The 112,766-nt window shown below is 59.8% G+C and carries 107 protein-coding genes (1 of these 107 only partly in view); 54 read left to right on the top strand and 53 right to left on the bottom strand.

The annotated features are described in order from the left end of the window. Positions 1-260, bottom strand: the 5' portion of a protein-coding gene (locus JOE39_RS21150; protein WP_003392476.1) for a flagellar basal body-associated protein FliL. The gene continues 148 nt to the left of window position 1, outside the view; the window shows 260 of its 408 coding nt (coding positions 1-260); its start codon is at positions 258-260; its stop codon lies off the left edge, out of view. Positions 261-390: 130 nt separating this feature from the next. Between JOE39_RS21150 and JOE39_RS21145 the strand changes: the two genes are divergently transcribed. From JOE39_RS21145 to JOE39_RS21130, 4 genes are all read left to right on the top strand, one after another. Beyond that, positions 391-1,368 (top strand): NADPH:quinone oxidoreductase family protein, encoded by a 978-nt coding sequence (locus JOE39_RS21145; RefSeq protein WP_032662963.1) that lies wholly within the window; start codon positions 391-393, stop codon positions 1,366-1,368. 530 nt (positions 1,369-1,898) lie between these two features. Next, the gene (locus JOE39_RS21140; protein WP_032663154.1) at positions 1,899-3,530 is read left to right on the top strand and encodes an S-type pyocin domain-containing protein; all 1,632 of its coding nucleotides are present in this window, start codon (positions 1,899-1,901) and stop codon (positions 3,528-3,530) included. Beyond that, on the top strand, positions 3,527-3,796 hold the full coding sequence (locus tag JOE39_RS21135) for a bacteriocin immunity protein (RefSeq protein WP_010413539.1): 270 nt from the start codon (positions 3,527-3,529) through the stop codon (positions 3,794-3,796). The genes JOE39_RS21140 and JOE39_RS21135 overlap by 4 nt, the downstream gene beginning before the upstream one ends. A 47-nt stretch (positions 3,797-3,843) precedes the next feature. Further along, positions 3,844-4,635, top strand: coding sequence for a hypothetical protein (locus tag JOE39_RS21130; protein WP_010413537.1), 792 nt, complete (start codon positions 3,844-3,846; stop codon positions 4,633-4,635). A 451-nt stretch (positions 4,636-5,086) separates the two neighbouring features. Here JOE39_RS21130 and JOE39_RS21125 read toward each other — a convergent pair whose 3' ends face one another. Continuing rightward, positions 5,087-5,722: a hypothetical protein gene (locus JOE39_RS21125; protein WP_010413535.1), complete on the bottom strand. Its 636-nt coding sequence runs from the start codon at positions 5,720-5,722 to the stop codon at positions 5,087-5,089. Continuing rightward, entirely contained in the window at positions 5,719-6,366 is a 648-nt protein-coding gene (locus JOE39_RS21120) for an energy transducer TonB (RefSeq protein WP_024664936.1), read from the bottom strand. The genes JOE39_RS21125 and JOE39_RS21120 overlap by 4 nt, the downstream gene beginning before the upstream one ends. A 292-nt stretch (positions 6,367-6,658) precedes the next feature. Here JOE39_RS21120 and glpT point away from each other — a divergent pair, with 292 nt between their 5' ends. Further along, on the top strand, positions 6,659-8,008 hold the full coding sequence (gene glpT, locus JOE39_RS21115) for a glycerol-3-phosphate transporter (RefSeq protein ID WP_003317341.1): 1,350 nt from the start codon (positions 6,659-6,661) through the stop codon (positions 8,006-8,008). Here glpT and JOE39_RS21110 read toward each other — a convergent pair whose 3' ends face one another. The 6 genes from JOE39_RS21110 to JOE39_RS21085 all read right to left on the bottom strand — a co-directional run bounded on the left by JOE39_RS21110 (position 8,009) and on the right by JOE39_RS21085 (position 14,093). Beyond that, positions 8,009-8,677, bottom strand: coding sequence for a gamma-glutamylcyclotransferase (locus tag JOE39_RS21110; RefSeq protein ID WP_210078323.1), 669 nt, complete (start codon positions 8,675-8,677; stop codon positions 8,009-8,011). Positions 8,678-8,885: 208 nt separating this feature from the next. Beyond that, positions 8,886-9,854, bottom strand: coding sequence for a CDP-6-deoxy-delta-3,4-glucoseen reductase (locus tag JOE39_RS21105; RefSeq protein ID WP_010413532.1), 969 nt, complete (start codon positions 9,852-9,854; stop codon positions 8,886-8,888). Then, positions 9,854-11,320, bottom strand: a complete 1,467-nt coding sequence (gene ubiD, locus JOE39_RS21100) for a 4-hydroxy-3-polyprenylbenzoate decarboxylase (RefSeq protein ID WP_003403254.1) — start codon at positions 11,318-11,320, stop codon at positions 9,854-9,856. The genes JOE39_RS21105 and ubiD overlap by 1 nt, the downstream gene beginning before the upstream one ends. Before the next feature lie 126 nt (positions 11,321-11,446). Further along, positions 11,447-12,706: a transcription termination factor Rho gene (gene rho / locus JOE39_RS21095; protein WP_002551560.1), complete on the bottom strand. Its 1,260-nt coding sequence runs from the start codon at positions 12,704-12,706 to the stop codon at positions 11,447-11,449. 231 nt (positions 12,707-12,937) lie between these two features. Further along, positions 12,938-13,267 (bottom strand): thioredoxin TrxA, encoded by a 330-nt coding sequence (trxA, locus tag JOE39_RS21090; protein ID WP_010413530.1) that lies wholly within the window; start codon positions 13,265-13,267, stop codon positions 12,938-12,940. A gap of 121 nt (positions 13,268-13,388) precedes the next feature. Further along, a complete protein-coding gene (locus JOE39_RS21085) occupies positions 13,389-14,093 on the bottom strand; it encodes a FadR/GntR family transcriptional regulator (protein ID WP_003365835.1) in 705 nt (234 codons plus the stop codon). 250 nt (positions 14,094-14,343) lie between these two features. Between JOE39_RS21085 and JOE39_RS21080 the strand changes: the two genes are divergently transcribed. The 5 genes from JOE39_RS21080 (at position 14,344) to ppx (ending at position 19,535) form a co-directional block, all read left to right on the top strand. Beyond that, positions 14,344-15,129 (top strand): transporter substrate-binding domain-containing protein, encoded by a 786-nt coding sequence (locus tag JOE39_RS21080; protein WP_003317349.1) that lies wholly within the window; start codon positions 14,344-14,346, stop codon positions 15,127-15,129. Between the two features lie 29 nt (positions 15,130-15,158). Continuing rightward, positions 15,159-15,824, top strand: coding sequence for an amino acid ABC transporter permease (locus JOE39_RS21075; RefSeq protein ID WP_003317350.1), 666 nt, complete (start codon positions 15,159-15,161; stop codon positions 15,822-15,824). Further along, positions 15,821-16,471 (top strand): amino acid ABC transporter permease, encoded by a 651-nt coding sequence (locus tag JOE39_RS21070; protein ID WP_032619528.1) that lies wholly within the window; start codon positions 15,821-15,823, stop codon positions 16,469-16,471. The genes JOE39_RS21075 and JOE39_RS21070 overlap by 4 nt, the downstream gene beginning before the upstream one ends. Beyond that, complete coding sequence (locus tag JOE39_RS21065; RefSeq protein ID WP_003317352.1) at positions 16,458-17,192, top strand: amino acid ABC transporter ATP-binding protein; 735 nt, start codon at positions 16,458-16,460, stop codon at positions 17,190-17,192. The genes JOE39_RS21070 and JOE39_RS21065 overlap by 14 nt, the downstream gene beginning before the upstream one ends. 840 nt (positions 17,193-18,032) lie before the next feature. After that, entirely contained in the window at positions 18,033-19,535 is a 1,503-nt protein-coding gene (ppx, locus tag JOE39_RS21060; RefSeq protein WP_003341571.1) for an exopolyphosphatase, read from the top strand. Here ppx and ppk1 read toward each other — a convergent pair. Beyond that, the gene (ppk1, locus tag JOE39_RS21055) at positions 19,522-21,732 is read right to left on the bottom strand and encodes a polyphosphate kinase 1 (protein WP_003392490.1); all 2,211 of its coding nucleotides are present in this window, start codon (positions 21,730-21,732) and stop codon (positions 19,522-19,524) included. The two genes, ppx and ppk1, sit on opposite strands and share 14 nt — an antisense overlap. 16 nt (positions 21,733-21,748) lie before the next feature. Beyond that, complete coding sequence (gene hemB / locus JOE39_RS21050) at positions 21,749-22,759, bottom strand: porphobilinogen synthase (RefSeq protein WP_003317357.1); 1,011 nt, start codon at positions 22,757-22,759, stop codon at positions 21,749-21,751. 231 nt (positions 22,760-22,990) lie between these two features. Between hemB and JOE39_RS21045 the strand changes: the two genes are divergently transcribed. The 5 genes from JOE39_RS21045 (at position 22,991) to JOE39_RS21025 (ending at position 28,309) form a co-directional block, all read left to right on the top strand. Continuing rightward, complete coding sequence (locus JOE39_RS21045; RefSeq protein ID WP_003392491.1) at positions 22,991-23,653, top strand: DedA family protein; 663 nt, start codon at positions 22,991-22,993, stop codon at positions 23,651-23,653. 223 nt (positions 23,654-23,876) lie between these two features. After that, a complete protein-coding gene (gene elbB, locus JOE39_RS21040; protein ID WP_029573449.1) occupies positions 23,877-24,545 on the top strand; it encodes an isoprenoid biosynthesis glyoxalase ElbB in 669 nt (222 codons plus the stop codon). 120 nt (positions 24,546-24,665) lie between these two features. Then, the gene (locus tag JOE39_RS21035; RefSeq protein ID WP_004414460.1) at positions 24,666-25,724 is read left to right on the top strand and encodes a PA0069 family radical SAM protein; all 1,059 of its coding nucleotides are present in this window, start codon (positions 24,666-24,668) and stop codon (positions 25,722-25,724) included. Between the two features lie 207 nt (positions 25,725-25,931). Then, positions 25,932-26,672, top strand: coding sequence for a carbonic anhydrase (locus tag JOE39_RS21030; RefSeq protein ID WP_004409041.1), 741 nt, complete (start codon positions 25,932-25,934; stop codon positions 26,670-26,672). Positions 26,673-26,776: 104 nt separating this feature from the next. Next, the gene (locus tag JOE39_RS21025) at positions 26,777-28,309 is read left to right on the top strand and encodes a SulP family inorganic anion transporter (RefSeq protein WP_003317364.1); all 1,533 of its coding nucleotides are present in this window, start codon (positions 26,777-26,779) and stop codon (positions 28,307-28,309) included. 120 nt (positions 28,310-28,429) lie between these two features. Here JOE39_RS21025 and JOE39_RS21020 read toward each other — a convergent pair whose 3' ends face one another. Next, positions 28,430-29,080, bottom strand: a complete 651-nt coding sequence (locus JOE39_RS21020) for a hypothetical protein (RefSeq protein ID WP_003317365.1) — start codon at positions 29,078-29,080, stop codon at positions 28,430-28,432. 279 nt (positions 29,081-29,359) lie between these two features. On the opposite strand from JOE39_RS21020, the gene JOE39_RS21015 reads away from it, so the two are divergent. Then, positions 29,360-29,854, top strand: a complete 495-nt coding sequence (locus JOE39_RS21015) for a cytochrome c oxidase assembly protein (RefSeq protein ID WP_024959393.1) — start codon at positions 29,360-29,362, stop codon at positions 29,852-29,854. A 63-nt stretch (positions 29,855-29,917) separates the two neighbouring features. After that, the gene (locus JOE39_RS21010; protein WP_003392498.1) at positions 29,918-30,550 is read left to right on the top strand and encodes an SCO family protein; all 633 of its coding nucleotides are present in this window, start codon (positions 29,918-29,920) and stop codon (positions 30,548-30,550) included. A 38-nt stretch (positions 30,551-30,588) separates the two neighbouring features. On the opposite strand, the gene JOE39_RS21005 is transcribed toward JOE39_RS21010, so the two are convergent. The 4 genes from JOE39_RS21005 to JOE39_RS20990 all read right to left on the bottom strand — a co-directional run bounded on the left by JOE39_RS21005 (position 30,589) and on the right by JOE39_RS20990 (position 34,278). Then, positions 30,589-31,488: a DMT family transporter gene (locus tag JOE39_RS21005; protein ID WP_003425986.1), complete on the bottom strand. Its 900-nt coding sequence runs from the start codon at positions 31,486-31,488 to the stop codon at positions 30,589-30,591. Positions 31,489-31,771: 283 nt separating this feature from the next. Beyond that, a complete protein-coding gene (locus JOE39_RS21000) occupies positions 31,772-32,545 on the bottom strand; it encodes a MetQ/NlpA family ABC transporter substrate-binding protein (protein WP_003392501.1) in 774 nt (257 codons plus the stop codon). Positions 32,546-32,596: 51 nt separating this feature from the next. Then, a complete protein-coding gene (locus JOE39_RS20995) occupies positions 32,597-33,271 on the bottom strand; it encodes a methionine ABC transporter permease (RefSeq protein WP_210078325.1) in 675 nt (224 codons plus the stop codon). Further along, a complete protein-coding gene (locus tag JOE39_RS20990) occupies positions 33,271-34,278 on the bottom strand; it encodes a methionine ABC transporter ATP-binding protein (RefSeq protein WP_003414095.1) in 1,008 nt (335 codons plus the stop codon). Before JOE39_RS20990 ends, JOE39_RS20995 begins: the two co-directional genes overlap by 1 nt. A gap of 307 nt (positions 34,279-34,585) precedes the next feature. On the opposite strand from JOE39_RS20990, the gene katE reads away from it, so the two are divergent. Beyond that, positions 34,586-36,736: a catalase HPII gene (gene katE, locus JOE39_RS20985; protein ID WP_210078327.1), complete on the top strand. Its 2,151-nt coding sequence runs from the start codon at positions 34,586-34,588 to the stop codon at positions 36,734-36,736. Positions 36,737-36,911: 175 nt separating this feature from the next. Here katE and JOE39_RS20980 read toward each other — a convergent pair whose 3' ends face one another. From JOE39_RS20980 to JOE39_RS20965, 4 genes are read right to left on the bottom strand one after another with little or no spacing between them, the layout of a single operon-like run. Then, the gene (locus JOE39_RS20980; protein ID WP_024650022.1) at positions 36,912-37,628 is read right to left on the bottom strand and encodes a PA5502 family lipoprotein; all 717 of its coding nucleotides are present in this window, start codon (positions 37,626-37,628) and stop codon (positions 36,912-36,914) included. Between the two features lie 38 nt (positions 37,629-37,666). Then, positions 37,667-38,455 (bottom strand): zinc ABC transporter permease subunit ZnuB, encoded by a 789-nt coding sequence (znuB, locus tag JOE39_RS20975; protein WP_003341611.1) that lies wholly within the window; start codon positions 38,453-38,455, stop codon positions 37,667-37,669. After that, positions 38,448-39,233, bottom strand: coding sequence for a zinc ABC transporter ATP-binding protein ZnuC (gene znuC, locus JOE39_RS20970; RefSeq protein ID WP_003341613.1), 786 nt, complete (start codon positions 39,231-39,233; stop codon positions 38,448-38,450). The genes znuB and znuC overlap by 8 nt, the downstream gene beginning before the upstream one ends. Next, a complete protein-coding gene (locus tag JOE39_RS20965) occupies positions 39,233-39,715 on the bottom strand; it encodes a Fur family transcriptional regulator (protein ID WP_003425978.1) in 483 nt (160 codons plus the stop codon). The genes znuC and JOE39_RS20965 overlap by 1 nt, the downstream gene beginning before the upstream one ends. Positions 39,716-39,782: 67 nt before the next feature. Here JOE39_RS20965 and znuA point away from each other — a divergent pair, with 67 nt between their 5' ends. Beyond that, entirely contained in the window at positions 39,783-40,724 is a 942-nt protein-coding gene (gene znuA, locus JOE39_RS20960) for a zinc ABC transporter substrate-binding protein ZnuA (protein WP_017278851.1), read from the top strand. Between the two features lie 509 nt (positions 40,725-41,233). Here znuA and JOE39_RS20955 read toward each other — a convergent pair. Together JOE39_RS20955 and JOE39_RS20950 are read right to left on the bottom strand one after the other, a co-directional pair. Further along, positions 41,234-42,184, bottom strand: coding sequence for a homoserine kinase (locus JOE39_RS20955; RefSeq protein ID WP_003437514.1), 951 nt, complete (start codon positions 42,182-42,184; stop codon positions 41,234-41,236). A gap of 36 nt (positions 42,185-42,220) precedes the next feature. After that, positions 42,221-42,508: a DUF2782 domain-containing protein gene (locus JOE39_RS20950; protein WP_003318904.1), complete on the bottom strand. Its 288-nt coding sequence runs from the start codon at positions 42,506-42,508 to the stop codon at positions 42,221-42,223. A gap of 74 nt (positions 42,509-42,582) precedes the next feature. On the opposite strand from JOE39_RS20950, the gene polA reads away from it, so the two are divergent. Further along, on the top strand, positions 42,583-45,348 hold the full coding sequence (polA, locus tag JOE39_RS20945) for a DNA polymerase I (protein ID WP_161421347.1): 2,766 nt from the start codon (positions 42,583-42,585) through the stop codon (positions 45,346-45,348). Between the two features lie 241 nt (positions 45,349-45,589). Here the strand turns inward: polA and yihA are convergent, their stop codons facing one another. Continuing rightward, on the bottom strand, positions 45,590-46,225 hold the full coding sequence (gene yihA, locus JOE39_RS20940; RefSeq protein ID WP_003341625.1) for a ribosome biogenesis GTP-binding protein YihA/YsxC: 636 nt from the start codon (positions 46,223-46,225) through the stop codon (positions 45,590-45,592). A gap of 293 nt (positions 46,226-46,518) precedes the next feature. On the opposite strand from yihA, the gene JOE39_RS20935 reads away from it, so the two are divergent. The 4 genes from JOE39_RS20935 (at position 46,519) to JOE39_RS20920 (ending at position 50,989) form a co-directional block, all read left to right on the top strand. Continuing rightward, positions 46,519-47,163, top strand: a complete 645-nt coding sequence (locus JOE39_RS20935) for a thiol:disulfide interchange protein DsbA/DsbL (protein ID WP_003392517.1) — start codon at positions 46,519-46,521, stop codon at positions 47,161-47,163. A gap of 9 nt (positions 47,164-47,172) precedes the next feature. Continuing rightward, positions 47,173-48,048, top strand: coding sequence for an endonuclease/exonuclease/phosphatase family protein (locus JOE39_RS20930; RefSeq protein ID WP_003425971.1), 876 nt, complete (start codon positions 47,173-47,175; stop codon positions 48,046-48,048). Further along, entirely contained in the window at positions 48,045-50,114 is a 2,070-nt protein-coding gene (locus JOE39_RS20925; protein WP_003318899.1) for a GGDEF domain-containing protein, read from the top strand. The genes JOE39_RS20930 and JOE39_RS20925 overlap by 4 nt, the downstream gene beginning before the upstream one ends. A gap of 95 nt (positions 50,115-50,209) precedes the next feature. Further along, the gene (locus tag JOE39_RS20920) at positions 50,210-50,989 is read left to right on the top strand and encodes an N-acetylmuramoyl-L-alanine amidase (RefSeq protein WP_003392519.1); all 780 of its coding nucleotides are present in this window, start codon (positions 50,210-50,212) and stop codon (positions 50,987-50,989) included. 28 nt (positions 50,990-51,017) lie between these two features. Here JOE39_RS20920 and JOE39_RS20915 read toward each other — a convergent pair whose 3' ends face one another. Both JOE39_RS20915 and algB read right to left on the bottom strand, forming a co-directional pair. Next, a complete protein-coding gene (locus JOE39_RS20915; RefSeq protein ID WP_003392521.1) occupies positions 51,018-52,805 on the bottom strand; it encodes a KinB sensor domain-containing domain in 1,788 nt (595 codons plus the stop codon). 10 nt (positions 52,806-52,815) lie between these two features. Further along, positions 52,816-54,162 carry a sigma-54-dependent response regulator transcription factor AlgB gene (algB, locus tag JOE39_RS20910; protein ID WP_003318895.1) on the bottom strand — a complete coding sequence of 449 codons (1,347 nt, stop codon included), beginning with the start codon at positions 54,160-54,162 and terminating at the stop codon, positions 52,816-52,818. Positions 54,163-54,359: 197 nt separating this feature from the next. On the opposite strand from algB, the gene JOE39_RS20905 reads away from it, so the two are divergent. From JOE39_RS20905 to JOE39_RS20890, 4 genes are all read left to right on the top strand, one after another. Next, a complete protein-coding gene (locus tag JOE39_RS20905) occupies positions 54,360-55,199 on the top strand; it encodes a BON domain-containing protein (RefSeq protein ID WP_003347445.1) in 840 nt (279 codons plus the stop codon). A gap of 229 nt (positions 55,200-55,428) precedes the next feature. Further along, positions 55,429-55,716, top strand: coding sequence for a hypothetical protein (locus JOE39_RS20900; RefSeq protein WP_057445784.1), 288 nt, complete (start codon positions 55,429-55,431; stop codon positions 55,714-55,716). Between the two features lie 53 nt (positions 55,717-55,769). Beyond that, positions 55,770-55,934 (top strand): DUF1328 domain-containing protein, encoded by a 165-nt coding sequence (locus JOE39_RS20895; protein ID WP_002555679.1) that lies wholly within the window; start codon positions 55,770-55,772, stop codon positions 55,932-55,934. Between the two features lie 2 nt (positions 55,935-55,936). After that, positions 55,937-56,404, top strand: coding sequence for an inhibitor of vertebrate lysozyme family protein (locus tag JOE39_RS20890; RefSeq protein ID WP_003392528.1), 468 nt, complete (start codon positions 55,937-55,939; stop codon positions 56,402-56,404). A gap of 254 nt (positions 56,405-56,658) precedes the next feature. Here the strand turns inward: JOE39_RS20890 and JOE39_RS20885 are convergent, their stop codons facing one another. Continuing rightward, entirely contained in the window at positions 56,659-57,969 is a 1,311-nt protein-coding gene (locus JOE39_RS20885; RefSeq protein ID WP_003392530.1) for an ATP-binding protein, read from the bottom strand. Positions 57,970-58,131: 162 nt separating this feature from the next. After that, complete coding sequence (ompR, locus tag JOE39_RS20880) at positions 58,132-58,872, bottom strand: two-component system response regulator OmpR (protein ID WP_003318889.1); 741 nt, start codon at positions 58,870-58,872, stop codon at positions 58,132-58,134. Between the two features lie 299 nt (positions 58,873-59,171). Here ompR and JOE39_RS20875 point away from each other — a divergent pair, with 299 nt between their 5' ends. The 3 genes from JOE39_RS20875 (at position 59,172) to gshA (ending at position 63,708) form a co-directional block, all read left to right on the top strand. Beyond that, the gene (locus JOE39_RS20875; RefSeq protein WP_003425961.1) at positions 59,172-61,490 is read left to right on the top strand and encodes a Tex family protein; all 2,319 of its coding nucleotides are present in this window, start codon (positions 59,172-59,174) and stop codon (positions 61,488-61,490) included. After that, positions 61,490-61,873, top strand: a complete 384-nt coding sequence (locus tag JOE39_RS20870) for a PaaI family thioesterase (protein ID WP_003314033.1) — start codon at positions 61,490-61,492, stop codon at positions 61,871-61,873. The genes JOE39_RS20875 and JOE39_RS20870 overlap by 1 nt, the downstream gene beginning before the upstream one ends. A gap of 242 nt (positions 61,874-62,115) precedes the next feature. Continuing rightward, on the top strand, positions 62,116-63,708 hold the full coding sequence (gene gshA, locus JOE39_RS20865; RefSeq protein ID WP_192874903.1) for a glutamate--cysteine ligase: 1,593 nt from the start codon (positions 62,116-62,118) through the stop codon (positions 63,706-63,708). 138 nt (positions 63,709-63,846) lie between these two features. Here the strand turns inward: gshA and argA are convergent, their stop codons facing one another. Further along, complete coding sequence (argA, locus tag JOE39_RS20860; protein ID WP_003437488.1) at positions 63,847-65,145, bottom strand: amino-acid N-acetyltransferase; 1,299 nt, start codon at positions 65,143-65,145, stop codon at positions 63,847-63,849. Positions 65,146-65,285: 140 nt separating this feature from the next. Next, the gene (gene argE / locus JOE39_RS20855) at positions 65,286-66,434 is read right to left on the bottom strand and encodes an acetylornithine deacetylase (protein ID WP_003392538.1); all 1,149 of its coding nucleotides are present in this window, start codon (positions 66,432-66,434) and stop codon (positions 65,286-65,288) included. A gap of 163 nt (positions 66,435-66,597) precedes the next feature. Between argE and JOE39_RS20850 the strand changes: the two genes are divergently transcribed. Continuing rightward, the gene (locus JOE39_RS20850) at positions 66,598-67,965 is read left to right on the top strand and encodes a CYTH domain-containing protein (protein ID WP_003392540.1); all 1,368 of its coding nucleotides are present in this window, start codon (positions 66,598-66,600) and stop codon (positions 67,963-67,965) included. 660 nt (positions 67,966-68,625) lie between these two features. Here the strand turns inward: JOE39_RS20850 and JOE39_RS20845 are convergent. Continuing rightward, positions 68,626-69,096, bottom strand: a complete 471-nt coding sequence (locus JOE39_RS20845; RefSeq protein ID WP_003305413.1) for an Lrp/AsnC family transcriptional regulator — start codon at positions 69,094-69,096, stop codon at positions 68,626-68,628. Positions 69,097-69,221: 125 nt separating this feature from the next. Between JOE39_RS20845 and JOE39_RS20840 the strand changes: the two genes are divergently transcribed. From JOE39_RS20840 to JOE39_RS20830, 3 genes are all read left to right on the top strand, one after another. Beyond that, positions 69,222-69,569 carry a hypothetical protein gene (locus JOE39_RS20840; RefSeq protein WP_003392544.1) on the top strand — a complete coding sequence of 116 codons (348 nt, stop codon included), beginning with the start codon at positions 69,222-69,224 and terminating at the stop codon, positions 69,567-69,569. Between the two features lie 110 nt (positions 69,570-69,679). Then, on the top strand, positions 69,680-71,464 hold the full coding sequence (locus JOE39_RS20835) for a GspE/PulE family protein (RefSeq protein WP_003347463.1): 1,785 nt from the start codon (positions 69,680-69,682) through the stop codon (positions 71,462-71,464). A gap of 141 nt (positions 71,465-71,605) precedes the next feature. Next, positions 71,606-71,926 carry a DUF2388 domain-containing protein gene (locus JOE39_RS20830; RefSeq protein WP_002551535.1) on the top strand — a complete coding sequence of 107 codons (321 nt, stop codon included), beginning with the start codon at positions 71,606-71,608 and terminating at the stop codon, positions 71,924-71,926. Positions 71,927-71,995: 69 nt separating this feature from the next. Here the strand turns inward: JOE39_RS20830 and gcvH are convergent, their stop codons facing one another. From gcvH to JOE39_RS20805, 5 genes are all read right to left on the bottom strand, one after another. Continuing rightward, complete coding sequence (gcvH, locus tag JOE39_RS20825) at positions 71,996-72,382, bottom strand: glycine cleavage system protein GcvH (RefSeq protein WP_003392547.1); 387 nt, start codon at positions 72,380-72,382, stop codon at positions 71,996-71,998. Between the two features lie 44 nt (positions 72,383-72,426). Next, positions 72,427-73,509, bottom strand: coding sequence for a glycine cleavage system aminomethyltransferase GcvT (gene gcvT / locus JOE39_RS20820; protein ID WP_017278613.1), 1,083 nt, complete (start codon positions 73,507-73,509; stop codon positions 72,427-72,429). Positions 73,510-73,663: 154 nt separating this feature from the next. After that, positions 73,664-75,280, bottom strand: coding sequence for an iron ABC transporter permease (locus tag JOE39_RS20815; protein WP_003392553.1), 1,617 nt, complete (start codon positions 75,278-75,280; stop codon positions 73,664-73,666). A 259-nt stretch (positions 75,281-75,539) separates the two neighbouring features. Then, a complete protein-coding gene (locus JOE39_RS20810) occupies positions 75,540-76,541 on the bottom strand; it encodes an extracellular solute-binding protein (RefSeq protein WP_003392555.1) in 1,002 nt (333 codons plus the stop codon). A gap of 116 nt (positions 76,542-76,657) precedes the next feature. Next, the gene (locus tag JOE39_RS20805) at positions 76,658-77,368 is read right to left on the bottom strand and encodes a Crp/Fnr family transcriptional regulator (protein ID WP_057445051.1); all 711 of its coding nucleotides are present in this window, start codon (positions 77,366-77,368) and stop codon (positions 76,658-76,660) included. Positions 77,369-77,449: 81 nt separating this feature from the next. Here JOE39_RS20805 and JOE39_RS20800 point away from each other — a divergent pair, with 81 nt between their 5' ends. Further along, positions 77,450-77,974: an Mpo1-like protein gene (locus JOE39_RS20800; protein ID WP_003392558.1), complete on the top strand. Its 525-nt coding sequence runs from the start codon at positions 77,450-77,452 to the stop codon at positions 77,972-77,974. A gap of 54 nt (positions 77,975-78,028) precedes the next feature. Here the strand turns inward: JOE39_RS20800 and JOE39_RS20795 are convergent, their stop codons facing one another. From JOE39_RS20795 to dadA, 6 genes are all read right to left on the bottom strand, one after another. Further along, the gene (locus tag JOE39_RS20795; protein WP_003392560.1) at positions 78,029-79,960 is read right to left on the bottom strand and encodes an acetyl-CoA hydrolase/transferase C-terminal domain-containing protein; all 1,932 of its coding nucleotides are present in this window, start codon (positions 79,958-79,960) and stop codon (positions 78,029-78,031) included. 302 nt (positions 79,961-80,262) lie between these two features. Next, positions 80,263-80,586, bottom strand: coding sequence for a c-type cytochrome (locus JOE39_RS20790; protein WP_003392562.1), 324 nt, complete (start codon positions 80,584-80,586; stop codon positions 80,263-80,265). A 25-nt stretch (positions 80,587-80,611) separates the two neighbouring features. Beyond that, a complete protein-coding gene (locus tag JOE39_RS20785) occupies positions 80,612-81,160 on the bottom strand; it encodes a cupin domain-containing protein (RefSeq protein WP_003314015.1) in 549 nt (182 codons plus the stop codon). 125 nt (positions 81,161-81,285) lie between these two features. After that, entirely contained in the window at positions 81,286-82,359 is a 1,074-nt protein-coding gene (alr, locus tag JOE39_RS20780; protein ID WP_057445053.1) for an alanine racemase, read from the bottom strand. Positions 82,360-82,432: 73 nt separating this feature from the next. Continuing rightward, on the bottom strand, positions 82,433-82,786 hold the full coding sequence (locus JOE39_RS20775; RefSeq protein WP_003392569.1) for a RidA family protein: 354 nt from the start codon (positions 82,784-82,786) through the stop codon (positions 82,433-82,435). Continuing rightward, positions 82,758-84,059: a D-amino acid dehydrogenase gene (dadA, locus tag JOE39_RS20770; protein ID WP_003392572.1), complete on the bottom strand. Its 1,302-nt coding sequence runs from the start codon at positions 84,057-84,059 to the stop codon at positions 82,758-82,760. The genes JOE39_RS20775 and dadA overlap by 29 nt, the downstream gene beginning before the upstream one ends. Before the next feature lie 157 nt (positions 84,060-84,216). Here dadA and dadR point away from each other — a divergent pair, with 157 nt between their 5' ends. Beyond that, positions 84,217-84,705 (top strand): transcriptional regulator DadR, encoded by a 489-nt coding sequence (gene dadR, locus JOE39_RS20765; protein WP_003425946.1) that lies wholly within the window; start codon positions 84,217-84,219, stop codon positions 84,703-84,705. A 7-nt stretch (positions 84,706-84,712) separates the two neighbouring features. On the opposite strand, the gene JOE39_RS20760 is transcribed toward dadR, so the two are convergent. Next, positions 84,713-85,066 carry a YkgJ family cysteine cluster protein gene (locus JOE39_RS20760; protein ID WP_003314010.1) on the bottom strand — a complete coding sequence of 118 codons (354 nt, stop codon included), beginning with the start codon at positions 85,064-85,066 and terminating at the stop codon, positions 84,713-84,715. A gap of 105 nt (positions 85,067-85,171) precedes the next feature. Here JOE39_RS20760 and JOE39_RS20755 point away from each other — a divergent pair, with 105 nt between their 5' ends. Then, the gene (locus JOE39_RS20755; RefSeq protein WP_003392577.1) at positions 85,172-86,485 is read left to right on the top strand and encodes an FAD-binding oxidoreductase; all 1,314 of its coding nucleotides are present in this window, start codon (positions 85,172-85,174) and stop codon (positions 86,483-86,485) included. A gap of 4 nt (positions 86,486-86,489) precedes the next feature. Here the strand turns inward: JOE39_RS20755 and JOE39_RS20750 are convergent, their stop codons facing one another. Next, the gene (locus JOE39_RS20750; protein ID WP_057445055.1) at positions 86,490-86,741 is read right to left on the bottom strand and encodes a DUF1127 domain-containing protein; all 252 of its coding nucleotides are present in this window, start codon (positions 86,739-86,741) and stop codon (positions 86,490-86,492) included. 176 nt (positions 86,742-86,917) lie between these two features. On the opposite strand from JOE39_RS20750, the gene JOE39_RS20745 reads away from it, so the two are divergent. Then, positions 86,918-88,339, top strand: coding sequence for a PLP-dependent aminotransferase family protein (locus JOE39_RS20745; protein ID WP_024692047.1), 1,422 nt, complete (start codon positions 86,918-86,920; stop codon positions 88,337-88,339). Positions 88,340-88,411: 72 nt separating this feature from the next. Continuing rightward, a complete protein-coding gene (locus JOE39_RS20740; RefSeq protein WP_210078329.1) occupies positions 88,412-89,992 on the top strand; it encodes a phospholipase D family protein in 1,581 nt (526 codons plus the stop codon). Here JOE39_RS20740 and JOE39_RS20735 read toward each other — a convergent pair. Together JOE39_RS20735 and JOE39_RS20730 are read right to left on the bottom strand one after the other, a co-directional pair. Further along, positions 89,989-91,137 carry an MFS transporter gene (locus JOE39_RS20735; protein WP_122220035.1) on the bottom strand — a complete coding sequence of 383 codons (1,149 nt, stop codon included), beginning with the start codon at positions 91,135-91,137 and terminating at the stop codon, positions 89,989-89,991. The genes JOE39_RS20740 and JOE39_RS20735 overlap by 4 nt on opposite strands. Positions 91,138-91,265: 128 nt before the next feature. Beyond that, positions 91,266-92,759, bottom strand: a complete 1,494-nt coding sequence (locus tag JOE39_RS20730; RefSeq protein ID WP_003425933.1) for an aldehyde dehydrogenase — start codon at positions 92,757-92,759, stop codon at positions 91,266-91,268. A 239-nt stretch (positions 92,760-92,998) separates the two neighbouring features. On the opposite strand from JOE39_RS20730, the gene JOE39_RS20725 reads away from it, so the two are divergent. Continuing rightward, positions 92,999-93,367: a cupin domain-containing protein gene (locus tag JOE39_RS20725; protein WP_003403970.1), complete on the top strand. Its 369-nt coding sequence runs from the start codon at positions 92,999-93,001 to the stop codon at positions 93,365-93,367. A gap of 78 nt (positions 93,368-93,445) precedes the next feature. After that, on the top strand, positions 93,446-93,649 hold the full coding sequence (locus tag JOE39_RS20720; RefSeq protein WP_122220034.1) for an I78 family peptidase inhibitor: 204 nt from the start codon (positions 93,446-93,448) through the stop codon (positions 93,647-93,649). Between the two features lie 163 nt (positions 93,650-93,812). On the opposite strand, the gene rpmG is transcribed toward JOE39_RS20720, so the two are convergent. Further along, the gene (gene rpmG, locus JOE39_RS20715; protein WP_002551515.1) at positions 93,813-93,968 is read right to left on the bottom strand and encodes a 50S ribosomal protein L33; all 156 of its coding nucleotides are present in this window, start codon (positions 93,966-93,968) and stop codon (positions 93,813-93,815) included. A gap of 11 nt (positions 93,969-93,979) precedes the next feature. Beyond that, positions 93,980-94,213 (bottom strand): 50S ribosomal protein L28, encoded by a 234-nt coding sequence (gene rpmB / locus JOE39_RS20710; RefSeq protein ID WP_002551514.1) that lies wholly within the window; start codon positions 94,211-94,213, stop codon positions 93,980-93,982. A gap of 364 nt (positions 94,214-94,577) precedes the next feature. Here rpmB and JOE39_RS20705 point away from each other — a divergent pair, with 364 nt between their 5' ends. Continuing rightward, positions 94,578-96,164, top strand: a complete 1,587-nt coding sequence (locus JOE39_RS20705) for an ABC transporter substrate-binding protein (RefSeq protein WP_210078330.1) — start codon at positions 94,578-94,580, stop codon at positions 96,162-96,164. Positions 96,165-96,250: 86 nt separating this feature from the next. On the opposite strand, the gene radC is transcribed toward JOE39_RS20705, so the two are convergent. Beyond that, entirely contained in the window at positions 96,251-96,925 is a 675-nt protein-coding gene (gene radC / locus JOE39_RS20700) for a DNA repair protein RadC (protein WP_003392593.1), read from the bottom strand. Between the two features lie 135 nt (positions 96,926-97,060). Here radC and coaBC point away from each other — a divergent pair, with 135 nt between their 5' ends. Genes coaBC through argB form a run of 4 tightly spaced genes read left to right on the top strand, consistent with a single transcriptional unit; the run spans position 97,061 to position 102,302 of the window. Next, on the top strand, positions 97,061-98,269 hold the full coding sequence (gene coaBC / locus JOE39_RS20695) for a bifunctional phosphopantothenoylcysteine decarboxylase/phosphopantothenate--cysteine ligase CoaBC (RefSeq protein ID WP_003314000.1): 1,209 nt from the start codon (positions 97,061-97,063) through the stop codon (positions 98,267-98,269). 6 nt (positions 98,270-98,275) lie between these two features. Beyond that, positions 98,276-98,731, top strand: coding sequence for a dUTP diphosphatase (dut, locus tag JOE39_RS20690; RefSeq protein WP_003313999.1), 456 nt, complete (start codon positions 98,276-98,278; stop codon positions 98,729-98,731). A gap of 51 nt (positions 98,732-98,782) precedes the next feature. Then, positions 98,783-101,368 (top strand): phosphomannomutase/phosphoglucomutase, encoded by a 2,586-nt coding sequence (locus tag JOE39_RS26590; RefSeq protein ID WP_332874619.1) that lies wholly within the window; start codon positions 98,783-98,785, stop codon positions 101,366-101,368. A gap of 28 nt (positions 101,369-101,396) precedes the next feature. Then, positions 101,397-102,302: an acetylglutamate kinase gene (argB, locus tag JOE39_RS20680; RefSeq protein WP_003344438.1), complete on the top strand. Its 906-nt coding sequence runs from the start codon at positions 101,397-101,399 to the stop codon at positions 102,300-102,302. A 569-nt stretch (positions 102,303-102,871) separates the two neighbouring features. On the opposite strand, the gene JOE39_RS20675 is transcribed toward argB, so the two are convergent. Both JOE39_RS20675 and pyrE read right to left on the bottom strand, forming a co-directional pair. Beyond that, positions 102,872-103,504 carry a hypothetical protein gene (locus tag JOE39_RS20675; protein ID WP_003437423.1) on the bottom strand — a complete coding sequence of 211 codons (633 nt, stop codon included), beginning with the start codon at positions 103,502-103,504 and terminating at the stop codon, positions 102,872-102,874. Between the two features lie 10 nt (positions 103,505-103,514). Further along, complete coding sequence (pyrE, locus tag JOE39_RS20670; RefSeq protein ID WP_003313993.1) at positions 103,515-104,156, bottom strand: orotate phosphoribosyltransferase; 642 nt, start codon at positions 104,154-104,156, stop codon at positions 103,515-103,517. Positions 104,157-104,238: 82 nt separating this feature from the next. Here pyrE and JOE39_RS20665 point away from each other — a divergent pair, with 82 nt between their 5' ends. Then, the gene (locus JOE39_RS20665) at positions 104,239-105,018 is read left to right on the top strand and encodes an exodeoxyribonuclease III (RefSeq protein ID WP_002551505.1); all 780 of its coding nucleotides are present in this window, start codon (positions 104,239-104,241) and stop codon (positions 105,016-105,018) included. Positions 105,019-105,087: 69 nt separating this feature from the next. Here JOE39_RS20665 and JOE39_RS20660 read toward each other — a convergent pair whose 3' ends face one another. Together JOE39_RS20660 and rph are read right to left on the bottom strand one after the other, a co-directional pair. Further along, positions 105,088-105,456, bottom strand: a complete 369-nt coding sequence (locus JOE39_RS20660; protein WP_003313990.1) for a DUF4870 domain-containing protein — start codon at positions 105,454-105,456, stop codon at positions 105,088-105,090. 20 nt (positions 105,457-105,476) lie between these two features. Beyond that, positions 105,477-106,199: a ribonuclease PH gene (rph, locus tag JOE39_RS20655; RefSeq protein ID WP_003313989.1), complete on the bottom strand. Its 723-nt coding sequence runs from the start codon at positions 106,197-106,199 to the stop codon at positions 105,477-105,479. A 312-nt stretch (positions 106,200-106,511) separates the two neighbouring features. On the opposite strand from rph, the gene JOE39_RS20650 reads away from it, so the two are divergent. The 6 genes from JOE39_RS20650 (at position 106,512) to JOE39_RS20625 (ending at position 111,807) form a co-directional block, all read left to right on the top strand. Beyond that, positions 106,512-107,375, top strand: coding sequence for a YicC/YloC family endoribonuclease (locus tag JOE39_RS20650; RefSeq protein WP_003344441.1), 864 nt, complete (start codon positions 106,512-106,514; stop codon positions 107,373-107,375). Between the two features lie 13 nt (positions 107,376-107,388). After that, the gene (gene gmk, locus JOE39_RS20645) at positions 107,389-108,033 is read left to right on the top strand and encodes a guanylate kinase (protein WP_003344442.1); all 645 of its coding nucleotides are present in this window, start codon (positions 107,389-107,391) and stop codon (positions 108,031-108,033) included. A gap of 147 nt (positions 108,034-108,180) precedes the next feature. Continuing rightward, positions 108,181-108,444 (top strand): DNA-directed RNA polymerase subunit omega, encoded by a 264-nt coding sequence (gene rpoZ, locus JOE39_RS20640; RefSeq protein WP_003320174.1) that lies wholly within the window; start codon positions 108,181-108,183, stop codon positions 108,442-108,444. 60 nt (positions 108,445-108,504) lie between these two features. Further along, complete coding sequence (spoT, locus tag JOE39_RS20635) at positions 108,505-110,610, top strand: bifunctional GTP diphosphokinase/guanosine-3',5'-bis pyrophosphate 3'-pyrophosphohydrolase (RefSeq protein WP_003313985.1); 2,106 nt, start codon at positions 108,505-108,507, stop codon at positions 110,608-110,610. Between the two features lie 24 nt (positions 110,611-110,634). Further along, entirely contained in the window at positions 110,635-111,015 is a 381-nt protein-coding gene (locus JOE39_RS20630; RefSeq protein ID WP_003313984.1) for a RidA family protein, read from the top strand. Between the two features lie 54 nt (positions 111,016-111,069). After that, positions 111,070-111,807, top strand: a complete 738-nt coding sequence (locus JOE39_RS20625; protein ID WP_003313983.1) for a lipoprotein — start codon at positions 111,070-111,072, stop codon at positions 111,805-111,807. A gap of 52 nt (positions 111,808-111,859) precedes the next feature. Here the strand turns inward: JOE39_RS20625 and JOE39_RS20620 are convergent, their stop codons facing one another. Next, the gene (locus JOE39_RS20620) at positions 111,860-112,708 is read right to left on the bottom strand and encodes an SDR family oxidoreductase (protein ID WP_122220032.1); all 849 of its coding nucleotides are present in this window, start codon (positions 112,706-112,708) and stop codon (positions 111,860-111,862) included. Between the last annotated feature and the right edge of the window lie 58 nt (positions 112,709-112,766).

Raw genomic sequence — 112,766 nt, 5'->3', positions numbered from 1 at the left:
GTGAACAGCGACACCAGTTGGTTGCGGATCAATGCGTCATTGCGCTTCACGGCGGCCTCAGCGTCGGCACCGGTTACGCGCAAGGAAATGTCAGCCTTGTAGACACGCAGCTTGGGGCCGCCATCAAGTGCGTAGTTACCCACGAACGGAGGCGTCAGCGAGACATACGCCGCTTTCGGGGCACCCCCTTCTTCCTTGGCTTCCTCTTGCGCCATGACAGGCAATGACAAGGCCAGCAACATCAGAATCCACGCTTTCACAGTCCACTCCTTAATACGGTTTGCCACGTAGCTTACAGCTTATGTGTGCTTATCAGGCAGGGCCATGCTTGTTGACCCGGGAACCCGCTTAACTGACTTTATCGGCCATTACCGGAAAAGGAATAGCCCGATGAAAGCCCTGTTATGCAAAGCCTTCGGCCCTGCCAGCACACTGGTGCTCGAAGACGTCCCCGGCCCCGCGATCAAAAAGAACGAAATTCTGCTCGACGTGCACGCCGCCGGGGTCAACTTTCCCGACACCTTGATCATCGAGGGTAAATACCAGTTCAAGCCGCCCTTCCCGTTCTCACCGGGGGGTGAGGCCGCAGGCGTGATAGCCGCCGTCGGGGAAAACGTCAGCCACCTGAAACCCGGCGACCGCGTCATGGCCCTCACCGGCTGGGGCAGCTTTGCCGAGCAGGTCGCCGTGCCCCACTACAACGTGCTGCCGATTCCACAGGGCATGGACTTCACCACGGCGGCCGCATTCAGCATGACCTACGGCACCTCCATGCACGCCCTCACACAACGCGCCCGCCTGCAACCCGGCGAAACCCTGCTGGTACTCGGCGCATCCGGCGGCGTCGGCCTGGCCGCCGTAGAAATCGGCAAAGCCCTCGGCGCCCGCGTCATCGCCGCCGCCAGCAGCGCCGAAAAACTCGAAGTCGCCAGAAACGCAGGCGCGGACGAACTGATCAACTACAGCGAAACCAGCCTCAAGGACGAAATCAAACGCCTCACCAACGGCAACGGCGCCGACGTGATCTACGACCCGGTCGGCGGCGACCTCTTCGACCAGGCCATCCGCAGCATCGCCTGGAACGGCCGCCTGCTGGTCGTCGGCTTCGCCAGCGGCCGTATTCCGGAACTGCCCGTCAACCTCACCCTGCTCAAGGGCGCTTCGGTGGTCGGCGTGTTCTGGGGCTCGTTTGCGCAGCGACAACCGCAGGACAATGCGGCGAACTTCAAGCAGCTGTTTGCGTGGTTTGAAGAAGGGAAATTGAAGCCGCTGGTGTCGACGGTTTATCCGCTGGAAAGGGCTGGGGAGGCAATTGATTTGTTGGGTGGGCGCAGGGCTGTGGGAAAGGTGGTGGTGTTGGTTAACTGATACTTTGAGCCTGTCCTAATAAGCAATCCGTTAGAGTCAAGTTGAGAACCGTTAAGAAAAATATATATCTACACCACCTCACCACTCTCGAAGAAATACTGTATCGCCATACACCAACAAGGACTTAATGTATGGCAGATCAAAACCCCGATGAAGAAAAACATCTCTATGTAGTACCTAACATGGGAGGCAACAAAAGCGTAAACACCAGTCATACTGGAGCTGGCAGTAACACAGGCGGCGGTATTGAAACAAATGTCAGCCCTCAGCATACCGCCCCCCCCGATACTAACCACGGATCCAGAACACGCCAAGGTGGCGATTGGTCGTTCGGCTTCAACAGTGGGACTGGTGTTGGCTTCAATGGAGGACTCAGCGGCGGCTTTGGTGGCTCAAGTAGTAAAAGAGCCAAAAAGCGAGCCCGCGCCCGCGCTCAAGCCAGAGCAGAAGCTCAGGCTTCGGCACAGCGGCAAGCGGCAGAACACGCGGCTCATCTCGCACGAGTAGAAGCTGAGGCGCATGCTCGGGCAATAGCGGAAGCCGCCGAGCGAGAGCGCGTTGAAACGCAGGTACGCGCACAGGCCGAAAAAGATCAGGCACATCGACAGGCTCTTGAAACGCTGACAGCGTCCTATCCCTCGTTACAATCTGGATTGGCACAAAACTACTTACTGGCTTCTGCATCGCTGCCAAATGATCTTCAAAAAGAAATAGCGTCAGGTCATGATCTAAATGCTGATCCCCCACGCGACGAGCAGACTCTTGAGCTGATACTTCAGAAAAAAACCAGGGTTAACTATTTACTTGCAATCAAACAACCGTTACTGGACGAGCGTCGCGCTCAGGCTCTGAGTCTCACCGGTCAAGAACTTGACCATGCTACACAAAAAGACCACCTGAACTATCTGGTGTACTACAGCCAGGGTGATCCGCCACGTGTGCAGCAGGCCCATGAAGCGTGGATACAGGCGTTATCTCAGACCTACGAAGCAAAGCTTCTTGCCGAGTCGGTCACGCTGCTCAATGAACAATCAGCAGCGCTTTCCATGCGCCATGCTGAACTGTCGCTGGCCAATAAACCGGCTAGTCAGGAAGCACGACAGGCCGCTGGCATCGACAAGTTGTGGTCAGTTATTGCCCCCGCGTCAACCACCACCGCAGCACCAGGCATCAGAACCGTTGCGACCAACATCGCGAAGGATCAACTCATCAGGATTGCGACCAGAACATTGGGCAGCAATCTGGCTACGTTGCTGGCGATGTATCCACAACCGTTGGGCGACGCAGAACTGCCGCCCGCCGTTATCGCCACACCTCTGTCGCAGCTCAACCTGCCGCCGCATATCGATCTGCACTACCTTGCCAGCGTCAAAGGCACGCTGGATGTGCCTCATCGACTGACATCCGATGAAGCTGGCACAAGCGGCGCTGCACGCTGGGTAGCTACGGACGGTGTGAAAGTTGGTACCAAGGTTCGCGTAAGAACTTTCACCTATAACGCACAGAACAATTCCTACGAGTTTATCCGTGACGGGGAATCGACACCGGCGCTGATATGGACGCCAATAGCACGACCGGCGGACAGCTCGACAAGCTCACCCGCAGGACCACCCGCTTTGCCGGTAGATCCAGGCAACGTGGTGACACCTTTTGTACCCGAGCTTGAAGCTTACCCGGCGATTGATCGAGATGATCCTGATGATTACATTCTCATATCGCCGATTGATTCAGGGCTGCCGAATAGCTACCTGCTGTTCAAGGACCCGAGGTCGATTCCGGGGGTTGCGAGTGGGTATGGTGAGGCGGTGACAGCTACCTGGCTGAGAGGGCCGACGGCAAGCCAACCAGCGCCGATTCCTTCCAGTGTTGCGGAAAAGCTGAGTGGGCGACCATTCGCAAGCTTTGCCAAGTTAAGGGAAGCGATCTGGTTAGAGGTATCACAAGACCCGGAGTTGAGCCGACATCTTGGAGAGTTAAACCTTCAGGAGCTATCAAACAAACGTGCACCTCGTGCCCCGCTAGCAGATCGAGTCGGCAAGCGCGTGAAATATGAAATCCATCACAAACACCGGGTCAGTGAAGGGGGATCAGTTTATGATCTGGACAACCTTATAATTATGACCCCTAAAGACCACATCCAGACTCACAGGAATAACCAATGAAACTGAAATCCAAACTGAGCGATTACACCGAAGCTGAGTTCATGGAAATTCTAAGTGAGCTTTTCACTGGCGTAAGCGAAACGAGAGAAGATGCCGAAGAGTACGTGAACAGCCTTGTCGACCACATTACAGAAGTGACAGAGCATCCGGAAAAATCGGACCTCCTTTATTACCCGCTCGAAGGCAGAGAGGATAGCGCCGCAGGGGTTATGAAAGAAATTAAAGAATGGCGAGCAAAAAATGGCAAGCCTGGATTCAAAAGTTAAGTACTCCACAAACTAACAGTTCAAACACTATAAAAAGGAAATCATCCATGGAAGAACTACATCATCACCTACGGCAATTACCTGGCTTTCTGCAAGCCGAGCTTGCGGCTCAGGTCGGCGACTGGAGCGGAATACGTTACATCGACATCACTGATAAACACGTACATGCTATCAATCAGCTGATTGCCATCAAACGCGCTCCGTTGCGGCAGGACCACATCGACAATTCGTATTTTTTGTGGGGTGCTGATCCCTGGGATAAATCGTCTCTGGAGTTAAACGCAGAGATACGGGCTATACCAGGCAGAGTGCCTACCGATTTTTTCTACATGACGGGAGACGCCCGCTTTCATATAGAAAGCATCCGTTTTCTAAATGAACTCAAAGGCAATCTCGAATCGTTGCACGCTCGGCTAATAGAACAGGAACGCGAGTATAACGAGCGCATGGCCCAAGAAGCCGCACAACGCCAAGCCGAAGAAGAAGCGCGCGCGCGAGCCGAGGCGGAAGAGGCGGCTCGCCGACTCGCGGAAGAGCAGGCTGCGCAGCAGCGAGCCATAGAGGCAGCGTTCCAGCTTGCACAGCGTCAGGTCGAAGAAGCCGAGCACGCATTGGCCCTACGCAACGCCGAGGAAGCTCGCGCTAAAGAGGCCGAATCCAACCGAGCGATAGAGATGACGTTCGGGCCTGAGGCGTCGCGAGAAATCGATAATGCGATCAAGGTGCTGAGAGGCACTATCGAAATCGCGATCACCGACTTCTCGAATACGATCAACGCTCACGGGGCGTTCGACATGAGTCAGCTTGAAGCGATTCAAAATATGAGCGCGGTTCACTGATCATTTCGCTGAAGGTGCCGGGGTCAAGTCAGCACTGCTTTTACCCCGGCACCACACAATAGATCTGACATTCTCCGGCAAATAATCCACCTACCTGAAGGTCGGATCATTTGGTAACTGACGACGATATCCGGTTCAGACCTCCAGACTGAAACTCACTCAAAAGCAGGAGGATTACCTGAACTGTGGGAGCGAGCTTGCTCGCGAAGGCATATTCACAGGGCAACAAACATTTTCGTTGCCATGCTCGCTCATGCTTTTCTGGAGACTTTACGTCCAATCTTGAATGTGGTTCATGGAGCGAATGGTGACGCGGAGCCTTAAGAAAGGCGTTCCCGCTGACGCGTGCGAAACGAGAGATATCCGTCGGCTGTACCGGCCCCTTCGTGAGCAAGCTCACTCCCACAAGTACGCGGCGCGCACGATGTCCGTAATCAATACCGCTCAACCCTTACAGCGCCTTCCTCACATTCTCCGGCAAATAATCAACATACCTGCGCATCGGATTTTTTTGGCATTGAGCGACAATGTCCGGCGTCGCCTCCAACAGCTCAAGAACCAGGGCCTGACGCTCGTCCAGGGTGAGAAAATGCTCTATGACCGGACTGCTCGACAGGTACAGTTCTGTGCGCATCAGCGCATCCGGCTTGACGTCCTTGCGCCATTTGCGTCCCTCGAACATTTCCGTATTCAGCTGCCAGCACAACACCTGCTTCAGCTCGACATTGGCTGCCAGCGGCGGGTTGGTATGTGGACGCCCCGTGAAATTGAATGTGACCGTAACTGCTTCGCCCTCGGGATGAGAAGCAGACGGCTGCCAGGGTTCGAAGACCCACTGTTCGACAGCACTTCGGGTCAGGCTGATAAGCCTAGGATCGGGCGCGCCCAGCACTTCGAGGAAGCGCACGCCTCCATCGGCCTGAATGAAAACTCTGATGCTGACACTGCGTTTTACGAAGGAACGAAGCATCGATGTCGGATAGCCCGGCTCAGGCATATGCAGCGGCACCGGATACGACGGCAACGCCTGTGCTCCCCCCGCCGAAAGCAACCCTGTAAGCATCATGCAACCCAGCACGCAGCTCATTCGCTGCCCTCCGCTTGCTCGGCCAACCCGACCATCAACACCTTGATCGGCTCTGGCAGATAATCGCCGTACAGACGATCGGGATTGCTTCGGCAATTGCTGACCATCATCGGTATCGCGGCGCCCAGTTGCTCAAGCAGGACCTGGCGTTGGGGCTCGCTGCGCAGGTGGGCAACATGGCTGCCGAACAGCGCCTGCCCGGTGTACCAGAACACGTCGACCTTACTCAGTGGTTCCTTGGGATAGTCCTGGCGGGCGGATTTCACTTCGTGGTTCAGGTAGCCGCAGCGGATGTTTCCCAGGCCCACGGTCACTTCGGTGTTGAAGCGCCGATAGCCGTGGGAACCGAAAATGACGGGCACGGTGATCGTGGTCATGGGCGGCGCGCCGACTGTTCCGACCCAGGGTTTATAGCGCCATTGGCGGAGTGCCCGCTCCACCGCTGCGGCGAGCTGCGGATGCCCGCTCTCGATCGCCCTGGCTTCACGAACCTGCCCATCGGATTTGATCCACAGCTGCGCGCGAACCTTGCCTGCATAGTGGGTCTTGACCAGCTCAGGTGGAAAAACCGGTGTCGGCGTGTATATCGGCACCAGAAATGGCTCTGCAGCGCCAACGGGAGGGGCCAGTGCTGCGGCAATCATGAACGCGGTGATTCTCATTGTTGTAGGGGCTCATCGTCGTGGTGCACCTCCAGGGCGCAGTGATGACGATGGTATTAACCTGCCGACACATCAGTCAGCACACGACTTCCGATACGCCTGTAGGACCCATCCCAAATACTTGAAACACCTGTAAACATTTACGCAATGTTCGTAAAACAACAGCTGATTGCCTGCATTTCCTACAAATAATCAGCCCGAAGGCACTGCTTTTTTCTGTAATGAAAATGTAATATTCGCATTCGCAAAAACAACAATAATCAGGAGCTTCTCCATGTTTGGGTTTTTCCGCCCTGCCAGGCATCAGGCACCCCTTCCCGAAGAAAAGGTCGACAGCACCTATCGCCGTCTGCGCTGGCAAATCTTCGCAGGCATCTTTATCGGCTATGCGGGTTACTACCTGCTGCGCAAGAATTTCTCGCTGGCGATGCCGTATTTGATCGACGAAGGCTATACGCGCGGCCAGCTGGGCGTGGCGATGTCTGCCATTGCGATTGCCTACGGCTTGTCGAAATTCCTCATGGGCATCGTTTCGGATCGCTCCAACCCGCGTTACTTCCTGCCGTTCGGCCTGCTGGTCTCTGCCGGGATCATGTTCATCTTCGGCTTCGCGCCGTGGGCGACGTCCAGTGTCACGATCATGTTCGTGCTGCTGTTCATCAATGGCTGGGCGCAGGGCATGGGCTGGCCGCCGAGCGGGCGGACGATGGTCCACTGGTGGTCGCAGAAAGAGCGCGGCGGCGTGGTGTCGGTGTGGAACGTGGCGCACAACGTCGGCGGCGGACTGATCGGCCCGCTGTTCCTGCTCGGCATGGGCTGGACCAACGACTGGCATGCGGCGTTCTACGTGCCGGCGGCGGTTGCGTTGCTGGTGGCGGTGTTCGCCTTCGCGACCATGCGTGACACCCCGCAATCGGTCGGTCTGCCACCGATCGAGCACTACAAGAACGATTATCCGGAAGGCTACGATGCCAGCCACGAAGAAGAATTCAGCGCCCGGGAAATCTTCGTCAAATACGTGCTGCGTAACAAATTCCTGTGGTACATCGCCATGGCCAACGTGTTCGTTTACCTGCTGCGCTACGGCGTACTGGACTGGGCACCGACCTATCTCAAGGAAGCCAAGCACTTCACGGTCGACAAGACCTCATGGGCTTACTTTCTGTACGAGTGGGCGGGCATTCCGGGCACGCTGCTGTGCGGCTGGATGTCGGACAAGATCTTCAAGGGCAATCGCGGCCTGACCGGCATGGTGTTCATGTTTCTGGTGACCATCGCCACGCTGGTGTACTGGCTGAACCCTGAAGGCAATCCGACCGTCGACATGATCGCGCTGGTGTCCATCGGCTTCCTGATCTACGGCCCGGTGATGCTGATCGGTCTGCAGGCGCTGGAGCTGGCACCGAAGAAGGCAGCAGGCACGGCCGCCGGCTTTACCGGGCTGTTCGGCTATCTGGGCGGGTCGGTCGCGGCCAGCGCGGCGATGGGCTACACGGTTGACCACTTTGGCTGGGATGGTGGGTTCGTGCTGTTGATCGGCGCGTGCATTCTGGCGATGGTGTTCCTTGCGCCGACGCTGCGGCACAAACAGGTCGCCAGCACATCCCGCGACATCAAAGGCTAATCAGGCAGTCTCCGACTTGCAGCGCTTGAGCCGCGCCTCCAGATTCAGGTCTGGCATGGCGTGGCTACGCAGGGCCTTGGCGGTCTGCTCCACGTACTCGCGGGTGGTCCCGTAGCGCCCTCTGGCGCTGGCCAGCACCTGGCTGAGCACGCTATCCGGCAGGTTGCCTGCGTAGCTGGGCAGATGCCGCTCGAGTACGAAGCCCAGGGCCTGCACCTTCCGGCCATCTTCAAGGCGGCAATTGAGCCAGTGCGGGCGATACGAGGGGTACGGCATCTCGCGCTCCCACAAGGCCAGCAGCGATTTTTCCAGGCATTCATCCGGCAGACGATAGGCGAAGCCGGTGCATGAACCGCCACGGTCCAGACCGAATACCAGCCCCGGTACTTCCGGCGTGCCACGGTGTTCGTGCGACCAGAGGTAAAGCCCGCGGTGATAACCGTGCACTCGGGCGCGCTGGCTCTCCACGGCGGTGCACTCGGGACGCCAGATCAGTGAGCCGTAGGCGAACAGCCAGACCGGGCCGCCCTTGTGACGACGCATGGTGGTGTTCATGGATGCGAGCAGTTGCTCGCGGGTAAGCTGCGTGCCCATATCGATAACGGGCGGATACGTCAGACCAAGGCCGTCATGCACCGCAGCGGCCAACTCGTTGATTGGATTCTCCATTTGCCTCCCTGACAGTCTGACTGTCAGTTTTTACCGAGCCCCGCCGACTCGCTCGTGGTTGAGCGGCATCAGGGTGTCGTAGTTCGGTTGTTGCCACAGGCCAACGGCCTGCCTCTACTAAAAGTTGCCTGGCGACGAACAGGCATCGCCATCGGTTGTAATCAGTTAAAGCAATTTACACTCCACTCCTGCAGCCGTCAGTCCGGCATTACGCACGCGGTGCGTAGGCGAATACGTCTGCGCGCATCTGATGGGCGTCCATTCCGGCGTCAACCAGAGCGTCCAGCGTTCCGTAGATCATCGCTGGCGAGCCGCTGGCGTAGACGTGGACGGCCGACAGGTCCTTGATGTCCTCGCAAACCGCCTCGTGCAGCAGACCGCAACGTCCCTCCCAGCCGCACAGGTCGCTGACGACCTTGTGCAGGAACAGATTCGGCAGTTTCCCCCACTCATCCCAGTGGCTGACCTGGTAGAAATCCTCGGGGCGACGCACGCCCCAGTACAGGTGCACGGGATGACTGAAGCCTGTGGAGCGACAGTGTTCCAACAAACTGTTCATTTGCGCCATGCCCGTACCGGCCGCGATCAGCACCAGCGGGCCGTCCGGCAGCTCGGCAAGGTGGGTGTCGCCAAAGGGCAGCTCGACCCGCGCCATGCGGTTGCGTTGCAGTTGCTCGATCAGACTGCGCGCACTGTCTTCACGAGCCAGTACGTGCAGCTCCAGTTCACGACCGCAGTGCGGCGCCGATGCGATGGAGAACGCCGACTTCTCGCCGTTCTCACGCTCGATCATCAGATACTGCCCGGCGTGATAACGCGGTGGCTTGCCGGCCGGAGCGCGCAGGCCGACCCGCCAGACATCACCACCCACTTCGACGCACTCGCTCAATTGGCAGGCAAAACTGCGCACCGGCAGCTCACCCTTGGCCAGCACGCCATCCCAGAGCACCACGCACGCTGTCAGCGGCTCGGCCACACAGGTATGAATTTCGCCGTGATCGAGCGTCTGCCCCGACTGCATTACCTGGCCCTCGACCAGCAGAGCCGAGCAAACATGGCAGTTGCCATTGCGACAGCTCTGTGGGCACTCGTAACCCAGACGCTGTGCCGCATCGAGTATCCGCTCGCCCGGCAGGGTTTCCAGCACCGCACCTGACGGCTGCAAGGTTACACGCATCAATCTATTCCCAACTGAGTCCAGATTTCGTCCACCCGGCGTGTGGTGGCTTCGTCCTTGACGATCGCCCTGCCCCACTCGCGACTGGTCTCACCTGGCCATTTGTTCGTGGCATCCAGTCCCATTTTCGATCCCAGGCCGGACACCGGCGAGGCGAAATCGAGGTAATCGATGGGCGTGTTGTCGATCATGACCGTGTCGCGCTTGGGGTCCATGCGCGTGGTGATGGCCCAGATCACGTCGTTCCAGTCCCGCGCATTGATATCGTCGTCGGTGACGATCACGAACTTGGTGTACATGAACTGGCGCAAGAACGACCAGACACCCAGCATCACGCGCTTGGCATGGCCGGGATACTGTTTCTTGATGGTCACCACGGCCATGCGGTACGAGCAACCCTCGGGCGGCAGGTAGAAATCGACGATTTCCGGAAACTGCTTTTGGAGAATCGGCACGAACACTTCGTTCAGCGCGACGCCCAGAATCGCCGGCTCATCAGGCGGACGGCCGGTATAGGTGCTGTGGTAGATCGGCTTGATACGGTGCGTGATGCGCTCGACGGTCAGCACCGGAAAGCTGTCGACTTCGTTGTAATAGCCGGTGTGGTCGCCGTAAGGCCCTTCGTCAGCCATCTCGCCCGGATGAATCACACCCTCGAGCACGATCTCGGCACTGGCCGGGACTTGCAGGTTGCTGCCACGGCACTTGATCAGTTCGGTGCGCGAGCCACGCAGCAGACCGGCAAAGGCATATTCAGACAGGCTGTCCGGCACCGGCGTCACAGCACCGAGAATGGTCGCCGGGTCCGCGCCCAGTGCGACGGCGACCGGATAAGGCTCGCCGGGGTGCTTGGCGCACCAGTCGCGGAAGTCCAGCGCACCACCGCGATGGCTGAGCCAGCGCATGATGATCTTGTTGCGACCGATGACCTGCTGGCGATAGATGCCGAGGTTCTGGCGCTCCTTGTTCGGGCCTTTGGTGACCGTCAGGCCCCAAGTAATCAGGGGCGCAACATCGCCCGGCCAGCAGGTCTGTACGGGCAGCATGCCGAGGTCGACGTCATCGCCTTCGATGACGACCTCCTGGCAGGGCGCATCCTTGACGACCTTCGGCGCCATGGCGATGACCTTGCGGAAGATCGGCAGCTTGGACCAGGCGTCCTTCAAGCCCTTGGGTGGCTCAGGCTCTTTGAGGAACGCCAGCAGCTTGCCGATTTCACGCAGCTCACTGACCGCTTCGGCACCCATGCCCATGGCGACGCGCTCTGGCGTGCCGAACAGGTTGCCCAGCACCGGGATATCAAAACCGACCGGTTTTTCGAACAGCAGCGCCGGGCCCTTGGCACGCAAGGTACGGTCACAGATTTCAGTCATTTCCAGCACAGGCGAGATCGGCATCTGGATGCGTTTCAACTCTCCGCGCTGCTCAAGCTGCTGCACGAAATCCCTAAGATCTTTGAATTTCATTAACCCGGCCATTTATCCAATAGACGCACATCGTACCTGCTCCAGCCCGTCAAGGCAGCTAATCGGCGGCATGCAGGCAAAAAAATGGTGCCCCGAAGGACACCATTTTTTGTTTCAGCCTGCCAGTTACTTGCGTTTCATGGACAGGAAGAACTCGTCGTTGGTCTTGGTCTGCTTGAGCTTGTCGATGAGGAACTCGATAGCCGCGACTTCGTCCATCGGGTGCAGCAGCTTGCGCAGGATCCACATGCGCTGCAGCTCGTCATCAGCGGTCAACAGCTCTTCACGGCGTGTGCCGGAGCGGTTGATGTTGATGGCCGGGAACACGCGCTTCTCTGCGATCTTGCGATCCAGAGGCAGCTCCATGTTGCCGGTACCCTTGAACTCTTCGTAGATCACTTCATCCATCTTCGAACCGGTTTCAACCAGTGCGGTGGCGATGATGGTCAACGAGCCGCCTTCTTCGATGTTACGCGCAGCACCGAAGAAACGCTTTGGCTTCTCGAGTGCATGAGCATCGACACCACCGGTCAATACCTTGCCGGAGCTCGGGATGACGGTGTTGTAGGCACGTGCCAGACGGGTGATGGAGTCGAGCAGGATAACGACGTCTTTCTTGTGCTCGACCAGGCGCTTGGCCTTCTCGATCACCATTTCGGCAACCTGTACGTGACGGGTTGGCGGTTCGTCGAACGTCGAGGCGACCACTTCGCCGCGCACGGTGCGCTGCATCTCGGTCACTTCTTCCGGGCGCTCGTCGATCAGCAGAACGATCAGATGCACTTCCGGGTTGTTACGCGTGATGTTCGACGCGATGTTCTGCAGCATGATGGTCTTGCCCGCCTTCGGCGGAGCAACGATCAGACCACGCTGACCTTTACCGATCGGTGCGCACAGATCGATCACACGACCGGTCAGGTCTTCGGTGGAACCGTTACCGGCTTCCATCTTCATGCGGATCGTCGGGAACAACGGCGTCAGGTTTTCGAACAGAATCTTGTTCTTGGCGTTTTCCGGACGGTCGTAGTTGATCGTGTCGACCTTGAGCAGAGCGAAATAACGCTCGCCTTCCTTGGGTGGACGGATCTTGCCAACGATGGTGTCGCCGGTACGCAGGTTGAAGCGGCGGATCTGGCTGGGGGAGACATAGATGTCATCCGGGCCGGCCAGGTAGGAAGCGTCTGCAGAGCGCAGGAAACCGAAGCCGTCCTGGAGAATCTCCAGCACGCCATCACCGGATATTTCCTCGCCACTTTTGGCGTGCCGTTTGAGCAGGGAGAAAATGACGTCCTGCTTGCGCGAACGGGCCATATTCTCGATGCCAGCCTGTTCGGCCATTTCGAGCAATTCGGTAATCGGCTTTTGCTTGAGTTCAGTCAGGTTCATATGGGGAATGACGTAATCATGTATGGAGGGGGAAATTAAGCTTTTGGCTTAATGAGGCCGCGCCGCAGAGAAGGCGACAGGATCGCGTACTAAATCGAAAGGAGAGCGTCGGCGACGGCTAGCAGGGGGCAACGGAGAAGCCGTTGCGGGGCCGAATGTACCACCTGATTTTCCAGGCGTCTAGTACGACACCCGAAAAAAACCCCGCGATTTGCGGGGCTTTGAAACGCTTCAGATGTTGGCGTCGAGGAACGCAGCCAGCTGCGACTTCGACAGCGCACCCACTTTGGTCGCTTCCACATTGCCGTCCTTGAACAACATCAGCGTAGGAATACCGCGAACACCGTGCTTGGCAGGAGTGTCCGGGTTTTGATCGATATTCAGCTTGGCAACAGTCAGCTTGCCTTTATAGGTGCTGGCGATTTCGTCCAGAACCGGGGCAATCATTTTGCAAGGGCCACACCATTCAGCCCAATAGTCAACAAGCACAGGACCCTGAGCCTTGAGTACTTCGGCGTCAAAGTTGGCGTCGGTGACGTGTTTGATAAGGTCGCTACTCATGGAAGTCTCCGAGGTCATAGGCTAAAAACGACGCTCATCATAGCCGGCCTCAGGTGATTCAGGAAGCGAAGGTTCATTGAGTCTGACTATGATGGCTCATGACTGGAGTTATGGCAGGCGTTCAGTTGGCGGGCGACACGAACACGATGCCGGTGCGCAGTGCCGCGCCACGAATATGGTCCTGCATGGCCTTTTGCGCTGGCCCTGACGCATGTCGGGCCAGCGCACGAAGGATCTTGCGATGCTCCTGCCAGGTTTCCATGACCCTGGCCGCCCGGATGAACGGCATCTTCTGGCTTTCCAGAAAGATGTCGGCCCCGGCAGTCACGATCCCCAGCATCGCCTGATTGCCGCTGGCGACCAGAATGTGCCGATGAAACTCGAAGTCCAGCCGCGCCGCAGCCTCGAAGTCACCGGCACGCAATTCCAGACGCATGGCTTCGACGTTGTCCTCCAATACATCGCGCTCGTCGGCGGTCAGGGTCACGGCGGCCATGCCTGCAGCGAAACCTTCCAGTGCATAGCGCAACTGAAAGGTGTCGGCCGGGGAAACCTGAGCTTCATAAGGCCAGGAAAAACCACCCGTGCGCTGTTCTGGTTCAGAAATCGACTGCACGAACACGCCTTTGCCGGGCTGGACACTGACCACTCCGAGTGCGCTGAGCGATGACAGGGCTTCACGCAAGGACGCCCGACTGACCCCCAGCAATACCGCCAGATCGCGTTGCGACGGCAGGCTCTCACCGGGCTTGTACCCTTGCTCGGCGATCAATTTGCGAATGGCCCGGAGGGCTGATTCGGGTACTGCGAGTGAAGTGTGCGGCATCACTGTTCAGGCCAGTCAGTCCAGTAAAAATCCCTTTTATCCCCATCTCGAACATTCGGCAAGCGACGCCCAGCCCTGGGGCGGCAAGGCTTTAAAGCGCGCCAAAGCAGGGCGCGAAGCCGCTCGACTGGTCAGACCAGTAAGACCATAAACACGCTGCAAACCTTGATTCATGGCAGCTCACGAGCGAATGGCATGCGCTGTGCACTGGAGACAGGCCAACACCTTTCGTTTCGCCCGGAGACTTCATATGACCAAGCGTTACAGCGCCCTGCTTACTGCACTGTTTGCCAGTCTGATGCTGAGCCAGACACCCGCCCACGCCAACGGCCTGGACGACGTTGTAGCGCGCGGCACCCTCAAGGTGGCCGTTCCACAGGACTTCCCGCCATTCGGCTCGGTCGGGCCGGACATGAAACCGCGCGGCCTGGACATCGACACCGCACAGCTGCTGGCTGACAAGCTCAAGGTCAAGCTGGAGCTGACTCCGGTCAACAGCACCAACCGCATTCCGTTCCTGACTACCGGCAAGGTCGACCTGGTGATCTCCAGCCTGGGCAAGAATCCGGACCGCGAGAAAGTCATCGACTTCTCGCGCGCTTACGCACCGTTCTACCTGGCGGTATTCGGTCCACCTGATTCGCCGGTCAAGGACATCGCTGACCTGAAAGGCAAGACCATCAGCGTCACCCGTGGCGCCATCGAGGACATCGAGCTGTCGAAAGTGGCTCCGGAAGGCGCGGTCATCAAGCGCTTCGAAGACAACAACTCGACCATCGCAGCCTATCTGGCCGGTCAGACCGACCTGATCGCCAGCGGCAACGTGGTGATGGTCGCGATCAGCGAGCGCAACCCCAAGCGCATCCCGGCGCTGAAAGTGAAACTCAAGGATTCGCCCGTGTATGTCGGCGTGAACAAGGGTCAGCCGGAACTGCTGGGCAAGGTCGATGAGATTCTGAATGCCGCCAAGGCTGACGGCTCGCTGGAAAAAGCCTCCCAGACCTGGCTGAAGCAACCGCTGCCTGCCGATCTCTGATCACCGCTTTCCGGTAACAGGATTCACCAATGGCTTATCACTTCGACTTTACACCGGTCCTGCAGAGCATCGATCTGCTGTTGCGCGGGGCTTTGTTCACGCTGGAACTGACGGCCATTGGCACGCTGCTGGGCGTCAGTCTCGGTATTGTCGGTGCCGTCGTGAGGGCCTGGAAGATTCAGCCTTTTGCGACGATCTTTGCCATCTATGTCGAGCTGATCCGCAACACGCCGTTTCTGGTCCAGCTGTTCTTCATTTTCTTCGGTCTTCCGTCGCTGGGCGTGCAGATCACGGAATGGCAGGCAGCGGTGCTGGCGATGGTCATCAACCTGGGTGCCTACTCGACTGAAATCGTGCGGGCAGGTATCCAGGCGATTCCCAAGGGTCAGCTTGAAGCATCGGCAGCACTGGCGATGAGTCGCTATGAAGCCTTTCGCCACGTGGTACTGGTTCCGGCGCTGGGCAAGGTCTGGCCGGCACTGAGCAGCCAGATCATCATCGTTATGCTGGGCTCGTCAGTCTGCTCGCAGATTGCCACTGAAGAACTGAGCTTCTATGCCAACTTCATTCAGTCACGCAACTTTCGCTCGTTCGAAACCTACATTGTGACCACGCTGATCTACCTGGCCATGGCGCTGCTGATCCGGCAATTGCTGGCCTGGATCGGGCGGCGCTACATCTCGAGGAACCGCTGATGGATTTCACCCTCTGGGACATCGTGCGCAATCTGCTGATCGGCCTGCAATGGACCTTGGCCTTGTCGCTGGTGGCCTTCATCGGCGGCGGGCTGATCGGCTTGCTGATCATGGGCATGCGCACCTCGGAAAAATCCGGCCCGCGCGTGACCGCGAAACTCTATATAGAGCTGTTTCAGGGTACACCGCTGTTGATGCAGTTGTTTCTGGTGTTCTTCGGTGTCGCGCTGATGGGACTGAACATTTCGCCCTGGGCTGCGGCGGCACTGGCCTTGACGCTGTTTACCAGCGCCTACCTTGCGGAGATCTGGCGTGGCTGCGTCGAATCGATCTCCAAGGGCCAGTGGGAAGCATCCGCGAGCCTGGCGCTGACTCCGTTCGAACAGATGCGCTATGTGATTCTGCCGCAGGCGTTGCGCATCGCGGTCGCGCCGACGGTCGGCTTTTCGGTGCAGGTGGTCAAAGGCACGGCGGTGACGTCGATCATCGGCTTCACCGAATTGACCAAGACCGGCAGCATGCTGGCCAACGCCACGTTCGAACCTTTCATGGTCTATGGCTTCGTTGCTCTGGGCTACTTCATCCTGTGCTACCCCTTGTCGCTGTGCGCGCGCCATCTGGAAAGGAGACTGCATGCCTCTGCTTAGAATTTCCGCCCTGCATAAATACTATGGCGATCATCACGTGCTCAAAGGCATCGATCTGTCGGTCGAAGAAGGCCAGGTCGTGGCGATCATCGGTCGCAGCGGCTCGGGCAAAAGCACCCTGTTGCGCACGCTCAACGGCCTGGAGTCGATCAACGATGGCGTGATCGAGGTCGATGGCGAATACCTGGATGCGGCACGCGCCGACCTGCGCACGCTGCGCCAGAAGGTCGGCATGGTGTTCCAGCAGTTCAACCTGTTCCCGCACCTGAGCGTGGGCGAGAACGTCATGCTTGCGCCGCAGGTCGTGCAGAAAGTACCAAAGGCCGAGGCCGCCAAACTGGCGAGGAAGATGCTCGAACGCGTCGGACTGGGCGAGAAGTTCGACGCCTTTCCGGATCGCCTGTCCGGTGGTCAGCAGCAACGCGTGGCGATTGCCCGCGCGCTGGCGATGTCGCCCAAGGTCTTGCTGTGCGACGAAATCACCTCGGCGCTGGACCCGGAGCTGGTCAACGAAGTACTCAGCGTGGTGCGCCAACTGGCAGCCGATGGCATGACCCTGATCATGGTCACCCACGAAATGCGCTTCGCGCGCGAAGTGGGCGACAAGCTGGTGTTCATGCACCAGGGCAAGGTGCATGAAGTGGGCGATCCGAAAGTACTCTTCGCCAACCCGAAAACCCCGGAACTGGCGAACTTCATCGGCACAGTGGAGCACGCCTGACGCTGAACGCAGAGCGTCCGGAACAGCATGTCCACGCGAAGCGATCAGCGTTATACACAAACCCCGAAGAGCCTGGAAAAGGGCTGAAGCGGCAGTGTCTGGCGGGACAGAAATCTTGGTGGGAGTGAGCTTGCTCACGAAGACTTTGGTCCAAACACCATATCTCCGGGGCCTGCACCGGCCCCTTCGCGAGCAAGCTCGCTCCCACGAAGACTTGTGTGTAACGCTGAGCGCGGAGCATGTTGCGGGCACTTATCGTTCCTCACGCTCCGCGTCACAGCTACATGCTGTATCGGGCTGGACAGAAATCTTGGTGGGAGTGAGCTTGCTCACGAAGGCGTTGGTCCAAACACCATATCTCCGGGGGCTGCACCGGCCTCTTCGCGAGCAAGCTCGCTCCCACTAAGACTTGTGTGTAAAGCTGAGCGCGGAGCATGTTGCGGGCACTTATCGTTCCTCACGCTCCGCGTCACAGCTACATGCTGCATCACGCTGGACAGAAATCTTGGTGGGAGTGAGCTTGCTCACGAAGGCGTTTGTCCAAACACCATATCTCCGGGGGCTGCACCGACCTCTTCGCGAGCAAGCTCGCTCCCACGAAGACTTGTGTGTAACGCTGAGCGCGGAGCATGGACACGATGGCGTGATTAGGGATACCTCTCGTTCCGCACGCTCTAGCGTGGTAATGCATTTGGTAACGCTCTGCGTCACATGGCATTGATAGCCATACGCCACGCGCGAGAGTAATACCGGGTATTTCCGGTGCCTGAACAGCTTCGCGTTGGCGGCAAGCATGGATCGTGGCACGATGGTCCGGTTATCGAACCGGACTTCCTGACCATGCCGCACTCAACACCCAAGAATTTTTCACTGATCGCCGCTATCGACCTGGGCTCCAACAGCTTTCATATGGTTGTGGCAAAAGCCAATCAGGGCGAGATTCGCATTCTTGAGCGCCTGGGCGAGAAGGTGCAGTTGGCCGCTGGCATCGACGAAGAGCGCCAGTTGACCGAAGAATCCATGCAACGCGGTCTCGACTGCCTGAAACGCTTCGCCCAGTTGATCAACGGGCTGCCGCTCGGTGCGGTGCGCATCGTGGGCACCAATGCCCTGCGCGAGGCGCGTAACCGCAACGACTTCATTCACCGCGCCGAAGAAATCCTCGGCCACCCGGTGGAAGTGATTTCCGGCCGCGAAGAAGCGCGCCTCATTTACCTGGGCGTCTCCCACACGCTGGCCGACACCCCTGGCAAACGTCTGGTCGCCGATATCGGCGGCGGTAGTACCGAATTCATCATCGGCCAGCGCTTCGAGCCGCTGCTGCGGGAAAGCCTGCAGATGGGCTGCGTGAGTTTTACCCAGCGCTATTTCCGCGACGGCAAGGTGACACCGGCCCGGTACGCTCAGGCCTACACCGCTGCACGCCTGGAAATCATGAGCATCGAACACGCGCTGCATCGCCTCAAGTGGGATGAAGCGATCGGTTCGTCAGGCACCATTCGTGCTATCGGCGTGGCGCTCAAGGCCAATGGTTACGGCGCTGGCGAGGTCAACGCCGAAGGGCTGGCCTGGCTCAAGCGCAAGCTGTTCAAGCTGGGTGACGTGGAAAAGATCGACTTCGACGGCATCAAACCCGACCGTCGCGCCATTTTCCCCGCAGGCCTGGCGATTCTGGAGGCCATCTTCGACGCCCTCGAGCTCAAGCGCATGGATCACTGCGAAGGTGCCCTGCGTGAAGGCGTGTTGTATGACCTGATGGGCCGCCATCATCACGAAGACGTGCGTGAGCGTACGCTCAGCTCGCTGATGGAGCGTTATCACGTCGATCTGGAGCAGGCCGCACGCGTTGAAGCCAAGGCGCTGCATGCGCTGGAGCAGGTTGCCGAGAGTTGGGAGCTGCAGCACGAGAGCTACGCCGAACTGCTGAGCTGGGCGGCCAAGGTGCACGAGATCGGCCTGGACATCGCTCACTATCACTACCACAAGCACGGCGCGTACCTGATCGAGCACTCGGACCTTGCCGGTTTCTCACGCGAAGACCAGCAAATGCTCGCACTGCTGGTGCGCGGTCATCGCCGTAATATTCCCAAGGACAAGTTCGCCGAGTTCGGCGATGAAGGCATCAAGCTGATTCGCCTGTGCGTGCTGTTGCGCTTTGCGATTCTGTTTCACCACATTCGTGGCACCCAGGAGATGCCACGTGTGACGTTGCGTGCCGACGGCCCGAATCTGGACGCCGAATTCCCGAAAGGCTGGCTGGAAAACAACCAGCTGACTCAGGCCGACTTCGCGCTGGAAGCGGAGTGGCTGACCCGAGTCGGCATCGTCTTCAGCGTACGCTGAGGACCGGGTTGCTCAGGCGCTCCAAAAGAGTCGCCTGGGCGCTTCGCGGGTTCTGATTACCGGTCGGCGTGCTGCGCACGTAACGCCCGTCCGACTGCAACAGCCAGCTGTGGGTGTTGTCGGTCAGGTAGCTTTCCAGTTCCTTCTTCACACGCAGAATCAACTTCTTGCCTTCCACCGGGAAGCAGGTCTCGACGCGCTTGTCGAGGTTGCGCTCCATCCAGTCGGCACTCGACAGGAACATCTGCTCGTCTCCGCCGTTGAGGAAGTAGAACACTCGCGTGTGCTCCAGGAAGCGGCCGATGATCGAGCGCACATGGATGTTGTGCGAAACCCCGGCGATGCCTGGACGCAGGCAGCACATGCCACGCACCACCAGATCGATGCGCACACCGGACTGGCTGGCCTTGTACAACGCCCGGATGATCTTCGGATCGGTCAGCGAGTTGAACTTGGCGATGATGTGCGCAGGCTTGCCGTCGAGCGCAAATTGCGTCTCGCGGGCGATCATGTCGAGCATGCCTTTCTTGAGCGTGAACGGCGCATGCAGCAGCTTCTTCATGCGCAGCGTCTTGCCCATGCCGATCAACTGGCTGAACAGTTTGCCGACGTCTTCACACAACGCGTCATCGGAGGTCAGCAAGCTGTAGTCGGTATACAGACGTGCGTTACCGGCGTGGTAGTTGCCGGTCCCGAGATGCGCATAACGCACGATCTCGCCCGCTTCGCGACGCAGGATCAACATCATCTTGGCGTGGGTCTTGAAGCCGACCACGCCGTAGATCACCACCGCACCGGCGGCCTGCAGGCGGCTGGCCAGTTGCAGGTTGGACTCTTCATCGAAGCGCGCACGCAACTCGATCACCGCAGTGACTTCCTTGCCGTTACGCGCGGCATCGACCAGTGCATCGACGATTTCCGAGTTCGCGCCGCTGCGATACAGCGTCTGGCGTACCGCCAGCACGTGCGGGTCTTTTGCCGCCTGGCGCAGCAAGTCGACCACGGGCGTGAACGACTCGAAAGGGTGCAGCAACAGGATGTCCTGTTTGCTGACCACGCTGAAAACGTTTTCGCTATTCTGCAGCAGCTTGGGGATGGCTGGCGTGAACGGCGGGTATTGCAATTCGGGATGGCTGTCCAGGCCGGTGATGCTGAACAGACGCGTCAGGTTGACCGGGCCATTCACCTGATACAGCTCGGACTCGTTCAGGTTGAACTGCTTGAGCAGGTAGTCCGACAGGTGTTTCGGGCAGGTGTCCGCCACTTCCAGACGTACCGCATCACCATAGCGACGCGAGAACAGCTCGCCACGCAGTGCGCGCGCCAGGTCTTCCACATCTTCGGAGTCCAGCGCCAGGTCAGCGTTTCGGGTCAGGCGGAACTGGTAGCAGCCCTTGACCTTCATGCCCTGAAACAGATCGTCAGCGTGGGCGTGGATCATCGACGACAGGAACACGAAGTTGTCGCCAGGCCCGCAGACATCTTCCGGCACCTTGATCACTCGCGGCAGCAGACGCGGCGCGGGAATGATCGCAAGACCGGAGTCGCGCCCGAAGGCATCGATGCCTTCAAGCTCGACGATGAAATTCAGGCTCTTGTTGACCAGCAAAGGGAACGGGTGCGTCGGGTCGAGGCCGATCGGGGTGATGATCGGCGCGATCTCGTCGCGGAAGTAGCGTCGTACCCAGGCCTTGAGCTTGGCCGTCCAGTGACGGCGACGAATGAAGCGGACCTGATGTTTCTCCAGCTCCGGCAGCAGAATATCGTTGAGGATCGCGTACTGGCGATCCACATGACCGTGTACCAGTTCACTGATCCTGGCCAGCGCCTGATGCGGCTGCAGACCATCAGCGCCCGCCTGTTCGCGGGCAAAGGTGATCTGCTTCTTCAGGCCTGCAACACGAATCTCGAAGAACTCATCGAGGTTGCTGGAGAAGATCAGCAAAAACTTCAGCCGCTCCAGCAATGGGTAGGACTCATCGAGCGCCTGTTCCAGAACCCGGATATTGAACTGTAGTTGCGACAGCTCACGGTGGATATACAGGCTGCTATCGTCCAGGTTCGGAGCGACGATAGCGGGCACCGCAGCGGCGGGTGCCTCGATGGCCGGGATTACTTCGATGTCAGGTTCGACCACGGGTGTTGCCTCCGGGACATCGACTTGAACAGCGGCTTCGATGAGTGCTTCGGTATTCATGAATGTTCCTGTGAGGCTATTGCCCCTTCAACAGTTGAGCGGCGCGAACAGCAAAGTAGGTAAGAATGCCGTCGGCGCCGGCGCGTTTGAAGGCAGTGAGGGACTCGAGAATCACCCCTTCACTCAGCCAACCGTTCTGGATTGCGGCCATGTGCATCGCGTATTCACCGCTGACCTGATACACAAAGGTCGGCACTTTGAACTCATCCTTGACCCTGTACAGAATGTCCAGATAAGGCATGCCAGGCTTGACCATGACCATGTCGGCGCCTTCGGCAAGGTCGGCTGCCACTTCGTGCAGAGCCTCGTTGCTGTTGGCCGGGTCCATCTGATAGGAGGCCTTGTTGGCCTTGCCCAGATTCAGGGAGGAACCCACCGCATCACGGAACGGACCGTAGTAGGCACTGGCGTACTTGGCCGAATAGGCCATGATCCTGACATTCACGTGCCCGGCCAGCTCCAAAGACTCGCGGATGGCCTGAATGCGACCGTCCATCATGTCCGATGGTGCGACCACCTGAGCACCGGCATCGGCGTGCGACAGCGCCTGTTTCACCAGCGCGTCGACAGTGATGTCGTTCTGAACGTAGCCCTCTTCGTCGAGGATGCCGTCCTGACCATGCGTGGTGAACGGGTCCAGCGCCACATCAGTGATGACGCCCAGCTCCGGGAAACGGTCACGCAGGGCGCGGGTCGCGCGCTGGGCGATGCCGTCCGGGTTCCAGGCTTCGGCACCGTCGAGGGATTTCTTTTCCGGCGGTGTCACCGGGAACAGCGCCAGCGCAGGGATACCCAACGCGACCCAGTGCTCGGCTTCCTTGAGCAACAGATCAACGCTCAAGCGCTCGACGCCAGGCATCGAGGCGATGGACTCACGACGGTTTTCACCATCGAGAACAAATACGGGAAGAATCAGATCGTCGACAGTGACAACGTTTTCACGCACCAGCCGACGGGAAAAGTCGTCGCGGCGATTACGGCGCAGACGAGTGAGAGGAAACAGGCGGTTAGCGGGGGTAAAGCTCACGGCGAGACTCCTGAGCCCGCTTACGCGGGCAAGCGCGACAGTTATAAGCCGCCATTATGACCAATGTGTGACAGTCATGGTTCGACCTGCGACTGCACGTCGCGGTCACGGCCTTAAAGGGGATACGACCATTGTGGTTGCAAGAATCTTTAACGTCGAGACACATATGGACACTTTCATGATTGCCTTGGGCGCGTTAGGCTGCGCGTTCATTTCGCCAGCATCCAGACAATGCTCCAGAATTTCTTGAACGAATTCGGCTACTTTGCCCTGTTCCTCGGCACCTTTTTTGAAGGCGAGACCATTCTGGTTCTTGCCGGATTTCTGGCGTTCCGCGGATACATGGACCTCAATATCGTCATCCTCGTAGCCTTTTGTGGCAGTTATGCGGGCGACCAGTTGTGGTATTTCATGGGACGCAAGCACGGCCGCAAGCTTCTGGCGCGCAAGCCTCGCTGGCAACTCATGGGCGACAAGGCGCTACGGCTGGTCCGCAAGCACCCGGACATCTGGGTATTGGGCTTTCGCTTCGTGTACGGCCTGCGAACGGTCATGCCCGTGGCCATCGGCCTGTCGGGTTATCCACCCGGGCGTTATCTTCTGCTGAACGGTATCGGCGCGGCTGTCTGGGCTGCGGCGCTGGGTTCGGCTGCTTACCACTTCGGCGCGGTTCTCGAAGGCTTGCTGGGTAACGTCAAGAAATATGAACTCTGGGTGCTGGGCGCGCTGGTTCTGGTGGGGCTGGCCCTGTGGATACGCCGACGCGTCAAGAACGCCCGTATCGCCCGCGAAGAGCGTGAAGAAAAGAGCCGTTTCTGTGCATCGGCAGCGGCCTCCGATCTGGAAACGCCGGTCACCGTGCCCGTCGATCTGACGAAAAAATCCGACGAATAAACGTCCCGCCCCCCCCCTCCCGAGCGCAGGCTGACAAGCCTCGCTCGGCGATAGCGTACAGACGCTGCCGAACTCGCGGCCACCGCCCTCCCCATGCACCTTTGCGCAGCCGGCTTTGCACCGCCGACGATGCCTCAACTGAACACTCGGCCCGTAAAGCGATCAACTGAACAGACAAATTAAAACAAGCATTAAGTTGATCGAGCACAAGGAGCCGAAATCGATGCAGAAAAAAGTGGCTGTAATCCTCTCCGGCTGTGGCGTCTACGACGGTGCCGAGATTCACGAAAGCGTTCTCACCCTGTTGCGTCTGGATCAGCGCGGTGCGCAGGTTCAGTGCTTCGCCCCCGACATCGCTCAGCATCACGTCATCAATCACCTGAACGGTGAGGAAATGCCCGAGTCGCGCAATGTGCTGGTCGAGTCTGCGCGCATTGCACGGGGCGAAGTGAAGGACATCCGCGAAGCAAATGCCGAAGACTTTGACGCCCTGATCATCCCGGGCGGCTTCGGCTCGGCAAAGAACCTTTCCGACCTTGCCCTGCAAGGCCCGGCCTGTCAGGTCGAAGCGGGATTGCTGGAGCTTGCCGAGGCGTTTGCCGAAGCCGGAAAACCGGTCGGGCTGATCTGCATCACCCCGGCACTCGCGGCCAAGATCTATGGCCCCGGCGTGACCTGCACCATCGGCAGCGACCCTGAAACCGCTGCGGCCATCACTAAAATGGGTGGCAGCCATGCTGAATGCGCCGTCGATGACATCGTCGAGGACGAAGCGCGAAAACTGGTCAGCACACCTGCCTATATGGTCGCCAAGAGCATCAGCGAAGCGGCCTCGGGCATCAATAAGCTGGTCGACCGCGTGCTGGAGCTGACTCACGAGGGCGATGCCTGACCGTCGCCCTGCCTGCAAAACACCGCCTGTCAGACGGGCGGTGTTTTGCAGGCTGGCCATGGTGATCCATCCGGGCTTTATGCTTTACTGTATGCATGAACAGTATACGAGTAACGCCAGATGTCCAGTCTCTATCCGGTTCGTGGCCGAGGCACTGCCAGCAATCCGCATAACCGTTTCGCACCCAGTCAGTCGGTGGTTGAAGACGATGGCTGGTATCAGGAAGTGCCTCTCACGCAAGGCACCCAGGTCACCAGCGAAACAGCCAAAAGCATCATTACCCGCAACAGCTCGCCGGATATCCCCTTTGACAGGTCGATCAACCCTTACCGGGGCTGCGAGCACGGCTGCATCTATTGTTTCGCCAGACCCAGCCACGCCTATTGGGACATGTCGCCGGGCCTGGACTTCGAGACCAAGCTGATCGCCAAGACCAACGCGGCGGCGCTGCTGGAGCAACAACTGTCCAAACCCGGCTACCGCTGCGCGCCCATCACCCTCGGGGCCAACACCGACCCCTACCAGCCGATCGAGCGTGAGTACCGCATCACCCGGGCGACGCTTGAGGTGTTACTGCGCTATCGACATCCGGTCAGCATCATTACCAAAGGCTCGCTGATCCTGCGCGATCTGGATCTGCTGGCAGAAATGGCCAGGCTGCGGCTGGTGTCGGTGTTCATCAGCCTGACGACGCTGGATGACGAACTCAAATGCATCCTCGAACCCAGGGCCGCAGCGCCCAAGGCTCGCTTGCGGGCCATTCGGGTATTGCGTCAGGCGGGTGTCCCGGTCGGTGTGCTGTGCGCGCCGATGATCCCGATGATCAACGACAGCGAGCTGGAGGCACTGCTGAGCGAAGCGAAAGCTGCGGGTGCCCTGAGCGCCAGCTACGTGATGCTGCGCCTGCCGCTGGAAGTCGCGCCGCTGTTCGACGAGTGGCTGAAGACGCATTACCCGCAACGCGCCGATCATGTCATGAGTCTGATTCGTCAAAGTCGCGGCGGAGCCCTGTACGACAGCACGTTTGGTTCTCGAATGCGTGGCGAAGGACCGTTTGCCGACCTGCTGGCTCAACGCTATGCCCTGGCGATCAAACGGCTCGGATTGAACAAACGGGGTGGATTTGCACTCGATTGCGATGCGTTTTGTCCGCCGGGAGGGCAAATGTCGCTGCTGTGACGAACTTGGTACTATCGTGCAAACCCGCGTCCCAGAGCCATCGCATTCAGTTTCGTTTAAGCTTCGGCGATTAGTCTGTTACTCGGAGTGTCATCAGCGATAGCGCTCAAGGGATTTGTTCGTGATGCCTTTTAGAGAGGGATCACATCCGGCTCTGGTCAAACAGGCATGAAGAATCCACATCAATTCGTCAGAGAGGGTGAAGACATGACAGACATCGGTAAACAGCATTCGGCTACGTCGTCCAGCACATCAAGCCATTCGGACAGCGCCGACGTAGCGTTGAAACATATCGTCGATGGCTTTGTACATTTCCGTAAAGAGGTCTTCCCCCAGCAGGAAGAACTGTTCAAGAAGCTGGCGACCGCCCAATCTCCACGGGCCATGTTCATCACCTGCGCCGACTCGCGCATCGTGCCCGAATTGATTACCCAAAGTTCGCCAGGCGACCTGTTCGTCACGCGTAACGTCGGCAACGTCGTACCGCCGTATGGCCAGATGAATGGCGGCGTGTCCACCGCTCTGGAATACGCAGTGGTTGCACTGGGCGTGCAGCACATCATCGTTTGCGGACACTCTGACTGCGGCGCCATGCGCGCAGTGCTCAACCCCGACAGCCTGGACAAGATGCCTACGGTAAAAGCCTGGTTGCGCCATGCCGAGGTTGCCCGCACGGTGGTCGAGCAGAACTGCAGCTGCAGCGGCGAACTGGAAACCATGCAGGTCCTGACTCAGGAAAACGTGATCTCCCAGTTGCAACACCTGCGCACCCACCCTTCGGTCGCAGCGAAAATGGCCAGCGGCCAGTTGTTCATTCACGGCTGGGTCTACAGCATCGAAACCAGCGAAATCCTGGCTTATGACGCCGAGCTCGATCGTTTCATACCGCTCGACGGTAAGGGACCGACGCCGATGGCTTCACCGAAAGCACGCTTTTCAGCCGACTGATCACTAGTCCGACTGACGGCAAGCCCTTCTTAATCAGCTGATGGCGACTGCGCAGGATGCGCGTCGCCCGTCTTGCCTCGTCTGAAGAATCCCGGAGAAGCGTCATGGGTATTACAGCATTGAAAACCGCTTTACCACGGGAGCTGCTCGCTTCCGTGGTCGTGTTCCTGGTCGCCCTGCCGCTGTGCATGGGCATCGCCATTGCATCCGGCATGCCTCCGGCCAAAGGTCTGATCACCGGCATCGTGGGCGGACTGATAGTCGGCTGGATAGCCGGTTCGCCGCTGCAGGTCAGCGGACCCGCAGCCGGTCTGGCAGTACTGGTTTTTGAAGTAGTGCGCGAGCACGGCATGGCCATGCTGGGTCCTATCCTGGTACTCGCCGGACTGCTTCAGCTGCTGGCAGGTCGATTCAAGCTTGGCTGCTGGTTCCGGGTCACGGCACCTGCGGTGGTCTATGGCATGCTCGCCGGTATCGGTGTGCTGATCGTACTGTCACAGGCACATGTGATGTTCGACAGCGGCCCCAAACCCTCCGGGCTGGACAACCTGATCGCCTTCCCTTCCACACTGATCCAGGCCTTCGGACCCGGCACCGGCATGCAGGCCGGTATGCTCGGTCTGGGCACCATGTTGATCATGTGGGGCTGGGAAAAACTCCGTCCTCAGGCTTTACGCTTCGTACCCGGCGCACTGCTGGGCGTGGGTATCGCCACTGGCATCAGCCTGTTCATGGCCTTGCAGGTCAAGCGTGTCGAAGTGCCTGACAACCTGGCCGACGCCATCGACTGGCTTCGCCCGGCCGACCTGATGAATCTGGCCGATCCGGCCATTCTGGTGGCGGCTATCGTCGTAGCGTTCATCGCCAGTGCCGAAACGCTGCTTTCCGCCTCGGCGGTTGACCGCATGCACAGTGGCCAGCGTTCGGACTTCGACAAGGAACTCAGCGCTCAAGGCGTGGGCAACATGCTCTGCGGCCTGCTCGGTGCGTTGCCGATGACCGGCGTGATCGTGCGCAGCTCGGCCAATGTTCAGGCCGGTGCCACCACGCGCTTCTCGACGATCTTCCACGGCCTGTGGCTGCTCGCATTCGTGTTGCTGCTGTCGAGCGTACTGCAGAGCATTCCGGTCGCGAGTCTGGCTGGCGTGCTGGTCTACACCGGCCTGAAGCTGGTCGATCTGAAGGCGTTTCGCGGTCTGGGCCGCTATGGCCGGATGCCGATGTTCACCTATGCGGCGACTGCCATTGCGATCATCTTCACCGACCTGCTGACCGGTGTGCTGGTCGGTTTCGGCCTGACTCTGGTGAAACTGGCGTTCAAGGCTTCGCGTCTGAAGATCAATGTGGTCGAACTGGCGGGCGAGAAGGAATTCGAGCTGCGTCTGGTCGGTGCCGCAACCTTCCTCAAGGTGCCGGCGCTGACTCAGGCACTGGGCACTATCCCGCAGGGCAGCACGGTGCATGTGCCGTTGGGCAATCTGTCCTACATCGACCACTCGTGTCTGGAACTGCTGGAAGAATGGGGTCGTTCCAATGCCGCTCATGGCACCCGGTTGCTGATCGAATCGCGTGGCCTGAAGCGTCGTCTTGAAGGGCGGATCTACACGACAACGGGGATCGGCTCGGGCGCCGCCTGATAGTCGCTACCCTGTTATCACAGCCCCGGAAACATGGGAGCCGGATGGGTCTTCGCGTAGCAGCGGAGCGATATCCGGCTCCTTCCATTGCCGGCGAAGACAGGGATTCGGGCCTCTGAATCAGACTGCGGAGCGCTCCAGCTCCAGGCCGACGCCCAATTGCCGTGACAGGCTTGGCCAGCGCTGCCAGGCCGCCCCCGTTTCAGGGTTGGTCAGCTTCTCGCGATAGGCCTCGACCGAGTCCAGCGCGAAACTCTCCTCATCAAGCAATTCATCGACAGCATGGTGCACCGCTTCGTCCAGCTGGTTGGCAAATTGCTCGCCGATCAACTGGTGGGCGATCACGCTGGCAACCGTGGTATTTGACGGTATCAGCGGCTGACCGAAATGCTTGATGTACAGGTCATTCACTTCCTCGACCAGCCGGTGGGCCAGATAAGCCTCGTCCAACAGGCTTTCCAGGCCTTCATGCCCATCCATGATGGAAGGCGGGGCCGCGAAAAAATGCTCGGCGATTTTCAGCACCGGCTTTATCTGCCCTTCGATCCCGGCTTGCAGCGCGACCTCATGGGCGGCGTCCAGCAGATCGGGGACCAGATCGATATAGGCCGTGACGAAACGCGTCAGTACGTCTTTCGCGTCGACTTCCGGCAGATGAATGGCGGGATGAAGATGTGGGAGCTTTTGTTCCAGCTGTTGCAGCAAGTGGCCGGTCCGGGCCTCATGTTGATGGGCTAGTTGTATCTGCTCGCGCAATGCGGCGGTGTTCATGGCTGCTGGGACTCCTTGAGGCGTCAGACCCCGTGGTTCGTTGATGAAGAGTCATACGTTAGCTTGCTTAACTAACCGCCTAAGACGGTTTTGCTATATGCGACTCACATTTAGATACATTGGCTATATCAAAACAGCCTTTGCTCAATTTCTGACCAAATACGGCTGCCGTGCCCGGCTATGCGGACGCGCTGCAGCTCGCGTTTTGCATAAGCAGGCTACTCTGAAGTCGCCCGCAGCTCTTTCGACACGCTGTCCGACATAAAAAGTGAGCCACGCATGACTCAGCCTCTTTTGTCCAAACGGCTCGTTCTGCGTTTGACGTGCTTAATGGTAATCATGCTGATGTGCGGATTGGCATTGCCGTCGCTCTATGCCGTGCTGACCGGGCATGACAGAGTCGGCGTGCAGGGGGAGGACGCTTCTCGTCAGGTCGAGGTGCAATTTACTGCCGGCAACGCGGCCGGGATGACCTGGGCGTTCTACCCGCAGTCCCGCCAGATGCAGGTCCACCCCGGTGCGGTCAACGAGATGATCTTCATCGCGCAGAACCCGACCGACAGGCCGATGCAAGCCCAGGCCGTACCGGGTATTTCGCCTGTAAAGGCGGCAGCGTGGTTTCACAAGACCGAATGCTTCTGCTTCACCCAACAGACATTGCAACCGGGCGAGCGTATCGAGATGCCGGTGCGCTTCATCGTCGACCGTGACCTGCCCGACGATGTAAAAAGTCTGACGCTGGCTTATACGCTGTTCGATGTCACCACGCGCTAGGCTCGGTGCGCAATATAGGCCATCATCCTCGACCTTACGCCGATCACGACTCGCGCTGACACCATGACCCGTACCCAGAAAGCCGTTTTCATTGCTGCCGCCATCGTCGCCCTGCTTCTGGGCGTGATCCTCAGTCAGGTGCTGCCTGGTCGCAGCTCACAGGACCAGGCGGCGCTCAACGACGCGGGTATTGTGCTGCTCCCCAAAAGCCGCCAATTGCCAGCCCTGAGCATGACCGACCAGAACGGCGCGGCTGTAGCGCTTGATGGCTTGAAAGACCAATGGACGCTGATGTTCTTCGGCTACACCTTCTGCCCGGACATTTGCCCCACGACGCTGGCGCAAATCAAGCAGATCAGGGCCGAGCTGCCCGAAGAGGCAGTCAAGCACATGCGGGTAGTACTGGTCAGCGTCGACCCGAACCGTGACACGCCGCAGCAGCTCAAGCAGTACCTGGGCTACTTCGACCCGCAGTACATCGGCCTGACGGCACCTGTCGCTGATATTCAGACACTGGCCAATGCCGTGAGCATTCCGTTCATTCCTGCAGACACCAGTAAACCGAACTACTTCGTCGATCACAGCGGTAACCTGGCCCTGATCGGCCCGGACGGTACCCAGCGAGGCTTTATCCGTGCCCCGCTGAACAACCAGAAGCTGGTGAAACAATTGCCGGGGTTGCTGGAGCGGGATTAAACCGAGCGTTCTGCCGCTCCAACGAACCTGATAAAGGTTTACTCGCTCAACCGAACAGGCGCCTTGCTTCCCAAACGAATCAGCTCATTGGAGAAACATAACCCTGCGATGATGAGCATCGCCCCGACGTACAAGCTCTCACGCGGCACTTCATTGAGCACCACGAACGCCAACAGCGCGGCGAACAGCGGTTCGGTCAACTCCAATGCCTGTACCTGGGACGGTTTGAGGTACTCGATGGCCTTGGTTGTGCAAAAGAACCCCAATATGGTCGGCAACGCCGCCAGCGCTAACAGTGCGGCAATCACAAGCGCTGACAGTTCGCCGATCACAAAACCATCTGCCGCTGCTGGCATCAGAAGGTACAGCCCGCCAAAAAACAGCAGCTGCCGGGTAAAATGCAGCCCTCCTGCCACACCCATATGCTTCATGGCGACTGAAAAAGCCCCGTAACCACAACCGGCAATAGAGGCGAGTGCGGCACCCTGCAGGGTGAAGCCCTGCTGAATATCGGCGCCAAAAATCACTGCGATCCCGGCAATAGCGAGCGCAGCCCCCACCACTGCATTCGCGGTAATGGCGTCTTTGAGGAAGATACGCCCCAGAATAATCGAGGAAATCGAGGCGCTGGCCATCAGCACCACGACGACGCCTGCCGCTGCGTAACTTCGGTAGGCGGACGTTTCAAAGTGGAACAGTACGAAAATGCCGAGGAATGCACAGACTGCTGCGTGTACCCATTTCGCTTTCGACGCCGGACGCCTTAAGAAAAGCAATAAGACCGAGAGGAGCAGGCAGCCCAGGATGGTCTTGATAACCGCCACACTGCTGGGGGTAAAACCATGACTCATGAGGATTTTACTGAGCACTCCAATCGTTGCGTTGAGGGCTGCGGCGGAGAGCGCAAAGAAGATGCCTTTGCTGAAATTAGATTGCATTGATGACAGTCCCTGTCGCTGACGCGTCGTTTAATAAAAGGCCGGTCCCTACCTGAAGGACCAAAGTTTGAGCGTTGCCCCGAGCCAGTCAGCAAGATCACCAGCGACAGGCCAGAGGGCTGGAATCACCGGGACAGATTACCAGACTGATCCAGAACAGGTTCTGTAGAAGTGCGCGCGGGCCATGATGGTTGCCACACAGCGCCCTGAGCGTCGAGCCAACTTGAAGCTGGCTCGGGATCGAGGGTATCGCGTCGCGCTCGATCCTCTGCAGGCAGCTAAATCAGAACGCCGGAACCACAGCGCCTTTGTACTTCTCGGCCAGGAACGTTTTCACTTCCGGGCTCTGCAAGGCGGCTACCAGCTTCTTCATCGCGTCCGAGTCCTTGTTGTCCGGGCGGGCCACCAGAATGTTCGCGTAGGGCGAATCGGCACCTTCGATGATCAGCGCGTCCTTGGTCGGATCGAGCTTGGCGCTCAAAGCGTAGTTGGTGTTGATCAGCGCCAGATCGACCTGAGTCAGCACGCGGGGCAGCGTGGCCGCTTCCAGTTCACGGAACTTCAGGTCTTTCGGGTTATTCACGACATCCGAAGGCTTGGACAGGATGTTGCCCGGATCCTTCAGGGTGATCAGACCTGCCTTGGCCAGCAGCAGCAAGGCGCGGCCTTCGTTGGTGGCGTCATTGGGCAGCGCGACGTTGGCACCGTTGGGCAGGTCTGCCAGCGTCTTGAGCTTGTCCGAGTAAGCGCCGAAAGGCTCGATGTGCACCTTGGCCACGGCCACCAGATCAGTACCTTTGCCCTTGTTGAACTCATCCAGATACGGCTGGTGCTGGAAGAAATTCGCGTCCATACGGTTCTGCGACACCTGCACGTTAGGCTGAATGTAGTCATTGAACACCTTGATGTTCAAATCCACGCCTTCTTTGGCCAGGGTCGGTTTGACGAACTCGAGAATCTCGGCGTGCGGCACGGCAGAGGCCGCGACGGTCAGAGTTTCGTTGGCCTGCGCGGACAAAGCGGTGACAGCAGCGAATATGGCCAATAGTTTCTTCATACAACAACTCCTTTGGGCCCGTACGAGACGGGCCAATACCAACGGGTTCGATCAACGATGTGTGAAATGCGCGACCAGTCTGTCGCCGATGGTCTGCAGAATCTGCACCAGCACCAGCAACAATACGACCGTCACGAACATCACATCGTTCTGGAAGCGTTGATAACCATAACGAATCGCCAGGTCGCCCAGCCCGCCAGCGCCCACTGCACCGGCCATGGCCGTGAAAGACACCAGCGCAATAGCGGTCACTGTGATCGCCGCCAGAATGCCAGGCCGCGCCTCAGGCAGCAGCGCCTTGACGATGATCTGCCGAGTGGTCGCGCCCATGGCCTGGGTGGCTTCGATGATGCCGCGATCCACTTCGCGCAAGGCTGTCTCTACCAGGCGCGCAAAGAACGGCGTGGCGCCGGCGATCAGCGGAGGCAATGTGCCGAGGATGCCCAGTGACGTGCCGGTAATGATCTCGGTCAACGGCATCATCACGATCAGCAGGATGATGAACGGCAGCGCGCGCAGCATGTTGACGATCACCCCGACCGTGGCATACAGCTGCTTGTGCTCCAGCAACTGATGCGGCGAGGTGAGAAACATCAGCACGCCCAGCGGCAGGCCGAGCAGGATGGTGAAACCGAGCGATACACCGAGCATGATCAGCGTGTCGCCAGTGGCCACCCAGATCTCGTACCAGTCGACATTGGAAAACAGGTTCAGAAAAGCGTCCATCAGCGCAGCACCTCCATATGAACATCAGCGGCGGTGAAGCGCGCAAAGGCGGCGTCCATGTCGCCGCCGGTGATGGCCAGCGTCAACTGCCCGTAAGGAGTGTCCTTGATGCGGTCGATACGACCGGCGAGGATGCTGTAATCGACGCCGGTTTCCCGCGCCACTGTGCCGAGCAACGGCGCGTAGGTGGCCTCGCCCTGAAACGTCAGACGCACGATACGGCCCTGAACATGAGCGAAGTCGTCACGCTGCTCGTTTTCGTCGACCTGCTCGTCTTCCTGCACAAAGCGCCTGGTCGTCGGGTGTTGTGGATGCAGAAACACATCAGCGACCTTGCCGTGCTCGACAATCACCCCGGCGTCCATCACGGCCACCTGATCGCAGACGCGACGAATCACGTCCATTTCATGGGTGATGAGCACGATGGTCAACTTCAGCTCACGATTGATCTCGGCCAGCAGTTGCAAGACCGACGCAGTGGTCTGCGGGTCCAGCGCGCTGGTGGCTTCATCGCACAGCAGGATTTTTGGTTTGGTAGCCAGTGCGCGGGCGATGCCGACGCGCTGCTTCTGGCCACCCGACAGTTGTGCCGGGTACTTTTTGGCGTGATCGGACAAGCCGACGCGCTCCAGCAACTCGGCCACGCGCTGGTCGATCTGCTTGCGCGGCATATCGCCTGCCAGGGTCAGCGGCATGGCGACGTTGTCGGCCACGGTTTTGGACGCCAGCAGATTGAAGTGCTGAAAAATCATCCCGACCTGTTGGCGGAAGCGGCGCAGGCCATTGGCGTCGAGCGCAGTGACGTCTTCGCCATCGACCACGATCTGTCCACCACTCGGGGTTTCCAGGCGGTTGATCAGGCGCAGCAGGGTACTTTTGCCCGCGCCGGAGTGGCCGATGATGCCGAACACCTGGCCGCTGTCGACGCGCAGGCTGGTGGGGTGCAGGGCCGGTATTTCCTTGCCTGCCACCCGATAGGTTTTGTGGACGTTATGAAACTCGATCACGGAGCGAACCTTGTGGGGCGCGTTAAAAAATCAGCGCAGTGGCTAGAGCACCACCTGCTTCGTTACCTCGGCCGGATAAAGCCGGGCGCGCATTTTAGCCTGTCCGGCCCGCTGTGCTTAGCATTTATTTACCGGCGGTCCTGCGCAATGGGCATAACACGACCGTTGGTGAGCGTATGACGAAAATAAAAGGAACGGCTGTTTTTTGCTTCGGTCACTTCATGGATACCGTGATTTCCCGCTTACGCCAGGGAAGTCGTAATCAGCGAACCCAACTCAATGATTGGGGCGAGATAAGGAGTCTCTGATGGCTAGCAAGAACGCACCACCTGTAACCGAAACGCCCAAGAGCGAAATGGCAGGTACCGACACCTTGGACCGTGGCAATACCAACGAAAAGCTGGAAAGTCTCGAGCAGTTTCGCTCGGACGCCACCCAGCAGGCCCTGCGCACCAACCACGGCGTCAAGATTTCCGATAACCAGAACACCCTGAAAGTCGGCAGCCGTGGCCCATCGCTGCTCGAAGACTTCATCATGCGTGAAAAGATCACGCACTTTGACCATGAGCGTATTCCGGAGCGTATCGTCCACGCCCGCGGCACTGCAGCGCATGGCTATTTCCAGACTTACGAAGACCACGGCGCCCTGAGTAAAGCAGGCTTCCTGCGTGATCCGGGCAAGAAGACTCCGGTCTTCGTGCGTTTCTCCACCGTTCAGGGCCCACGCGGCTCGGGCGATACCGTGCGTGACGTGCGTGGCTTTGCCGTCAAGCTCTACACCGACGAAGGCAACTTCGACCTGGTGGGCAACAACATGCCGGTGTTCTTCATTCAGGACGCGATCAAGTTTCCTGACTTCGTGCACGCGGTGAAACCCGAGCCGCACAACGAAATCCCGACGGGTGGCTCGGCTCACGACACTTTCTGGGACTTCGTCTCGCTGGTGCCGGAATCCGCGCACATGGTGCTGTGGACCATGTCCGACCGTGCGATCCCGAAAAGCCTGCGCACCATGCAGGGCTTTGGTATCCACACCTTCCGCTTCATCAACACCGAAGGTAAGTCGAGCTTCGTGAAGTTCCACTGGAAGCCCAAGTTCGGCGTCTGCTCGCTGGTCTGGGACGAGGCGCAGAAGCTCGCTGGCAAGGACACCGATTTCCACCGCCGCGACCTGTGGGAGTCCATCGAGATGGGCGACTACCCGGAATGGGAACTGGGTGTACAGATCGTTGCCGAGGAAGACGAGTACAAGTTCGACTTCGACCTGCTCGATCCGACCAAGATCATCCCGGAAGAACTGGTCCCGGTCACCCCGCTGGGCAAGATGGTCTTGAACCGTAACCCGGACAACTATTTCGCCGAGACCGAGCAGGTCGCCTTCTGCCCGGGCCACATCGTGCCGGGTATCGATTTCTCCAACGATCCACTGCTGCAAGGTCGCCTGTTCTCCTACACCGACACGCAGATCAGCCGTCTGGGTGGGCCGAACTTCCACGAAATCCCGATCAACCGTCCGATTGCACCGAACCACAACGGTCAGCGTGATGCACAGCATCGCACCACTATCGACAAGGGCCGCGCTTCCTACGAGCCGAACTCGATCGATGGCGGCTGGCCGAAAGAAACCCCTGCCGGCCCGGTAGATGGCGGCTTCGAGACCTACCCTGAGCGTGTTGAAGCGCACAAGGTGCGTGAGCGCAGCGAATCGTTCGGCGATCACTTCTCGCAGGCCACCCTGTTCTTCCAGAGCATGAGCCATCACGAGAAAGAGCACATCATCGCGGCCTACAGCTTCGAGTTGGGCAAGGTCGAGCGCGAGTACATTCGTGCCCGTCAGGTCAACGAGATTCTGGCCAACATCGATCTGGAGCTGGCCAAGCGTGTAGCCGCTAACCTCGGCTTGCCAGCACCGACTGCCGGTACCGTACCTGTGCGTCAGACTTCGGTTAAAGAGTCGCCTGCGCTGAGCCAGGTCAACCTGCTGTCTGGCGATATCGTTTCGCGCAAGGTTGCCATTCTGGTGGCTGATGGCGTCGACAGCAAAGCGGTCGAAGCCATGAAAGCCGCGCTGACTGCCGAAGGCGCACACGCCAAGGTATTGGGCCCGACCTCCGCACCGGTCAAGACAGCTGACGGCAAGAGCCTGCCGGTGGACGCTTCGGCTGAAGGCCTGCCTTCGGTAGCGTTCGACGCAGTCTTCGTGCCGGGTGGCAAGGCGTCGATCAAAGCGCTGGAAGGCGACGGCGTGGCATTGCACTTCATCCTGGAAGCCTACAAGCACCTCAAAGCCATCTCCTTTGCCGGGGAAGCCGAAGAGCTGTTGAAGACGCTACGCCTGGAAAAAGATGCGGGCCTGCTGGAGGTATCCGATAGCAAGTCGTTCAAAGCGTTCTTCCACGCGATTGCTCAGCACCGTGTGTGGGATCGTGAAGTGAAAGCCAAGGCTGTTCCGGCTTGATCTGACGCTGCTACGCGTATCGCTCCCACGCTCCGGCGTGGGAGCGCCTTTCCGGACCCTCTGCGTCCGCTTTTACGCTCTCTCCCCCCGCTTATACTCCCGAACACTTCTCGTTCCTCACGCTCCGCGTAGGAATGCAGTTCTGGACGCTCTGCGTCCGCTTTGAAGGATCGACTCAGGACTTGGCTGGCGTCAGGATGATCTGCGCTTTTTCATTGCGCTCGATCTGGCGACGCAATTGCAGTTCGAAATCCGGATTGGTCTTGACCACCCGCTTGGTCAGCAACGTAGCCAGCCACGGATAGTCTTCGGTGCGCGGCACCACCATCAGCACTTCACAATTGAACGCTACGGTATCGGCTGCGATATCGTTCAGTTGACGACGCAATGCACGCATATCGCCGATCTTGAGCTCAATCGTCGTGCTTTCTGCCGACGGATCAATCAGCTTGGCAACCCTTCTGGCTTCGGCCGCCTTCAAATCCGCTTCGGCTTTTTCCAGCTCGGCCTTGCGTGCATGGGCAATGGCGCCGTTGACGCCACTGGTCAGCGCCGGTGCCTTGGGCATCAGGGCGCGTGCACGGCTCAGCGCAGAGGCCGCCGCGTTCATGTCACCCTTCTGCAGGCTGATCTGGCTGCGGCTCAGATAGGCTTCGGCCAGACGACGCTGAAAAGGCTCCAGACGGATGTCGGCAGGATTGGCCGCCTGCAACGCCGCCAATTGGTCCTCGGCGGTTGCCAGCTCATTGCCGGCGATGTTCTGCTCGAGCTGAGCGAACGCGTCAGGCTGAGACTCGGAGCCAGGCGCCTCGACAGTGGGCGCACTCTGGCAGGCACCCAACAGGATGGAAAATGCGACAAGCAGCAGATAGCGTGGGGCGAACGGCTTCATTCCTGCGATTCTCTAGTTTGCGCAAAAAACGAGCAAGTCTACACCGCTCGCCTGGGTAGAACAAAGCTGAGCAAGAACAACGCCGCAGCAGATACCACTATAGACGGTCCGGCAGGGGTGTCCTTGAACCAGGACAATGATAGCCCGGCACACACGGCTATCACGCCTAACAGGCTCGCGCCCAGCGCCATTTGCTCCGGCGAACGGGCGTGACGCTGTGCCGCAGCCGCCGGGATGATCAACAGCGACGTAATCAGCAGAACACCGACGATTTTCATCGCTACCGCGATCACCACCGCGATCAGCAGCATCAACGTCATGCGCAGTGTAGCAACCGGCAGGCCTTCGACACGCGCCAGTTCTTCATGCACGGTCATTGCCAGCAGTGGGCGCCACAGCGCGACGATCAGCACCAGCACCAACGTGCTGCCGCCCAGAATCCAGCCCAGATCAGCCGGGCTGATGGCCAGCAGATCGCCAAACAGGTAGGCCATCAGGTCGATGCGCACTTCGTGCATGAAACTGAGCACCACCAGCCCCAGCGACAAGGTGCTTGGTGCCAGAATCCCCAGCAGCGTGTCCGACGCCAGCGGCTGGCGCTGCTGCAACGTGACCAGCAACACCGCCAGCAGCAGGCAGCCGACCGTCACCGCGATGGTCGGACTGATATCGAGCAGGAAGCCCAGCGCGACGCCGAGCAGCGCGGCGTGGGACAGTGTGTCGCCAAAATACGCCATGCGCCGCCAGACCACGAATGATCCCAGCGGGCCAGCGACCACGGCCAGAGCAACGCCTGCGAGCAAGGCATACAGTAGAAAATCAGCCATGCTTGCAGCCGTCTCCGTGAACATGAGTGTGGGAGGTCGCAGCGTCATTCACCACCGCGCCATGCAGATCATGGGCGTGGTCGTGATGGTGGTGATAAATCGCCAGGCTCTGCGCATTTTTGCCGAACAGCTCGACAAAGGCCGGGTCATGGCTGACCTGCTCGGGATGCCCGGAGCAACAAACGTGGCGGTTCAGGCACACCACTTGATCGGTGGTGCTCATGACCAGATGCAGATCGTGGGAAACCATCAGCACGCCGCACTGGTGGCGGTCGCGCAGCCGGGTAATCAGGCTGTACAGCTCGGCCTGTCCGGCCACGTCGACACCCTGCACCGGCTCGTCGAGGACCAGCAACTCAGGCTTGCGCAATAACGCGCGTGCCAGCAGAACACGCTGCATCTCGCCACCGGAAATGCCTTGAATCGGGCTATCGATGACCTTTCCGGCGCCGACTTCTTCCAGCGCCGACGCTGCGGCCGTGCGATCCACACCGGGAACCAGGCGCAGGAAACGCAGCACCGACAGCGGCAGCGTCTGGTCCACATGCAGTTTTTGCGGCATGTAGCCGACACGTAACTTCGGCTTGCGCCAGACGCTACCGGAGTCGGGCTTGAGCAACCCCAGCACCGCACGCACCAGCGTGGTCTTGCCAGCACCGTTGGGGCCGATCAGGGTGACGATCTCGCCAGGCTTGACGCTCAACTGGATGTCATCCAGGACGTTTTGCCCGGAAAGCGTAACGGCGACCTTGTCCAGACGTATCAATGCATCCGACATCAAGCGGCCTTGCAGCCAGCGCACACGCCGACGATCTCGACCGTTTGGCCTTCCACCGCGAAGCCGACGCCTGCGGCGGCGTCGACCACGGCATTGCTGATGGCCGGGTGCTGCAGTTCGATCGCCGCATGACACAAGCGGCAAATCAGGAACTGGCCCTGATGCGCGTGGGTGGGGTGGTTGCAGCCCGTGAAGGCGTTGAGCGAGGCAATCCGGTGTACCAGCCCGTTTTCCAGGAGGAAATCCAGCGCACGGTAAACGGTTGGCGGGGCCGCACGGCGACCGTCTTCATCACTCAGCACTGCAAGGATGTCGTAAGCACCCAGCGGCTTGTGGCTTTGCCAGACCAGTTCCAGCACGCGACGGCGCAAGGTGGTCAGGCGCAGACCCTGTTTGGCGCACAGCGCATCAGCTTCGGCGAGGGCCGAATGCACGCAGTGAGAGTGGTCATGGGGGCGACTGGCCAGGGGAGTATTGGGCATGAGCAGCGACGATATTGGCTAGAGACGTTATTATGTTACCCGTTCCTGGCTGATATGAGTGATTCGAGTGCGCCGTCTTTTAAATCTTGCTGCTGTTTTCTGGGTCAGCCTGCTGATCATCGCCCCTGCTCAGGCTGAGGTCCGAGTGCTGACCAGTATCAAGCCTCTGCAGCTGATTGCGGCGGCTGTGCAGGACGGCGTCAGTAACCCGGAAGTGCTTCTGCCACCGGGTGCCTCACCGCATAACTACGCACTGCGCCCATCCGACGTACGGCGGGTACAGGACGTCGAGTTGCTCTACTGGATCGGCCCGGACATGGAAACCTTCCTGCCGCGCGTCCTGAAAGGCCGCAAACTGCCTACGGTTGCCGTGCAGACACTGCCGGGTATGCACCTGCGCCACTTTGGCGAAGACAACGCCTCGCATGATGACCACGAGCATGATCACGACAACGACGCAGATGAACATGACCACGACCACCGGCCAGGCAGTCTCGATTCGCACCTGTGGCTGTCGACCGTCAACGCGCGAGTGATCGCCGCAAAAATGGCCGCTGACCTGAGCGCTGCCGACCCTGCCAATGCAACACGCTACACCAGCAATGCCGAGGCCTTCAGCAAACGTCTCGATACGCTGGACGCTCGTATCAAGCAGCGTGTCAGCGCAGTGGCAGGCAAGCCGTACTTCGTGTTCCACGAGGCCTTCGATTATTTCGAAGAGGCCTATGGGCTCAAGCATGCCGGGGTATTCGCCATCGCCGCCGAGATCCAGCCCGGCGCCCAGCACGTCGCCGCCATGCGCGAACGCCTGAAAGCTGCCGGCAAGACCTGCGTATTCAGCGAACCACCCCTGCGCCCGCGCCTGGCCGAAACACTGAGCACCGGCCTGCCGGTCAAACTGGCCGAACTGGACGGACTGGGCGGCTACACCCCAGCCACCGCGCAGGGTTACGAGCAAGTACTGCAAAAGCTGGCTGATGATTTGGCGGGCTGCCTGAGCAGTCTCTGACTGCCACCGCCCACATCGCAGCACTGCCGTGTGACGCAGAGCGTCACGAACTGCATTCCCACGCGGAGTGAGGAACGATAGTCATCAGGTTCCGGGCCGTGCCTCTAGCCCGAATACTCTAAAGTGCTTTTCGAACACGATGGCACAGACGACGCAGAGTGCGACGTAAGTGACGGCTGAGTCCTGGCGCTGATCCGGGGGTAGCCTGGCAGGACGCCAGGCTAGCCGCACCGGGCCATGGAGGGCCCGTTGCGGCGCCCCCCGGATCAGTGACAGGGCGAAGGAACCCGACGAAGTCGGGCCGGAAACGGAGCTGCGGGTTTTGCCTACTTTGGCCCCATCAAAGTAGGTCGCCGAGGGGCGAAAAGGTGACCTGAGCCGAACACCCATCCACCTGACATCACAGAACCGCCGTGTGACGCAGAGCGTCACGAACTGCATTCCCACGCGAGCGTGGAGACGACAGTCAACCGCCCAACTAGCTGAGACTTGCCGAGACAGGTCTGGTCTCAGAGCGCAAACGGCAATGCAATGTGCGCTTCCTGGCGCTCGGCCAAGCGGCGCTCGAACTCCGCAGGATCATGAATCAGCACATCCTGCCCGGCGAAGGTTTCGGCGGCGATCAAACGTGACAGCCAGAAACGCACACAAGCGATACGCAACATAGTCGCCCAAAGCTTCGACTCCGCAGCCGTGAACGGTCGCAAGCCCGCATAGGCGCCCAGCAAGGCGCGCGCGCGGACAGCGTCGAGCTGACCGTTTTCCCGGGAACACCAATCGTTCAGGGCAATCGCCAGGTCGTACAACATCGGACCCGAGCAGGCATTGTAGAAATCGATCAACCCGGTCAGGTGCGTCCCTTCGAACAGCACGTTGTCGCGGAACAGATCGGCATGCAGATTGGCGCGCGGCAGCGCCATGATCTGCGGCTTGAACGCCTCGATCTCCTGAAGGCTCTTTTCAAGCAGCGCTCGCTGAGTCTCGCCCAGGTGCGACAGAAAATTGCGCCCCTCATTCAGCATCCAGTCCAGGCCGCGATCAGTCTTGCGCTCGACGATCTGCCCACGGGTCGCCAGATGCAGGTTGGCCAGCAACTCGCCGATCTGCACGCAGTGCTGGGTGTTCGGCTCGCTGATGTGCTTGCCCGGCAGACGCGGCTGCAAAAGCGCCGGTTTGTCTGCCAGCTCGCGCAGCGCCTGACCGTCGGTGGTGCGCAGCGCATAAGGCACTGGCAGATCGGCTTCATGCAGCACGTCGAGCAGTTCGATGAAGAACGGCATCTCCTGAACCGGGCCGCGCTCGACCAGCGTCAGGACGAACTCGCCCTGCTCCAGGCTGATGAAGTAATTGGTGTTTTCACTACCGGCAGCGATGCCCTGATAGTCAAGCAGACGGCCGAGCCCGTAAGGGGCGAGAAATGTTTCCAGCTCGGGCCGAGCCAGTGGGGTAAAAACGGACATATCAGGACTGCCAACGATTGAAGTGAATGTAGGGTGCTACCAGCTGAATATTTCCCACTGCGGGATCAGCATGTCCGGTTGGTCCGAACGAATGAAATTGGGGCTTGTACCATCGGCGCGCACCAGAAAATAGGGTTTGCCGTGTTTCGGGGTGATTTTAACCGCATACAGAAAGCCGTTCTGGCGGTATTCCTGAATGGTTCTGTCACCGTCAGTGCGAATAGTAACGTCCGGCGCCGCTGAAGGTGGATCTTCTGCTGCAACAACGAACAAAGGGCAAAAGGCCAACAGGCCGGTCAATATCAGTCGATTTACCTTGCGCATGATAACCTTGTCCCTTTGTCGTCAATGGTTCGCGCATTCTAGCGCCGACCCCGCCGAAAAGGTTGATTCTGCTCATGACCCAAGCGCCACTCGTCCTGGTAGACGGTTCCTCTTACCTCTACCGCGCCTTCCACGCACTGCCACCACTGGCCACCTCCAAAGGATTGCCGACCGGTGCCGTCAAGGGCGTGCTCAACATGCTCAAAAGCCTGCGGCGCCAGTATCCGGACAGCCCGCTCGCCGTGGTGTTCGACGCCAAGGGCGGGACGTTCCGTGACGCGCTGTACAACGACTACAAAGCTAACCGGCCGAGCATGCCGGATGATCTGCGCGTGCAGGTCGACCTGCTGCATGCCTGCGTGAAAGGCATGGGCTACCCGTTTCTGTGCGTCGAAGGCGTCGAAGCCGATGACGTGATCGGCACGCTGGCACGCAGCAGCGCGGCAGCCGATCGTCCAGTGGTGATCTCCACCGGCGACAAGGACATGGCGCAACTGGTCGACGGCCACATCACCCTGGTCAACACCATGACCGGTAGCGTGCTGGATGTGGCGGGCGTGAAAGAGAAATTCGGCGTCGGTCCGGAGCACATCATCGATTATCTGGCCCTGATGGGCGACAAGGTCGACAACATTCCCGGCGTGCCCGGCGTTGGCGAGAAGACCGCGGTCGGCCTGCTGGTCGGCATCGGCGGTGGCATCAAGGAGCTTTACGAGAACCTCGACAAGGTCGCTTCCCTGCCGATCCGTGGCGCGAAGACCCTGGCCGCCAAACTCGAAGAACATCGTGAGATGGCCTTTTTGTCTTACGAGCTGGCGACTATCAAGATCGACGTCCCACTGGACATCGAACTGGATCAATTGCATTGCGGCGAGCCCGACCGCGACACGTTGATGGAGCTGTACGCCGAGCTGGAATTCAAGAGCTGGATCGAAGACCTGCAACGCGACGCCAAACGTGCCGGCCAGGAGCTGACTGTCGAAGAGCCGACCGTTGAGGCCAGAGAAACGGCTTATGAAGTCATTCTTGAACAGGGCCAGTTCGATGCGTGGCTGAAGAAGCTGCAGGCCGCGCCGCTGTTTGCCTTCGTCACCCAGAGCAACGGTACCGATGCCCAGCGTGCGCAACTGGTCGGCCTGTCCTTCGCCATTCAGACCCACGAAGCCGCCTACATTCCGCTGACCCACTCGTACATGGGCGTGCCGCAGCAGCTGGACCGCGACACCGTGCTCAAGGCGCTCAAGCCGCTGCTGGAAGACCCGGACAAAACCAAGGTCGGCCAGCACGCCAAGTTCGCTATCAACCTGCTTGCCAATTGCGCGATCGACGGCGATCAGGCTCAAGGTATCGACCTGCAAGGCGTGCGCTTCGACACTATTCTGGAATCCTACGTACTGGACTCCACCGCCACCCGCCACGACCGCGACAGCCTGGTAGCCAAGTACCTGACGCACACGCCGATCAATTTCCAGGAGATTGCCGGCAAAGGTGCCAAACAGCTGAGCTTTGACCAGATTGCACTGGAACAGGCGGGTAATTACGCCGCCGAAGAAGCGGACCTGACCCTGCGCCTGCATGAAGTCTTCGACGCACGGCTGGCCGCGATTCCGACCCTGCAGCCGGTATTGAACGATATCGAGATGCCGCTGGTGCCTGTGCTGGCGCGTATCGAGCGCCAGGGCGCGCTGGTCGATGCCAACCTGCTGGGCATCCAGAGCGTCGAACTGGGCGACAAGATGACTGCGCTGGAGCGCGAAGCCTTCGCCATTGCCGGCGAAGAGTTCAACCTCGGCTCACCCAAGCAGCTGGGCGTAATTCTCTACGAGAAACTCGGCATGCCGATTCTCAGCAAGACCGCCACCGGTCAGGCATCGACTGCCGAGGCCGTGCTTGCCGAACTCGCGGAGCAGGATTTCCCGTTGCCCAAGGTGTTGATGCAATACCGCTCGATGAGCAAGCTCAAGAGCACCTACACCGACCGCCTGCCAGAGCAGATCAACCCGCGTACCGGGCGGATTCACACCTCCTATCATCAGGCGGTGGCCGTCACCGGTCGCTTGTCGTCCAGCGATCCGAACCTGCAGAACATCCCGATTCGTACCGCTGAAGGCCGGCGCATTCGTCAGGCGTTCGTGGCCCCTCAGGGTTACAAACTGCTGGCCGCCGACTATTCGCAGATCGAACTGCGCATCATGGCGCATCTGGCCCAGGACGAAGGCTTGCTGCACGCGTTCCGCAATGACCTGGACGTTCACCGCGCGACGGCTGCAGAGGTATTTGGCGTCGAGCTGGAAAACGTCACCACTGACATGCGTCGCAGCGCCAAGGCGATCAACTTCGGCCTGATCTACGGCATGAGCGCGTTCGGTCTGGCCAAGCAGATTGGCGTCGATCGCAAGCAGTCACAGGCGTATGTCGACCGCTACTTCGCCCGCTACCCTGGCGTGCTGAACTACATGGAGCGCACCCGCGCCCAGGCTGCCGAGCAAGGTTTTGTCGAAACCATCTTCGGCCGTCGCCTGTACCTGCCGGACATCAACGCCAAGAACCAGTCCCTGCGCAAAGGCGCGGAGCGCATGGCGATCAACGCGCCGATGCAGGGCACCGCTGCGGACATCATCAAGAAAGCCATGGTGGCGGTGAACGGCTGGCTGGACGAGTCCGGCCTGGATGCCCGGGTCATCCTGCAGGTTCATGACGAACTGGTGCTTGAAGTGCGCGAGGACCTGGTCGATCAGGTCAGTGAACAGATCCGTCCACACATGAGCGGCGCAGCGCAACTCGCAGTGCCGTTGCTTGTGGAAGTGGGGGTTGGCAACAATTGGGACGAGGCTCACTGAGCCTGAAATGGCGAACCTGTACGCAGGTTCGTCAAATATTGTAGGAAATGTGAACTTTTCTTCACTGCTGGAACTTAACCGTTTGGACAGGAGTCAGACGTGTCGATTGGTTGAAAAATCGATCGTGCTCCTAGTTGTGTTAAGTGTTGGCAGTTATCCAGATCCCACCCTAAGGTCTGGACCTTAAGCCCCGGAACTTCCCCCTCCCCATGCGAAGTCCGGGGTCTTTTTTGCCTGCGATTTACTCCGCAGGTGCCTTGTCTTCCAGTTCCATCCAGTCGGCCAGCACGGTGTAGGCCTCTTCCAGCCCCATGCGCTTGGGGGCCGAGAACAACTGGATGCTCACTGCATCTCCCCAGCCTTTGCGAATCTCGGCCTGAACCTTGAGCAGCGTGTTCTTGGCCGCGCCATAGGTCAGCTTGTCAGCCTTGGTCAACAGAATGTGCATCGGCATGTTGCTGGCGATGGCCCAATCCAGCATCAGTACGTCGAAGTCGGTCATTGGATGACGGATATCCATCATCAGGATCAGACCTTTCAGGCTTTCGCGGCTGCCCAGATAGGCTTCCAGGTGACGCTGCCAGTGCAGTTTGAGCGGAATGGGCACTTTGGCGTAGCCGTAACCAGGCAGGTCGACCAGACGGCGATCTTCGTCCAGACCGAAAAAGTTCAGCAACTGGGTACGCCCCGGCGTCTTCGATGTGCGCGCCAGGCTGGCGTGGGTCAGGGTGTTCAGCGCGCTCGATTTGCCCGCGTTGGAGCGACCGGCAAACGCGACCTCAAAACCTTCGTCGTCGGGGCATTGGTCGACCTTGGCGGCGCTGAGCATGAACGTGGCCTGTTGGCACAGACCGAGGATGGGGTTTTTGAGTTGCATGTGATTTCCGGTGAAGACCTGCCTGCAAGGGGTGCGGCAGGAGGTGTCGGTTTCGTTTGGATGCGTGCGCATATAATGACACACCTGCCCCCCGGCCCACACTCACACCGTATCGAGCCGATCTGACAGATATGCTGGAACATTCAGACATGACCTGCTTCACTCCTTATGCAAAAAGGCCGTCCTCGGTCGCCCATTTTTACAACCTCAGCGTTACACTAACGAACTCAGGCTTTCGCGTCCGGTCGAAACACCGTCGCTTGAAGGCGATTCAATCTGCTCAGGAGTAAAGCATGCGTAATCTGATCATCAGCGCCGCTCTGGTTGCCGCCAGTCTGTTCGGTATGTCCGCCCAGGCTGCCACGCCCATCGAGGCCGGCAAGCAATACGTAGAGCTGGCAAGCGCTGTGCCTGTTGCCGAGCCAGGCAAGATCGAAGTCATCGAACTGTTCTGGTATGGCTGCCCGCATTGCTACGCGTTCGAGCCGACCATCAATCCATGGGTCGAAAAACTGCCGTCCGACGTACATTTCGTGCGTATCCCTGCCATGTTCGGCGGCCCTTGGGACGCTCACGGCCAACTGTTCATCACCCTCGACACCATGGGCGTCGAGCATAAAGTCCACGCGGCCGTATTCGAAGCCATCCAGAAGGAAGGCAAGCGTCTGACCGACAAGAATGACATGGCTGATTTCGTTGCCACACGGGGCGTGAACAAGGACGAATTCCTGAAGACTTTCGATTCTTTCGCGGTCAAGGGCAAGATCGCCCAGTACAAGGAACTGGCCAAGAAGTACGAAGTGACCGGCGTTCCGACCATGATCGTCAATGGCAAGTACCGCTTTGACCTGGGTTCTGCCGGTGGTCCGGAAAAGACCCTGGAAGTCGCCGACCAGTTGATTGCCAAAGAGCGAGCGGCTGCCGCAGCCGCCAAGTAAGCGCACGTCATGCGCCGCTGGGGCAAAGGCAGTACCCGTATCGTTGGCCTGCATGATCCGCAGGTCAACGAACATCATCTGCTGCAAAACGGCCTGCCGGAAGACGGCAGGCTGCGTTTGCTCAGTTTCAATATCCAGGTGGGTATCAGTACCCAGCGCTACCACCATTACCTGACGCGCAGCTGGCAGCACTTGCTGCCGCATGGCGGTCGGGCGGGCAACCTGCAGAAGATCGGCGATCTGATCAACGAGTTCGATCTGGTGGCACTGCAGGAAGTCGACGGCGGCAGCATGCGCTCCGGCTTTGTCAATCAGGTAGAGCACCTTGCTCAGTTAGGTGGCTTTCCGTACTGGTATCAACAGCTCAATCGCAACCTCGGGCGCCTGGCGCAGCACAGCAACGGTGTGTTGAGCCGTCTGCGCCCGACCAAGATCGAGGATCACCCGCTGCCAGGCCCAGCCGGGCGCGGTGCAATCCTTGTGCGTTTCGGCGAGGGCGAGGATGCGCTGGTCGTGGTCATGATGCACCTGGCGCTGGGGACCCGAACCAGAACCCGGCAGCTTGCGTACATTCGCGAACTGATCGGCGGCTATCGCCATCAGGTGCTGATGGGCGACATGAATACCCACGCCAATGACCTGCTGGAACACTCGCCGCTACGGGATCTGGGGCTTCTGGCCCCGCAGATAGAGGCGACCTTTCCGAGCTGGCGGCCACAACGCTGCCTCGATCACATTTTGCTCAGCCCGACCCTGACGCTCGAACGCGTGCAGGTGCTGGCGCAACCCATTTCCGATCACCTGCCTGTCGCTGTCGAGATTCGCCTGCCTGACTCACTGCGTGGGGACTCACTGCCTGTGCCCTCTGGTGGAAGCCTTGCATGAGCGACGACGCGGAGCGTTGGAAAGAGAAATACCTCAAAGGGATCGAGCAGCAGGACACACTCGAAAAGCGCTGGGATGCGCGGCTCGATTTGTTGCGACGCGGTCTGGTACGCAGCAGTCTGGCGGCTGAGGGCTCTGACCGCGCCGTCGACGAATGCATGAAGGAAATGCGCGAAATCGTCCGCAAGGACGATATGGATGCGGGCCTGGCAGCCTTGATCCCGCGCCTTGAAAAAGCCGTACTGGACTCTGAGCAACGCCGCGAAGTACGGGCCGCTCAAATCAGTTCGGCACTGACCGCACTGGTTGCACAGCTACAGTCACTGCCGCTGCCACGCGAAGTACGCAAGCCGCTCAAGCGCTTTGCCAAGGAGCTTGAAGAGCGCGCCTCCCAGGCCCGTGAACTGCCCCTGCTGCTTGGCGAGTTGAGCAATTTGCAGGGCCAGGCACTTACCCAGATTGAAAAACCCGAAGAAGGCCCGCGCCAAGGGTTGCTGCAACGCCTGTTCGGTTCACGCGAAGGCCACAGCAACGAGTCTCATCCTGAAGCGGCTCACCCCGAAGACGCCACCCCCACACCGGAATCGCATGAGCCCGAAGCCGAGCGGCAAGCAGCACGCGCTCACGCTCCGCCAGACACCCCTCCTGGCGAAGCCGAGGCCGTTGATTCCACTGCCGCCGCCCACGTCGCCGCAAACAGCCCACTTCCGACGCCTGACCCGCAAAGCGCTGCGCCTGCCGCAGTGATACCCGCTGCAGTGACGCCTGAAGAACCTGCGCCACCGGCCACTGCCACGGACATTGCACCGATATCGGTAGAAGCCGTCGCCGGGCCTGCACCTGCCACCGTCGAACCCATCGATTTCGCGGATGTTCTGGCGCCAGTTCCATCAGTGCCCTACCAACAGCGGCCCGCGCCAATCGACGTGACAGTCGCAGAACCCGACGCAGAGGCCGAGCAGCAGCTCGAGTCAGCAGAAGGCGAAGAAGGTTACGCGCTGCCCTCCTCACCAGAGCCCAGTTACAGCTCGGTGGCGGCGCACATTGAACAGACTTTGCTGGGCCTGCTGGACGACCTGACCCTGTCCGAGCACTTTCGCCCGCAGGTCGAGGATATGCAGTTACGCTTGAAACATGGGCTTAACTGGTACGAGTTGCTGCCGATCCTCGACGATCTGGCGGTGTTGATGCTGGCGATCAATAACGGTGGTCAGCAGGAGTTCGGCACTTACCTCAAGCAGCTCAATGAGCGGCTCGAATCGTTTCAGAGCCATTTGCAGGCCGCCAGTGAAGATCACGCCGAGGATCAGACCACTGCGCGCGACCTGAACGACCAGTTGCGCGAACAGGTGGGCGGCCTGCAAAGCAGTGTTCAGGACGCCTCCGATCTGCCCAGCCTCAAGCGGGTGCTCGATAATCGGCTTGAGGCCCTGCTCGGCACCATGGATCACTACCAGCTCAAGCGCGATGCCCGCGAGCGCGAAGTGGCCTCGCGCCTGCAAGGTCTGGCGGCCCGCGTCGCGAGCATGGAGCAGGAAGCCCTGGGTTTCAGGACTCATCTGGAGGAACAGCGTCAAAAGGCCCTGATCGACCCGCTCACCGGACTGCCCAATCGTGCAGCCTGGGGCGAGCGACTCGAACAGGAGATGGCCAGGTGGCAGGAAGATAAAAACAGCTTGCTGGTGTGCATTCTGGACCTGGACCATTTCAAACGCATCAACGATGGCTACGGGCACCTGGCTGGCGACAAGGTATTGAAGATCGTCGCCAATGTCCTCAGCAAACGCCTGCGCGCCGACGACTTCATGGCACGGTTTGGCGGCGAAGAATTTGTCATGCTGCTGCCCGCGACATCTCCCGCTGCCGGGCTGACGCTCCTGGATGAACTGCGCGCCGCCGTCGAGTCGTGCCCTTTCCACTTCAAGGGTGAGCGAGTCACCATCACCGTCTCCATTGGACTGACGGCTTTTCGCCCGTCAGAGAAGAGCGACACCGCCATCAAACGTGCCGATCAGGCGCTTTACAAGGCCAAGGAGAACGGCCGGAACCGCATCGAACAGGGCTGACTGAAACATTTTGACCTGAACAAATAGCGGGTGCCCCATGCTATTCGCACACATTTTGTTATGATGTTTCATTTCCTGCCGATGCTGCCGACCTCATGAAGCTGTATTTCTCTGCCTTGCTCATGCTTCTCCTCACTGCCTGTGCCAGCGGCCCCAGGCTGGACACCAGCCATCCCTCAGTAAATTTCGATGGCCGTGCCCAGTACGTCGTGATGCATTACACCTCGACGTCGCTGGAACGCTCGCTGCAATTACTGACCCATGGCGAGGTCAGCGCCCACTACCTGATCGGTGACGACAGCAAGGCCACCATCTACAAACTGGTCGATGAAAACGCACGTGCCTGGCATGCCGGCGAAAGCGAGTGGGAAGGCCGTACCTGGCTCAACTCCAGTTCGATCGGCATCGAGATCGTCAATCCGGGCTTCAAGGAAACGCCGACAGGTCGCCTGTGGTATCCGTACACCGAAGCGCAGACCCAGTCGATCATTGTCTTGCTCAAGGACATCGTCAAACGCAACAGGATCGACCCCAAACACATCATCGGTCATAGCGACATCGCCCCGTTGCGCAAGCAGGATCCGGGGCCATTGTTCCCATGGAAACGCCTCGCTGCCGAAGGTCTGGGCAACTGGCCGGACGAACGCCAGGTTGCCCAGCGTCAGGCATTGCTGGCAGTCAATCTGCCGAGCATCACCTGGTTCCAGCAGCAATTGGCACGCTTGGGCTACAGTACCCCGCAGACCGGTGAACTGGACGTCGCAACACGCCAGGTACTGGCCGCCTTCCAGATGCACTATCGCCCGGCACGCTTCGACGGCGAGCCTGACGCACAGAGCGCGGCCATCCTGCAGGTGCTCAATCACTCGAATTGAAGCGCGTGAGGGCTTGGTGCTCAAGCCCTCAGAGCGGTAAAGCCATATAGAACTGCGTGCCCTGCCCCGGCCGTGAATAAACGCCCATGCGTCCGCCGTGCAGCTGGACAATCTCCTTGCAAAGCGCCAGCCCGAGCCCGGCGCCGCCTTTCTTGCGGCCGACCTGGACGAAGGGTTCGAAGATCCGCCCCTGCTGTCCGTAGGCAATGCCCTCGCCGTTATCTTCGACGCTGATGATCGCCCGCTCACCGTGACGCCTGGCCTGCAGGCGAATCAGGCCGTTCGGCGGCGTGTGACGCAAGGCATTGTCCAGCAGATTATCCAGTACCCGCTCCAGCTGGGACTGATCGGCATGCAGGCGCGGCATCGGCTCCTGCATATCCAGCATCAGCACAATATCCTGCTCCTGGGCCTGATCCTCAAAGCGCACCTTGGCTTCTTGCAGCAAGGTCTCGATGGAGCACGGTGCAAGTTTGAGCTTCTGCAGACCGTTCTGGTAACGCGAGAAATTCAGCAGGTCGTTGATGAGCTGCATCAGGCGCTGCATTTCTTCGGTGACCGTATTGAGCAGATCGGCCTCACGGGACTCGGGAGCAAAATGCAGACGCTCCTGAAGAAGGCCGAACGCCATGTGCATACCCGTAACCGGCGTGCGCAACTCATGCGAGGCGCGCAGGACGAACTCGCTGCGTACCCGCTCGAAAGCACGTTGCTCGGTCACGTCGTGCAGCACCATCACCGCACCCAGGATGTGGCCTTTGGTGTGGCTGACCGGCGTCATGCTGTAGGTCAGCAGTCGCGACTCGCCGTCGATTTCGATGGCCAGGTCTTCCGGCGCACGTTCCAGCGTTCCGCCTCGCAGCACCAGATGCAATTGCTCATCCAGCTCGGGGCGGCCCAAGGCCTCGCCCAGACTGTGCCCGAGGCGACTCTCGTCCCATCCGAGCTGGCGCTGCGCAACAGGGTTGAGATGCTCCAGGTGGCCCTGGCGATCAATCATCAGCAGGCCATCGTCGATACTGTCGAGAACCGCCTGCAGACGTTGCTGGCCCGCCAGAAGCTCATCGACGTTGGTCGCCTGATGCTGACGCAGGGCTTCGGCCATGATGCCGAAGCGCCGGGTCAGCAGGTTCATTTCGGCGGCCGAGGAAATGGGCAGCGTGACCTCGTAATCACCCTCGCCGATACGATCAGCGGCCTTGGCCAGCGCCTCAATCGGCGCACCGAAACGGCGGGCGATGCCATGCGCGGTCACAAAGCCGATGCACAGCACCGCCAGCCCGACCAGGCCCAGCAAGCCGGCGATCCACAATGCACGATCCCTGGAGTTGATCTCGGCGTTGCTGATGTTCTCCAGCGCCTTGCGATGCACATCCATCAGACCGTTACGCAGCGTGTCGAAACTTTCGCTCAATTGCGAGTTGCCGCGTATGCCTCGCGGATCATTGCCATACTGCTGCCAGGCGGCAATGAATCGCTGATAATCGCCTCGGGTCTTTTCAAAACCGTTGCGCACATCTTGCTGGGTGTCCTGCGCCGATCCCTCCTCCAGCAGCTCTTCGAACTGCTTCTGCATTCTTTGCAGCTCAGGCTCATTGCGATTTGAACCGGTCATCAACACCAACTGATCACCCATGTTCTGACGCAACTTCAGACCCAGATCGAGGATGGCGAAGTTATGCTGAATCAGCGATTCCTGAGTCCGGGCCATCTGCATGACACTGACGAGCCCCAACAGCAGCCCGAGCAAAGCGACCGTGATCAGCGCCGAAATGCTCAGAAAGAGGCGGGTGCGCAACTTCATGGCCAGCTTCATTTGAGGTATTTCATAGGTTGTACTGTTTTCGTTTGCGGTAAAGCGTCGAAGCATCGATACCCAGGGTCTTGGCGGCCTGATCAAGGGTCTCACTGGTTGCCAGTACGGCCCCGATGTGCGCCTTTTCAAGCTCGTCCAGACTCAAGGCCGCTCCCACCCGCGGTGCGTTGTTGGTCGGTTGCTCAGCCATGCCCAAATGACTGACCTCCACGCGCTCCTGTGGACAGATAATGCTGGCTCGCTCGATCACGTTGCGCAGCTCACGAATGTTGCCCGGCCAGCGGTAATTGAGCAGTGCCGCTCGGGCCTCCTCGCTGAAGCCACGAGCCGGACGGGCGTACTCCTTGACGAAACGCGCCAGAAAGCGGTCCGCCAGGGTCAGAATGTCTTCGCTGCGCTCACGCAGGGCTGGCAGATTCAGGGTAATCACGTTCAGGCGGTACAGCAGATCCTCACGGAAACGTCCGCTGCGCACCATGTCCTCAAGGTTGAGGTTGGTGGCGGCCAGGATGCGCACGTCGGCACGTCGGGTCACCGGGTCACCGACGCGCTCGTATTCCTTGTCCTGAATGAAGCGCAGCAACTTGGGCTGCAGCGTCAGCGGAAAGTCACCGATTTCGTCGAGAAACAGGGTGCCGCCATCGGCCTGATTGACGCGACCCAGCGTGCTTTCGCTGGCACCGGTAAAGGCGCCGCGGCTGTGGCCGAACAGTTCGCTTTCCATCAGTTCTGCAGTCAGCGATGGGCAGTTGATCGTGACGCAGGACTTCTTGGCGCGTTTGCTCCAGCCATGAATCGCCCTGGCCAGTTCGCCCTTACCGGTACCCGACTCGCCCAGAATCAGGATGTTGGCATCGGTTACCGCAACCTGACGGGCCGTTTCCAGAATGGCCATCATCGAAGGGCTGTGGGAATCCAGACCATCCTTGGGCTTGCGAACCTCACCTTCCAGTGCTTCGAGACGTGCAGACAGTTGTCGAACTTCAAGCTGCTTGGCCGTCGCAAGACGCAACTGGTCAGGACTGCACGGCTTGACCAGGTAGTCGGCTGCGCCAGCCTGAATGGCATCGACAGCCGTATCGACCGCCGAATGAGCAGTCACGATCACCACACGCATCCACGGCGCCTGAATCCGCATCTGCGCCAGCACGTCCAGGCCATTGTCTTCGCCCAGACGCAAATCGAGAAAGCACAGATCGAATACTTGACGCTGCATGAGCGTGTCGGCTTGGGCTGCGCTGTTGGCAGTGGCAACACTGTAGCCTTCGTCTTCCAGACAGTACCGGAAAGTGCGGAGGATGGCGGACTCATCGTCCACAAGCAGAATACGGCCCTGATTCTCAGTGGCTGCTTCCATTTTTCCTACGCTCCTTAATGAATTGTCTCAGTTAGTCTCGGAATCATCGGGCAAGTTGCATGGTCAATTCTGATTGATTCTTCGGCATGCATGGTAGCTTTCTGATCAGCTAATGGCGAACAGCCTGACTAATCCGCGTTTATGCCGTCAAAACCGTCTATTCGGAGACGAAATCTCACCGCAAAAGGAACGCTCCTATGTTTTCACTGAAAAAGATTGCTCTGATCACCGCCGCCGCTGCGCTACTGGGCAGCGGCCCGGTACTTGCCCAGCCTGATCTGCCCACTCAGCTCACCGAGGCGCGTCAGGAAGGCTCGATCTGGACAGCTTTCGCGCTGAACAAGCATCTGAGCCCGTTCAAGATCGATGTGGGTGTCGAGCAAGGCACTGCGACGCTCAAGGGCAAGGTTGAAAACGAAGTGGACCGCGAGCTGGCCGAGCGCATCGCACTGGATACCAAAGGCATCGAAAAGGTCGACAACCAGCTGGAGGTGGATCCTGCTGTCGCCACCGAGCCTGGCACCCGGACCAACATGGCTCAGCGGTTCGAGGATGCAACGCTGGTCGCAACGGTGAAATCCAAGCTGCTGTGGAGCAGCGTGACCGAAGCGCTGAATATCGAGGTCGACAGCAAGGACGGCGTCATCACCCTCAAGGGCCGTGCACAGAGTCCCGAAGCCAAAGAGCTGGCGGGTAGCCTGGCCAGCAATACCGATGGAGTGGTCAGCGTCAACAACCTGATCAGCCTCAGCGCAGCCGACTCGATTGCGGCCAAGACCCAGCCACAGTCGCTGACCCCGACCGAGGAAATGAGTGACGCCTGGATCACCAGCAAGGTCAAGGCAAGCCTGATCTACAGCCGCACGCTGGATGGGCTGAACATCAAAGTGGATACCAAGGCCGGTGTCGTCAGCCTGAATGGCGTGGTCGCCAACTTCGCCGAGAAAGAACTGGCGGTGGAAATCGCGAAAAACATTCGTGGTGTCAAAGGCGTCAACGGCGACGCGCTGAAGGTCATGGCACGCAGCGCAGGCTGAGGGTTCAGCGCCATCGCGCTGAGCGCTTCGTGCAGAACGCACGATTACAAAGGGGTAATCGTGCAGCTTGCTGGTAACCTGCCCTCACCAAACTTATTAACCCATTGATTTTAAAGAAATTTATATCGATCAAAAAACTGGCATGCAGTCTGCAATAACCCATTCAACAAAGGTCGATCCACAACGACCCATCAGATTGAATGCCCACTCAGGCAAGGGGATTTTGCAGATGAACAGCCAGCGTATTGCACAATTGCGTATCTCTCCCCTGCACCTTCAGCAAGGCCTTTTTCTGCTCCTTGCCTTGCTCGTCACTCTGATCGCCATTCAGCAGTTCCAGCGTTGGAATCAAGCCAACGAGGCAGCTCAACCGAAACAGCAATTCATCCAGACCAGCAGCATCTCCTACCGCGGTGTTAGTGCACCAGCGGTCAAGGACATGTCCTCAAGCCTGCGTAATGTCGACGGCCTGGTTTCTGTAGATGAAGTCGCTCCACAGCAAAAATGGGTTTTCTGACCCGACCTTAAAAGCAGCACCCTTATTAAAACGGCATCAAAAGGAGTATCACTATGTTGAGTTGGGCAATCACGTTTCTGATCATCGCTATCGTCGCTGCAGTACTGGGCTTCGGTGGTATCGCGGGCACGGCTACTGGTATCGCCAAGATCCTGTTCGTCGTCTTCCTGGTGATGTTCGTTGTGTCGTTCTTCTTCGGTCGTCGCGGTCGAGGCTGATAATGCACACGTCATTTCGCACACTGGCCGCCGCCCTGTTGATGGGTGGCAGTGCCATGGTCATGGCAGCCAATGATGGGCAGTCTCGGGTCAATGAGCTTCTAAGCTCCGCCCCCGAGTACCGCACCACTTGGGCGAAGGTCGTCAAGAAGGAAGAGCGTTTGCCGGATTGGGTGATCAACCTGTCCGGTGCTTCCGAGCAGCAGATGACAGCGGCCCGTGAGGACGATGACAATTATCTGGTTGGACCGCTTTGCGAGACGGCCGATACGTGCAAAAGCAAGCGCCTGATCGTGGCTTTCAGCCTCGACAAGAAAGATGCTTATGCCATGTTGGTTGAAGTGCCTGCCGGTCTTCCTGCAGACAAATCGCCAACACGTCACGCGACTTACCGTTACCTGGGTAAGCCTGACGAGGGTATGCAAAAGCTCTTGAATGAAGAGCTGCGCAAGGACCCTAACTGGTATTGATCCAGAAGAAAGGTGTCGGCTCAGGAGTTGACACTTTTCGGCTTTGTGCGGCCTGAGGAAGGTACGCGCATGACCAAGGGGCCGGGACGCGTTGATCAAGTGGATCGGCGTGACCTAGGGGTACAGGGAGTACCTCCGCCAAGGGCCGGGTCAGGCAAGCCGCCGTGCAAGACCACGAGAATGCGTCGACGTTTCGAACGCTTCCTGTGACCCTGCACGGCGCTTTATATTTCCCTTCTCGCTTCGCCCTCTTGTTAAATTGCATCCCTCGGCAGCATCAGCCCCAGCGGCAGCCTTACGCGTGCTTCAAGACCGCCTCCCGAACGATTCCTCAACTCGACGTTGCCGCCGTGCATGGCAGCGATACGCTTGACGATGGCCAGGCCTAGGCCGGTGCCCTTGCCACTGCGGGCGCGATCACCACGAATGAACGGGTTGAAGATGGTGTCCAGCTCGGACGGATCGATGCCCGCGCCCCTGTCCAGCACGCTCAACACCACGTAAGGCGCGTTTCGGTCACCGGACACATAGGCGGCGACTTCGATACCGTTACCGGCGTGGTGCTTGGCGTTGCCAATCAGATTGGTCAGCAGGCGCTTCATCGAGACGCGGCGCAGCGGGAACGGCGGAATGGGCTCCAGGCACAGACGAATGCTGTCTTCATCGTCATTGAAGGGTGCAACCACATCGCGCACCAGGTGCCCCAGATCGACCTCTTCGATCTCTTCGTCGCGCCCATCGCGGATGAACGCCAGGAACTGATCGAGAATGGCGTCCATGTCCTCGATATCACGCACCATGCCTTCGGAGAACTCATTGTCGTTCATCAATTCGAGAGACAGCCGCAGGCGGGTCAGTGGGGTGCGCAAGTCGTGGGAAACCCCGGCCAGCATCAGCTCGCGCTCCTGCCCGGCCTGCTCGACGTCTTCAGCCATCTGATTGAAGGCCCGGTAGACTTCGGTCATCTCGCTCGGCGTGTCGCTGACCGGCAGCCGCACGCTGCGCCCCTGCCCCAACTGGCGCGCCGCAAACACCAGACGCTTGAGCGGCTGACTCAGTTGACGCACGAAAATCCAGGCAGATGCAGTGGAAAGCAACCCGATGGCCAGGAACCAGCCCAGTACGTTCCAGATTTTCTGACCGCGCAACGGGTGCGGATAAAGCGGCACTTTCAGCCAGCCGTCACCCAGGCTCGGCGCTCGCACCCACAGCGCGGGTGGCGCGTGTACCCGCAGACGCACTTCCGTATCGGCGCCCAGCTCAGCCTGCATCTGCCGCTGATAGATCTCACTGTAAGGCCAGTGCTGCTCGCCTTCCGGCACGCCACCGCCCACCACCCGAATCAGACCCGCCGCCTCGGCAATCGCCTCGCGATCGTTTTCACCGGCTGCCCAGTACGCGCGCAGGGTCAGAGCAACGCCGTGGCTGTATTGCCTGTCGACCAGCACGTCTTCGTTCATCAGCAGATAAACCAGCGTCAGGGCCTTGGAAAACAGCACGACGATGAGCACCAGCCAGAGCGTGCGGGAGAAAAAGCTTTGCGGGAACCAGAGCGGAGTCTTCATAACTGCAGCCATACACTTTGCAGGGCGAGCGGGGCTCGCAGGTTTGCCGAACGCGGGCCGGACCCGATGGACGAACGCAAAAAACCAGTACGTCGATAAACCTGTAAAGATTATCGACGTGACTGGCAGCAATGACGGATTTCTGGGCCGACAACCGGGTTATCAGCGACTTCCGGCGCCGTCCGGAACGAATACATAACCTACGCCCCAGACCGTCTGGATATAACGGGGCTTGGAAGGATCAGGCTCGATCAGACGACGCAGACGGGAAATCTGCACGTCGATGGATCGCTCCAGCGCATCCCACTCCCGGCCACGCGCCAGGTTCATCAGTTTGTCGCGGGTCAGCGGCTCGCGAGCGTGCATGACCAGCGCTTTCAGTACCGCGAATTCACCGGTGGTGAGCATGTGCACTTCTTCACCGCGCTTGAGCTCGCGGGTTGCCAGAGACAGCACGTAGTCACCGAAACTGACCGACTCGTCTTCGCTGCCAGGGGCGCCGGGCACCGGTGCCGCCTGACGACGCAACACCGCCTTGACCCGCGCCATCAGCTCGTCCGGGTTGAACGGCTTGGCCAGATAATCGTCAGCCCCCAGTTCGAGCCCCTTGATGCGGCTCAGCTCATCGCCCTTGGCGGTCAGCATGATAATCGGCACCTGATTGTTTGCGGCACGCAGACGACGACAGGCTGAAAGGCCGTCTTCGCCGGGCAGCATCAGGTCCAGCACCACAAGGTTGAACACCTCACGGGCCAGTAACCGGTCCATTTGCTCCACATTTGCCACGGCGCGGGCACGATAGCCCTTGCTGGTGAAAAAACGTTCCAGGAGGCTGCTCAGCCCCGGATCGTCATCGACAATAAGGATTTTTTCGCCTTCGGCATTTTGTGCGGTGCTGCTCATCGGATGCTCCTCTGATCTCGGGGCGCATTATGGCGTAGCTGCGGTGATGCGCACCTTGTGCATTGTTAGCAGATTTTACTGGAGGCGACACTTGTGCCTGCGTTTTCGCCGAAAAAACACCCCATTTATCGGCCGATCCCCTAATCCGGCTTCGCTGGGTATAATGCGCCGCCCTCGAAGTCAGGCAACGCCGGACTCATGGCGGTTCGCCAGCCCTGAAAATAAATGCTGGCGCACGATACCCAGGCAAGGCAATTCGTACATAGCCCAGTTTTTTGCTCACAACTCCAGGTGGTTTTATGGACAGCATCAACAGCCGCATCGCCGAAGAACTCGGCGTACGCCCACAACAGGTCGCAGCGGCCGTAGCACTACTGGATGAAGGCTCGACCGTGCCCTTCATTTCCCGCTACCGCAAGGAAGTGACCGGCAGTCTTGATGACACGCAACTGCGCCATCTGGAAGAGCGCCTGCGTTATCTGCGTGAACTGGACGAGCGGCGCGTCAGCATTCTTGCCAGCATCGAAGAGCAAGGCAAACTGACCCCGGAGCTGGCCCGCGATATCAAGTTGGCCGACACCAAGACCCGCCTCGAAGACTTATACCTGCCTTATAAGCAGAAACGCCGCACCAAGGGCCAGATCGCCCTTGAAGCCGGGTTGGGCGAGCTGGCCGACGGCCTGTTCAACGACCCGAGCCTGGCCCCGGAAGCAGAAGCAGCCCGCTTCGTCGACGCGGATAAAGGCGTGGCTGATGTAAAGGCTGCGCTGGAAGGCGCCAAGTACATTCTGATGGAGCGCTTTGCCGAAGATGCCTCGCTGCTGGACAAGCTGCGCAGCTTCCTCAAGCAGGAAGCGGTGATCAGCGCACGCGTGGTGCCGGGCAAGGAAGAGGAAGGCGCCAAGTTCCGCGACTACTTCGAACACGACGAACCGCTCAAGAGCATGCCGTCGCACCGTGCGCTGGCGATTTTCCGCGGTCGTAACGAAGGCTTCCTGAGCTCGGCACTGAAAGTCGGTGAAGAATTGCCGGGCGCCATGCACCCGTGCGAGCTGATGATCGGTGAGCGTTTCGGCATCCAGAACCAGAACCGCCCGGCAGACAAATGGCTGGCCGAAGTGGTGCGCTGGACCTGGAAGGTCAAGCTGTACAGCCACCTTGAAACCGATCTGCTGGGTGAGCTGCGTGACGGCGCGGAAACCGAAGCGATCAATGTCTTCGCCCACAACCTGCACGACCTGTTGCTCGCCGCACCGGCCGGTCAGCGCGCCACGCTGGGGCTCGATCCTGGCCTGCGCACCGGCTGCAAGGTCGCCGTGGTAGACGCCACCGGCAAACTGCTCGACTACGCCACCGTCTATCCGCACGTACCGAAAAACCAGTGGGACCAGACCATCGCCGTACTGGCCGCACTGTGTGCCAAGCATTCGGTCGATCTGATTGCCATCGGCAACGGCACCGCCAGCCGCGAAACCGACAAGCTGGCTGCCGACCTGATTAAAAAATACCCAGGTCTGAAGATGACCAAGGTCATGGTCTCCGAAGCAGGCGCGTCGGTGTACTCGGCATCGGAACTGGCCGCCAAGGAATTCCCGGACCTCGACGTGTCGATCCGTGGCGCGGTGTCCATTGCCCGTCGCTTGCAGGACCCGCTCGCCGAACTGGTGAAAATCGACCCGAAATCCATCGGGGTCGGCCAGTACCAGCACGACGTTTCGCAGCTCAAGCTGGCGCGCGGCCTGGATGCAGTGGTGGAAGACTGCGTGAACGCCGTGGGCGTGGACGTGAACACGGCCTCCGTGGCGCTGCTGGCACGCATTTCCGGCCTCAACACCACGCTGGCGCAGAACATCGTTGCGCATCGTGATGAAAACGGCGCGTTCAAAACCCGCGCGGCGCTGAAGAAAGTCAGCCGCCTGGGCGAAAAGACCTTTGAACAGGCCGCCGGCTTCCTGCGCGTCATGACCGGTGACAACCCGCTCGACGCCTCCGCCGTTCACCCGGAAGCCTACCCGCTGGTGCAGCGCATTGCGGCTGAAACCGACCGCGATATTCGCTCGCTGATCGGCGACGCCAGCTTTCTCAAGCGTCTGGACCCGAAAAAATTCACCGACGAGACCTTTGGTCTGCCGACTGTGACAGACATCCTCCAGGAACTCGAAAAGCCGGGCCGCGATCCGCGTCCGGAGTTCAAGACCGCAGAGTTCCAGGACGGGGTCGAAGACCTCAAGGACCTGCAACTGGGGATGATCCTCGAGGGCGTTGTCACCAACGTCACCAACTTCGGTGCGTTCGTCGATATCGGCGTGCATCAGGACGGTCTGGTGCACATCTCGGCGTTGTCCGAGAAGTTCATCAAGGACCCGCGTGAAGCGGTCAAGGCCGGTGATGTGGTGAAAGTGAAGGTCATGGAAGTCGATATCCCGCGCAAACGCGTCGGTCTGTCGATGCGCATGAGCGACACGCCCGGCGAGAAAATCGATGGTGCACGCGGTGCCCGTCCGGGTTCTTCGCCTCGCCAGAACAACGCGCCGCGCAAGGAAACCACTGCCCCAGCGCCCGCCAACAATGCCATGGCGTCGCTGTTCGCCAATGCCAAGCAACTGAAGAAGCGCTGATGGATATTCCTGAAGATCTGACCCACAGCGCCTACTTCAAGATGCTCGGCTGCGAGCTGCGGCGTCTGGACGAGGGCGTTGCCGAGGTTGCGTTGCCGCTGGAGGCGCACCTGCGCAATCGCGGCAACGTGATGCACGGCGGTGCAATCTTCAGCCTGGTCGATATCGCCATGGGTCTGGCCTGTTCCAGCGTTCACGGTTTCGACCAGCGCAGCGTGACCATCGAGTGCAAGATCAACTACGTGCGTGGCGTCTCCGAGGGCGAAGTCCTGTGCATCGCCAAGGTGCTGCACGCGGGTCGCCGCACGCTGGTGGTCGAGGCCGAAGTCGTTCAGGGCGACAAGCTCGTCGCCAAAGCCCAGGGCACATTTGCGGTGATCTAGACTTGATCGAGGGCTGATGAACAGCATCCCTGCGAACTGAACCTAGCCGTACCGACATCATTTGGGTTAATTTCGGCACCATTAGCGTGGTGCCGAGTCCATTTGGGTAGTACGACAAAGAGCAGTGATTGTGAACAGGCGCTACCGACCAACCAGGCGACTACGCCAGTTCCTTTCTTCACCCTTGTAGACCGTCAAGTCCACCCCCATATCGGGGCGACCGATGCGTGAAGGATTACACCTTGAGCGAACTTTTAAACCGTCGTCTTGCATTGCTCGGCGAGCGTAACAACCTCTCTCTTCTGGAGCAGTGCCTGCACGGTATCGAGCGTGAGTGCCTGCGCGTTACCGCAACGGCAGAACTGGCCCGGACGCCCCACCCGCAAGCTCTGGGTGCCGCCCTGACCAACGGTCAGGTGACGACCGATTATTCCGAATCGCTGCTGGAGTTCATCACACCAGCCTTGAAGAACCCGGCCGAGACCATCGACAACCTGGACCGGGTCCACCGCTTCGTTTACAGCAAGCTGGGTGACGAGCTGCTGTGGAGCCCGTCGATGCCGTGCCCGTTGCCCGATGAAGAGCACATACCGATCGCCTATTACGGCACGTCGAACATCGGCAAGCTCAAGTACGTGTACCGCAAGGGCCTGGCGCTGCGTTATGGCAAGACCATGCAGTGCATTGCCGGCATTCACTACAACTTCTCGTTGCCGGAAGACGCCTGGGGGCTGCTCAAGCAGACCGAGGACTTTGCAGGCGATGCGCGCGACTACCAGTCGCATTCCTACATTGCGCTGATCCGTAACTTCCGCCGCTACAGCTGGCTGCTGATGTACCTGTTCGGCGCTTCACCGGCACTCGACGCGGGTTTCCTGCGCGGCCGCAAGCATCAGCTGGAGCAACACTTCGATGCCGACACCCTGTATCTGCCGTATGCCACCAGTCTGCGCATGAGCGACCTGGGTTATCAGAGTGACGCCCAGGCCGACCTGACCCCTTGCTACAACGATCTGGTCAGCTACACCGACAGCTTGCGCAAGGCCGTGGCTACGCCTTACAAGCCTTACGTCGAGGTCGGCACCCATGACCAGAACGGCGAGTGGGTGCAGCTCAACACCAACGTGCTGCAGATCGAGAACGAGTACTACTCCAACATTCGTCCCAAGCGTGTGACCTATAGCGGCGAACGCCCTATTCAGGCGCTGGTGGCCCGTGGTGTGCAGTACGTCGAAGTGCGCTGCCTGGACATCAACCCGTTTCTGCCGACCGGCATCAGCCTGGAGCAGTCGCGCTTTATCGATGCCTTCGTGCTGTATTGCGCCCTTGAGGAAAGCCGGCAACTGGCCAGCCACGAGTGCTCCAACGCAAGCTCGAACTTCCTGTCAGTGGTCAAGGAAGGACGTCGCCCGGGCCTGAGCCTGATGCGTGACAACCGCCCTGTCGATCTCAAGACCTGGGCAACCGAGCTGGTGGAGAAGATCACGCCGATTGCCCGCTTGCTCGATCAGGCGCAGGGCACCGATGAGCACCTCAAATCGATTGCCGTGCAACAGGCCAAGATCGACGATACCGCGCTCACACCGTCTGCCCAGGTACTGGCCAGCATGAAAGCGCATAACGAGGGCTTTACCGCGTTCTCCCTGCGCCAGAGCCAGGTCCACGCCGAATACTTCCGCACTCACCCGCTGAGCGCTCAGGAACAGGCAGACTTCGAAGCCCAGGCCAAAACCTCCATCGAGGAACAGGTCGAGCTGGAAGCAACGGAAGAAGTGGTGGATTTCGACACGTTCGTGGGTTCGTATCAGGCGAGCATTCTGTCGATCAGCAACTGATGCAAAGATGACGCAGAGCGTCACGAACGGCATTCCCACGCGGAGCGTGAGGAACGATAGGCGTCTACAAGAACACCTATCGTACCCATGCTCCAGCGTGGGCACGCAGTTCTGGACGCTCTGCGTCCGCCCCCAGGCTTATATCGCCTTTTCGAAGATCTTCGAATTACGCTGGTAGTTGTACAGTGAGGCGCGGGCGCTTGGCAGGCGGTCGACGCTGCTGGGTTCGAAACCGCGTTCGCGGAACCAGTGTGCGGTGCGGGTGGTGAGGACGAACAGGGTCTTGATACCCAAGGCCCGGGCGCGGTGTTCAATACGCTCCAGCAACTCGTCGCCACGGCCACCATGCCGGTATTCCGGATTGACGGCCAGACACGCCAGCTCGCCCGACTCCGAATCGGCAATCGGATACAGCGCAGCACAGGCGATGATCAGCCCTTCGCGCTCGACCACGCTGAACTGGGTAATCTCGCGCTCCAGCACTTCGCGGGAGCGGCGTACCAGGATGCCCTGCTCTTCCAGCGGCGTGATCAGGTCCATCAAACCGCCGACGTCCTCGATGGCCGCTTCGCGCACCTGTTCGAACTGCTCCTGCGCGACCAGCGTGCCGCCGCCGTCACGGGTAAACAGTTCGGTCAGCAGCGCGCCGTTCTCGGCATAACTGACGATATGGCTGCGCGCCACGCCGCCACGGCAAGCCTCGGCCGCAGCGTCCAGCAGTTCCGCTTGATAGTTGGCACCCAGGCGCTGCAAGTGCGCGGGCACCTGCTGAGGACGCAGTTCGCGCACCAGCCGGCCCTGCTCGTCCAGCAAGCCGGTTTCGGCGCCGAACAGCAGCAGTTTGTCGGCGGCCAGATCGATGGCTGCGCGAGTAGCGACGTCTTCGCAGGCCAGATTGAAAATCTCGCCCGTCGGTGAATAACCCAATGGCGACAGCAGCACGATATGGCGCTCGTCCAGCAGGCGATTGATACCCTTGCGGTCGACCCGGCGCACTTCGCCGGTGTGCTGATAATCGACACCCTCAAGCACCCCGATAGGCCGTGCGGTGACGACGTTGCCGCTGGTCACTCGTAACCGCGAGCCCTGCATGGGCGAGGCGGCCATGTCCATCGATAGACGCGCCTCGATCGAAATGCGCAGTTGACCCACGGCATCGATCACGCACTCCAGCGTTTCGGTATCGGTGATCCGCAGGTCACGGTGGTAACGCGGCGTAATCCCGCGCTGGGCCAGACGGCTTTCAATCTGCGGACGGGAACCGTGAACCAGCACCAGACGCACGCCCAGGCTGTGCAGCAGGACCAGGTCGTGGACGATATTGCCGAAATTGGGGTGCGCAACGCCGTCGCCGGGCAGCATGACGACGAAGGTGCAATCGCGGTGAGCATTGATGTACGGAGACGCGTGGCGAAGCCAATTGACGTATTCGGGCATGACAACAAGAGCCTGTAGAAAAAATGGACGAAGAAAAGAAGCACGCACAACGGTGTGGTGGTTATCGTCGGAACAGGCTTGGCAGCACGCGCAGTCTCCTTTTGCTCAAGATACTTTGATTAATACGGGTTATGCCTGACTCACTGGGGCGTCAGGCAGTAATGTTCGATCAATTGACGTAACAGACGCACTGTAGGGTCAAGACGTGACATTTCGAGGTATTCCCCCGGCTGATGCGCACAGGCGATGTCGCCCGGGCCAAGCACCAGTGTCTCGCAGCCGAGGCGCTGAAGATAAGGCGCTTCGGTGCCGAATGCTACTGCTGCGGCCGTATGACCGGTCAGGCGTTCAGCGACACGCACGAGTTCAGCGTCAGCGACCTGCTCGAACGGCGCGCATTCGGGGAACAATGGCGCGTAGTCGATCCGTACCTGATGCAGCTCGGCCAGCGGCTGCAGCTTCTGCCGAATGGCCGAGCGCAGCATCTCCGGGTCCATGCCCGGCAGCGGGCGCAGGTCGAATTCCAGCGAGCACTGGCCACAAATCCGGTTCGGGTTGTCGCCGCCATGAATACAGCCCAGGTTCAGCGTCGGCTGCGGCACCGTGAATTGCGGGTTGCGGTACTTCGCCTGCCACTGCGTGCGCAGGCCCTTGAGTTCGCTGATGGCGTCGTGCATGGCTTCGAGTGCGCTGTGCCCAAGGCTCGGGTCGGAGGAATGGCCGCTGCGCCCGAGAATATCGATGCGCTCCATCATCACGCCCTTGTGCAGGCGGATCGGCTTGAGCCCGGTCGGCTCGCCAATCACTGCCGCACGACCCAGCGGGCGGCCGGCGTCGGCCAGCGCGCGGGCACCGGCCATCGAGCTTTCCTCGTCGCAGGTGGCGAGGATCAGCAGCGGCTGCTTGAACGGCTGATCAACAAGGCCACGCACCGCTTCGATAACCAGCGCAAAGAAGCCCTTCATGTCGCAACTGCCCAGCCCGACCCAGCGGCCATCCACCTCGGTCAGCTTCAAGGGGTCGGTCTTCCACAGTGCCTCATCGAACGGCACGGTATCGCTGTGCCCCGCCAGTACCAGACCGCCTGGGCCTGTTCCGTAGGTCGCCAGCAGATTGAACTTGCCGGGCGACACTTGCTGGATGTCGCAGGCAAATCCCAGATCGCCCAGCCATCCGGCCAGCAGATCGATGACGGGACGGTTGCTCTGGTCCAAGGAAGGCTGAGTGCAGCTCACCGAGGGTACGGCGATCAGCGCGGCGAACTGGTCTTTCATGGACGGCAACGGCATGGACGCTTCCTGTAATCGAGACGGAACACAGCCCATCATAGGGCCATAGCAACCCAGGAATAAACCGTTTCGGGCCATGTCCTGTACACTGACGGCCTCAGCAGCCGTTCAATCATGGGCTGCGCTCCCGTTTATCCGTATCAGCGTTTGGATTCCCCCGGCCATGCAAAAAGAAACTGAAATCAAACTCCGCGTCAGCCGCGAGACCCTCGCTGCACTGCGTGAACACCCGTTGCTCAAGAAGCGCAACAAGAGTGGCTGGGAGCGCCTTGAACTGTCGAACCAGTATTTCGATACCCCCGAAGGTGAGCTGGCGCAGGCCAAAGTCGCCCTGCGTATCCGCCGCGACGGCGATCAGATCATCCAGACCATGAAGACTCGCGGGCAAAGCGTGGCCGGTCTGTCCGAGCGCAATGAGTACAACTGGGACCTGAGCAAGGCCAAGCTGGACCTGAAAAAGCTCGAAGGCGATTGCTGGCCCGAGCAGCTGGCCGATCTGGACAAGAAAACCATCAAGCCGCTGTTCACCACCGATTTCGTGCGTGAGAAAGCCGAGATTGCCTGGGGCCGTGGCAAGGCCAAAGTGGTGATCGAAGCCGCACTGGACTTGGGCCAGGTGGTGGCGGGCAAGCAGAAGGAAGAAATCTGCGAGCTGGAGCTCGAGCTGCGTGAAGGCGAACCTGCCGCGCTGCTGGAACTGGCTGCCGAGCTGGCTGCAACGCTGCCGCTGATGCCGTGTGATATCAGCAAGGCCGAGCGCGGCTACCGTCTGCTCGATGCCAGCAGCTACTCGCTGAGCCTGCAGGCGCCCGCCCTGACTGCCGAAACGCCGCTGGACGACGCTTATTCCGCGCTGGCCTGGCATCTGCTGGGCAGCAGCCAGCGTCTGGCCGAGCAATACCGTTTCAACGGCCACTGGCGTCTGCTGCAGGACTGGGTCGAGATGCTCGCCGAACTGCGGGCTCTGACCAGCAGCCTCGGCCAGGCCGCGCCGCGCACCTCGACCGCACAACTGCGTACTGCGCTGGACGCCTTGCTGGAAGACTGGCGACCGCTGGTTCAGGCCGGGCAGGAAGATGCCGATGTCCGTGGTGCCGCACACGAGCAATTCCTGGAAGAATTGCAGGACACGCGCTGGGGCGAGTTCTCGCTGAATACCTCACGCTGGTTGCTTTCCCGCAGCTGGACCGCCGAACGCAACACCCGCGGCAATCGTCAGGGCGCCGCGCTGTTGAGCAGCTGGCTGCCACGCCTGCTGGGCGAAGAAGCCACGTCCCTGCAACTGAGCCGTTATCAGCAGCAGCCGGAAGACCTGGCCGAGCAACTTCCCCGCATCGAGCGCATCCAGTCCTGGCTGCACTGGGCACGCGGCGCGCTGGACCTGCCGGAACTGGATCGCCTGTATGGCGAACTGCGCAAACTGGAAGAACTGGCGCATCTGGACATCAGCGACGAAGTCCTCGATGCCCGCGTACAACAGGCAATCACCGTCTTCCAGAGCCGCGCCTGGAAAACCCTGCTGCGCTTGTAAGGCTGGATCAGAAGGCCGTAGAAGTGGACCAAGCGACGCTTCGTTTGTCCGCGAACTGCCTGAAACGTTTTAGGGCCGCTTCGCAGCCCATCGCGGACAAGTCCGCTCCTACGCCCTCCGGGCAGAAGCACTGCTGCATGCCAGATCATTCAGCGTCATACGCAAGTCCGCTTTTGATTCTGCCCGAAGGGCGTGGGAGCAGACCGGGCGACGCTGCGCTTGTACATGATCTCCCGTTTTTTGTAGGAGCGGACAAGTCCGCTCCTACGCCCTCCGGGCAGAAGCACTGCTGCAGGCCAGATCATTCAGCGTCATACGCAAGTCCGCTTTTGATTCTGCCCGAGGGGCGTGGGAGCAGACCGGGCGACGCTGCGCTTGTACATGATCTCCCGTTTTTTGTAGGAGCGGACTTGTCCGCTCCTACGCCCTCCGGGCAGAAGCACTGCTGCAGTGCCAGATCATTCAGCGTCATACGCAAGTCCGCTTTTGATTCTGCCCGAAGGGCGTGGGAGCAGACCGGGCGACGCTGCGCTTGTACATGATCTCCCGTTTTTTGTAGGAGCGGACTTGTCCGCGAACTGCCGGGAACCGGCAGCAAAACCAGTCACCTCGGTGCACGAGGCACAACCGAGGCGGGCGCAACTCCGGGCACCAGCCCCGTCAGCGCAGCAGCGGCAGGCTGGTGGTGGATTTGATCTCCGAGAGGGCCACTGTCGAGTTCACTTCCTGGATGCCGGGTACCAGCGACAGTTTTTCGAAGAAGAACCGCTCGTACGCCTCGATATCCGGCGTCACGATGCGCAGCAGAAAATCCACCGACCCCATCAGCACATAGCACTCCAGCACCTCCGGGAAGCCACGAATCGCGTCGGTGAACTCGGTGAAGTTGGAGCGCCCGTGGGCGTTGAGTTTTACCTCGGCGAATATCTGCGTATTCAGACCGATTTTCTTGCGGTCCAGCAACGCCACCTGACGGCGAATCACCCCTTCATCCTTGAGCCGCTGAATGCGGCGCCAGCAGGGTGATTGCGACAGACCGACCTGCTCGGCAATCTGCGCACTGGAAAGCGAAGCGTCTTCCTGCAGCAGCGCCAGAATCCTGCGATCGTAACTGTCCAGTTCGATTTGCATAATTAATTTTCCGAAATAGCCTGCAGCGCATTAACAAGTCTTATAAAGACTAATCCACCCAATGATGGACCAGAAATTTCTTTTCACGCATGCAAAGATTTCCAGCATCCTTGTGGAGTATCAGCATGCCCAATCTCGAAGCCGTCACCCTCCCTTCGCAACGTCCAGATAGCTGGTCGTCCAGCAATGCACAGTGCTGCGCACGCTACCTTATCTGCGCCGAAGCCGAGCCTGCCTTGCTCTGTCAGGTGTTGAACCTGTTTGCCATGCAGTATCTGATTCCCGACCAATTGAGTGCTGTGCAACAAGAGAGCCTGCTGCTCATCGACCTTCAGGTTTGCGGATTGAGCTGGCATCGAGCACAGGTGATTGGCGAAAAAATGCGCAACCTGATCGACGTCTGCTCAGTGGAAGTCGAGCAGGTCGACGTCCAGAATACTGCGCAATCCCGTGTCGCCCTGGCGACGGGCTGAATCAATTCGCCTGCTCCGGCAATTCCCGGTCGCATAGAACCAATAACGCTGTCACGCTTGGCGTCTACTCTTGTTCATCGTCCAATGACGAATTGCCTCAAGGAGCGCACATGGCAGCCCTGGCCCCCTCTTCACAGGATCGCTGGCTTGATCTGAATGACGTGCTGCGTGATCTGGTTGCCGAAGGCTATCTCGGCCAGGACGACGCGGAAACGGCACTCACCCAACGTCGCAGTGCGGTGAACATCCAGCTGCATCCCCTCGAGTTTCTCGCTTCGCTGCAGTTTGACGACCTCAAGCGACCGGGCAAGAAGCTGGACGTGGAAACCCTGACCGCCTGGCTGGCCAAAACCTGTGGCCAGCCTTACATGCGTATCGACCCGCTGAAGATCAACGTCGCGGCGGTCACGCCACTGATGTCCTACGCCTTTGCCCAGCGCCACAAGATTCTGGCCGTGGCGGTCGATCGCGAATCGGTGACCATCGCCAGCGCGCAGCCTTATGTGCGCTCATGGGAAGCCGACCTGGCGCACGTGCTCAAGCTGCAGATCAAACGTGTGGTCGCCAACCCGGCAGACATCCAGCGCATGGCGATGGAGTTTTTCAGGCTGGCCAAGTCGGTCAGCGGTGCCAGCGCCTCTGAGCAAAAAATGAGCAACATGGGCAACTTCGAACAGTTGCTCAAGCTCGGTGCCAGCGATCAGGAGCCTGACGCCAACGACGCGCACATCGTCAATATCGTCGACTGGCTGTTCCAGTACGCCTTCCAGCAACGCGCCAGTGATATTCACATCGAGCCGCGCCGCGAACAGGGCACCGTGCGCTTTCGCATCGACGGGGTGCTGCACAACGTTTACCAGTTTCCGGCGCAGGTGATCATGGCGATTGTCAGCCGCCTGAAAAGCCTGGGCCGGATGAACGTCGCCGAAAAACGCAAACCACAGGACGGGCGGGTCAAGACCACCACGCCGGAGAATCGCGAAGTGGAGTTGCGCCTGTCGACCCTGCCGACCGCGTTTGGCGAAAAAATGGTCATGCGGATCTTCGACCCCGAGGTATTGCTCAAGGACTTCGACCAGTTGGGCTTTTCCAGTGACGACCTGCGGCGCTGGCAGGAAATGACCCGCCAGCCCAACGGCATCATTCTGGTCACCGGCCCGACCGGTTCGGGCAAGACCACCACGCTGTACACCACCCTCAAGAAACTGGCGACCTCCGAGGTCAACCTGTGCACCATCGAAGACCCCATCGAGATGGTCGAACCGGCCTTCAACCAGATGCAGGTTCAACACAACATCGACCTGAGCTTTGCCGCCGGCGTGCGCGCACTGATGCGACAGGACCCGGATATCATCATGATCGGCGAGATTCGCGACCTGGAGACGGCCGAAATGGCGATTCAGGCGGCACTCACCGGTCACCTGGTGCTGTCGACGCTGCACACCAACGATGCGCCCAGCGCCATCAGCCGGATGCTCGAACTGGGCGTGCCGCACTACCTGCTCAAGGCGACCATCCTCGGCGTCATGGCCCAGCGTCTGGTGCGCACCCTTTGCCCACACTGCAAGGCGCCCATCAACCTCAACGAGACCGACTGGCAAACCCTGACGCGCCCCTGGCAGGCACCGGTGCCACCCGGCGCGCATCAGGCGGTCGGCTGCGTGGAGTGTCGCGATACCGGCTACCGGGGTCGGGCGGGTGTCTACGAGATCATGGTCATGTCCGACAACATCAAGGCATTGATCTCGGCGGACCTGGACCTGACCGCCATGCGTCGTCAGGCCTTCAAGGAAGGGACGCGCAGCCTGCGTCTGTCCGGCGCGCAGAAAGTCTCGGCGGGCCTGACTACACTTGAGGAAGTGCTGCGGGTAACACCGCAAAGCGAACAACGCTGATCAAGGTTGAAAGCGTTGTTCCAGAAGGCCGCGCAGCATGGCGAGCCAGCTAAAGTGAACTATGCGGTACACCTTGATTGAACTAGTTCGTGGCTTTGGCTATCCAACCCCTCAGAACAACCACAGCTGGAGTAATTCATCATGCGTCTCAAGTTCGCTGTCGCCACCGTCGCCTTGCTTTCCATCCCAATGGGTTCAGCGATGGCTGACACCTTCTGGCGTAATGTGCTGTCTTCCGGTGCAACCACCGGCTCGACTTACCTGACCTTCAAGGATCACAAACTGATCGTTGCCGCCCAGGACGACGCAGGCAGCTTCGTCGCCAGCGACGGTGGCATCCGCGGTCCGTTCCTGGAAGCGGCCATCGAGCAGGTACGCAAAGACAATCCAGGCCTGAAAGCCACCGACATGGAACTGGCCAACGCGATCCTGGATAAAAACCTGGTCGCTGAAAACCAGTAAGTCTTGCCGATTAGCTTCGCGCATAAAAAATGCCGCTCCATGAGCGGCATTTTTGTGAGCGGTAATCGGTTATTCGCCGATAGCGCTCTTGTACCCGGCTGGATCCAGCAGCTTGGCCAGATCGCCTTCGGCGTCGCTTGGCTTGAGCTTGAAGATCCAGGCGCTGTACGGCTCGCTGTTAAGCGACTCGGGCGAATCGCCCAGCGCTGTGTTGACTTTGATCACCTCACCCGCAACCGGCGAGTAGATATCCGAAGCGGCCTTGACCGACTCGACAACACCGGCGGTGTCACCGGCAGCGAACACCTTGCCGACTTCCGGCAGTTCGACGAAGACCACATCGCCCAGTGCTTCCTGTGCATGGTCCGAGATGCCGACAGTCACGGTGCCGTCTGACTCCAGACGTGCCCATTCATGACTTTCGGCGAAACGCAGCTCGGCGGGAATATTGCTCATTTAGTCATCCTCAACATCGGGTCAGCGGAAAACCCGCCATTAGGTTAGATCAAGGTTTTGCCATGGCGCACGAACGCAGGCTGCACCACCCGCACCGGGTACCATTTGCCGCGGATTTCCACCTCGGCCCGGTCAGCGGTCGCCATCGGAACGCGAGCCAGTGCAATGGATTTGCTCAACGTAGGAGAGAAACTACCACTGGTGATCTCTCCTTCGCCAATTTCTGCGACACGTACCACCTGATGCGCCCGTAAAACGCCGCGCTCTTCGAGCACCAATCCGACGAGTTTGAAGGCGGTTCCTTCAGCACGTTCGCTCTCCAGCGCCTTGCGACCGATAAAATCACGGTCGGCAGGCTCCCAGGCGATGCTCCAGGCCATATTCGAGGCCAAGGGCGAAACATGTTCACCGATGTCCTGGCCATACAGGTTCATGCCGGCCTCGAGGCGCAGCGTGTCGCGAGCGCCCAGGCCGATCGGGGAAATACCCGCGCCGACCAATTCATTGAAAAAGCTTTGGGCCTCTTCGGCAGGCAGCATGATCTCCAGGCCGTCCTCACCGGTATAGCCGGTGCGCGCGATAAACCAGTCACCGTCATCAAGCCCTTCGAACGGCTTGAGCTGGTGGATCAGCTCGGCGCGGGCGCTTGAAACCAGCTCGGCAATACGGGTTCTGGCCTTGGGGCCTTGAATGGCAAGCATTGCCATTTCACTGCGCTCGACCAGTTGCACGTCGAAGTCGTCCAGTTGCGCCTGCATCCAGGCCAGGTCCTTGACGCCGGTCGCCGCATTGACGACCAGCCGATAACCTTCCGGCGTGAGGTAGACGATCATGTCATCGATCACCCCGCCGCTCTCGTCCAGCATGGCGCTGTACAAGGCACGACCAGGGGTTTTGAGCTTGTCTACATCGTTGGCCAGCAGACGGCGCAGCCAGACTCGGGCCTGAACGCCGAGCACATCGATCACGTTCATGTGAGAGACATCGAAGACCCCACAGTCGCGACGCACCTGATGGTGTTCCTCGACCTGCGATCCGTAATGCAACGGCATGTCCCAGCCACCAAAATCGACCATTTTCGCGCCAAGGGCGAGGTGCAGGTCGAACAGGGGGGTACGCTGTCCCATGGGTTTCTCCTTCCGGGCGTGGCGAAGGTGCGGGCAGACGAGATCGGCAAGCCCCCCAATAAACCGGAGTTTGCAGCACGTAACAGCTGACCGAATTATCTGACAGACCGCACCAATTGCGGCGCATTGTAGCCGCAAGGTGAGGCCCCCGCACCTAGCCAATCTGACGGGCAGAGCGACGAATCAGCCCAATGACAGGTAATAATCCTACAAGCACCAGCGACAAAGCTGGCAACGCAGCCCGTGCCCACTCGCCCTCGCTGGTCATTTCGAAGATGCGTACCGCCAGCGTATCCCAGCCAAACGGACGCATGAGCAGGGTTGCCGGCATTTCCTTGAGCACATCGACGAACACCAGCAGCGCCGCGCTCAGCGCCCCTGGCACCAGCAACGGCAGATACACGTTGAGAAACAACTTTGGCCCGCTGACCCCCAGGCTGCGCGCGGCTTCAGGCAATGACGGGCGGATACGCGACAGGCTGTGTTCCAGCGGACCGAAGGCGACGGCGATGAAGCGCACCAGATACGCCAGCAGCAAGGCCGAGAGGCTACCGAGCAGCAAAGGCTTGCCTGCGCCGCCCAACCAGCCGGACAGCGGAATGACCAGTTCGCGGTCCAGGTAACTGAACGCCAGCATGAATGAAACCGCCAGTACCGAGCCTGGCAATGCGTAGCCCAGGTTGGCCAAGCTGACGCCGGAGCGGATCGCAGGCGTGGGCGCCATACGTCGGGCAAACGCCAGAATCAGCGCCACACTGACGGTGATCAACGCCGCCATGCCGCCCAGATAGAGCGTGTGCAGAATCAGCCCGGTGTAGCGCTCATCCAGATCGAAGCGGCCACGCTGCCAGACCCAGACGATCAATTGCAGCATCGGCACCACGAAAGCACAGAGAAACACCAGCCCACACCAGAAGCTTGCGGCCAATGCCTTGATGCCGCGTAACCGGTAAAGCGCAGCGCCACGCGGACGCTCGTTGGCCGGTCGGCTTGCACCCCGGGCGCGGCGTTCGCCGTACAGCAGCACCAGCACGGCCAACAGCAGCAGGCTGGCCAGTTGCGCGGCGCTGGACAGGCTGAAGAAGCCGTACCAGGTCTTGTAGATGGCAGTGGTGAACGTGTCGAAGTTGAACACCGACACCGCGCCAAAGTCGGCCAGGGTCTCCATCAGCGCCAGCGCCACCCCCGCGCCGATGGCCGGACGCGCCATTGGCAGCGCCACGCGCCAGAACGCTTGCAGGGGCGTGTTGCCCAGCACTCGCGCAGCTTCCATCAGGCCCTTGCCCTGCGCCAGAAACGCCGTGCGCGCCAACAGGTAGACGTAGGGGTAGAAAACCAACACCAGGACGATGATCACCCCACCGGTGGAACGCACCCGAGGCAGACGCAGACCGGAGCCGAACCATTCGCGCATCAGGGTCTGCACCGGGCCGGAAAAATCCAACAGCCCGACAAACACGAACGCCAGCACATAGGCGGGGATCGCGAAAGGCAGCATCAGCGCCCAGTCCAGCCAGCGGCGACCGGGGAATTCACACAGGCTGGTGAGCCACGCCAGGCTTACCCCCAGCAGCGTCACGCCCACGCCGACACCCAGCACCAGGATCAGCGTATTGCCCAGCAGACGCGTCATCTGGGTTTCGAGCAGGTGCGACCATATCTGCTGGTCAACCGTCTCCCACGACAGCAGCAGAACGCTCAGCGGCAGCACGACCAGCGCAGCGATGGCAAAGACCAGGGGGTACCAGCGGCGTTGCACAGGATGGGCCAAGGAGGTTCTCGAAATGAGGGGGGTCAAGAGGGGTGCACAGGCCTGCTTCTGATTCTGGCTGAAAGCCGTAGGAGCGGACTTGTCCGCGAAAAGGCCGGTACATTCTCAGAAAATGCTCTATCTGAACTGACGGCTTCGCGGACAAGTCCGCTCCTACGCCCTGCGGGCAGAAGCCTGAAAGCCACGCTTTTCGGGCTATTCAAGATTTGTGCAATGAGCGCGAAGCGTATCAACGAGAGTCAGGCACTTGGGTATTAAATCAATTCCAGCCCGCGCGATCCATCATGCGTATCGCTTCTGCCTGACGCTTGCCTGCCACTTCGACCGGGAGGGTGTCGGCCTTGAACTGCCCCCAGCTCGCCACTTCTTCTGAAGGCGCCACCTTCGGATTGGCCGGGAACTCCTGATTGACGCTGGAGAAAATCTTCTGCGCCTCGGGGCCGGTCATCCACTCGACCAGCGCCTTGGCCGCTTCGGGGTGCGGGGCGTACTTGGTCAGACCGATACCCGACAGGTTGACGTGCACACCGCGATCAGCCTGGTTCGGCCAGAACAGCTTCACCGCCAGATCGGGTTTTTCCTTATGCAGGCGACCGTAGTAATAGGAATTGACGATGCCCACGTCGCATTGCCCGGCATTGATCGCCTCAAGCACCGCGATGTCATCGGAGAACACGTCGGTGGACAGGTTGTTGACCCAGCCCTTGAGGATTTTTTCCGACGCTTCGGCGCCGTGGGTTTCGATCAGCGTAGCGGTCAGCGACTGGTTGTAGACCTTCTTCGCGGTACGCAGGCACAAGCGGCCTTCCCAGTTCTTGTCGGCCAGCGCCTCGTAGGTGCTCAGCTCGGCAGGCTTCACCCGGTCGGTGGAGTAGGCGATGGTGCGCGCGCGAAGGCTCAGACCGGTCCAGCCGTGGGTCGACGAGCGATACTGCGGCGGAATGTTGGCTTCGATCACAGGCGAGGTGAACGGCTGCAGGATACCCATCTGCTCGGCCTGCCAGAGGTTGCCCGCATCGACCGTCAGCAACAGGTCGGCGGTGGCATTCTGGCCCTCGGCCTTGATGCGCTGCATCAGCGGCGCTTCCTTGTCGGTGATGAATTTGATCTTCACCCCGGTACTGGCCGTGTACGCATCGAATACCGGCTTGATCAGCTCGTCGATTCTGGACGAATACACCACCACTTCATCGGCAGCCTGAGCGGTGCTGCCCAGTAAAGTCAGTGTCAGAGCAGCCAGAAGACGCTTGCTTGCCTGCATCGGGGTATCTCGCGTTCGCAAATGAGGCGAAATGGTAGTGAATCCCATTTGCTATCTCAATCGAAGCGACAACGGAGCCGTTACCGGATGTTTCCAGGCTCGATGATGATCGCTGATCAGCACACAGCCCTGGCTCTGGAAAAGTTCGCCACCCTGCGCAGCTTGTCCACATCGAACACTTCCAGGTGCCCTTCTCCCAAGCGTACGATCCTGCGCTCATGCAGGTCCTGGAGCACTTCCAGCAAGGCCGGCGAGGCAAGCGCGAGACGCTCCGCCGCCTGAATGTCATCCAGCGCAATCAGGCGTCGTGCCTGGCTCAACGGGCCATACCCCTCGCTAAGCAGCAACAGGCGCCAGGCAACTCGCGCACGCGGCGGCAGGCTACGCATTTTCTCGGGGTTCGGCAGTGGCAAGCCGACCTTCTGGCTGAGCAGCGCGGCAAACCAGCGCCAGTACTCGGGGTGCCTGTCGAGCAGCCGGGCCAGGAATGGCTGGGGGATGTGCAGGAAAATGCTCTGTTCCAGCGAACAGACTTCGAAACGGCGCGGCAGCCCGTCAAACAGCGAGACTTCGCCAAACCAGCACGGCGCGCTCGTCGATTCCACGTGCGTCAGCAGCCGCTGCTCGTGGGTGCCGCCGATCCGCACGCTGCCCTCCAGCAGCACATAAACACCGCACGGCAGATCGCCCTTGTCGAACAGCCGCTGGCCGGGCGTCTTGCGTCGCTGGCGGGCAGCGTCCAGCAGGCTATCCTGCAGATTGGCAGGCAGATGGGAAAACCAGTAATCGGATAGCAATCGTGACCGCCACGACACTCCATTTGTCATTTTTGCTCCCTTCTCTTTCAGCCATGCATGTTGTACAAGAAATCAGGCTCAAGCCGGCCATCGTCTCAGGCAGGAATAATAATGAAAACCCTTGTCGATCATCTCAGCCAATACGCGGCTTATCACCGTGATTCACGCAATATCGTGACGCACTTCGTGGGTATTCCACTGATCGTGCTGGCCGTGGCGGTGCTCCTCTCGCGACCGGGCTGGCATATAAGCGGATTGTGGCTTTCACCGGCGGCGCTGCTGGCCTTGGGTTCGACGATTTTTTACCTGCGACTCGACCGCGCCTTGGGCATCGTCATGGCGGCCTTACTGGCGCTGTGTCTCTGGGCCGGGGCCAACCTTGCGCAGCAGGCAACCATGGTCTGGCTGAGTGCGGGCGTCGGGCTCTTTGTGGCTGGCTGGATCATCCAGTTCGTCGGCCATTACTACGAGGGGCGCAAACCGGCCTTTATTGATGACCTGACCGGGCTGATCATCGGCCCGTTGTTTGTGGTCGCGGAGCTGGCGTTCCTGATGGGCCAGCGCAAGGATCTGCAGCACGCCATCGAAGAGCGCGCCGGCCCGGTCGGGCGTGCGACCCGCAAGGCGACGACCTAGGCGCCTGACACCGGGCACCGATCGTCGCCAACGGCAACGATCAGTGCCCGCCTCTTAGCCGGCAAGCCCGGTGCTGTTCTGCAATCCGGCCAGCAACAGCCGCTGATACAACTCTTCGCGCAAGCCCTGCGGCGCGTCGAGCTGCATGCGCTGCAAGTGCGCGAGGAAGGCTTCGGGGTCCGGAGCGTCGAGGGTCGCTTTGCCCAGCTCGAGGATTTCAGTGAGCTTGAGCTTGCTCTTCAGCCAGTTCAAGGCTCTCAGCAGGTCGCGCTCCTCGGCGGTAAAGTCGCAACCCAGCGGGTACTCGGTAAACAGTGACGGGTAGCGTGATGCGGTGTCCTTGAGGCGCTCGGGCGTGTTGTCGGTGAAGCGCGGATCGAGACGGAAGTCCTTGGGCAGCTTGCCAGCCTTTTGCGCCTGCTCGATCAGGCCCGATTGAAACCGCGAGTCCGTGATATTCAGAATTCGCTCGATCACCGTCGCGTCGGTCTGCCCGCGCAGATCGGCGATGCCGTATTCGGTCACGACAATGTCGCGCAAGTGTCGGGGGATGGTGGTGTGGCCGTACTGCCAGACGATGTTGGAGCTGACCTCGCCGCCCGACTCACGCCAGCTGCGCAGCATCAGGATCGAACGGGCGCCTTCCAGTGCATGGGCCTGCGCCACGAAGTTGTACTGACCGCCCACGCCACTGAGCACCCGGCCGTCTTCCAGCTGATCAGCCACTGCCGCGCCCATCAGGGTGACGGTAAACGCACTGTTGATGAAGCGCGCATCGCGGCGTTGCAGGCGCTTGAGTTCTTCCTGGCCGTAAAGCTCGTTGATGTAGCTGATGGCGGTCATGTTGAACTGCGCCAGCCGCTCGGCGGGCAACTCGCGCAGCCGCGCGTAGAAACTCTGCGGGCCGAGGAAAAAGCCGCCGTGCACGACCACGCCACCAGGATGGGCATCCTCATCCAGCGTGCCCATGTTGGCCAGCCGTTGCAGCTCTGCATCGGCATACACCTTGCGCCGCACGATGCCGGCATCGGCGAGTACCAGCAGGCCGTTGACGAACATTTCGCTGCAACCGTAAAGGCCGCTGGCGAACGGCTGAACGCCGCCCTCCCGATCTATCAGGGTCTGCCAGTTACTCATGTTCAACTCGGCCAGCAGGCCCCGCCAGGTTTCGTTATCGGCCTGGCGGGCCAGCAATGCGCCGGTCAGTGCATCGCCCATCGAGCCAATGCCGATCTGTAACGTGCCGCCGTCACGTACCAGCGTGCTGGCGTGCAGGCCGATCAGGTGGTCCTGATAGCCCACCGGCATATTGGGGGTGGAAAACAGCGTACTGCGCTCGTCTTCGTCGATCAGCACATCGAAGGCGTCGACATCCAGCTCCGAGTCGCCCGGCATGTAAGGCAGGTCGGCGTGCACCTGGCCGAGCATCAGAATGGTCTCCCCGGCAGCCCGACGCTTGGCGATCATGGGCAACAGGTCGAGGGTCACGTCAGGGTTGCAGCTCAGGCTCAACGTGCCTGGACGCTGCTCGTCACGTGCCACCAGTTGCGCGACCAGATTCAGGCCATTGGCGTTGATGTCGCGGGCGGCATGGCTGTAATTGCTGCTGACGTAGTCTTGCTGGGCTGACTGGCTATTGAGCAAACTGCCCGGCTGCATGAAAAATTGCTGCACACGGATATTGGCAGGGAGTTTGTCGCGGCGCAGTGCAGCAAGGAAATCGAGCTCCGGATAGTCAGCGAAGACGCGCTGCAGAAACGGTTCGAGAAAGCGCGCCTGCAAACCCTCCCCCGGCGTCGGCCGCCCGAGCGTCAGCGCGGTGTAGATCGTCAGCCGTCGTTCGGGCAACTCGCTGATACGCTGGTACAACGCGTTGACAAACCGGTTGGGCTTGCCCAGCCCCAGCGGCATGCCGAGGTGGATATGCTCGGGTAGCTGCGCAAGAACGTGATCGACGGCATGCTCGATGGAACAGGAATACGGCATCCCAGCTCTCCTGAATTGTTATTGGGTGCAGGTTGGACCGACGACAACGTCAAAGTGCTGCATGCTCGCCACGCAGAGCATCATCGTTATACACAATCCCTGGAACGCCCGGAACAAAAGGCTTCCAGGCTTCTGCCCAAAGGGCGTAGGAGCGAACTTTGTTCGCGAAAAGGGCGTGTACTATCGCCAAAAATGCATCGATCTAAACATCATCTTCGCGAGCAAGCGAAGCGTCGCCCGGCTCGCTCCCACAAAACGTATGCACAGCGCCGGGCGCTCAGGCACGGGAACGAGGGTGCACCTCACTTCAGCCCGGACATGCTCTGGATGGCGCTCTTCAGTTCGTCGTTTGTGCAATCGCCGCAGGTGCCTTTCGCGGGCATGATGCCGAGGCCTTTGATGGTGCTGGCCAGCAGTCCATCAAGGCCGCCTTTTTGCTGGGCGCGCTGTTCCCAGGCCGCCGTGTCACCGATCTTCGGCGCGTTGAGCAGGCCGACGCTGTGACAGGCGACGCAATGCGCCGCGATGATGTCGTCAGGGGCTCGGGCGCTATCGGCGGCTTGCACATTAAACGCCCACAACGTCAGAACGCCTGCGCTGCTCAGAATCTTCCAGGTCAGTTTCACGCGTCACTCATCGTAAGGGGACAGGTCAGAAATTGGCCGGGGTGGCCGCACTGATCAATCGTGCCGGGACATCGAACGGGTTACGAAAGCGATGCGGCCGGGTGCTTTCGAAATAATAGCTGTCACCTGCTTCGAGCACGTAGGTATCCAGCCCGACCACCAGCTCCAGCCGCCCCTCGACGAGGATGCCGGTCTCTTCACCTTCGTGAACGAGCATTTCTTCGCCGGTATCGGCACCCGGTGGGTAGGTCTCGGTGAGAAAGGCAATGGCACGGCCCTGATGCGATTTGCCGACCAGCTTCATGGTCACGGCACCGTCCGATATATCAATCAGCTCGCTGGCCTTGTACACCACTTGAGCCGCGTTTTCGGGCACGGATTCTTCCGAAAAAAATTCGACCATGGACATGGGGATGCCGCCGAGCACCTTGCGCAGCGAACTGATCGAGGGGCTGACGCTGTTTTTTTCGATCATGGAGATGGTGCTGTTGGTCACACCGGCGCGCTTGGCGAGTTCACGCTGGGACAAGCCTTTGAGCTTGCGAATCGATTGCAGTCGTTCACCCACGTCCAATGCGATATTCCCCCAGGTTTTGTCAGGTCTAGTCGGTCTGAACGCCATCATGGCAACAGCGTTCGATATTTACAACACTTCGACAGACACCTGACCCACTGCGGTTTGGAGCACAGGGAACTGAATCAGTCTTCGGAATAGATGCGCGGAACGCGACGCAGATTGCAGAAGATTTCGTAGGGGATGGTTTCTGCGCGCTGGGCGACTTCACTGGCGAGCACCTGCTTGCCCCACAGCTCGACACGGCTGCCGAGCCCGGCCTGCGGCACATCGGTGAGGTCGACGCAGAGCATGTCCATGGACACGCGTCCGAGCAGCCTGGATGGCTGGCCGTCGATCTGCACGGGCGTGCCGGTCGGCGCGTGACGCGGATAGCCGTCGGCATACCCCATCGCCACTACACCGATACGCGACGGCCGGTCACAGACAAATGTCGCGCCATAGCCCACGGGCTCACCAGCGGGCAGTTCACGCACGCTGATGATCTTCGATTCCAGGGTCATCACCGGTTGCAAGCGATCCGCCAGCGGGTGCACCTGATCAAACGGCGTGGCACCGTAGAGCATGATGCCCGGGCGCGACCAGTCGCTGGGGATCTGTGGCCAGCCCAGCACCGCCGGGGAGTTTTTCAGACTGGTTTCTGCTGCCAGCCCCTTGCGAAAGGTCTCGAATACCGCGAGCTGTTCATCACTGCAGCCGCTGTTCAGCTCATCGGCGCGGGAGAAGTGGCTCATCAGCACGATTCTCGCTACTTTGCCGGTTGCCAGCAGACGCTGATAACCCGCCTGGTACTCGTGAGGATGCAGGCCGACCCGGTGCATGCCGGTGTCGAGCTTGAGCCACACCGTTATCGGCTTGCCCAGGCGCGCCTGCTCGATAGCTTCCAGTTGCCAGGTCGCATGTACAACGGTCCACAGGTCATGCTCGACAATCAGCGCCAGCTCGTCGGCCTCGAAAAAACCTTCGAGCAGCAGGACAGGCGCACGGATACCTGCCGCACGCAGCTCTAGCGCCTCTTCGATGCAGGCCACTGCAAAACCGTCGGCCTGTGACTCCAGTGCCTGAGCGACGCGCACCGCGCCGTGACCGTAGGCATCGGCCTTGACGACGGCGAGCGCTTTGCCGCCGCTGTTTTCACGGGCCAATTGGTAGTTGTGACGCAGTGCCTGAAGATCGATAAAGGCGCGGGCTGGACGCATGATGACGTTTACTTGCCTGAAAGGATGGAAGGGGAAGATCAACCCGACGCGGGGACGCGCCGGGCAAAAAGGGTCAGGGCAGCGCGGCAACCACCGACAGTTCAACGAGGATTTCCGGCTCGCACAGCTTGGCCTCGACCGTTGCGCGTGCAGGCGCGAAACCCTTTGGCAGCCATTTGTCCCAGACGCTGTTCATGCCTGCGAAGTCGGCGTCGATGTCTTTCAGGTAAATGGTGACCGACAGGATACGCGTCTTGTCGGTGCCGGCCAGGTCGAGCAGGCGCTCGATGCTGTTCAGAACCTCTCGGGTCTGCTGCTCGACACCCGCAGTCATGTCATTGCCGACCTGGCCCGACAGATAGACGGTGCCATTGTGGACAACGACCTGACTCATGCGCTCATTGGTGAGCTGGCGCTGGATGGACATGCTGTGCATTCTCCTGAGTGTTGCCGTAACGAGAGATATCAAGGCCTTCAGCACTGATACGGGGTGTCTTGCGGGCGATGAGGTCTGCCAGCAAACGACCGGAACCACACGCCATCGTCCAGCCCAGAGTGCCATGGCCGGTATTGAGGAACAGGTTACGGAACGGTGTTGCACCCACAATCGGTGTGCCGTCGGGCGTGGTCGGACGCAACCCGGTCCAGAAATCGGCCTGGGTCAGGTCGCCGCCCTGAGGATAGAGGTCACCGACGATCATCTCCAGTGTTTCGCGTCGACGCGGATTGAGCGACAGGTCAAAACCGGCGATTTCCGCCATGCCGCCGACGCGGATCCGGTTGTCGAAACGGGTGATCGCGACTTTATAGGTTTCATCGAGAATGGTCGAAGTCGGCGCCATGTCCGGGTTGGTGATCGGCACGGTCAGCGAGTAGCCCTTCAGCGGATAGACCGGCGCCTTGATGCCCAGCGGCTTGAGCAACTGCGGCGAGTAACTGCCCAGCGCCAGCACGTAACGATCAGCGGTCTCGAGCTTGCCGTCGATCCAAACGCCATTGATGCTGTCGCCTGCGTGATCGAGGCGTTCGATGTTTTGCCCGTAGCGGAACTCGACTCCCAACGCCACGGCCATTTCCGCCAGGCGCGTGGTGAACAGCTGACAGTCACCCGTCTGGTCGTTGGGCAGGCGCAACGCGCCACTGAGGATGCCGGTCACGCCGGCCAATGCGGGCTCGACCCGGGCAATGCCTTCGCGGTCCAGCAGTTCATAGGGCACACCGGACTGCTCGAGCACGGCGATGTCCTTGGCAGCGTTATCCAATTGGGCCTGGGTACGGAACAACTGTGTGGTGCCCAGGCTGCGCCCTTCGTAGGCAATGCCGGTCTCGAGGCGCAGTTCATCCAGGCAATCGCGGCTGTATTCGGACAGGCGTACCATGCGCTCTTTATTGATGGCATAACGGCTGGCCGTGCAGTTGCGCAGCATTTGAGCCATCCACAGGTACTGATCGATATCCGCTGTTGCCTTGATCGCCAAAGGCGCGTGACGCTGCAGCAGCCATTTGAGCGCTTTGAGGGGAACACCCGGCGCAGCCCATGGCGAGGCATAGCCCGGAGAAACCTGGCCGGCATTGGCAAAACTGGTCTCCATGGCAGCAGCAGGCTGACGGTCAACGACGGTCACCTGGAAACCGGCACGCGCCAGATAATAAGCACTGGTTGTACCGATGACGCCACTACCCAGGACCAGAACGCGCATGTCGATGACCTCATCGCGGATATCCGCTGATAATTCGAAGTTTTAAGCAAGGATGTGCGCAGTATATTGAGCAATTGGCAGTGCTTCTCACTGTATAAAAGTCTATATTTAGTGTTTATTCGCGGCGATAAACGCTTTGCTAGAGGGGAAATAACCCGTGCGCACTCAACACCAGTCAAATCGTGAACTGGACAAGATAGATCGCAACATTCTGCGCATCCTACAGGCCGACGGGCGCATCTCGTTCACCGAGCTTGGCGAACGGGTCGGCCTGTCTACCACGCCCTGTACAGAGCGGGTGCGCAGGCTTGAACGCGAGGGGATCATCATGGGCTACACCGCCCGACTGAACCCGCAAAGCCTCAAGGCCAGCCTGCTGGTATTCGTGGAGATCAGCCTGGACTACAAGTCTGGCGACACCTTCGAAGAATTCCGCCGTGCCGTGCTGAAGCTTCCTCATGTGCTGGAGTGCCATCTGGTGTCAGGCGACTTTGACTATCTGGTCAAGGCGCGGATTTCCGAAATGGCGTCCTACCGCAAACTGCTGGGCGATATCCTGCTCAAACTGCCGCACGTACGTGAGTCCAAGAGCTACATCGTTATGGAGGAAGTCAAAGAGAGCCTGAGTCTGCCGATTCCCGACTGATTGCTCGCTATACCAGGACTTGCCGGGTCGAGGCCATATACTCATGAATCTGCTTTTCGACCCGTGGATGGATCAACTCGACCGGGCGACGGCCATTCGGGCAGGGCAGGCTCGCGGTGGTACCGAACAGGCGGCAGATCAGTGGGCGTTCGTCATACACTGTGCAGCCTTGCGGGCCAAGGTGTACGCAATTGAGTTCATCCAGCGCGGCGTCCTGTTCGGCGGCCGTCTTGCGCGGCAGCCGCGACATCTCTTCGGGCGACGTGGTCACCGGGCCGCAGCAGTCGTGGCAGCCAGGCACACATTCGAACGAGGGGATCTGGCGACGCAGATCTGCTATTTTTTGACGGTTGCAGCTCATTGAATCGACCATTCCTACACAATGCCGAGAGTTTGCCCCAGTTGGCAGGCTCATGACAGCGGCTTATCCTCCCGACACGCCATCCGCCGCCAACAGGACACGCTCATGAACGCCCGCGTTCAGCACCCGCCACGTCACGATCAGCACGTTGCCTCCTATTACGCCGCCAGCAGTCATGCGCAAGCGGATCATCCTGCGCTGCAAGGTGAGTTGAAGGTGGATGTGTGCGTGGTAGGCGGTGGATTCTCGGGCCTCAATACCGCCATCGAACTGGCCGAGCGCGGGTTCAGCGTTGCGCTGCTCGAAGCGCGCAAGATCGGTTGGGGGGCCAGCGGACGCAATGGCGGCCAGCTGATTCGCGGGGTCGGTCATGGTCTCGAACAGTTCGCCAATGTCATCGGCAGCGAAGGCGTGCGGCAGCTCAAGCTGCTGGGCATCGAGGCCGTCGAGATCGTGCGTCAGCGCATCGAACGGCATGCTATCGATTGCGACCTGAAGTGGGGTTATTGCGATCTGGCCAACAAACCGCGCGACCTGCACAGCCTTGCCGAAGACGCAGAAGCGTTGCGCAGCCTGGGTTATCGCCATGCACTGCAGTTGCTGCAGCCCGAAGAGATGCACAGCGTGGTGGGCTCCTCGCGCTATGTCGGCGGCCTGATCGACATGGGCTCGGGGCATTTGCATCCGTTGAACCTGGCCTTGGGAGAAGCGGCTGTGGCGCAGTCGCTCGGCGTACGGCTGTTCGAACATTCAGCGGTCACGAAAATCGACTACGGCCCGCAGGTCAGGGTGCAAACGGCTGCCGGTTCGGTGCAGGCGCAGACCCTGGTGCTGGGTTGCAACGCCTACCTCTATGACTTGAATCCGGAAATCAGCGGCAAGGTGTTGCCTGCCGGCAGCTACATCATCGCCACCGAGCCGTTGAGCGAAGCGCAGGCCCGTGAAGTGTTGCCGCAGGACATGGCGGTCTGCGATCAGCGGGTGACGGTGGATTACTACAGGCTGTCTGCCGACCGCCGCCTGCTGTTCGGCGGTGCCTGCCATTACTCGGGGCGTGACCCTCAGGACATTGCCGCGTACATGCGACCGAAGATGCTCGATGTGTTCCCGCAACTGGCCGCCGTGAAGATTGATTACCAGTGGGGCGGGATGATCGGCATCGGCGCCAATCGCCTGCCGCAGATAGGCCGGCTCAAGCAACACCCCAACGTGTTTTATGCCCAGGCCTATTCGGGCCACGGTCTGAATGCCACGCATCTGGCGGGGCGGCTGCTGGCCGAAGCCATCGCCGGGCAACACAGCGATGGTTTCGAGTTGTTCGCCAAAGTGCCGCACATGACCTTTCCCGGCGGCAAGCACTTGCGCTCGCCTCTGCTGGCATTGGGCATGCTCTGGCACCGCCTCAAAGAGCTGCGCTAAAGGCTCAGGGCCTCCAGAACGGCTTCATGGCCTCGACCCGCGCCTGGCGGAAATCCAGGCCGATGTCGCGCAACTGATCGTCGGTCAGTGTCAGCAAGGTACGGCGTGACAACCAGCGGTGGCGATACAGTGCCCAGCGCCCCATGCCTGACAACAGATCGGCCTTGTTCGAGCGGACCGTTCTGACCGCCGCTGGCCGATACTCATTCAATTCATGGCTGTGAAGCGTAAGGCGCACATCGCTGAACCCGTTCATGTCCTGTTCCCTCATCCTGGGTGGGTGTGGGGTTCATGATGAAGCGAACGGCAAAACCAATATAGATTCAAAAGTCTTTTATATTTTCCATACAGATGATTCAAAAACGCTACTGAATGCTATATTTCCGGCCAATCTGTATTGCTTTACCGCAGCCTACTTCCTGAGAGTACGCCATGACGCTTTACGTCAACCTCGCCGAACTGCTCGGCTCGCGCATTGAAAACGGCTTCTATCGCCCCGGCGACCGCCTGCCCTCGGTACGTGCATTGAGCGTCGAACATGGTGTCAGCCTGAGTACCGTGCAGCAGGCGTATCGGGTGCTGGAAGATAATGGCCTGGCCGCGCCGAAACCCAAATCCGGCTATTTCGTCTCGGCCAGCCGAAAAGCCCCTGCGCTGCCAGCGGTCGGCAGGCCTGTGCAGCGGCCTGTGGATATCTCTCAATGGGATCAAGTGCTGGACCTGATTCGCGTGGCGCCCCTTGAAGCCGTTACGCAACTGGGGCGCGGCATGCCGGATGTCACCAGCCCGACCCTGAAGCCGCTGATGCGCGCGCTGAGTCAGTTGAGTCGCCATCAGGACATGCCGGGCCTGTATTACGACAACATCTATGGCGTGCGCAGGCTGCGCGAGCAGATTGCCAGGCTGATGCTCGACTCGGGCTGCAACCTGACCGCCAATGACCTGATCGTCACCAATGGCTGTCATGAAGCCCTGTCAGCCAGTGTCCGGGCCATCTGCTCGCCGGGGGACATCGTGGCGGTGGACTCGCCAAGCTTCTTCGGCGCCATGCAGACGCTAAAGGGCGTGGGCATGAAAGCCATGGAAATCCCTACCGACCCGTTGACCGGCATCAGCCTCGAAGCGCTGGAACTGGCGCTGGAGCAATGGCCGATCAAGGTCATTCAGCTGACGCCCAACTGCAACAACCCGCTGGGTTATGTCATGCCCGAAGCACGCAAGCGGGCACTGCTGACCCTGGCGCAGCGCTTCGACGTGGCGATCATCGAGGATGATGTGTATGGCGACCTGGCCTATAACTACCCTCGCCCGCGCACCATCAAATCCTTCGACGAGGACGGTCGCGTCCTGCTGTGCAGCTCGTTCTCCAAGACATTGGCACCGGGGCTGCGGATCGGCTGGGTAGCGCCGGGCCGTTATCTGGAGCAGGTGCTGCACATGAAATACATCGGCACCGGCTCGACCGCCCCGCAGCCGCAATTGGCCATCGCCGATTTCATCGAAGGCGGCCATTACGAGCCTCACGTGCGACGCATGCGTAGCCAATACCAGCGCAGCCGAGACCAGATGATCGACTGGGTGATGCGCTACTTCCCCGAGGGCACCCGCGCCAGCCGGCCACAAGGCGGCTTCATGCTGTGGGTGGAACTGGCCGAAGGTTTCGACACCCTGCGCCTGAACCGCGCCTTGCTGGGCAAGGGTGTGCAGATCGCGGTGGGGAGTATCTTTTCGGCATCGGGCAAGTACCGTAACTGCATGCGCATGAACTTCGCGGCCAAACCCAACCGCGAAATCGAGAATGCTGTGCGTATCGTGGGCGAGACAATTGCCCTACTGAATGCGCAAACTGACTGATGCGGGCAAATCTTTCCCGGTTTTGCCGGTCATATCGCCAAGTCGAGCCATGTCCAGACGCGGAAGATCAATTTGAATAACTCATGGGCCTTGCCCTTTTGCTTGCTGGTTGCGTTGTGCGTCAGCGGTTGTGCGCATCAACAGGTCGCCAGTGAGCCAAGCCAGGCCATGCCGTCTTCAGGCTCCGCGTTCGGCCGCTCGATCCAGGCCATGGCCATGCCTCACGAAGGGCGTTCGGGCTTTCGTCTGCTGCCTGACAGCAGTGACGCTTTCAAGGCTCGCGCCGAATTGATCCGCAACGCCAAAAGCAGCCTTGATCTGCAGTATTACATCGTCCACGACGGCCTGAGCACGCGCGCCCTGATCGATGAGCTGCTCAAGGCGGCAGACCGTGGCGTTCGTGTGCGCATCCTGCTGGACGACACCACCAGCGACGGTCTGGATCAGGCCATCGCCACCCTCGCCGCTCACCCGAACATCCAGGTTCGCCTGTTCAATCCGCAAAACCTGGGGCGCGAGACCGGCATCACCCGCAGCCTCGGGCGCCTGATGAACCTGTCGCGCCAGCACCGGCGCATGCACAACAAACTATGGCTGGCCGACAGCAGTGTGGCCATCGTCGGCGGGCGCAACCTGGGCGATGAATACTTCGATGCCGAGCCGAACCTGAACTTCACCGATATCGACATGCTCAGCGTGGGGCCGGTGGCCGAACAACTCGGCCACAGCTTCGACCAGTACTGGAACAGCACGCTCAGCAAGCCTATAGGTGAATTCATCTATTTCCTGCCCGACGGCGAGGATCTGGCCGAGGCCCGGCGCAAGCTGGATGACTCTCTGGAGCAGGCGCACCAGCAGCACAAGGCGCTGTACGAGCGACTGATGGCCTACAAGACCCAGCCGCGCATGAAAACCTGGCTCAACGAACTGGTCTGGGCATACAACCAGGCGCTGTGGGACGCACCGACCAAGGTACTGGCGCAGGGCGAGCCTGATCCGCACCTGCTGCTGACCACGCAACTGGCGCCTGAACTGCTGAACACTCACAAGGAACTGATGCTGATCTCGGCCTACTTTGTACCCGGCCAGGAAGGCTTGCTGTACCTGACCGGCCGGGCCGATGCCGGCGTCAATGTCAGCCTGCTGACCAACTCTCTGGAAGCCACCGACGTGCCTGCCGTGCATGGCGGCTATGCGCCGTACCGCAAGGCACTGCTGGAGCATGGCGTGAAGCTGTTCGAGCTGCGCCGGCAGCCTGGCGATACCGAGACGATGCGCGGCAGCGGTCCGCATCTGTTCAAGAAAAGCCATTCTCTGGTCAGTTCCGAATCAAGCCTGCACAGCAAGGCGATGATCTTCGATCGACAGAAAGTCTTTGTCGGCTCATTCAACTTCGACCCGCGCTCTGTGCTGTGGAATACCGAAGTGGGCGTATTGGTCGACAGCCCGCAACTGGCCGAACAACTGCGCGAACTGACCTTGCAGGGCATGGCCCCGTCGCTCACCTACGAAGCGCGGCTGGAGGACGGCAAAGTGGTGTGGGTAACCGAAGACAACGGCCAGATCCACACCCTGCATACCGAACCGGGCGACTGGTGGCGACGTTTCAACGCATGGATGAGCCGCGCCATCGGCCTGGAAAGAATGCTTTAAACGGGCGCAGCCTGCGCATCCCCGAACGCCCCGCGTCGCCGGATCAGTATAAACAGGCCCAAGGCACCTGCAGCCATCATCAGCGGCAAGGCCTCACCGCTGACCCACTGGCTGCCCGCGCCGGCTATCAACGGGCCGAGCAGACAGCCGATGCCCCACAGTTGAGCAACATGCGCGTTGGCGCGGACCAGCGAGTCATCGCGATAGCGTTCGCCGATCAGAATCAGCGACAGGGTAAACAGCCCGCCGGCACTGGCACCGAAGACGGTCCACAGCGGCCAGATCAGAACAGTGTCGATCAGCAATGGCACCAGCAGACTGGACGCCAGCAGCAAGGCGGCGCAGCCGGTGAACATCGCGCGACGTGAAATGCGGTCGGCGAGCATGCCTATCGGCAGTTGCAGCAGCGCATCACCCACCACCACAACGCTGACCATGATCAGGGCGATTTCCGGGGTGAAGCCGTGGCGTATGCAATAAAGCGGCAACAGGGTGAGGATCAGCGCTTCGAACGCAGCAAACAGCGCGACCGCCCAGGCGATGGCAGGCATGCCGCGACAGAAGCCGGACAGATCGGCAAACGTCACATTGCAGGATTCGGTCGACGGCGCGCCGGTACGCCCCAGCAGCAGAAACGGTGAGCCGACCAGCAGCGCTACACCAATCCAGAAACCATAGTCGCCCTGGGTGCCGATCACGCCCAGCAGCAGCGGACCTGCCAGCTGGCTCAATGCGTAGGTGCTGCCATACAGCGCCACCAGACGCCCGCGCAGGCGCTCGATGACCAACTGATTGATCCAGCTTTCACCCAGCACGAAGACGATGGTCAGAATCACCCCAAGCGTCAGGCGCAAGACCAGCCAGATCCAGTAATACGGCAGCAGCGCCAGCGCGCCGACCGAAACCGCCCCGGCCCACAGGCACAGACGCATGAGATTGGCCGTGCCGAAGCGCGCCGCCAGACGACTGGCCAGCGCCGCGCCGAGCAGCACGCCCACCGCAGGCATCGCCGCCATGATGCCAATGGCAAACGAGCCATAGCCCCAGCCTGCCAGCCGCAATGAAACCAGCGGCATGCTGACGCCCATTGCCAGACCGACGCCCAGTACGGACGCCAGCACAGCAAAATAAGTACCCCAACGCATTTCCACGCTCCTGCCCGGCGCGGCGCTACGCGCTCATCGCCTTGTACAAATCCCGTGTGGAGCGATGATCTTGAGACCCCATCGTACCAATGCTCCAAGCGCAGAGCCTCGGAGCGATAGGCTAATGACTACAGCTTGATCCAGGTCGACTTCAGCTCGGTGTATTTGTCGAACGCATGCAGCGACTTGTCACGACCATTGCCCGACTGTTTGAAGCCGCCGAACGGTGCAGTCATGTCGCCGCCGTCGTACTGGTTGACCCATACGCTGCCTGCGCGCAAAGCCTTGGCGGTCAGGTGTGCCTTGGAGATGTTGGCGGTCCATACGGCAGCCGCCAGGCCATACTGTGTGTCGTTGGCGATCTGGATCGCTTCTTCGGCAGTATCGAACGTCAGCACCGAAAGCACCGGGCCGAAGATTTCTTCCTGAGCGATTTTCATCGCATTGTTCACACCATCGAAAATGGTCGGCTCGACATAGGTGCCGCCGGTTTCCTGCAGAATGCGCTTGCCGCCCGCAACCAGTTTGGCGCCATCGGTGTGGCCCGCTTCGATATAGGACAACACGGTGTTCATCTGCTGGGTATCAACCAACGCGCCCACGGTGGTCGCAGGGTCCAGCGGATTGCCGGGCTTCCAGGCGCTCAGCGCCTCGATGACCATCGGCAGGAAGCGATCCTTGATGGAGCGCTCGACCAGCAGGCGCGAACCGGCGGTACACACTTCGCCCTGGTTGAAGGCAATCGCGCTGGCGGCTGCGCTGGCGGCGGCCTGCAAATCAGGCGCGTCGGCAAAGACGATATTCGGGCTCTTGCCGCCGGCTTCCAGCCAGACACGCTTCATGTTCGATTCGCCCGCATAGATCATCAGTTGCTTGGCGATCTTGGTCGAGCCGGTGAACACCACAGTGTCCACATCCATATGCAGGGCAAGTGCCTTGCCGACGGTGTGGCCATAGCCAGGCAGTACGTTGAGCACGCCCGCAGGAATACCAGCCTCAATGGCAAGTTGTGCGATACGAATGGCCGTCAGCGGAGATTTTTCCGAGGGCTTGAGGATGACCGAGTTGCCGGTGGACAGCGCAGGACCCAGCTTCCAGCAGGCCATCATCAGCGGAAAATTCCACGGTACGATGGCGGCCACGACACCCACCGGCTCGCGCGTTACCAGGCCCAGTTGGTCATGCGGCGTTGCCGCGACTTCGTCATACAGCTTATCGATGGCCTCGCCGCTCCAGCTCAGGGCTCTGGCGGCACCGGGAATGTCGACACCGAACGAGTCGCCAATCGGCTTGCCCATGTCCAGCGTCTCAAGCAGCGCCAGCTCTTCGGCATTGTGTTTGAGCAGCTCGGCGAAACGGATCATCGTTTCCTTGCGCTTGGCCGGAGCCAGTCGCGACCAGGCACCGGAGTTGAAGGCGCTGCGTGCACTGTCGACCGCGCGCTGCGCGTCAGCGGTGTCGCAACTGGCAACCTTGGCAAGCATCCGGCCATCGACCGGGCTAATGCAGTCAAACGTCTCGCCGGAGGAGGCTGCGGTGTATTCACCTTGAATGAAGGCACGGCCTTCGATCTTCAAATTCTGGGCGCGTTGCTCCCAGTCAGCACGAGTCAGGGTGGTCATTTGCATGTCCTCCTCTTGTTGAATGTGGGTGTGTCGTGGTTGATTAAAGACACGATCTGAAATTTTTCAGGACGGCCGTTACCCTAAACCAGCGGCCCGCCAAAACCAATATATTTGACATAAATAGCCGCTACGGTGCTTTTATGTTGATTTTATTAAACAGCTGCGCACGCGCGCCGAGGCACTAACGCACTGCACGCACGTCAAACCTTCAACGTATTCAGGACAAGGGGCCCATCATGAGCATCGAAAGCATCGTCGACTTCAGTGAAGCCAGCACCGCTGCCGAGCACTATCGCCCTGCACCGGAAAAGGTCTTCAAGGGCGACCCGGCACAAACCCTCTACAACCACTACAACAGCCCCTGCGGACAGATGAGTGCGGGCGTCTGGAATGGCGAGCCCGGGCAGTGGCAGGTGAATTATTCAGAGCATGAGTATTGCGAGATTGTGCAGGGTGTTTCAGTCCTGCGCGACGAGCAGGGCCACGCGAAAACCCTGCGCGCAGGCGACCGTTTCGTGATCCCGGCAGGCTTCAAGGGCACCTGGGAGGTGCTGGAAACATGCCGCAAGATTTATGTGGTGTTCGAAGCGGCTGCAGATAAATAAGTACCGCATCACATCGGTTTTTCTGGAGGATTCTGAGCGCGTCCAGTGAGGACATTCACTCAAAAAAGGATTTTGAAAATGACTAACGAAGTTATCGCCCAAGCGCTTCAGTACCTTGTAGGCAGCCGCTATGTGCCTACTGTCAAAGCCTACATCAGCGAAATCACCGGTCTTCAGAAGGTCATCGGCCCTGGCTACATCACCACCAAAGACCTCAACCCGAACCGTCTGCACGTCAATGTCGACAAAGCCGGTCTAGTATCCGGCTTCAGCTTCGGCTGATCAGGCGGCCGTACCTTCGTCGCCCGACAGCAGCTTCCATGCCTGAAACGCCCGGCGCATCGCGTCGGGCGTTTGGCTGCCTGGATACTGCTGGCAACTGCACCAGGAGCGCAGGCACAAAAAAACCCGCCAGAGCGGGTTTTTTTGTAGCCGACAGAATCAATTACTTGATTTTGCCTTCTTTGTAGATCACGTGCTTGCGTACAACCGGATCGAATTTTTTGATTTCGATTTTATCCGGGGTAGTACGTTTGTTCTTGTCGGTGGTGTAGAAATGGCCTGTACCAGCGCTCGACACCAAACGGATCAATTCACGCATGATTTTCTCCCTTAAATTTTGCCGTCGCGACGCAGTTCAGCGAGCACAACTTCAATGCCACGCTTGTCGATGATACGCATGCCTTTAGCAGATACGCGCAGACGAACAAAACGCTTCTCGCCTTCAACCCAGAAGCGGTGATGCTGCAGGTTTGGCAGGAAACGACGACGGGTTTTGTTGTTTGCGTGGGAAATGTTATTCCCAGTCACCGGACCCTTACCGGTAACTTGACATACTCTCGACATGCCTCAGCCCTCTAAAACCACATGCCCAACCCGGCATGGGTTGGCCGCTTAATCTCTCAGTCATTTGGCGCCAGGCGCCGCGTTTCTTTAAGGGTCTTACCGGCTACACCTACAGTGAAGGAACCGGGCCCCTAGAAAAGAGCGCTGCTTTATACCAGAAAGCCTTGGGCACAACAACAGGCAAAGCACTTTGACCCGAATGATCACGCCTCGCGCAGCGGTATGCTCAAGCACTGCGGGGGCACAGGCAAATCGACCGCTCGTCGCTCCATGACGATTGTTCTGCGCCAGTACATGGTCTAGGGTTAGTCCCTCACCAGACTGCGCCGGCAGATGGGGCCCTTTCTGAACAGGAAATAACGCCATGCGCCTAGCTGCACTCCCTTTTTTACTCGTTCCACTTTTGCTTCCCGCTGCTGCCCAGGCATCGAACCTTGTGGTCTGCACCGAAGCCAGCCCCGAGGGCTTCGACGTTGTACAGTACAACTCGCTGACCACCACCAACGCATCGGCCGATGTGCTGATGAACCGCCTTGTAGACTTCGATGCCAAGAGCGGCAAGCTGGTGCCGAGCCTGGCAGAAAGCTGGACCGTATCCAAAGACGGCCTGACTTACGACTTCAAGCTGCGCTCCGGAGTGAAATTCCACACCACCGACTATTTCAAGCCGACTCGCGAGCTGAGCGCGGATGACGTGCTGTTCAGCTTCCAGCGCATGCTCGACCCGCAGAACCCATGGCACAAGATCGCCCAGAGCGGCTTCCCGCATGCGCAGTCCATGCAGTTGCCCGCGTTGATCAAGAGCATCGAAGCGCCTGATGCACACACCGTGCGCTTCACGCTCAACCATGCGGACTCGACCTTCCTGGCCACGCTGAGCATGGGTTTCGCCTCCATCTATTCAGCCGAATATACCGCGCAGTTGCTGAAAGCGGGCACGCCGGAGAAACTCAACAGCCAGCCGATCGGCACCGGGCCGTTCGTGTTCAAGCGCTTCCAGAAAGATGCCGCGGTGCGCTATGAGGCGTTCGACGATTACTTCGCCGGCAAGTCTGATATCGACACACTGGTGTATGCCATCACCCCGGACGCCAATGTGCGCCTGCAGAAAATCCGTCAGGATGAGTGCCAGATAGCGCTCTCGCCCAAGCCCCTGGATATACAGGCAGCCAGCGAGGACAAATCGCTCAAGGTCGAGAAGACTGAAGCGTTCATGACCGCATTTGTCGCGATCAACAGCCAGCACCCGCCGTTCGACAAGCCGGAAGTTCGCCAGGCCATCAACCTGGCGTTCGACAAGGACAATTACCTGAAAGCCGTGTTCGAAGGCACCGCTGAAAAGGCCGATGGTCCTTACCCGCCCAACACTTGGAGTTACGCCAAGGACCTGCCCGGCTATCAGCACGATGTTGCCAAGGCCAAGGCGCTGCTGGCCAAGGCCGGTGTAAAAGAGGGCTTGAAGACCACCATCTGGACGCGACCATCCGGGAGCCTGCTGAACCCGAACCCCAGCCTGGGCGCTCAATTGCTGCAGGCTGACTTGAAACAGATCGGCATCAATGCCGAGATCAAGATCATTGAATGGGGCGAGCTGATTCGCCGCGCCAAGGCGGGCGAGCATGACCTGCTGTTCATGGGCTGGGCGGGTGACAATGGCGACCCGGATAACTTCCTGACCCCGCAGTTCTCGTGTGCGGCTGTGCAGTCGGGCACCAACTTCGCCCGCTATTGCGACAAGACACTGGACAAGCTGATCGCAGACGGCAAATCAGTCAGTGATCAGACCGAACGCAGCAAGCTGTATCACCAGGCTCAGCAACAGATTCAACAGCAGGCACTGTGGCTCCCCCTCGCCCACCCGACGGCTGCAGCCCTGGTACGCAAGGACGTCACTAGCTATCAGGTCAGCCCGTTCGGCAGGCAGGATTTCTACAAGGTGCAGGTCAAGTAAGTCGCCAGACTGACCTTGGCTTCTGTGTGTGACGTCGTGCCAATGCCTGCATTGGCACGACCCACCTCAAGACCGGGAAGAGCTCGCTACATCAATCCGCGCTCCACCATCGACAGTGGCTCGCCGTCCCCAACGATCACGTGGTCAAGCACATGAACATCCACCAGCATCAGTGCTTCCTTGAGGCGCTTGGTCAGGTCGATGTCGGAACGGCTGGGCGTGGTGATACCGGAGGGATGGTTGTGGCATAGGATCAGGCTCGCGGCGTTGTGCGCCATCGCTCGCTTAACCACTTGGCGCGGGTGCACGTAGGACGCATTGATCGTCCCGCGAAACAATATCTCGAAGGTCATGACCCGGTGTTTGTTATCGAGAAACAGACAGCCGAAGACTTCGTGCGGCTCATGCCGCAGCAAGGCCTTGAGATACCCGCGAACCTGGGTGGGGTTTTCCAGCGCTGACTCACGGCGCAAGGACTCGGCCATGTGCCGACGCGCCATTTCCATGACTGCCTGCAACTGAGCGAACTTGGCGGGCCCGAGCCCCAGTTGCGAGGTGAATACCGACAGATCCGCATCCAGTAACGGTCTGAGCCCGTCAAATTGCTTCAGCAGATGACGCGCGAGGTCTACAGCGCTTTTTCCGGCCACGCCGGTGCGTAAAAAGATAGCCAGCAACTCGGCGTCGGAAAGGCTCGCCGCCCCCAACTCCAACAAGCGTTCCCGGGGGCGTTCAGCCGCGGGCCAACTGCGAATACTCATAGCACCTCCATGTGATTGGGCACCGCTGTTCCGGTGCGGTCGCTGTGCTATCTTAGCCCATCTTTTTTGCACGACGATCTGGCCTGGGGAGGCGTCATGGCCGTCGTGTGTTCACTCGACCAAAAAGGCAGGTCTATGCAGCGGCTGTATCGAAAACGCATCGTTCTTGGCGTCGGCGGCGGCATCGCGGCCTACAAGAGCGCTGAGCTGGTCCGCCGCCTGCGCGATCAGGGCGCTGAAGTGCGTGTGGTCATGACCCGGGGCGGCGCAGAGTTCATCACCCCGCTGACCATGCAGGCCCTGTCCGGGCACCCTGTGCACCTGGACCTTCTCGACCCGGCCGCCGAGGCCGCGATGGGCCATATCGAACTGGCCAAATGGGCCGACCTGATCCTCATCGCACCGGCCACCGCCGACCTCATCGCGCGCCTGGCGCAAGGCATCGCCAACGACCTGCTGACCACCATCGTGCTGGCCACCGACGCGACTGTCGCCATCGCCCCGGCGATGAACCAGGCGATGTGGCGTGACGCCTCGGTGCAGGCCAATACCCGTCTGCTCGAAGAACGCGATTTTCGCGTGTTCGGGCCGGCGTCCGGCAGTCAGGCGTGTGGCGATGTCGGCTTCGGTCGCATGCTGGAGGCCGACGACCTGGCCCAGTGCGCGGCCGACTGCTTCCAGCGCCTGACCCTGACCGGCAAGCATGTGCTGATCACCGCAGGCCCGACCCAGGAAAACATCGACCCGGTGCGCTACATCACCAACCACAGCTCGGGAAAAATGGGCTTTGCCCTGGCCGAAGCGGCGGTGGAAGCCGGCGCTCGCGTCACGCTGATCACCGGGCCGGTCAACCTGCCTACGCCTGATCGCGTCTCGCGCATCGACGTGGTCAGCGCCCGCGACATGCTGGCAGCGTGCGAGGCGGCCATCCCCTGCGACCTGTTCATCGCCTCGGCAGCCGTGGCCGACTACCGCCCGGAAGTCGTTGCCCCGCACAAATTGAAGAAAGATCCTTCAAACGGTGACGGCTTGCTGCTGCAGATGGTGCGCAATCCGGATATTCTGGCGACCATCGCAACCCGCCCGGATCGCCCCTTCAGTGTCGGCTTTGCCGCCGAGACCGAACACCTGCTCGACTACGCTGCCCGCAAGCTCAAGGACAAGAACCTCGACCTGATTGTCGCCAACGATGTCGCTAACCCGAGCATCGGCTTCAACAGCGAGGAAAACGCCTGCAGCGTGATTGACCGAGCGTTGCACGCAACGCTTTTCGCCCAGACCAGCAAGGCCAAGATCGCTCGCCAGCTGGTCACTTTTATCGCCGACCGCATGAATCAGGTTTAACTACGAATGCACGCTCTACAAGCCAAGATCCTCGACCCTCGCATTGGCAACGAATTCCCGCTGCCGGCCTACGCTACTGTCGGCTCGGCTGGCCTGGACCTGCGCGCCATGCTCAAGGAGGACACGCTCCTCGAGCCCGGCCAGACCCTGCTGATCCCTACCGGCCTGTCGATTTACATTGGCGATCCGGGCCTTGCCGCGCTGATCCTGCCGCGCTCCGGCCTGGGCCATAAACACGGCATCGTGCTGGGCAATCTGGTGGGCCTGATCGACTCCGATTATCAAGGCGAACTGATGGTCTCCTGCTGGAACCGCGGCCAGACGGCTTTCAACATTGCCGTCGGCGAGCGCATCGCCCAATTGGTCCTGGTGCCGGTCGTACAGGCGCATTTCGAGCTGGTTGAAACGTTCGACGAAAGTCAGCGTGGCGCTGGCGGCTTCGGTCATTCCGGCAGCCATTGATCGCCATTCGGCACATAATCCGGGTTCGGGACAAGGCTCAGGGAGAGGTCGGTGAAAGGTAGTCAGCACAGCGCTTCACAGCACGTCGTACCCGCCGATAACTCGCCTCCGGCTGCGAGCCTCAAAGGCCTCGCGCCCGGCCTGGTGCCTGCCGCCATCGGCCTGCTCATCGCTGCGGCACTGGTCTGGACGGCTCTGGCCACCGGCCCGCAGCAACAGGACCAGCTGGTTCAGGCCTGGGGCGGCAGTCAGGCGGCAGCGGCGGGTGTAGCGCTGCGTCAGATCAACGCGGACACTCAATCGGCCGCCTCCGGTGCAGCGCTTGTGCAGGCGCTGCAGAGCAATGATGCCGCTGCCCTGCTGGCCGCTCAGGATCGATTCACCCGCTGGGACGGCCTCATAGGCGCTCGGCTTTACCCCAAGGGGCTGGCCGATGTGGACACGCAAGGCGCACTGCCCGTCAGCTTCGCCACCCTGGACATGCTCAACAAGGCCGCACAAGGTGAGGCCGTTGCCCCGGAGGCGCGCAAGGTCGGTGAGCGCTGGTTGATCTACAGCGCCGCGCCGGTGCGTGCCGCTGCCAGTCAGCCTGTGGTGGGTACGTTGCTGTTGGCCTTTGATCTGCAGCGTTTGCTCAATGCCTTACCGGCGCTGCCTGCCGATGCCGGGCAAGTGGTGCTCAGCCAGCAGTTCGGCAGCGGACCTGCTCAGGTTTTCCTGCAGCGCGGTCAGGCCGATGAAGGCAAAGCCCAGGCCTTCGATACCGGTTATCCCGGCTGGAAACTCGAATTCACGCCCGGTCCCGGCCTGAAAACCTCTCCGTCCGCGGTGCTTATGCTGCTGGCACTGATTATCGCTGCAACAGGCGTGCTGCTTGGCTTGCACCGTAATGAGCGGGCCCTGCAGAAGCGTATTTGCGCCGACGCACGGCAACTGGATCAGCTGCTCCAAGAACTCTCACGCGGAAAAGCCGTCAAACCCTTCGGTTTGAGCCTCCCGGCCCTTAGTGGCCTGGCTCAGGCCCTTGCTCGTGTCTCGCTTCGTAGTCAGCCTCAGGCAGCGCCTGCCTTGGCTGCAGGCGAGCAGCGCGATGCAGATATTGCCAAAGGCAGTGCTTCGTCCATCGTGGCTGCATCACGCACCGACTGGACCGATCCGCTGTTTCAAGATACCGATATCCTTGATATCGACCTTCTCGACGAAAACCAGGACTTCCTGAGATCGGAGCATAACCTCGCTATGAACAGCCCAGCATCCGTGGCACCCAACCTTCCCGAGACTATTTTCCGTGCCTACGACATTCGTGGCGTGGTCGGGGACACCCTCAACGCTGAAACGGCTTACTGGATCGGCCGCGCCATTGGCTCCGAAAGCCTGGCGCAGAACGAACCCAACGTCAGCGTTGGCCGCGATGGTCGCCTTTCCGGTCCTGAACTGGTACAGCAACTGATTCAAGGCTTGCACGACAGCGGCTGCCACGTCAGCGATGTGGGCCTGGTGCCAACGCCTGCGCTGTATTACGCAGCCAACGTGCTGGCCGGCAAAACCGGCGTCATGCTGACCGGCAGCCATAACCCGAAGGACTACAACGGCTTCAAGATCGTCATCGCTGGCGACACCCTCGCCAACGAGCAGATCCAGGCGCTGCACGAGCGCATCAAGACCAACAACCTGACGTCGCAGAAAGGCAGCATCACCCAGGTCGACATCCTTGAGCGCTACTTCCAGCAGATCAAGAATGACATCGTCATGGCGCGCAAGCTGAAGGTCGTGGTCGACTGCGGCAACGGCGCGGCAGGCGTGATCGCTCCGCAACTTATCGAAGCGCTGGGCTGCGAAGTGATTTCGCTGTTCGCGGAAGTCGACGGCAACTTTCCTAACCACCACCCGGATCCGGGCAAACTGGAAAACCTGCAGGACCTTATCGCCAAGGTCAAGGAAACCGGTGCCGACCTGGGCCTGGCTTTCGACGGTGACGGCGACCGTGTCGGTGTCGTGACCAACGCAGGCAACGTGGTGTACCCGGACCGCCTGTTGATGCTGTTCGCGCTGGACGTGCTCAAGCGCAATCCGGGTGCCGACATCATTTTCGACGTCAAATGCACACGCCGCCTGACTCCGCTGATCAGCGAACATGGCGGTCGTCCGGTGATGTGGAAAACCGGTCACTCGCTGATCAAGAAAGAAATGAAGAAAAGCGGTGCGCTGCTGGCAGGCGAAATGAGCGGCCACATCTTCTTCAAGGAACGCTGGTTCGGTTTCGACGACGGTATCTACAGCGCAGCACGCCTGCTGGAGATCCTCAGCCAGGAGTCGGCCAACGCCGAAGACCTGTTCGAAACCTTCCCGAACGATATTTCGACGCCTGAAATCAACATCAAGGTGACGGATGTCACCAAGTTCAGCATCATCGAGGCCCTTGAGACGGATGCACAGTGGGGCGACGCCAAACTGACCACCATCGACGGTGTCCGTGTGGATTATCCGAAGGGCTGGGGTCTGGTTCGCGCTTCCAATACCACGCCGGTACTGGTGCTACGCTTCGAAGCCGAGACCGAGGCCGAATTGCAGCGTATCAAGGACGTGTTCCACGCAGAATTGAAGAAAGTTGCGCCGGACCTCGACCTGCCATTTTGATTGTTTTTCCTTTTGACTGGAGCCCTGAATGACCCTCGAACGCGATGCCGCCTCTAATGTAGCCAAGGTCCTTTCCGAAGCGCTGCCTTACATTCGCCGCTTTGTCGGCAAGACGCTGGTTATCAAGTACGGCGGCAACGCCATGGAGAGCGAAGAGCTGAAAACCGGCTTTGCGCGCGACATCGTGTTGATGAAAGCAGTGGGCATCAACCCGGTGGTGGTTCACGGCGGCGGGCCGCAGATCGGTGATCTGCTCAAGCGCCTGTCCATCGAAAGCCACTTCATCGACGGCATGCGTGTTACCGATGCGCAAACCATGGATGTCGTGGAGATGGTACTGGGCGGCCAGGTCAACAAGGACATCGTCAACCTGATCAACCGTCATGGCGGCAGCGCGATCGGCCTGACCGGCAAGGACGCTGAGCTGATTCGTGCGAAGAAGCTCACCGTCACGCGCCAGACGCCGGAAATGACCAAGCCCGAAATCATCGACATCGGTCAGGTCGGTGAAGTGGTCGGGGTCAATATCGGGCTGCTCAACATGCTGGTCAAAGGGGATTTCATTCCGGTCATCGCACCTATCGGTGTGGGCCCGGACGGCGAGTCGTACAACATCAACGCCGACCTGGTCGCAGGCAAGGTTGCCGAAGCCCTCAAGGCCGAGAAGCTGATTCTGCTGACCAACATCGCCGGCCTGATGAACAAGCAGGGCGAAGTGCTTACCGGCCTGACCACCGAGCAGGTCGACGGCCTGATCGCCGATGGCACCATCTACGGCGGCATGCTGCCGAAGATTCGTTGCGCGCTGGAGGCGGTTCAGGGCGGGGTCAACAGCTCGCACATCATCGACGGTCGAGTGCCCAACGCGGTCTTGCTGGAGATCTTCACCGACAGCGGTGTAGGTACCCAGATCACCAACCGCAAGCGGCACTGATGCAGACGTAACACCCAAAGGCCCCGTGAGTTGACACTCACGGGGCCTTTTTTATTGGCTGATGCTCGAGAACACTATCGTGTTCATGCTCCGCGCGCAGCGTCATATACAAGTCTGCTCTTGATTCTGGCCGCAGGCTGTGGGAGCGAGCTTGCTCGCGAAGAGGCCGGTAAAGCCCCTGAAAATGGAGCGTCTGGACCATCGTATTCGTGAGCATTGCGGATCGCCGCCCGGTCACTCCCACGCACTTCGGGCAGAAGCCGGAAAGTCACGTTTCACGGGCTCTTCAAGACTTATGTATAACGTTGAGTGCTCCGTGTGGGTATGCCGTTCTGGACGCTCTGCGTCCTGTCCTGAATATGTGGCGCAACGCAGATTTGTGACGCAGAGCGTCACGACAGGCATTCCCTGGCTGGAGCGTGCGGAACGATAGGTGTCTGGCGGCGGCTCCTTTCGCGAACAAGTTCGCTCCTACGGCCTTCGGCCAGAATCAAAAACAGACCCGGGCATGACGATAGTGTCCGACCATGCTCCGTGTGGGTATGCATTTCCGGACGCTCTGCGTCCGGTTACTGAGTCAGCCGCTGGACGCGGGCGCGATCGACGGCGAAATCTGCTTCGGCCTTTACCCGTGCGGCCTGATACCCGGCGATATCGGCTTGCAGTTTCTGCTGCTGATCGCGCAGGTCGTTCAGTTGATCGACAAGCGCCTGCTGAACCGGACGCCCTGCGCGCTCAAGGTCGGCGGCCTGGCCTTGCAGACTGCGCTGCTGCGCCGCCAGCCCCTGAATGTTGCCCTGGGCAACGCCAACCAGCGCGTCCAGCTCGGCCAGTTTGCGGGCCTTCATGCGGTCCACTTCAGCGACGCTGCTGTACAGGCTCAGCAGCTTTGCATCGGCGGCGGCCTGACGTTTGTCCGCATCGGACTGGCGAATCTGCTCAGCCGTAGGCGCAGGTGGTACGACCTGAACCACCCGGCCACGGCTGTTGAGTACTTCATAGCCTTTGGCAACGTAGTCGGGCGGCACACCTTGCGTATCGATCACCGTCACCCCGCGGCTGTCGACGTAGCGATAAAGCCGTGGCTCAGGTGCGTCGGCCGCTTGGGCGAGCATGGGCGCAAGCATGACGACAGCCAGCAAGGCCCGAAAAACGCTCAGCGCGTCTGAAACCGATCCCCAAGACCTGCCGCCGACCGCCATAGGCACGTCCTCAGATTCCGAATTGCGCGCGATAGGCTTCGACGGCAGGCAGATGCTGCTTGAGCTGCGGATCGTCGGCCAGGAACTCGAGTACCTGATTCAGCGACACGATACTCACCACCGGAATCCCGAAGTCACGCTCGACTTCCTGAATCGCCGACAGCTCGCCATTGCCCCGCTCCTGACGATTGAGCGCGATCAGCACGCCCGCAGCTGTCGCGTTCTGGTCCTTAATGATCTGCATGACCTCACGGATCGCAGTGCCCGCAGTGATCACGTCGTCGATGATCAGCACATTACCCGCCAGCGGGGAGCCCACCAGACTGCCGCCCTCGCCGTGCGCCTTGGCTTCCTTGCGGTTGAAACACCACGGCAGATCACGGTCATGATGCTCGGCCAACGCCACAGCAGTGGCCGACGCGAGCGGAATGCCCTTGTAGGCCGGACCGAACAGAACGTCGAAGGCAATACCGCTTTCAACCACGGCTGCTGCGTAGAAACGCCCCAGTTGTGCCAGTGCGGAACCGGTGTTGAACAGCCCGGCATTGAAGAAGTACGGGCTGGTGCGCCCGGACTTTAGAGTGAACTCACCGAAGCGCAGAACACCGCGATCGATGGCAAAACGAATGAAATCGCGTTGATACGCTTGCATGAAAAAAGCTCCGAATACCACGGATTTAGCTAATTAGGTAGAGCTCGGGTATCATACACGCACGTGATTTTTGGGGCCATTTATGCGGATCATCAGTGTGAACGTAAATGGCATTCAGGCTGCGGTCGAGCGTGGTTTGCTCAGCTGGCTGCAAGCTCAGAATGCCGACGTCATCTGCTTACAGGACACCCGCGCCTCCACCTTTGAACTGGACGATCCAGCCTTTCAGCTGGATGGTTACTTCCTCTATGCCTGCGAAGCCGAGGTTCCCGCTCAGGGTGGTGTGGCGCTGTATTCGCGGTTGCAGCCGAAGGCGGTAATCAGCGGCCTCGGCTTCGAGACAGCCGACCGCTACGGGCGCTACCTGCAAGCAGATTTCGACAAGGTCAGTATCGCTACCCTGCTCTTTCCGTCGGGGATGAATGGCGATGAAGACCTGAATCAGAAATTCAAGCTCATGGACGATTTCGGCAAGTACATGGACAAGCAGCGCCGCAAGCGTCGCGAATACATCTACTGCGGATCGCTCTATGTGGCGCAGCAGAAGCTCGATATCAAAAACTGGCGCGACAGCCAGCAGTCACCCGGCTTCCTCGCGCCCGAGCGCGCCTGGATGGACGAGATCGTCGGCACCATGGGCTATGTCGATGCCCTGCGCGAAGTCAGCCGTGAAGGTGACCAGTACAGCTGGTGGCCGGACAACGAGCAGGCCGAGATGCTGAATCTGGGTTGGCGCTTCGATTATCAGATCCTGACCCCAGGCCTGCGCCGCTTCGTGCGCAGCGCCCGTCTGCCACGCCAGCCGCGCTTCTCGCAGCACGCGCCGTTGATCGTGGATTACGACTGGACCCTGACTATCTGATAGCCAAGCAAGGCAGCGAACACGAAAAAGCCGACTTGAAGTCGGCTTTTTGCGTTGCCTGAAGTGATGCTACTTGATCAGGCGCAAGGTGAACGGATAGCGATAATCGACGCCGTCATTGGCTTTTATCCCGGCAATGATCGCCAGCACTGCGGCACCGATCCCCACCAGCGTCAGTAACGCAAAGCCGATGATGAGCAGCACCAGCAGCATGCTGACGGTGGCCGCAATGGCGACCGTGATCTGAAAATTCAGCGCTTCCTTGCCTTGCGCGTCGATAAACGGATCGGAATCTTTCTTCAACTGCCAGATAATCAGCGGGCCCAGCAGATTGCCAAACGGAAACATGAGTCCGGCAAACGCCGACAAGTGACAGAACATCGCCCACTGGCGAGCGCTTTGCGGCGGTTTGCTGAACGGTTGCAAGCTGTCACTCATTATCGGACCCCTTCTGGATATCAGTCGGCCAACGCGGCGCGCTGCAATTCAAACAACTCGGTCATACCCTTCTGCGCCAGCGCGAGCATCGCGTTTAGCTCTTCAGGCTGGAATGGCGCGCCTTCGGCAGTGCCCTGAACTTCAATGAAACCGCCTGCACTGGTCATGACCACGTTCAGGTCGGTTTCGGCAGCCGAGTCTTCGAGGTAGTCCAGGTCGAGCACCGGCTCACCCTGATACATGCCGACCGAAACGGCCGCGATCATCTGCTTGAGCGGGTCGCCGCCTTTCAGGCCGCCGCGCTTCTTGATCACCTTCAGCGCATCTGCCAGAGCAACCATCGCACCGGTAATAGAAGCCGTACGAGTGCCACCGTCAGCCTGAATAACATCGCAATCGACGTACAAGGTGACGTCGCCCAGCTTGGACATGTCCAGCGCAGCGCGCAGCGAACGACCGATCAGGCGCTGGATTTCGAGTGTACGACCACCCTGCTTGCCGCGGCTGGCTTCGCGCTGATTACGCTCGCCGGTAGCGCGTGGCAGCATGCCGTATTCGGCGGTCAGCCAACCCTGGCCCTGCCCTTTGAGAAAGCGTGGTACGCCGTTTTCGACGCTGACGGTGCAAATCACCTTGGTATCACCAAACTCGACCAGTACAGAACCCTCGGCGTGTTTGGTGTAGTTGCGGGTGATGCGGATCGAGCGGAGCTGATCGGCGGCGCGACCACTTGGACGTTTCATCTGGGATACCTGTACTGAGACGGAAAACTGCTGGGCATTATAGAGGCCACAGCTGCCGCTGGGCATCTCTAAAAGCCGCCAATGCCGATCCAGCGCAAACAGAAGGCCCTGAATCAAGGCTTTCGACGCGCAGATGTCGGTCAAAACAACGCCTTGCGTCACTTGTCACACTGTCGGATTGGGAGCCTGCGCTGCACTGCGCTACAATCCTGCGCCTCTACAGCCAGCCGGCTTTCACGACGCCCATGACCGCCACTTCTGCGCGTTCATGAACCGAACCACGCTTTGAAAGCGAACCAAGAGGTATTTCCCATGGTGCACAGCATGACTGCCTTTGCCCGAGTAGAGCGGGCCGGTGCCCAGGGCACACTGAGCTGGGAACTGCGCTCGGTCAACCACCGCTATCTTGAGCCACACCTGCGCCTGCCGGAGTCGTTCCGCGATCTGGAAGGCGCGATTCGCGAAGCGCTGCGTCAGGGCCTGTCGCGCGGCAAGGTCGAGTGCACATTGCGCTTTGTCGAGGAAACCGCCGGCAAGCCGCTGCAGGTGGACCTTGAACGCGCAGGCCAATTGATCGCCGCAGCCGAGTCGGTTGCCGGCTTGATCAAACAGCCTGCCGCCTTGAACCCGCTTGAGGTGCTGGCATGGCCGGGCGTGCTGGTCGCCGATGCCAACGATCCGCAGGTGTTGAACACCGAGGCCCTGAAACTGTTCAATGATGCGCTGACCGAATTGAAAAGCGGGCGCGGGCGCGAAGGCGCAGATCTGGCGCGGCTGCTCGACGAGCGTCTGTCCTCCATCGTCGAAGAAGTCGCCACCTTGCGCACGCTGGTGCCACAGATGCTCGCAACCCAGCGGCAGAAGGTGCTCGATCGCTTTGCCGACATGAAAGCCGAACTCGACCCTCAGCGTCTGGAACAGGAAATGGTTCTGCTGGCACAGAAAAGCGATGTCGCCGAAGAACTGGACCGCCTCAGCACCCACGTCACTGAAGTGCGTCGCGTACTCAAGGCTGGCGGCCAGGCAGGACGCCGTCTTGATTTCCTGATGCAAGAGCTTAACCGCGAAGCGAATACACTGGGCTCCAAGGCCTTTGACCCACGCAGCACGCAGGCTGCCGTCAACCTTAAAGTGTTGATCGAGCAGATGCGTGAGCAAGTGCAGAATATTGAGTAAGGCTAAACCTGACATGACCCATATCACTGGCACCCTGTACATCATTTCCGCTCCGTCCGGCGCGGGCAAGACCAGTCTGGTCAAGGCGCTGATGGACGCTCAGCAAGAGCCTCAGCACGGCGCGCAGGCAAAGATTCGCGTCTCTGTCTCGCACACCACGCGCGCCATGCGCCCAGGCGAAGTGGACGGTGTGAACTACAACTTCGTCGATCGTGCCACGTTCCTGAGCATGATCGAGCACGGCGACTTTCTCGAGCAGGCCGAGGTCTTCGGCAACCTGTACGGCACGTCGCAGAGCCACCTGCAGCAGACGCTGGACGAAGGCCACGACCTGATTCTGGAAATCGACTGGCAGGGTGCGCGTCAGGTTCGTGCGCAGATGCCGCAGGCCCGCTCCATCTTCATTTTGCCGCCGACCCAGCAGGCCTTGCGCCAGCGCCTGACCAATCGCGGCCAGGACAGCGACGAGATCATCGAAGCGCGGATGCGTGAAGCGGTCAGCGAAATGAGCCACTACAACGAGTATGAGTACGTCGTGGTCAATGACGACTTTGCCGGCGCGCTGGAAGACCTCAAGGCGATTTTCCGCGCCAACCGCCTGACTCAACAGCACCAGCAAGAGCAATACAGCGAGCTTTTTCAGGAGTTGCTGGCTTGATCGAAACGTTTCCAGACATCAGGCAACAGGTTAAAAACATGCCGTTGGTGGCATGCCGCTTGATGACTGGTGCTGTCCGCTTGTAAACTACCGAGTCCGCTCGCCCATCCGGGCATCGCGCATCCGCATTTGCTACGAGGAATACCCATGGCCCGCGTAACCGTTGAAGACTGCCTAGAACACGTGGATAACCGCTTTGAGCTGGTCATGCTCTCTACCAAGCGTGCCCGTCAACTGGCAACCGGCGGCAAAGAACCAAAGCTGGCCTGGGAAAACGACAAGCCTACCGTTATGGCCCTGCGTGAAATCGCGGCTGGCGTAATGGATTACTCTGTAATCGCAGAAGCTGAAATCGTTGAAGATGAGCCATTGTTCGCAGCGTTCGAGGACGAGTCCAACGAGGCCGTCTAAGCCTATGCCAGGTCGACGTAGTACGGCGCAGGGTAAAAGCCATTGGCAAGGGGTAGCGCCTTGCCGAGCATAGACGCCCTCGCCGACAGACTGTCGGCCTACCTCGGCAAGGACCAGGTCAATCTGGTCCGCCGGGCGTATTTCTACGCCGAACAAGCCCACGATGGCCAACGCCGTCGCAGCGGTGAAGCCTACGTCACCCATCCTCTTGCGGTGGCGAACATTCTTGCCGACATGCACATGGACCATCAGAGCCTGATGGCTGCGATGCTGCATGACGTCATCGAAGACACCGGAATTGCCAAGGAAGCGCTCAGCGCCCAATTTGGCGAGACCGTCGCGGAACTGGTCGACGGGGTCAGCAAACTGACCCAGATGAATTTCGAGACCAAGGCCGAAGCCCAGGCGGAAAACTTCCAGAAAATGGCCATGGCCATGGCGCGCGACATTCGCGTCATTCTGGTCAAGCTCGCCGATCGCCTGCACAACATGCGCACGCTGGAAGTCCTGTCCGGCGAAAAGCGCCGGCGCATCGCCAAGGAAACCCTCGAAATCTATGCGCCCATCGCCAATCGGCTGGGCATGCACAGTGTGCGCATCGAATTCGAGGACCTGGGTTTCAAGGCGATGTACCCCATGCGCTCCTCGCGAATCAACCAGGCGGTCAAGCGCGCCAGGGGCAATCGCAAGGAACTGGTCAACAAGATCGAAGAGTCCCTGAGTCATTGCCTGGCCGTCGATGGCATCGAAGGCGACGTCAGTGGGCGGCAGAAACATCTGTATGGCATCTACAAGAAGATGCGCGGCAAGCGTCGCGCCTTCAACGAGATCATGGATGTCTACGCGTTCCGCATCATCGTCGACAAGGTCGACACCTGCTATCGCGTGCTCGGCGCTGTACATAATTTGTACAAGCCACTGCCCGGTCGCTTCAAGGATTACATCGCGATCCCCAAGGCCAACGGCTATCAGTCCCTGCATACCACCTTGTTCGGTATGCATGGCGTGCCTATCGAGATCCAGATTCGCACCCGCGAAATGGAAGAAATGGCCAACAACGGCATCGCGGCGCACTGGCTGTACAAGTCCAGCGACGACGAGCAGCCCAAGGGCACTCATGCTCGAGCCCGACAGTGGGTCAAGGGCGTGCTGGAAATGCAGCAGCGCGCTGGCAACTCCCTGGAATTCATCGAAAGCGTCAAGATCGACCTGTTCCCGGACGAGGTTTACGTTTTCACGCCCAAAGGCCGAATCATGGAGCTGCCCAAAGGCTCCACAGCGGTGGATTTCGCCTACGCGGTACACACCGATGTCGGCAACAGCTGCATTGCCTGCCGGATCAACCGCCGACTGGCGCCGCTTTCCGAACCGCTGCAAAGTGGCTCGACCGTCGAGATTGTCAGCGCCCCCGGCGCACGTCCGAATCCGGCCTGGCTGAACTTCGTCGTCACCGGCAAGGCGCGCACCCACATTCGTCACGCGCTCAAGCTGCAACGCCGCTCCGAGTCGATCAATCTGGGCGAGCGCCTGCTGAACAAGGTGCTCAACGGCTTTGAATGCAACCTCGACAAGATCGGTCAGGAGCGCATTCAACTGGTGCTCAACGAATATCGGGTCGAAGTGCTGGAAGACCTGCTCGAAGACATCGGCCTGGGTAATCGCATGGCTTATGTCGTTGCCCGCCGCCTGCTGGGCGAAGGCGATCAGTTGCCAAGCCCTGAAGGCCCGCTGGCGATTCGTGGCACCGAAGGTCTGGTGCTCAGCTACGCCAAATGCTGTACACCAATCCCGGGCGACCCGATTGTCGGCCACCTGTCTGCAGGCAAGGGCATGGTTGTGCACCTGGACAACTGCCGCAACATCAGCGAAATCCGCCACAACCCGGAAAAATGCATCCAGCTGTCCTGGGCCAAGGACGTGACGGGCGAATTCAACGTCGAGCTGCGTGTCGAACTCGAGCATCAGCGCGGCCTGATCGCGCTGTTAGCCAGCAGCGTCAACGCGGCGGACGGCAATATCGAAAAAATCAGCATGGACGAACGCGATGGTCGCATCAGCGTGGTCCAACTGGTGGTCAGCGTGCACGATCGCGTGCACCTGGCTCGTGTGATCAAGAAACTGCGCGCCCTGACCGGTGTCACACGCATCACCCGGATGCGCGCGTAGGCCATCCCATTATCAGGAGTTCTCATGACCAAGACTGTCATCACCAGCGATAAAGCCCCTGCGGCCATCGGCCCTTACTCACAGGCCATCAAAGCTGGCAATACCGTCTACATGTCCGGACAGATCCCGTTGGACCCGAGCACCATGGAACTGGTCGAGGGCATCGAAGCCCAGATCACTCAGGTTTTCGAAAACCTCAAGTCGGTTGCCGAAGCAGCGGGCGGATCTTTCAAGGACATCGTCAAACTGAACATCTTTCTGACCGATCTGGGCCACTTCGCCAAGGTCAACGAGCTGATGAGCGCCTACTTCACTCAGCCTTATCCGGCTCGCGCAGCTATCGGCGTTGCGGCTTTGCCGCGTGGCGCCCAGGTTGAAATGGACGCGATTCTCGTCATCGAATAAATCCCCGACGGAGCGTGCCTTGCGCTCCGTTCTCCCTGAAGGAAGGAATCCGTTATGCGCTCCGCGCTCGCCATCTCGCTGCTCGCCGTCATTCTAGGCGGCTGCGCCAGCCACGCCGACCGCAATCCGGACGGCACGTGGATCAACCAGACCGCCATCGACGCCGCCGTCAAGCAAGGCAACTTGCGTCAGGCCCTGCTCGCCAATGGTCCCAACCTGGAGTGGAAAATCAACTCCAAGGCCAACCAGGCCATTTACTCCAATGGCTTCGAGCTGGGCGAAGGCAAGATTGTCAGCGCTGCCGAAGGCAAGCTGCACGTCGACTTCTATGGCAACTTCTTCGAAGACCTGAGCGTCAAGGGTGACGAACTGGTCCAGGCGGCCAGCGAGTCAGGCCCTGAACAGCACTTCCAGAAGCCCGAAGATCCGGCCCCGGACGGCGCTCAGCCAGGCAGCAGCTTCGAGAAAGCCCTGTATGGCGCCTACATGGGCGGCAAGTGGACGGTCGTCGAGGGCGATGGTCAGGGCAGCACTGTGCAATTCATGCCTGATGGCAGTGTGCAGGGGCTTCCGGAAAACGATCGTTACGCGCTCTGCCTGGCAGGTGATTGTGCCGCCATGAGCGGCGAATACGACAGCATGTGGCTGGAGAAAGCCGAGAAAGGCAACCCGTGGATTTTCGCCCGCAAAGGCAAGCAGCTGGAGATATTCCAGGCTGTGAACAACGCCGGCGCGGACCAGATGCCCGAGCTGCGTCCCGGCCCACGTCGCTGGTTGCTCGAACAGCAGTAAGCGATTCAGGCATCAGGAGCGCCCTTCACGGCGCTCCTGATCGACCAATGTTTTAGCCCAGCAAAGCCGCATAACCTGCTTTATAGTCAGGGTAAATCGGCGACCATCCTAATGCCCGCGCCCTGGCATTACTGCAACGCTTGCTGCCCACGCGCTGCACGCTGACCTCCTCCGACCATTCGGTCACCCCCAGATACTCACGGATCCACGCCACCACATCGGCCAGCGCGGCCGGATCGTCGTCGACGCCCAGGTAGCAACTCTCCAGCGCAACGCCGCGTTGATCCGCCAGCAGCACGTGCTCCAGCAGACCGGCCGCATCGTCGGCATGAATGCGATTGGCGTAGACCGGCGGATCGATCCTCACGCTGTGCCCCTGACGGACACGGTTCGACAAGTCACTGCGACCTGGGCCGTAAATACCGGTCAGTCTTACCGCCGTGGCCGGAAACCCGCTGTTCAGCGCGACCTGCTCGGCTTCCAGCATCACCGTGCCGGTGTAGTTGCCGGGCTCGGTGGCGGAGGTTTCATCCACCCACTCCCCGTTCTGCTGACCGTAAACACCGCTGCTTGAAACGAAGATCAAGCGCTTTGGCCGCTGCCCGGTCTGCTCGAGCCAACTCAACACATTACGCAGGCCCTCGACGTAAGCCATCCGGTAACCCGCTTCGTCACGCTGCGAGGGGGTCGCGCAATACACCACATAGTCCAGTGCCGCATCAGGCCACTGGGCAGGTTTGGGCTTATTGAACAGATCGCCCGCCACACCGTGAACACCGGCAGGAAGCTCGGAAACAGTGCGCCGCAGCCCATGCACGGTCCAGCCGTGAGGCAGCAGGCGGTTAGCGAGTCGCGAACCAATGTCGCCACAGCCGGCGATCAGAAGCGAAGGAGCAGTCATTCGGTATCTCCAGAAAAGGCGGTGTCAGTATCGTTAAAAACGCTCATCGACAGGCAAG

Source organism: Pseudomonas sp. PvP100, from assembly GCF_017833055.1.
GTDB classification, from domain to species: Bacteria; Pseudomonadota; Gammaproteobacteria; order Pseudomonadales; family Pseudomonadaceae; genus Aquipseudomonas; species Aquipseudomonas syringae.
The sequence above is the reverse complement of the archived record's forward strand: the minus strand, read 5'-3'. Positions and strand labels throughout refer to the sequence as shown.

Excerpts from the sequence above, each read along its gene's own strand:
- JOE39_RS21145 (WP_032662963.1), top strand. The coding sequence starts at position 391 with ATGAAAGCCCTGTTATGCAAAGCCTTCGGCCCTGCCAGCACACTGGTG.
- JOE39_RS21135 (WP_010413539.1), top strand. The coding sequence starts at position 3,527 with ATGAAACTGAAATCCAAACTGAGCGATTACACCGAAGCTGAGTTCATG.
- JOE39_RS21130 (WP_010413537.1), top strand. The coding sequence starts at position 3,844 with ATGGAAGAACTACATCATCACCTACGGCAATTACCTGGCTTTCTGCAA.
- JOE39_RS21125 (WP_010413535.1), bottom strand. The coding sequence starts at position 5,722 with ATGAGCTGCGTGCTGGGTTGCATGATGCTTACAGGGTTGCTTTCGGCG.
- JOE39_RS21120 (WP_024664936.1), bottom strand. The coding sequence starts at position 6,366 with ATGATTGCCGCAGCACTGGCCCCTCCCGTTGGCGCTGCAGAGCCATTT.
- glpT (WP_003317341.1), top strand. The coding sequence starts at position 6,659 with ATGTTTGGGTTTTTCCGCCCTGCCAGGCATCAGGCACCCCTTCCCGAA.
- JOE39_RS21110 (WP_210078323.1), bottom strand. The coding sequence starts at position 8,677 with ATGGAGAATCCAATCAACGAGTTGGCCGCTGCGGTGCATGACGGCCTT.
- JOE39_RS21105 (WP_010413532.1), bottom strand. The coding sequence starts at position 9,854 with ATGCGTGTAACCTTGCAGCCGTCAGGTGCGGTGCTGGAAACCCTGCCG.
- ubiD (WP_003403254.1), bottom strand. The coding sequence starts at position 11,320 with ATGAAATTCAAAGATCTTAGGGATTTCGTGCAGCAGCTTGAGCAGCGC.
- rho (WP_002551560.1), bottom strand. The coding sequence starts at position 12,706 with ATGAACCTGACTGAACTCAAGCAAAAGCCGATTACCGAATTGCTCGAA.
- trxA (WP_010413530.1), bottom strand. The coding sequence starts at position 13,267 with ATGAGTAGCGACCTTATCAAACACGTCACCGACGCCAACTTTGACGCC.
- JOE39_RS21085 (WP_003365835.1), bottom strand. The coding sequence starts at position 14,093 with ATGCCGCACACTTCACTCGCAGTACCCGAATCAGCCCTCCGGGCCATT.
- JOE39_RS21080 (WP_003317349.1), top strand. The coding sequence starts at position 14,344 with ATGACCAAGCGTTACAGCGCCCTGCTTACTGCACTGTTTGCCAGTCTG.
- JOE39_RS21075 (WP_003317350.1), top strand. The coding sequence starts at position 15,159 with ATGGCTTATCACTTCGACTTTACACCGGTCCTGCAGAGCATCGATCTG.
- JOE39_RS21065 (WP_003317352.1), top strand. The coding sequence starts at position 16,458 with ATGCCTCTGCTTAGAATTTCCGCCCTGCATAAATACTATGGCGATCAT.
- ppx (WP_003341571.1), top strand. The coding sequence starts at position 18,033 with ATGCCGCACTCAACACCCAAGAATTTTTCACTGATCGCCGCTATCGAC.
- ppk1 (WP_003392490.1), bottom strand. The coding sequence starts at position 21,732 with ATGAATACCGAAGCACTCATCGAAGCCGCTGTTCAAGTCGATGTCCCG.
- JOE39_RS21045 (WP_003392491.1), top strand. The coding sequence starts at position 22,991 with ATGCTCCAGAATTTCTTGAACGAATTCGGCTACTTTGCCCTGTTCCTC.
- elbB (WP_029573449.1), top strand. The coding sequence starts at position 23,877 with ATGCAGAAAAAAGTGGCTGTAATCCTCTCCGGCTGTGGCGTCTACGAC.
- JOE39_RS21035 (WP_004414460.1), top strand. The coding sequence starts at position 24,666 with ATGTCCAGTCTCTATCCGGTTCGTGGCCGAGGCACTGCCAGCAATCCG.
- JOE39_RS21030 (WP_004409041.1), top strand. The coding sequence starts at position 25,932 with ATGACAGACATCGGTAAACAGCATTCGGCTACGTCGTCCAGCACATCA.
- JOE39_RS21025 (WP_003317364.1), top strand. The coding sequence starts at position 26,777 with ATGGGTATTACAGCATTGAAAACCGCTTTACCACGGGAGCTGCTCGCT.
- JOE39_RS21020 (WP_003317365.1), bottom strand. The coding sequence starts at position 29,080 with ATGAACACCGCCGCATTGCGCGAGCAGATACAACTAGCCCATCAACAT.
- JOE39_RS21015 (WP_024959393.1), top strand. The coding sequence starts at position 29,360 with ATGACTCAGCCTCTTTTGTCCAAACGGCTCGTTCTGCGTTTGACGTGC.
- JOE39_RS21010 (WP_003392498.1), top strand. The coding sequence starts at position 29,918 with ATGACCCGTACCCAGAAAGCCGTTTTCATTGCTGCCGCCATCGTCGCC.
- JOE39_RS21005 (WP_003425986.1), bottom strand. The coding sequence starts at position 31,488 with ATGCAATCTAATTTCAGCAAAGGCATCTTCTTTGCGCTCTCCGCCGCA.
- JOE39_RS21000 (WP_003392501.1), bottom strand. The coding sequence starts at position 32,545 with ATGAAGAAACTATTGGCCATATTCGCTGCTGTCACCGCTTTGTCCGCG.
- JOE39_RS20995 (WP_210078325.1), bottom strand. The coding sequence starts at position 33,271 with ATGGACGCTTTTCTGAACCTGTTTTCCAATGTCGACTGGTACGAGATC.
- katE (WP_210078327.1), top strand. The coding sequence starts at position 34,586 with ATGGCTAGCAAGAACGCACCACCTGTAACCGAAACGCCCAAGAGCGAA.
- JOE39_RS20980 (WP_024650022.1), bottom strand. The coding sequence starts at position 37,628 with ATGAAGCCGTTCGCCCCACGCTATCTGCTGCTTGTCGCATTTTCCATC.
- znuB (WP_003341611.1), bottom strand. The coding sequence starts at position 38,455 with ATGGCTGATTTTCTACTGTATGCCTTGCTCGCAGGCGTTGCTCTGGCC.
- znuC (WP_003341613.1), bottom strand. The coding sequence starts at position 39,233 with ATGTCGGATGCATTGATACGTCTGGACAAGGTCGCCGTTACGCTTTCC.
- JOE39_RS20965 (WP_003425978.1), bottom strand. The coding sequence starts at position 39,715 with ATGCCCAATACTCCCCTGGCCAGTCGCCCCCATGACCACTCTCACTGC.
- JOE39_RS20955 (WP_003437514.1), bottom strand. The coding sequence starts at position 42,184 with ATGTCCGTTTTTACCCCACTGGCTCGGCCCGAGCTGGAAACATTTCTC.
- JOE39_RS20950 (WP_003318904.1), bottom strand. The coding sequence starts at position 42,508 with ATGCGCAAGGTAAATCGACTGATATTGACCGGCCTGTTGGCCTTTTGC.
- polA (WP_161421347.1), top strand. The coding sequence starts at position 42,583 with ATGACCCAAGCGCCACTCGTCCTGGTAGACGGTTCCTCTTACCTCTAC.
- yihA (WP_003341625.1), bottom strand. The coding sequence starts at position 46,225 with ATGCAACTCAAAAACCCCATCCTCGGTCTGTGCCAACAGGCCACGTTC.
- JOE39_RS20935 (WP_003392517.1), top strand. The coding sequence starts at position 46,519 with ATGCGTAATCTGATCATCAGCGCCGCTCTGGTTGCCGCCAGTCTGTTC.
- JOE39_RS20930 (WP_003425971.1), top strand. The coding sequence starts at position 47,173 with ATGCGCCGCTGGGGCAAAGGCAGTACCCGTATCGTTGGCCTGCATGAT.
- JOE39_RS20925 (WP_003318899.1), top strand. The coding sequence starts at position 48,045 with ATGAGCGACGACGCGGAGCGTTGGAAAGAGAAATACCTCAAAGGGATC.
- JOE39_RS20920 (WP_003392519.1), top strand. The coding sequence starts at position 50,210 with ATGAAGCTGTATTTCTCTGCCTTGCTCATGCTTCTCCTCACTGCCTGT.
- JOE39_RS20915 (WP_003392521.1), bottom strand. The coding sequence starts at position 52,805 with ATGAAGCTGGCCATGAAGTTGCGCACCCGCCTCTTTCTGAGCATTTCG.
- algB (WP_003318895.1), bottom strand. The coding sequence starts at position 54,162 with ATGGAAGCAGCCACTGAGAATCAGGGCCGTATTCTGCTTGTGGACGAT.
- JOE39_RS20905 (WP_003347445.1), top strand. The coding sequence starts at position 54,360 with ATGTTTTCACTGAAAAAGATTGCTCTGATCACCGCCGCCGCTGCGCTA.
- JOE39_RS20900 (WP_057445784.1), top strand. The coding sequence starts at position 55,429 with ATGAACAGCCAGCGTATTGCACAATTGCGTATCTCTCCCCTGCACCTT.
- JOE39_RS20895 (WP_002555679.1), top strand. The coding sequence starts at position 55,770 with ATGTTGAGTTGGGCAATCACGTTTCTGATCATCGCTATCGTCGCTGCA.
- JOE39_RS20890 (WP_003392528.1), top strand. The coding sequence starts at position 55,937 with ATGCACACGTCATTTCGCACACTGGCCGCCGCCCTGTTGATGGGTGGC.
- JOE39_RS20885 (WP_003392530.1), bottom strand. The coding sequence starts at position 57,969 with ATGAAGACTCCGCTCTGGTTCCCGCAAAGCTTTTTCTCCCGCACGCTC.
- ompR (WP_003318889.1), bottom strand. The coding sequence starts at position 58,872 with ATGAGCAGCACCGCACAAAATGCCGAAGGCGAAAAAATCCTTATTGTC.
- JOE39_RS20875 (WP_003425961.1), top strand. The coding sequence starts at position 59,172 with ATGGACAGCATCAACAGCCGCATCGCCGAAGAACTCGGCGTACGCCCA.
- JOE39_RS20870 (WP_003314033.1), top strand. The coding sequence starts at position 61,490 with ATGGATATTCCTGAAGATCTGACCCACAGCGCCTACTTCAAGATGCTC.
- argA (WP_003437488.1), bottom strand. The coding sequence starts at position 65,145 with ATGCCCGAATACGTCAATTGGCTTCGCCACGCGTCTCCGTACATCAAT.
- argE (WP_003392538.1), bottom strand. The coding sequence starts at position 66,434 with ATGCCGTTGCCGTCCATGAAAGACCAGTTCGCCGCGCTGATCGCCGTA.
- JOE39_RS20850 (WP_003392540.1), top strand. The coding sequence starts at position 66,598 with ATGCAAAAAGAAACTGAAATCAAACTCCGCGTCAGCCGCGAGACCCTC.
- JOE39_RS20845 (WP_003305413.1), bottom strand. The coding sequence starts at position 69,096 with ATGCAAATCGAACTGGACAGTTACGATCGCAGGATTCTGGCGCTGCTG.
- JOE39_RS20840 (WP_003392544.1), top strand. The coding sequence starts at position 69,222 with ATGCCCAATCTCGAAGCCGTCACCCTCCCTTCGCAACGTCCAGATAGC.
- JOE39_RS20835 (WP_003347463.1), top strand. The coding sequence starts at position 69,680 with ATGGCAGCCCTGGCCCCCTCTTCACAGGATCGCTGGCTTGATCTGAAT.
- JOE39_RS20830 (WP_002551535.1), top strand. The coding sequence starts at position 71,606 with ATGCGTCTCAAGTTCGCTGTCGCCACCGTCGCCTTGCTTTCCATCCCA.
- gcvH (WP_003392547.1), bottom strand. The coding sequence starts at position 72,382 with ATGAGCAATATTCCCGCCGAGCTGCGTTTCGCCGAAAGTCATGAATGG.
- gcvT (WP_017278613.1), bottom strand. The coding sequence starts at position 73,509 with ATGGGACAGCGTACCCCCCTGTTCGACCTGCACCTCGCCCTTGGCGCG.
- JOE39_RS20810 (WP_003392555.1), bottom strand. The coding sequence starts at position 76,541 with ATGCAGGCAAGCAAGCGTCTTCTGGCTGCTCTGACACTGACTTTACTG.
- JOE39_RS20805 (WP_057445051.1), bottom strand. The coding sequence starts at position 77,368 with ATGACAAATGGAGTGTCGTGGCGGTCACGATTGCTATCCGATTACTGG.
- JOE39_RS20800 (WP_003392558.1), top strand. The coding sequence starts at position 77,450 with ATGAAAACCCTTGTCGATCATCTCAGCCAATACGCGGCTTATCACCGT.
- JOE39_RS20795 (WP_003392560.1), bottom strand. The coding sequence starts at position 79,960 with ATGCCGTATTCCTGTTCCATCGAGCATGCCGTCGATCACGTTCTTGCG.
- alr (WP_057445053.1), bottom strand. The coding sequence starts at position 82,359 with ATGCGTCCAGCCCGCGCCTTTATCGATCTTCAGGCACTGCGTCACAAC.
- JOE39_RS20775 (WP_003392569.1), bottom strand. The coding sequence starts at position 82,786 with ATGTCCATCCAGCGCCAGCTCACCAATGAGCGCATGAGTCAGGTCGTT.
- dadA (WP_003392572.1), bottom strand. The coding sequence starts at position 84,059 with ATGCGCGTTCTGGTCCTGGGTAGTGGCGTCATCGGTACAACCAGTGCT.
- JOE39_RS20760 (WP_003314010.1), bottom strand. The coding sequence starts at position 85,066 with ATGAGCTGCAACCGTCAAAAAATAGCAGATCTGCGTCGCCAGATCCCC.
- JOE39_RS20755 (WP_003392577.1), top strand. The coding sequence starts at position 85,172 with ATGAACGCCCGCGTTCAGCACCCGCCACGTCACGATCAGCACGTTGCC.
- JOE39_RS20750 (WP_057445055.1), bottom strand. The coding sequence starts at position 86,741 with ATGAACGGGTTCAGCGATGTGCGCCTTACGCTTCACAGCCATGAATTG.
- JOE39_RS20745 (WP_024692047.1), top strand. The coding sequence starts at position 86,918 with ATGACGCTTTACGTCAACCTCGCCGAACTGCTCGGCTCGCGCATTGAA.
- JOE39_RS20735 (WP_122220035.1), bottom strand. The coding sequence starts at position 91,137 with ATGCGTTGGGGTACTTATTTTGCTGTGCTGGCGTCCGTACTGGGCGTC.
- JOE39_RS20730 (WP_003425933.1), bottom strand. The coding sequence starts at position 92,759 with ATGACCACCCTGACTCGTGCTGACTGGGAGCAACGCGCCCAGAATTTG.
- JOE39_RS20725 (WP_003403970.1), top strand. The coding sequence starts at position 92,999 with ATGAGCATCGAAAGCATCGTCGACTTCAGTGAAGCCAGCACCGCTGCC.
- JOE39_RS20720 (WP_122220034.1), top strand. The coding sequence starts at position 93,446 with ATGACTAACGAAGTTATCGCCCAAGCGCTTCAGTACCTTGTAGGCAGC.
- rpmG (WP_002551515.1), bottom strand. The coding sequence starts at position 93,968 with ATGCGTGAATTGATCCGTTTGGTGTCGAGCGCTGGTACAGGCCATTTC.
- rpmB (WP_002551514.1), bottom strand. The coding sequence starts at position 94,213 with ATGTCGAGAGTATGTCAAGTTACCGGTAAGGGTCCGGTGACTGGGAAT.
- JOE39_RS20705 (WP_210078330.1), top strand. The coding sequence starts at position 94,578 with ATGCGCCTAGCTGCACTCCCTTTTTTACTCGTTCCACTTTTGCTTCCC.
- radC (WP_003392593.1), bottom strand. The coding sequence starts at position 96,925 with ATGAGTATTCGCAGTTGGCCCGCGGCTGAACGCCCCCGGGAACGCTTG.
- coaBC (WP_003314000.1), top strand. The coding sequence starts at position 97,061 with ATGCAGCGGCTGTATCGAAAACGCATCGTTCTTGGCGTCGGCGGCGGC.
- dut (WP_003313999.1), top strand. The coding sequence starts at position 98,276 with ATGCACGCTCTACAAGCCAAGATCCTCGACCCTCGCATTGGCAACGAA.
- argB (WP_003344438.1), top strand. The coding sequence starts at position 101,397 with ATGACCCTCGAACGCGATGCCGCCTCTAATGTAGCCAAGGTCCTTTCC.
- JOE39_RS20675 (WP_003437423.1), bottom strand. The coding sequence starts at position 103,504 with ATGGCGGTCGGCGGCAGGTCTTGGGGATCGGTTTCAGACGCGCTGAGC.
- pyrE (WP_003313993.1), bottom strand. The coding sequence starts at position 104,156 with ATGCAAGCGTATCAACGCGATTTCATTCGTTTTGCCATCGATCGCGGT.
- JOE39_RS20665 (WP_002551505.1), top strand. The coding sequence starts at position 104,239 with ATGCGGATCATCAGTGTGAACGTAAATGGCATTCAGGCTGCGGTCGAG.
- JOE39_RS20660 (WP_003313990.1), bottom strand. The coding sequence starts at position 105,456 with ATGAGTGACAGCTTGCAACCGTTCAGCAAACCGCCGCAAAGCGCTCGC.
- rph (WP_003313989.1), bottom strand. The coding sequence starts at position 106,199 with ATGAAACGTCCAAGTGGTCGCGCCGCCGATCAGCTCCGCTCGATCCGC.
- JOE39_RS20650 (WP_003344441.1), top strand. The coding sequence starts at position 106,512 with ATGGTGCACAGCATGACTGCCTTTGCCCGAGTAGAGCGGGCCGGTGCC.
- gmk (WP_003344442.1), top strand. The coding sequence starts at position 107,389 with ATGACCCATATCACTGGCACCCTGTACATCATTTCCGCTCCGTCCGGC.
- rpoZ (WP_003320174.1), top strand. The coding sequence starts at position 108,181 with ATGGCCCGCGTAACCGTTGAAGACTGCCTAGAACACGTGGATAACCGC.
- JOE39_RS20630 (WP_003313984.1), top strand. The coding sequence starts at position 110,635 with ATGACCAAGACTGTCATCACCAGCGATAAAGCCCCTGCGGCCATCGGC.
- JOE39_RS20625 (WP_003313983.1), top strand. The coding sequence starts at position 111,070 with ATGCGCTCCGCGCTCGCCATCTCGCTGCTCGCCGTCATTCTAGGCGGC.
- JOE39_RS20620 (WP_122220032.1), bottom strand. The coding sequence starts at position 112,708 with ATGACTGCTCCTTCGCTTCTGATCGCCGGCTGTGGCGACATTGGTTCG.